A 98,605-nucleotide genomic window follows, 5' to 3' on the forward strand; every position below is an offset into this window, starting at 1 on the left:
GTGCCCTACGAAAAGACGTTCGATCCGAAATTCGTGCAGGCGGCGAAAATCTGAAGCGCCTTACCCACGATGATAACTTTCAACGGGGCCGTATCGGCCCCGTTTTCATAGCCACTTCTTGCGCTTGAAGTAGATATACATCGCGACCGCCACGGCGACCATGAAGCCCAGCGCGGCCGGATAGCCGTAATAGGCGCGCAGTTCCGGCATGTTCCAGGGCGAGGTGTCGGGATCGAAGTTCATGCCCCAGACACCTACCAGGAAGGTCAGCGGGATGAAGATTGCCGAGACGATGGTGAGCAGCGAGATGACGTCGTTGGTACGCGCCTGGGAAAGCGACAGGTGCATCTCGATCAGCCCCGTCATGGTGTCGCGCTCCGTCTCGACCATCTCGATCAGCCGGATGGCGTGGTCGAGCGTGTCGTTGAAGAACACCTTCGTCTCGGCGTGAATGCAGGAGACCTCGCTGCGGACGATGGCCGCCAGCGCGTCGCGCAACGGCCACAGCACGCCCTTGAGGGCGTTGATGTGGCGGCGCATCTGCTGGAGTTGCAGCATCTGCTGCTTCTGCGGTGAATTCAGCATGGCGTCTTCTACTCTTTCGGCCATGTCGCCGGACGCCTCGATCGGAGCGAAGTAGCTGTCGACGATGGCGTCGATCAGCGCGTAGGCGAGATAGTCGGCGCCGCGCGTGCGCAGCCGGTTCGGGCTGGAGCTTTCGATGCGCTTGCGCACGGGATCGAACGGATCGCCCTCGCGCTCCTGGAAGGTGACGACGAAATTGTCGCCGAAGAAGACGGCGATCTGCTCGTAGCGGTGGGTGGCCGGATCGTCGATCATCGACAGGACGACGAAGGCGTGGTCGTCATAGAAATCGACCTTCGGACGCTGGCCGGTGTTGACGACGTCTTCCAGGGCCAGCGGATGCAGGCCGAAAATGCGGCCGATCTCCTCGACCACCGCGATATCGGCAAGGCCGGTGCAATCGAGCCAGACCAGCGGCCAGTGGCCGCGGCTCTTGACCACATCATTGAGGCCGGCGTCCTGGACGGTCCTGGTCTTCTCCGCCGCGATCAGCGTCAGCGTCAGCCGGGTCTGTTGCGCGGACGGATCGGCGATCAGCGTGCCGGGCGAGGCGCCGACCGGCGAGCGCCGCGCCTTGCGCCTGATACGTTTGCCGTCAGCCTTCGCCATGTGCCGATTCCCGATCGGGCCAAGCCTATTGCGAGTCGGCTTGAGCGTGAATGCCCTGCCGGAGGTTGGCCTCAGCCGACGAAGACCCTTTTCGGCTTGAACATGCCGTGCTCGATGGCACCGATGGCGACGAGGCGGCCGCGCGCGGTGGCGCAGGCCTCCTCGGCCTCCAGCGGTGCGTCGCGGCCGCGCACGATGACGGCGTTGCCGAGTCTGAGCTTGGTCGCCGCGTCGTCGCCGACGGCGACCTGCGGCAGGCAATCGAGCGCCGCCACCGTATCGATGAGGAAATCGTCTATCGCGGCGAAATCCATCGGCAGTTCGCCGCTCTCGGGCTGGCCGGCCTCACCGAAGCGCGCCAGTTCCAGTTCCTTGACGGTGACGAAATCGTCCGGCGTGAAGGGATCGACCTCGGTGCGGCGCAGTTCCGCGATGTGACCATAGCAGCCGAGGTCGCGGCCCATGTCGCGCGCGAGCGAGCGCACATAGGTGCCCTTGCCGCACTCGATCTCGAAGACGGTACGGTCGGCGGAATGCTCGACGATATCCAATCTACCGATTTCGACTTCCCGGGCGGGTATCTCCACCGTCTCGCCCTCGCGTGCAAGGTCGTAGGCGCGCTCGCCGGCGATCTTGATGGCGGAAAACTGCGGCGGCGTCTGCATGATGACGCCGGTGTATTTCGGCATGACGGCGCGCACTTCCGCCTCCAACGGGCGCCTGTCGGAGCTTTTGGTCACCGGGCCTTCGAGGTCGTCGGTGGAACGCTCCTCGCCCCAGGCCACCGTGAAGCGGTAGACCTTGGCGCCGTCCTGCACGTAGGGCACCGTCTTGGTCGCCTCGCCGAGCGCGATCGGCAGCATGCCGGACGCCAGCGGGTCGAGCGTGCCGGCATGGCCGGCCTTCTCGGCCTGAAACAGCCACTTGATCTTCGAGACGGCTTCGGTCGAGCCCATGCCGACCGGCTTGTCGAGGATCACCCAGCCGGAAACGGGCCGGCCCTTCTTCTTGCGCGGGCGGGACATCTATTCCTCATTCTCGTCGTCATGCCGCAGGTCGCGCGCGACCTCGGGCGAATGCAGGAGATCGTTGATCTTCTGGAAATTGTCGTAGCTGGTGTCGAGCCGGAAGCGGAATTCGGGCATGTATTTCATCTGCCTGAGCGCCGGCGACATGCGGCCGCGAATGAAGCGCGCGTGCCGGTTCAGCGCCTCGACCACCGCGGCGTCGTCCTTGGCACCGAGCGGCGCAACGAAGGCGGTGGCGATCTTCAGGTCCGGCGACATGCGCACTTCCGACACCGAGATCACCGTCGTCTCGATCAGGTCGTCGCGCACCTCGCCGCGCTGGAGCAGGTCGGAAAGCGCATGGCGCACCTGCTCGCCGACGCGCAACATGCGCTGGGAGGGACCGGAAGTGTTGGAACGGGGCATTGTCGTCTGTCCTGAAAGTCAAACGGCGCGGGATGGGACCGCGCCGTTGCCTGAAACGGAAGGCGGCTACCGCCTTCCTCGTCCGGTCATAGCGTGCGCGTCACCATCTCGACGCGGAAGCACTCGATGATGTCGCCGACCTGGATGTTCTCGTAGTTCTGGAACGCCATGCCGCATTCCTGCCCGACGGGAACCTCCGGCACCTCGTCCTTGAAGCGCTTCAAGGTCTTCAGCGTGCCTTCGTGAATGACGACGTTGTCGCGGATCAGGCGCACGCCCGCGCCGCGCTCGACCTTGCCTTCGGTGACGCGGCAGCCCGCGACCTTGCCGACCTTGGTGATGTTGAACACCTCCAGGATCTCGGCGTTGCCGATGAAGGTCTCGCGGCGTTCCGGCGACAGCATGCCTGACATCGCCGCCTTCACGTCATCCACGAGGTTGTAGATGATGTTGTAGTAGCGGATCTCGATGTCGGCCTGCTCGGCCGCCTGCCTGGCCTGCGCGTTGGCACGCACGTTGAAGCCGATGATGGCGGCTCCCGACGTTTCGGCCAGCGTCACGTCGCTCTCGGTGATGGCGCCGGCGCCCGAATGGACGATGCGCGCGCGCACCTCGTCGTTGCCGAGCTTTTCGAGTGCCGCGTCGATCGCCTCGATGGAGCCCTGCACGTCGCCCTTGATGATGAGCGGGAACTCCTTGGTGCCGGCCTGCTGGAGCTGCGACATCATCTGCTCGAGCGAGCCGCGCTGGCCAGCATGCTTGGCCACCGCCTTGTCGCGGGCGAGCCGCTGACGGTATTCGGTGATCTCGCGGGCGCGGGCCTCGTTGTTGACGATGGCGAAGCGGTCGCCCGCCTGGGGCGTACCCTGGAGACCGAGCACCTCGACGGGCATTGCCGGCGGCGCTTCCTTGACCTGCTCGCCACGGTCGTTGACCAGTGCGCGCACGCGGCCCCACTCGTTGCCGGCGACGAGGATCTCGCCGGGCAGCAGCGTACCGGTCTGCACCAGCACGGTGGCGACCGGGCCGCGGCCCTTGTCCAGCCGCGCCTCGATGACGACGCCTTCGGCGGTGCGATCGGGATTGGCCTTGAGGTCGAGGATTTCGGCCTGCAACAGAATGGCTTCCAGGAGCTTGTCGATGCCGGCGCCCGTCTTGGCCGAGACCTCGACGTCCAGCGTCTCGCCGCCCATCTCTTCCACCACGATCTCGTGCTGGAGAAGCTGGGTGCGCACCTTCTGGGGGTTGGCCTCGTGCTTGTCGACCTTGTTGATGGCGACGATGATCGGCACGCCGGCGGCGCGGGCGTGATTGATGGATTCCACCGTCTGCGGCATCACGCTGTCGTCGGCCGCCACCACCAGAACGGCGATGTCGGTGGACTGTGCGCCGCGCGCCCGCATCGCCGTGAAGGCGGCGTGGCCGGGCGTGTCGATGAAGGTGATCTGCTGGCCGTTCTTCTCGACCTGATAGGCGCCGATGTGCTGGGTGATGCCGCCCGCCTCGCCCGACTGGACGTGGGCGTTGCGGATGGCGTCGAGCAGCGAGGTCTTGCCGTGGTCGACGTGGCCCATGATCGTGACCACCGGCGGCCGCGACACAAGATCCTCCTCGCGGTCGGGGATGTTGAACAGCCCCTCCTCGATGTCGGACTCGGCGACGCGCTTGACGGTGTGGCCGAATTCGGAAGCGACCAGTTCGGCCGTGTCGGCGTCGATGACGTCGCCGGGCTTCATGATCTGGCCCTGCTTCATGAAGAACTTCACCACGTCGACGGCGCGCTCGGACATGCGCTGCGCCAGTTCCTGGATGGTGATCGTCTCGGGAATGGTCACTTCGCGCATCACCTTTTCGCGCGGCTCATTGTGCATGGCGCGCTTGAATTTCTCCTGGCGGCGGCGCATGGCCGCCAGCGAACGGGCGCGGGCGTCGCCATCCTCGGAAGACAGGGCGCTGTTCAGCGTCAGCTTGCCCTGGCGACGGTCAGCCTCGCCCTTGGTGCGGGCCGGCCTTGCCACTTCCGGCGCGACGGGACGGCGCATGGGGGCGACCGGGCCACGGCCGCGCGGCCGTGCTTCCTCCTCGTCGCCACCGGCGGCCTCGGCCGTCTGCGGCGCACGGCGACGCGCTTCTTCCTCGGCGCGGCGGCGCGATTCCGCCTCGGCCTTCAGGCGCGCTTCCTCTTCCGCCTGGCGGCGCGCCGATTCCTCGCGCTCGCGCTTGCGGCGCTCATCTTCCTCGGCACGGCGCTTGGCGTCCTCGGCGGCGCGGGCGCGATCCTCGGCCTCACGCGCCTGCGAACCCTCGAGAGCGCGGCGGCGGGCTTCCATCTCGCCACGCGACAGCTCGTTGAGGACCATCCGCTCCTGTGGCGGCGGCGCGGGGGGCGGCGGCGCGGGCGTGCGCGGCTCGGGCGCTGCCGGCGCAGGCGCGGCCGCTATCGCGGCCGGCGTCGGCCGCGGCGTGAAGACAGCAACCGGCTCCGGCTTCTCGCCGGGCTTTATGAACTTGCGCTTGGTCTCGACGACGACCGACTTGGTGCGGCCGTGCGAGAAATTCTGCCGCACGGTGCTCTGTTCGACACCCGGTCGCTTCAAGGTCAAGGTCTTCTTGGGGGTAACGCTCAAGGTCTTGTCGTCACCCGATTTCGTATCGCTCATTCCACATCCTCTGCGGCATCATCTTCGCCGGCAACCGCCGCAAGCATTGCCAAATCATCCAGGGAACCGCCCCGGTATCGGTCGAGCGCAACCATGCGCTTCAGGACCGCGCGACCCGCGTCCGACGCGAGAACGGCAGCATGTATCACATTTGCCCCCCCCAATGCCAAACCCAATTCCGCCTCGGCGAAAAGTTTGTAGGCAGGGATGGCAGGCCCGCCAAGATGGACGGTGGCGCGCCGGGCCTGGCTGATCTTGCGCACGCCGTCCTCGGAAGCCTCGGCCGCATGCAGCACGGCAACCGCCTTGCCGGAGCGGACGGCGCCGTCGACCTTGGCCGCTCCCAGCGCCACCATACCTGCCTTGCGGGCAAGGCCCAGCGACCCCAGTACCGCCTTCGCCAGCAAAGCGTCGACCATGGCGCCGAGATCGGGGGGCACGACGACCTGCCGCTTGAAGGCGCGGGCAAAATGGCCCTTGGCCGCCGCCTTGTCGACATATAGGCGCTCGGCGCTGACCCAGCAACCGCGGCCGGGCAAGGTTCGCTTCAGATCGGGGACGACGGCCGAATCCGGGCCGACGACGAACCGGATGAGGTCATCCGGCTCGGCGTGCTTCCTGGTGACGATGCAGGTGCGATCGTTCATCTCGTCCAAGGGCTGCCCCGATGCGTCTCATCTCACGCTTCGGCCGCTTCGGCGGCTTCAGCGTCGGCGGCCTCGGCCTGGGCTTCCTCCTCGGAAATCCAGCCGGCCTTGAGGCGAGCCGCCAACACCATCTGCTCGGCCTCGGCCCTGGAGACGCCATGGTCGGCGAGCACACCCGGATAAACCTTGGTCTCGCCGTCCTTGCGTTCCTTCCAGCCGACGAGGTCGTCGGCGGCGTAGCCGGCGAAGTCCTCGATGGTCTTCACGCCGTCCTCGCCGAGCGCCACCATCATGGCGGTGGTGACGCCGGGAATCTCGCGCAGCTCGTCCTTGACGCCGAGCTTCTTGCGGGCGGCATCCTGCTCGGCCTCGATCTTCTCCAGATATTCGCGGGCGCGCGTCTGGATCTCGGTCGCGGTGTCCTCGTCGAAGCCGTCGATGGAAGAGATTTCATCCGGCTCGACATAGGCAACTTCCTCGACCGAGGTGAAGCCCTCGGAAGCCAGCACCTGGCCGACCATCTCGTCGACGTCGAGCGCTTCCATGAACAGGTTCGAACGCTCGGTGAACTCCTTCTGGCGGCGCTCGCTTTCTTCCTGCTCGGTCAGGATGTCGATGTCCCAGCCGGTGAGCTGGGACGCCAGACGCACGTTCTGGCCGCGACGGCCGATGGCGAGCGACAGCTGGTCGTCAGGCACGACGACCTCGATGCGCTCGGCATCCTCGTCGAGCACCACCTTGGCGACCTCGGCCGGCTGCAGCGCGTTGACGATGAAGGAGGCGGCGTTCGGCGACCACGGAATGATGTCGATCTTCTCGCCCTGCAACTCGCCGACCACGGCCTGCACGCGCGAACCGCGCATGCCGACGCAGGCGCCGACCGGATCGATCGACGAATCGCGGGAGATGACGGCGATCTTGGCGCGCGAGCCCGGATCGCGGGCCACCGACTTGATCTCGATGATGCCGTCGTAGATTTCCGGCACTTCCATGGTGAAGAGCTTGGCCATGAACTGCGGATGGGTGCGCGACAGGAAAATCTGCGGGCCGCGCTGCTCGCGGCGCACGTCGTAGACATAGGCGCGCACGCGGTCGCCATACTTGTAGTTCTCGCGCGGGATCAGCTCGTCGCGGCGGATGATCGCCTCGCCGCGGCCGAGATCGACGATGACGTTGCCGTATTCGACGCGCTTGACCGTGCCGTTGACGATCTCGCCGATGCGGTCCTTGTATTCGTCATACTGGCGGTCGCGCTCGGCCTCGCGCACCTTCTGGACGATGACCTGCTTGGCCGACTGGGCGGCGATGCGGCCGAAATCCATCGGCGGCAGCTGCTCGGCGATGAAGTCGCCGATCTGGGCGTCGGGATTGCGCTCGCGCGCCGACGACAGCGCGATCTGGGTGGCGTAGTCCTCGACCGTCTCGACCACTTCCATCAGCCGCTGCAGCTTCATCTCGCCCGTGTTGGGGTTGATGTCGGCGCGGATGTTGGTTTCCTGGCCATAGCGCGAGCGCGCCGCCTTCTGGATCGCGTCGGCCATGGCGGCAATGACGATTCCCTTGTCGATCGACTTTTCCCGCGCGACGGCGTCGGCGATCTGCAAAAGTTCGAGCCTGTTGGCACTGACAGCCATTTCTTTCTCCCTGACAAGGCCGCCTTTCGCGGGCGGCCGCTCAATCAGCTTTCAATTTCGGTTTCGTCGGCCGCTTCGGCGCTTTCGACCATCTCGCCGCGATGCTTCTTCGCTTCCTTGCGGGCGCGGTTGTCCTTCGACAGCGCGTCGCGGATCAGGTCGTCGGTGAGGATCAGCCTCGCCTCGGCTATGGCGTCGTAAGGAACGCTGACGCGCGGTTCCTCGCCGTAAGCGGCTTCGCGTTCGATCACCACCGCATCCTCGCCGGCCTCGGCGATGCGCCCCTTGAAGCGCTTGCGCTCGGCAACCAGCGTCGCGGTTTCCATCTTCACCAGATGACCGGCCCAGGTCGAGAAATCCGACTTGCGCACCAACGGACGGTCGATGCCCGGCGACGACACTTCGAGGTGATAAGCCTTCTCGATGGGATCGTCGACATCGAGCGCCGGGGACACGGCGCGGCTGACCTCTTCGCAATCCTCGACGGTCATGGTGCCGTCGTTGCGCTCGGCCATGATCTGGAGGGTCAGGCCGTTCTGGCCGGACAGGCGCACGCGCACGAGGCGGAAGCCCATGCCGCGCAGCACCGGCTCGACGATCATGGCGATGCGCGCATCGATGCCGCTCTCGCGGATGATGCGGTCGTCGCCGTCGGTCACGCTCTCTGCCATCGGTTCCAGTCGGTCGCCTTTCGGGCGGCCGGTAACAAAAAAGAGCGGGACCGGGTGGACCCACTCTTCGTCATACCGACCAAGAATTTGATGCCGATATAGACGATCCATGCCGGCGTTTCAAGTCCGAAAGGCCGGCGGGCAAGCCACGCGCCGGGCGCAAGACGGCCATGCGCCAGGCGCCCTACCCGCACGGCGGGGCAACTCCTATCTATGGTGCAATGCAGCACAGATGGTGCAGCACTGCGTACGAAAGGAATTGTCATGAGCAAGCGCAGCACTTTTGCAACGATTGCGGACGCGATCAACGTCCTCGGCAGCGCCGTGGCAGCCGCCTATGCGGCCGAAGCCGGCCATCGTCCGAAGGCGCGCGACCTGACCAATCTCGGCATCGAGCCGAAGGCGTTCAGGGATATCCGCCGCTACTATTGAGCCTTACCGCTCGAACACCAGATTGGTGGCGGCGGCGCCGAGCTCGGTCAGCGCGGCGTTGATGTCGGCGACCATCTTGTCCGGTCCGCAGACATAGAAATGCTGACCGAAGTCGCCGGCATGGTCTCGCAGGAAGGCCTTGTCGACCGGGCCGGCGGGAAACGTCTTGCCGTCGCCGCGCGTCACCACGAACAGATGCTCGAGGCCGGGCATTTTCTCCCATAGATCGCGCAGGATGATGTCGTCTTCCGTGCGGTTGGTGAAGATCAGCCGATGGCCTGCGACCGCCTTCCTGTCGGCAAGGTCGCGCAGGATGGCGATGAAGGGCGTGATACCGGCGCCGCCGGCAATGAAGGTGCCCTTGCCCTTGTATTCGATCGTGCCCCACGGATCGTCGATCAGCAGCGCATCGCCCGGCCCGAGCGTTGCCAGCCGATTGGTGACACCGTCGTGGTCCGTATAGGTCTTGATGGTGAATTCCAGGTCCGGCCACTGGCTGAGGCCGGTGAAGGTGAAGGGCCGCTTTTCCTCGCGCCAGCCGTCCTGGTCGATCGAGACCTCGGTCGCCTGTCCGGGAACGAAGGCGTAGCCGTCCGGTCGTTCGAACCGGAACCGGCGCACATTGTGCGTGACATTCTCGGCTTCGAGGATTTTGACCCGGTGCGCCATAACACTTCTCCCTGCCCGTATCGTCTTGAGCCTGCATCGTCTTGGATGCCGGCAAGCCTATCAGGTTCCCGCGCGGTTGCGCTATCGGTTCAACGGCGCAGAAAGGTCAGATAGGCGGGCTTGCGGCCTTCGCGGACGGCCTTGGCCTCGTAGCGCGTGCCCGGCCAGCCGGGATAGGGCTCGTGCCAGTCGCGCGAAGAGACCGCCTGCCAGTCGAAGGCGCCGTGGGCGCGGCAGGCAAGCAGGGTCCAGTTGACGTAACTGCCGATATCGGAGGCGAAGCAGAAGCGGCCGCCCGGCTTCAGCACGCGGGCGAAGCGGTCGAGATTGGCCTTGCCGACGAAACGCCGTTTCCAGTGCCGCTTCTTCGGCCAGGGGTCGGGATAGAGCAGGTCGATGCCGTCGAGCGAGGCCGGCGGCAGCCAGTCGAGCAGGCGGGTGGCGTCGTCGTCATAGACGCGCAGGTTCGCCAGCGGCTCCCGCTCCACCGCCGTCATCAGCTTGGCCATGCCGTTGACGAAGGGCTCGACGCCGATGAAGCCGGTGGAAGGCGCCGCCTTCGCCTCATGCAGCAGATGCTCGCCGCCGCCGAAGCCGATTTCCAGACGCACAGACGAAACCGGAGCCGCAAACAAGGCCGCGAGTGCGGCAGGTGCCGCCTTCGCAAGGTCTATGCCGTAGCGGGACAGGCCGGCGGCAAGGGCCGCCGCCTGATGCGGGCGGATCGCCTTGCCATGGCGCCGTCCGAAAAAGGCCTCGCTGGAGCGGCTCGGCCGCCGTTCCTCGGCCGGGAGTTCCGGAGCCGTCATGGCGGTCAGGCGGCCAGCGCCCGTTCCTTCGAGACGGCGTCCTTGAGCGCCTTGACGAGGTCGGTCTTCTCCCACGAGAAGGAGCCGTCGCGGCCCGGCTTGCGGCCGAAATGGCCGTAGGCCGTGGTCTTGGCGTAGATCGGCTTGTTCAGGTCCAGATGCCGGCGGATGCCCGACGGCGACAGGTCCATCACCGCGCGCAGCGCCTTCTCCAGCACGGCTTCGTCCACGGCGCCGGTGCCATGCAGGTCGACATAGACCGACAGCGGCTGGGCAACGCCGATGGCGTAGGAGAGCTGGATGGTGCAGCGCTCGGCAAGCTTGGCCGCCACCACGTTCTTGGCCAGATAGCGCGCCGCGTAAGCCGCCGAGCGGTCCACCTTGGTGGTGTCCTTGCCGGAGAAGGCGCCGCCGCCATGCGGGGCCGCCCCGCCATAGGTGTCGACGATGATCTTGCGGCCGGTCAGGCCGGCGTCGCCGTCGGGACCGCCGATGACGAACTTGCCGGTCGGGTTGATGTACCAGTTGCAGTCGGCGGCGATCTTCAGATCGCCCAGCGCCTCGCGGATATAGGGCTCGACGACCTTGCGCACCTTCTTCGAATCCCAGCTCGCATCGAGATGCTGGGTCGACAGCACGATCTGCGTGACCTCGGCGGCCTCGCCGTTCTCGTAGCGCACCGTCACCTGGCTCTTGGCGTCGGGGCCGAGCCTGCCGGCGTCCCCTTGCCCTTCGTGGCGGGCGGCGGCCAGGAGTTCGAGGATCTTGTGGCTGTAGTAGATCGGCGCCGGCATCAGGTCCGGCGTCTCGCGGCAGGCATAGCCGAACATGATGCCCTGGTCGCCCGCGCCTTCCTCGCCCTGGCGGTCGGCGGCGTTGTCGACGCCCTGGCCGATGTCAGGCGACTGGCCGTGCAGCAGAACGTCGATCCGGGCCTTCTTCCAGTGGAAGCCGCCCTGCTCGTAGCCGATGTCGCGGATCGCCTTGCGCGCCGCCGACTTGAACTTCGCCGGGTTGACGGCGGGGTGTCCGGCCGCGTCCATCATCACGTTGCCGGCCTTGTCCTTCTTGAGCAGGCTGTGCGGCACGCGCACCTCGCCGGCGATCACAACGCGATTGGTCGTCGCCAGCGTCTCGCAGGCGACGCGCACCTTCCAAGGATCGGAAACCGCGACGTCGGCATAGCGTTTGGCGTCCTCGGGCTTTACTTTACGCGTCTCGCGATAGACCAGATCGACGATCTCGTCGGAAATGCGGTCGCAGACCTTGTCGGGATGACCCTCGGAAACCGATTCCGAGGTGAAGAGATAATTCTGCCGCGTCACGGGTGTCCCCACTGGAAAATGGCCGGCACACCGCCAGCCTGGCGCCGATCCTGTTAGCGGGCCGCCCGACCGTCCGTCAAGACAGCCACGGGGATCAGTCTGCCAATCCAGAGGCCGCCAGGAGAACAAAAATCCGGAGCAGCGACGTGCCCCGGCGCATTGCAGGCAACAGGCAAACGTCAGTCGGTTTCGTCGTCGGAAAGAGACTTCACCAGATCGACGATACGCCGGCGCACTTTCGCATCGGTGATGCGAAAGAACGCGCGGTTGAGTTGCAGCCCTTCCGGCGTCGAACAGAACTCCACGGCAAAGGAAGTGGGCGTGTCCTCGGCAAAGCCGGCGCCGGCCGCTTCCTGCCCCGGCGCATCCTCGAAGAAGAAGGAAACGGGTACGCCCAGGATGGAGGCGATCGCCTGCAACCGGCTGGCGCCGACCCTGTTGGTGCCCTTCTCGTATTTCTGGATCTGCTGGAAGGTGATGCCGAGGCTTTCGCCCAGCTTCTCCTGGCTCATCCCCAGCATATTGCGGCGAAGCCTGATGCGGCTGCCGACATGAGTATCGACCGGATTCGGCTTCTTCTTATTTTCTTCTACCATTTTTCCTCGCCGTTGTCCGGCTCCTTGTTCTTGCATGCCCGAGCGGAACCGGCCGTCACTCCAACCAGCGCGACCGGCCCTCCGTGAAATCAGGCGTTCCACTATGAAGTTCTAATATATCACATGTCAATTCGCCGGTAGCCTTCGCCTTACGCTGAGAAGGCCTGCGGCCAGGGCGAACAGAATCATGACGACGAACCCGTTAACGCGGCGTTGCGCAGCCGAAAGCGTCTCCTGTCGGTAAATTGGCACCCGCACATCCATCGCCCCCCGCGCATTGATGGCCAGCGCATCGATCGTCCTGCCGCGTGGATCGACGACAGCCGAGATACCGTTGTTGGCCGCCCTGAGCAGCGGCAAACCATTTTCGACGGCGCGAAGCTGCGCCTGCCGAAAATGCTGGTACGGACCGGGCGTGTCCCCAAACCACGCATCGTTCGTAACGTTTACAATAAGCTCACTTGACGCTGCGTCAACCGAAACGAGATCGGGAAAGATCACTTCGTAGCAAATGAAGGGCAGCGCGCGGGCGCCGCCGGGCACGGCGATGGCATGGCGCTCGTTGCCGGCCGAGAAATTCATCGGCCCGGCCACCATCTGCTCGACGCCCAGGCGTTTCAGCAGGCCGTCGAAAGGTAAGTATTCACCGAAGGGCACCAGATGGACCTTGTCGACGGCATCGGCGATCTCGCCGCGATCGTCGATGGCCACCACTGAGTTGTAGTAGCGGCTGTCGGCGCCCTGCCCGGCGGCTTCTTCCTCGCGCACGGCGCCAGCGATCAGCATCTGGCCCTCGGCCAGCATGTCGCCGATCGCCGTCAGCGCGTCAGGACGCTCGGTGAACAGGAACGGCACCGAGGTTTCCGGCCACAGGATAAGCTGCGGCTTTTGATGGCCGGCCTCCGGCTCTTTCGACGACAGGGCGAGCATGGTCGCAAAGATGCGGTCGCGGACCGAGGCGTCCCATTTTTCGGCGAGATCGACGGAGGGCTGGACGATGCGGACGTCCAGCGTCTTGACGTTGGCAGGCTGCGGAGCGGTAAGCCGCACGTAACCAAAGCCGACATGGGCCGCCACGAGCAGCACAGCCACAGCGAAACCGAAACGCAGATGACGGCGTCCGGCCAGCAGCGCCGGGACGGCGAAAACGAAGACGGCAAGCGCATTCATGCCGTTCATGCCGACGACGGCGTCGCTCTGCATGAGCAGCGGCACCGGCATCGCCGCATAGCCGATGGCGTTCCATGGGAAGCCGGTGAACAGGAAGCCGCGCAGCCACTCGGCGAGCGCGAAGCCGAAGGCAAAGGCTGCGATACGGCCGATGTTGCTGCTCCAGATCGACCGCGCCACGGCCGTCGCCAAGCCGTAGAAGAAGGCGAGAATCAGGGGAATGCCGACCACGGCGAGCGGCAGCGCCCAGGCAAATTCGTCGGCCTCGACCAGAAGCGCGCCGCCAATCCACCACAGGCCGGCGAGGAAGTAACCGAAGCCGAACCACCAACCAACGGCGAAGGCTGGCCTCAACCGTCTCAGCACGCCGCCCGAGCTTTCAAGCGTGGTTCCGTCGAGCAGCCAGACGAGGACGGGAAAGGCGATGAAGCCGGCGGCGAAGAAATCGTACGGCGCCTGCGTCAGCACGGCCAGCGCGCCGGCGAGGAAGGCGACGAGCGCCCGCCGCCACCCCCACAGGAGGATGACGCGGCCGGCCACGCGCTCGAAAAACCGGCGGTCCGATGCGGCGGCGCCATCCGAGGGACCGGCGCGCAACCCGGATTGGCCGGCGCTCATGAGAGGAAACCGATGCAAACAGGTGCGATCATGGCCCAGCCCGCCGAATCATGCGGTGAAGTTCTAGCAGGCCGGAAGGACGGCTCCAAACGAACGCGGCACGTCCCTGCCGATGTTTTCGCCCCGGCGGGACCGAACCCGAATGTCGGCCGGCCTTGACGTTTCCCGCAGACCGGCGTTGCGTCAGCACACGCTGACCAACAGCCCTCAAGCCGGCCCGGCTATCACGCCTGCTCGGCACGGGCGACGCGGCGGCGGCGGTCGCCCTTGGCGGTTTCCACGATGCGCACGCGCTTGACGCGGCGCGGGTCAGCGTCCAGCACATGGAATTCGAAACCGGGAATGGCCTGCACCACTTCGCCGCGCGCCGGCACGCGGCCCAGCGTGTTGAAGATCATGCCGCCGATGGTGTCGACCGACTCGCCGTGCTCGCCGGCGGCGAAGCCGTCGCCGATCATGGTGGCGACGTCGTCGATCTCGGCCTTGCCGTCGACCAGGAAGACGCCGTCACCGGTCTTGGTCACCAGCGGCTCGTCCTCGTCGTGCTCGTCCTCGATGTCGCCGACGACCATCTCAACGATGTCCTCCAGCGAGGCCAGCCCGTCGGTACCGCCGTATTCGTCGATGACCAGGGCCATCTGGGTGCGGCCGGCCTGCATGCGCGCCATCAGGTCCGACGCCAGCATCGAGGGCGGCACGAACAGCACCGGGCGGATCAGGTCGAGATCGCCGATGGGGCGCGTCAGGTCGACTTCCGACAGGGCAAGGGCTGCCGCCGGCTGCGCCTTCTTACGGCCTCGACCGTTCTTCGGGCGGGCGGCGCGGGTGATGTGGCCGAGCACGTCGCGGATGTGGATCATGCCGCGCGGGTCGTCCAGCGTCTCGACATAGACGGGCATGCGCGAATGGCCGGACTGTTCGAACAGGCCGAGCAGTTCGCCCAGCGTGGTGCCGATCTCGACGCCCTCGATATCGGCGCGCGGCACCATGACGTCCTCGACGCGCACCTCGCGCAACCTGAGGATGTTGTTGAGCATGGCGCGTTCGCCGGGCGAGAAGGCGCCCGGCTCGCTGGTCGTCTCGGCCAGCGCATCGGCGATCTCTTCGCGCAGCGACGTGCCGTTGCGATGGCGGAACAGGCCCAGCATCCGGTCGAAAAGCGACGGTCCGGCGGGCGCCTGCTCAATGGCCGCGGTGCCGGTCGCGGTACTGGGACTGGAGGGGTCTTCCTGCTTCTCGGAAGGCTTTGCCGCGCCACCAGCCTCGGCGTGGGCGGCTTCTTGCTTGTCGTTCATCGTCGTCCGGTCGGTTTCTCGATCTAGTTACGCATAGGGATCGGGAATGGCAAGCCTTGCGAGCGCCCTGCGCTCGATCGCCTCCATCTCCTCGGCCTCGGCGTCCGTCTCATGGTGATGGCCCAGAAGATGCAGCAGGCCGTGGATCACCAGATGGGTAATATGGTTGTCCAGCGGCTTGCCTTCCAGTGCAGCCTCGCTCGCCACCGTCTCGGCCGCCAACACGATATCGCCCAGCAGCGGCGGCAGCGGGCCCGTCTTCGTCTCCGGGAAGGCGGGAAAGGAAAGCACGTTGGTCGCCTTGTCCTTACCACGCCAGCCGGCGTTGAGTTCGCGGATGCGGGCATCGTCGGTGAAGATCACGCCGAGTTCGGATTCGCCTGTACGGGATGCACCAAGCGCCGCGAAGGCACCGGCCACAGCACGCTCGACCAGTATGGTGAGAGTGGCTTCGTCCGGCCAGTCGCCGGCCTCGACGGTGAGGTCGATATCTATCGGAGGCGCGGGATCAGCGGGCATGGCGGCCTGCGATGCACGAGGCCTGTGCAAAGTGTCCTGAAGGCACCGGGAAAACGCCTATCCTCACCCTTCCGCGCCCAGCCCGCGCGCGACCTTGCCGTCGCGATCGTAGGCCTTGACGATCTCGGCCACCAGCGGATGGCGCACCACGTCGGTGTCGGTGAAACGCACGGTAACGACGCCCGGCACGCCGTCCAGCACGCGCAGCGCCTCGACAAGGCCGGAGCGGGTGTTCGGCGGCAGGTCGATCTGGGTCGGATCGCCGGTGACGATCATGCGCGATCCTTCGCCGAGCCGCGTCAGGAACATCTTCATCTGCATTGGCGTGGTGTTCTGCGCCTCGTCGAGGATAACGGCGGCGTGCGCCAGCGTGCGGCCGCGCATGAAGGCGAGCGGCGCGATCTCGATGACGCCGGCGGTAATCGCCCGCTCCACCTTGTCGCCCGGCATCATGTCATAAAGCGCGTCGTAAAGCGGGCGAAGGTAGGGATCGACCTTTTCCTTCATGTCGCCGGGCAGGAAGCCCAGCCGCTCGCCGGCCTCGACGGCCGGGCGCGACAGGATGATGCGCTCGACCATGCCGCGCTCCAGCATCATGGCCGCGTGCGCCACGGCCAGATAGGTCTTGCCGGTGCCGGCCGGGCCGATGCCGAAAACCAGCTCCGACCGCTCCAGCGCGCGCATATAGGCGTCCTGGTTGAGCGAGCGGGCGTAGATGGTCTTCTTGCGGGTGGAAATCTGCGCCGCAGAGACCTTGCCCTTGCGCTCCAGCGTCGGCAGCGTGAGCTGGTCGTCGGCGGCCACCGCCATGCGGATAGCGCCGTCGACGTCCGACTGGCTGATGTCGGCGCCCTTCTGGAGAATGGCATAGAGACTGTCGAGGGCCTGCCGCGCCTGCTCGGCCGCCGTGGGCGAGCCCTTGATGGTGAGCTGGTTGCCGCGTGAACGGATGTCGACGCCGAGCTTCTGCTCGAGCCGGGCCAAGTTCTCGTCGAACTGGCCGTAGAGCGCGCTGGCGAGCTTGTTGTTGTCGAAGGTAAGGACGATGTGCGCCATGTCGGACGCCCCGGAAGGCGTCAAGGGTGCGAGTGGGGGAACTGCCTTCAGGTCGGCTGCGGTCAACCGTCTCTCCTTGTCCGCCGGCGCTCAGGCCGGCACGGCATGCAGGCTATTGTAGCCCGCTTCCGTGATTCGCACCTCGATAATGTCGCCGATTCCACCGGCCTTTTCATCAACAATCACCGGCTGCAGCCAGGGCGAGCGGCCGACCCGCTGGCCCGCCTGACGGCCGGGCTTTTCGATCAGGGTCGGCATCGTCCTGCCGACCATGGAAACGGTGAAAGCCTGCTGCTGTTCCACCAGCAGCGTTTGAAGGCGCTGAAGGCGTTCGTCCTTCACCTGCTCCGCCACATGGCCGTCCATCTCGGCGCCGGGCGTGCCGGGGCGGGGCGAATATTTGAACGAGAAGGCTGAGGCGTAGCCCACTTCGCGCACGATCTTCATCGTGTCCTCGAAATCGGCATCGGTTTCGCCCGGAAAGCCGACAATGAAATCGCCCGACAAGGCAATATCCGGCCTTGCCGCGCGGATGCGCTCGATCAGCTTCAGATATTCGCCGGCCTTGTGCCTGCGGTTCATCGCCTTCAGGATGCGGTCCGAGCCCGCCTGCACCGGCAGATGGAGATAGGGCATCAGCGTTTCAAGGTCGCGATGGGCGGCGATCAGTTCGTCGTCCATGTCGCGCGGATGGCTGGTGGTGTAGCGCAGCCGGGCGATGCCGGGGATTTCGGCCAGCCGGAACAGAAGCCGGCCCAAGCCCCAGTCATTGCCGTCCGGCCCTTCGCCATGCCAGGCATTGACGTTCTGGCCGAGCAGGGTGATCTCGCGCACGCCGGCTTCGGCCAGCCGCTCGGCCTCGGCGACGATCTGCGCCACCGGCCGCGACACTTCCGAGCCGCGCGTATAGGGCACCACGCAGAAGGTGCAGAACTTGTCGCACCCCTCCTGCACGGTCAGAAACGCGGTAACGCCGCGCTTGATGACCTCGGCCTTCTTCGGCGCCGGCAGGTGCTCGAACTTGTCCTCCACCGCATAGTCCGTCTCGACCACGCGGTTACCGCCGCGCACGCGCGCCAGCACGTCCGGCAGGCGGTGATAGGTCTGCGGACCGATGACCAGATCGACGGCCGGCGCGCGGCGGATGATCTCGCCGCCTTCGGCCTGCGCCACGCAGCCGGCGACGCCGATCAGCAATTCGCTGCCGGCGGCTGCGCGTTCGGCCTTGAGGTCGCGGATGCGGCCGAGTTCGGAATAGATCTTCTCGGCCGCCTTCTCGCGGATATGGCAGGTGTTGAGCAGGACGAGGTCGGCGTCCTCCATGCTCTGCGTCTCGGCATAGCCGTCCGCCGCCAGCGCATCGGTCATGCGCTGGGAATCGTAGACGTTCATCTGGCAGCCATAGGTCTTGACGAAGACCTTTTTGGCCCGCTGTCCGCCATCCGTCGCGGCGCAATCCGAAGCCTGTTCCGTGGTCAATGCATCCATGGGCGGGCTTCTATCGCGTTTTGGCGGTCAAGAACAACCGATTCCAGCAGTCAGCCCGCCTCGGTCCCATGCAGCGCCGCCTGCATCATCGCCTTCACACGGGCCTCGACCAGCCGCGTCGCTTCCTTGCGGTTCGATCCGGCCGAAAACATCACCGGTTCGCCGAAGCGGACCTCGACGTCGACGGCGCCCAGTTTCAACAGGCCGGCGACATGCGGCACGAGGTCCTGGTCGCCGATCCAGGACAGCGTCATGCGCCCGGCGCGGCCGAGCGGGATGCCATGGCGGCGTACATAGGCGATCGCCACCGGCTGGATGGCAACTTCCTGCACCCCTTCGTGCGCCGTCGCCCCCTTGCCGATTGCCAGCGTGGCGGCGCCGAACAGCGTGCTCTTGAACGGCAGCATCCTGTTGCCGTCGCCGGTCGTGCCTTCGGCGAATAGCACCATTGCATCGCCCGCCTTCAGCCGCTCGCCGATCTCGCTCGCCTGGTCGACGGAGCTGTGACGCCGCTCGCGGTCGACGAAAACGGTGCGTTGCAGCGTCGACAGCCAGCCCATCAGCGGCCAGCCCTGCATCTGCGCCTTGGCGATGAAGGACACGTCGGCAATGGAGCCGAGGACGCCGATGTCCGTCCACGAGACGTGGTTGGCGACGATCAGCAGCGGGCGCTTCCGCGATAGGCTGCCCTCGACATGCACGCGAAACCCCAGCGCCCACAGGATCGCCTTGTGCCACAGGCGCGGCACGAATGAGGGATTGCCCCATCCGGTTTTCAGCACCGTGAGCTGCGAAACCGCCACCGCTGTCGTGACAGCCGCGACGAAAAGCAGGATCAGGCCGTTTCGGATTTTCGCGATCATCGTCCCCTTGCGCTCTGCCGGCGCATGTGCCGGATTTGCCGGCTAGCGGAGATCGCGGCGCATGACAAGCGCCCCGGTCGGACCGCGTTCGGGCGAGCGATAGTAATCGGGCCGCTTGCCGACCTCGCGGAAGCCGAGCCGGCGATAGAGCGCGATGGCCGGTGCGTTCGTCTCGTCCACTTCGAGAAACAAGGCTTCGGCACGGTCGCCGTGCAGTTGCCGCAGCACCGCGTCCATCAACTGCCAGCCGATGCCGTGCCGGCGATGGCTGCGGGCGACCGCCACGGTGAGGATTTCGCCCTCGCCGGCCGCCAGTCGCGCCAGCACGAAACCGACGATGCCGGCGCGGGGATTTCCCACCTCTTTCGCCGCGAAGCCAAATACGGTGTCCTGTTCCAGCAGCGCGGCGAACTCGCCGCCCGTCCACGGACGGACGAAATCCTCGCGGTGGAGGATCGACACGGCATCGCTATCTTCAGGGGTCAGCGGCTCCAGCACATAATCCTTCGGGCGCTGCGGCAGGAAGGGAATGCGCATCAGCGCGCCCTCGGCAGCACGAACCCGGCCTGCGGCTTGGCGTCGGCGTCGCGCAGGTAAAGCGGCTTCGGCTTCTCGCCCGGCTTTTTTTCGGCGGCGAGGCTGGCGTAGACGGCGATATCCGCGGTGGCGCCGAGCGGCCCGAAGTCGAAAGACCCGCCGGCCGCTTCCGCGATCCGCTCCCCCGCGTTGCCGGCAAGCACCGTCCCCTCAGTCACCATCGCAACGGCCTCCTCCAGCGTGGTCACGGCCGGACCGTAGCGCAGAACAGCCAATTCATCGTAAAGGGCGGCGTGGATTTCGCCACGCCCGCCGTCGAGGGCGGCGAAGATCGGCCGGCTCGGAAAGGACTGCCGCGCCTCGGCAGCCAGCGCTTCCAGCGTGGTGACGCCGATGGCCGGGATTTTCAGCGCCAGCGCCAGCCCGCGCGCGGTAGCAACGCCGACGCGCAGGCCGGTGAAGGACCCGGGACCGACGGAGACGGCAATGCCGCCGAGATCGGCATAGGACTTGCCGGCCTGACCCAGCGCACCCTCGATTACCCCCATCAGGTGCTCGGCATGGCCCTTGCCGAGATCGAGCACTGTTCTGCCCAGTTCCTTGCCGGCCCCAGCGTCATAGACGCAGGCCGCGCACAGATTGGCGGAACAGTCGATGGCGAGGAGAACTCTCATCTAGTCATTGTCCCCGCCCTCCGCTACGGCTCCGGGCGTTCGTCGCTCGAAAAGCCCATTTGGGGGCTTTTCGTCCGCTATGCGGACCGCTTCTCACCCTTCAGCTCCAGCCGCCGTGCATGCAGCACCGGCTCGGTGTAGCCGTTGGGCTGGACGCGGCCCTTGAAGACGAGGTCACAGGCGGCCTGGAAGGCGATGGACTTGTCGAAATCCGGCGCCATCGGGCGGTAGAGCGGGTCGCCGGCATTCTGGCGATCCACCACGGCGGCCATGCGCTTCATCGTCTCCATCACCTGCGCTTCCTTGCAGACGCCGTGATGCAGCCAGTTGGCGATGTGCTGGGAGGAGATGCGCAGCGTCGCGCGGTCTTCCATCAGGCCGACATCGTTGATGTCCGGCACCTTGGAGCAGCCGACGCCCTGGTCGATCCAGCGCACGACATAGCCGAGGATGCCCTGCGCGTTGTTGTCCAGTTCCTTCTGGATGTCTTCGGCCGACCAATTCGGCCGCACCGCGACCGGCACGGAGAGAATATCGTCCAGCTTCGCCTTGGCGCGCCCCTTCAGCTTTTCCTGCACCGCATGCACATCGACCTTGTGGTAGTGCGTTGCGTGAAGCGTGGCGGCCGTCGGCGACGGCACCCAGGCAGTGTTGGCGCCGGCCTCGGGATGGGCGATCTTCTCAGCCAGCATCGCCGCCATTAGATCGGGCATCGCCCACATGCCCTTGCCGATCTGGGCGCGGCCTTCGAGCCCGCATTCCAGCCCGGTGTCGACGTTCCAGTTCTCGTAAGCCGCGATCCAGGCGGCCTGCTTCATGTCGCCCTTGCGGATCATCGGGCCGGCTTCCATCGAGGTGTGGATCTCGTCGCCGGTACGGTCGAGGAAGCCGGTGTTGATGAACACCACGCGATCCTTCGCCGCGCGGATGGCTTCCTTGAGGTTGACGGTGGTGCGCCGCTCCTCGTCCATGATGCCCATCTTGATGGTGTTGGGCTTCATGCCGAGCAGCTTTTCGACACGGGCGAAGATCTCGGCGGCGAAGGCGACTTCTTCCGGCCCGTGCATCTTCGGCTTGACGACGTACATCGAGCCAGCGCGGGAATTTTTGCGCGCGCCGTTGGGACCGACGTCGTGAAGGGCGATCAGCGCGGTAACGGCGGCGTCCAGAATGCCTTCCGGCACTTCCGAACCGTCGGCCAGCAGCACGGCCGGATTGGTCATCAGGTGGCCGACATTGCGCACCAGCATCAGCGAGCGGCCGGACAGTGTCAGCGTCGAGCCGTCCGGCGCGGTGTAGCTGCGGTCGCCATTCAGGCGGCGGGTCATCGTCCTGCCGCCCTTCTCGAAGGTTTCCGAGAGATCGCCCTTCATCAGACCCAGCCAATTGCGATAGGCGACGACCTTGTCCTCGGCATCGACGGCCGCGATGGAATCCTCGCAGTCCTGGATGGTGGTGATGGCGGCCTCGAGGATCATGTCTGAAATGCCGGCCGGGTCTGCCTTACCGATGGGGCTTTCCCGGTTGACGACGACCTCGACATGCAGGCCATGGCGCTCCAGCAGGACCGCTTCCGGGGCGGCCGCGTCGCCGCGATAGCCAACGAACTGCGCCGGGTCCTTCAGCGCGACCATGCCCGCCGCCGTCCGGAGGGAAAGCGCGCCGCCCGACACCGACATGCCGGTCACATCCTTCCACGAGCCGGACGCCAGCGGCGCCGACTGGTCGAGAAAGGCCTTGGCCCAGGCGACGACCTTCTCGCCGCGCTTGGGATTGTAGCCCTTGCCCTTTTCCGCACCGTCCGTCTCGGGGACGGCGTCGGTGCCGTAGAGCGCATCGTAGAGCGAGCCCCAGCGGGCGTTGGCGGCGTTGAGCGCATAGCGCGCGTTCATCACCGGCACGACGAGCTGCGGGCCGGCGATGGTGGCGATCTCGGGATCGACATTTTCGGTCTTCACCGCAAAGGCCGGGCCTTCCGGCACCAGATAGCCGATCTCCTTCAGGAAGCTCTTGTATGCGGCCATGTCGACGGGGGCGCCGTTCTGCTTGTACCAGGCGTCGATCTTTTCCTGGATATCGTCGCGCGTCTTCAACAGCGCCCGGTTCTTCGGCGCCAGATCGTGCGCGATGGCGGCAAAGCCGTTCCAGAAGGCGGCGGCATCGATGCCGGTGCCGGGCGCCGCCTCGTTCACGACGAAGTCGTGCAGTTCCGGGGCGATGCGCAGGCCTGCGATCTCGATGCGGTCGGTCATTTCAAAAAGTCTCCAAAAAGGCAGCCGGAGAAAAGCGGCAAGTCGTGCCGGGCCTTTGGCACGCTCACGGTCCGGGGTCAATTATCCTATCGTTCCGATGCCCGCGCTTACGCCGCGATGCGCGGCCGGCCTGACGCGACGGCGACGATCTCGGCCTCGACGAACATGCGCTGCCCCTCGACGATCGAGACGCGGAACTCCTTCGACACCGATATCTCGACCTCGTCGGCGCCGGCCTCGGTGGCGCGGCTTTCGGCCAGCGACCGCACCTCGGCCTCGGCGGCGGCGACGGCCGAGTCCTCCTCCTCGAAATCGACGATGCCGCTGTCGCTGGACAGACGGAACAACCCTTCCTTGGGCTGGCTCACGCGCGCCTCGACGGTGACGCGCACCTGACCGACGACGGCACCCAGCGCATTGGCGACGTCGGTGTCTTCCGGCACGATGCAGGCGTTGCCGAGCAGCGCGGCAAGGCCGGCATAGTGCAGCGGCGCCGAGGCGCCGAGGCCGATCACCGGGCGGTCAAGCGAAACAGCGAGGCGGGCGATGCCGGGATAGGCGTCCACGGCGCGCTGCACCAGCGCATGCGCGACGGTGCCGGCGCCGTCCAGCCCGTCCTCGGCGAAGGCGGTTTCCAGTATGTATTCGGCGGACCAGCGGGTGACGGCCCGCAAAACGCGCGCGCAGAAGGCTTCCGGCGAATCCGCGACGGCCTGGCCGCGGCCGTCGCGCTTGCGGGCGAACAGTTCGGCACCGAGGCGGGCGGCCTCGCCGTTCCAGTTTGCCTGGCGGCCGAGCACGTGCGCGGCGTCCGAAGGCGTGAAGCCCGATATGTGCACGAGGCCGCGCGCCACCAGCCTTTTCAGCGTCGCGTTCTGGGCGTTGGAGGACAGCAGCAGGTCAAGCGGCTGCGGGATGGCGGTAATCGCCTCGTAGAGCTTGGCCTCGGAACGGCCGAGCCCGGCGGCGAAACGGTCCGGGATGCCGGTGCGGAAGGCGAAGCGGGCGTCCATGCGGCCGGCGTTGGGCGCGCGCAACTGCCGCTCCAGCTCCCGGATGACGGTCGCGCCATGCGTGACGGCTGCCAGCGACAGCGGCACCAGCCGGCGCGGGCCGAGCACCAGACGCGGGTCGAGCACGCCTTCCTGGAACGCCACCTCGGAATCGCCGCCGAGACCGAAAGTGCGCATGGCGACCGCCTCCACCATGGTGCGGAAGCCGCCGACGGTAGCGCCTTCGGGATCGAGACGCGGGCGCCCCTTGTCCAACACGGCGACGTCGGTGGTGGTGCCGCCGATATCCGACACCATGGCGTTGTCCAGCCCGGTCATGTGGCGGGCGCCGACCAGCGAGGCCGCCGGTCCCGACAGGATCGTCTCGATCGGCCGTTGGCGGGCGAAGGCGGCCGAGACCAGCGCGCCATCGCCGCGCACCACCATCAAGGGTGCTGCGATGCCGCGTTTTTCGAGAAAGCCTTCCGTCGCCGCGACCAGCCGGTCGATCATCGAGATCAGCCGCGCGTTGAGCAGCGTCGTCAGCGCCCGGCGCGGGCCGCCGAGCTTGGCCGACAGTTCGTGGCTGGCGGTGACCGGCAGGCCGCTGCGTTCGCGGATCAGGTCGCGCGCGGCCAGCTCGTGCTCGGGATTGCGGGTGGCGAAATAGGCGCAGACGGCGAAGCCCGAAACCGTTTCCGCCAGTTCCGGCAGCGCAGCCTCCAGCGCGGCAAGGTCGAGATCAGCGGCGTTGCCATGTACATCGTGGCCGCCTGGGCAGAACACCACCGGATCGGCGCCCAGCGCACCCTTCAGGCCGTCGCGGGCAAGATCGTCCTCACCGAAGCCGATCATGACCAGCGCGACACGCCCGCCCTGCCCTTCGACCAGCGCGTTGGTGGCGAGGGTGGTGGACATGGAGACGAGCTTGATCGTCGCCGGGTCGCAGGCCGCCTTGGCCAGAACCGCATCGACCGCGCCGGAAATGCCGACCGCCAGGTCGTGGCGGGTGGTCAGCGCCTTGGCCTTGGCCAGCACCGTGCCCTTTTCACCGCCCCCCTCGGTCCACAGCACGGCGTCGGTATAGGTGCCTCCGGTATCGATGCCTAAGAAGAGGGGGCCTGAGGCAGAAGAGCGCTCAGGAGCGGATGCGGAGGAGTTCATGGGGCAGGCATTCCTTGGACGTTACCTGCCTTTAGCCGATACCCGCCCGCAAAGGGAACAAGCCAGTAGCCGCAAATGTCCATGACAGTGGCGATTTTGCGCACTTGGAGCGAATCCAGGACCGGTCCCGTCAGGCGAGATGCAGCACGCTGCCCTTGTGGGCGGCAATATGGTCGGTCTTGTCGCTCTTGATCTCGTATTGCGGCTCGTCTTCCGAAGCGCGGTGCATGTGGCCCTTGTAGTCGAAATCGCGCGTATGGATCGCAATGATGGTTCCCGAAACGTGTCCCGCCTCGGAATTCCACCTTACATGGTCGCCGACCTTGAACCGCTTCGCCATCGTTCGCTCTCCCGTCAGCTGGCATCGGGCGACGACGATGCCGCGAGCATATTGCGAATGCCGCACTCGCCAGCCGCGCGCATCAGGACAGGACCGTCAGCGCTTGCGGCGCGGCCTGCCGGATGCGCGAGAACAACCAGTTGCGCTGCCGTTCGTTCCGGCTCTCGATGCCGCGCAGGGCATTTTCAAGCTCGCCATCGCCGAGCGCGCGGGCGGCCTGGACCAGCACGGCGATCGAGACCATGCTCTCGTTCACCATCAGCCACGGGTCCTGCAGGTCGCGCATCAGGCCGAAGCCGGTCGCCGGCCGGCCGATCCTGAGCGCCTTGTCCAGCGCCTCCGGCTCGCCCTCGCGCCACTCCCCGTATGTCTGCACGAAAGGCTGGAGCGCGGCGACGTTCTCGCTCGTCCATGTCCTGAACAGCCCGCCCTGCTGGCGAATATCCGGTGTCTTCGGATGCGCCTTGTGGAGCTTTTCCCAGCCGCGAACCAGACATGCCTCGTTCGCCAGAAGCAGGCCGATATAGTCGGCGAGACAGGGCCTGCCCGCAGGCACGGTTTCCGCTGCCGCCTCCCGCTTGGTTTCCTCCGGCTGCGGCAGCAGCGCTCCCGTCACCTTCTCCAGCCTGACGGCGGCATATTTGAAGTGCGGCTGCTTGCTGACCGGGTCCCATTCGTAGAGCGTCAGTTCGTTGGCGGCGCGCGCCCGCTCCGGATCGTCCCAGTAGCCGTAGTGGAACGGCATGAACAGCGTGCCGGGCTCGATGTCGCCGATGCGGGCCGGCGCTTCCGCCGCTCCGCGCCGCGAGGTGACGCGCAGCATCTCGCCTTCCTTGATACCGAGGCGGCTAGCGTCCGCCTCGCTCACCTGGATGAAGGCATCAGGCGCCGCATCCCTGAGTTCCTTCGAACGCCCGGTCTTGGTGCGGGTGTGGAAATGGTAGACGACACGGCCGGTCGAGAGGAAGAAAGGATAGGCTGCGTCCGGCTCCTCGGCCGGCGGCACGTATTCGGCGGCGCGCAGGAAGGCGCGGCCGTTCGGCTTCTTCGCGTGATAATCTTCCTCGGTGATCGCAGCGCCAGTCAGAAGGTCGTGGCCGTAGCTTTCGCAATAGTCGGGGTCGGTCGCGAAATTGAGGTCTGCGTAATAGCGATCCGAGCCGTCCGGATGCTTTTCGTTGCAGGGCCACGGAATGCCGGAACCGCCGGTGAGTTTTTCATAGCTCAGGCCCGAATAGTCACAAGGTCGGCCGCGCGAGCATTCGCGCCAGGCGTCGAAGGCGCCTTCGGCATCGCTCCACTTGATCAGCGGCGCGCCGTCCTTGTCGCGGAAATCCATGCGCCGGGCGAAATCGAGGAAGATGTCGAGATCGGAGCGCGCCTCCCCCGGCGGCTCGATCGCCTTGTGGTTCAAGTGGACGACGCGATCGACATTGGTCGAGCAGCCGGTCTTCTCGCCCCAGATCGCCGCCGGCAGCACCACGTCGGCAAACTCCGCCGTCTCGGTCATGAAGGCATCCTGCACGATGACGAACACGCCCTGTTTGCGCAGGTCCTCGCGCAGCCGGCCGAGATCGGGAAAGGACACCGCCGGATTGGTGCCGATGATCCACAGCACCTTGATCGAGCCGTCGCCGACATAGTCGAAGATCTGCATCGCGTGCGTCGGCGGCCCCCAGTTCGGCAGCGTCGCGGGATCGACGTTCCAGAGCTTCGCCATCTCCTCGACATGGCGCGGATTGTCGAAATTGCGGAAGCCGGAGAGATCGCCGCCCGAGCCGGTCTCACGGCTGTTCTCGGCGGTCGGCTGGCCGTTCATCTGCAAGATGCCGCAGCCCGGCCGGCCGATGCGGCCGAGCACCAGGTTGACGTTGTTGACCTGTACGGCCGCCGCAGTGCCCTGGTTGGACTGGTAGACGCCCTGCAGGCAGGTCGACAGCAGCATTTTGGAACCACCGATCATGGCGGCGGCTTGCCGGATTTGATCCGCCGGAATATGCGCGATCTCCGCGATCCGCTCGGGCGTATAAGCCTCGACCGTGTTGGCAAGCTCGTCATAGCCCAGCGTGTGCGCCTCGATGAAGGCGCGGTCGACGTGGCTCTGCGCGATCAGTTCCCGGATCAGGCTGTTCATCACCGCGACATTGGTGCCGAGGCGCGGCTTGATGTGCAGGTCGGCCTCCGCAGCCGTCGCCGTGCGGCGCGGATCGATGACGATCATCTTCGACGGCGCGTCGCCGCGCCGGCGGTCGAGCACGCGCGCCCACAGCACCGTGGCGGTCGCGGCCATGTCGTGGCCGACGAAGAGGAAGCAGTCGGTGACGTCGACGTCTCCATAGTTGCCCGGCTGGCCGTCTGAGCCGAAGGTTTCCTTCAGTGCGGCACCGGCGGTCGCGGTGCACAGCCGCGTGTTGCCGTCGATGTGCAGCGTGCCTATGCCGGCGGTGCGGATGACGCTCAGCGTGTAGTTTTCCTCGGCGAAAAGCTGGCCCGAGGTATAGAAACCGATCGAGCCGGCAGTGTATTTTGCCTTGGCCGCCTTCATGCGCTGGACGATCAGGTCCATCGCCTCGTCCCAGCTTGCAGGTTCGAGCCTGTCGCCGTGACGGACGAGTGGACGGGTCAGCCGGTCGGGGCTGCCATTGGCGACCCAGCTATGGAGCCCCTTGGGGCCGAGCCGACCGCGGTTGACGACATCGGCCTCGCGCCCGCGCACGCCGACGATGCGGCCGCCCGGCCTGTCATCCTTGACGGCGATGTCGATGCCGCAGCCGTTGGAACAGAGGAAGCAGCAGGCCTGCACCCAGCGATCCGGTTCCTCCTCGACGTTCTGGTCAACCCGGACCGGCCATTGCGATCCGAGGATCGGCGTTCGCGGTCCCCAGATGTCGGCGATGCTGTCGCGGGTGCTGGCCATTCGATCCTCCCGTTGCGGTTCCGATCGCGCCTGCCGTGGCGCCTTATGCCTCCTGCGGTTCCAGAACCACCACCGCTTCCGTCGTCAGCAGGCGGAAGGTGAAGCTTTCCTGGAAATAGAGATCGACGGCGGTGCCGGAATGGCTCGCATACCCGATGGAGATGTCCTGACCGATATCCAGCTCGAAATCGCCGCCACGGGTGGTCAGCACGAATGCGCCCTGAATGGCTGACGCCCAGACGATGCCGCCGTCGACCAGCCGCTCGATGTGGTGCAGGATCGGATAGCCGTCGTCGCTGCCGCCGCTGGCGGCGGTGTAGGCGTCTGCGCCGAGCACCAGCGCGTAAGGCCCGTTGCAGCCGGCGAGCCGCAACTGGCTGACCGCCTGCGCCACCGCGGCGGGATAGTCGTCGGCCTTGGCCGGCAGCGCGACACCGGCATTGCTCGTGCCTTCGCGGATGCCCTGGATGCCGGCGACGGCATAGCCGTCGAAGACGGCGCGGTCCTCGGCGAAGGCGATCGTCTTCGCCGCTTCCTTGACCGGCGACCAGTCGGAGTCGGTCGCCCCGCGCTCGACGTCATCGATCTGCTGGCGCGAAAGCTGGAACGGGACCCGCAGTTCGACCAGCGCCTTGACCTCGCGCTGCACGGACTGGATGCCGTCGCCGGGTGCCGCGATCTGCCGGACATGACCTGTGCCGACCGCCGAGAAGTCGAGCCCTTTCGGCCCGACGACGTCGACGACACGGCGCGCGCCGAGATGACGCTTGAGCGTGCGCGTCGCCTCCTCCTCTATTTCGGCCCAGGCCGCATCGGAAATGGGTGCGAGTTCGCGATGGAGGTTATTCATGGCCAGCCTCTCTTCTCAGGGATCCGATGCCGAGCGAACCGTCGCCGGGTGACGGCTGCGCCGGGTTGTCGTCCGCCGGTGGGGGATCGCCCGGTGTCGCCGCCGGCTGCGGCGCTTCGGGTGTGACGTTGTCGAGAAAGTCCGCCGTCGGCACGAAGAACAGGCAGCCCGTCACCGCCCGGCTGAAATCGAGCAGATGGTCGTAGGTTCCCGGTGGATTGCCGACGAACATGTTCTCCAGCATTTTCTCGATGCGGTGCGGCGAGCGGGCATAGCCGATGAAATAGGTGCCGAACTCGCCCTTGCCGACTTCGCCGAACGGCATGTTGTCGCGCACGATCTGCAACTGCTCGCCGTTCTCCTCGATGTTGGTCAGCACGTTGTGGGCGTAGGGCTTCTTGTCCGCGTCGCGCTGCTCGATGTCGGAGAGCTTGTGGCGGCCGATGATGTTCTCCTGCTCCTCGATCGGCACCTTGTTCCAGCGTTCGATGTCGTGGAGATATTTCTGCACGATGACGTAGCTGCCGCCCGCGAAGGCCGCATCTTCCTCGCCGATGATTGTCGCGTCGATGGCCCCCTGGTCGACCGGATTCTCGGTGCCGTCGACGAAGCCGATCAGGTCACGGTCGTCGAAGAACTTGAAGCCATGCACCTCATCCACCGTGGTCACCGCGCCGGCGAGCCGCGCCATGACGTGCGTGGCCAGTTCGAAGCACAGGTCCATCGAAGCCGCGCGCAGATGAAAAAGCATGTCGCCAGGCGTCGAAACCGCCGTGTGCACGCCGCGAATCTCGCGAAAGGGGTGAAGGTCCTTCGGCCTCGGCGCGCCGAACAGCCTGTCCCAGGCATCCGATCCGAAGCCCATGACGCAGGAAAGTTGCCCTTCAAGATTGCGGAACCCGACGCCGCGCAGCAGGCTGGAGAGATCGGCGCACAGTTCGCGCACCGTTTCCTCCGCTTCCGCTCCGGGGTTGATCGTAACCACCAGGAAAATCGCTGCGCCCGTCAGCCTCGAGGCGACCGACTGGGACACTGGGGAGGGCAAGCTTGAAACCATATTCATCCATCACAGGTGGTCCGGCAGACAGCGCCAAGCGCTTATGTTGCATCCGGCACGGGCAGGTTTACAAGTTTCGATATCGCAAAAATGGGGTTCTGCGGGCATTCGCCCGGCACCTTTTCGGCGATGGAGTTTCCGACATCGGCGGCCGACAAGTTCAGCCGGCATTGGGCTGGCAGCGTCCGTCCGAATTTCTCGCAGGATCATGCCGGTGAGCGAGCCGTTGCCCTGCCCGTTCAGGATTGGCGCCCGGTGCATTTCGGGCCGCCAATCCGAATCACCGCCGGCCCGGTGTCGAGCCGGCCGGTCGTTCACGCCGTTTTTGCAGGCAGCGACAAAATATTTGATGTGATCACAGGCGCTCCGGCGGTTCGGAAACGACACGTCCAGCAACCGCTGCCGAGGCGCGAAAAGGCGCGACCGCGGCCTTTCAGCCTGCCGATCCCGGTCTCGCCGCCCCGTCGACAGAGGCGCGCCGAACCGCAGCCGGACATGCCCGCGTTAACTTTTCGTTAACCATTTCACCGATACATCTTGGCTACCGAAAATTAACCAAGATCACCATCGTGTTAACGAAACCCCGGCCCATCCGCCTCAAGGGGCGGTCCTTTCTCGCTTTGTCGCTTGCCCCGGAGCTGCCCTTCGAGGACTGGCTGGCCGGGCTCGACGACCTCGCCGCCCGCTCCGCCGGCTTCTTCCTGCGCCGGCCCGTCGTGCTCGACGTCGACGGGCTCGATATCGACAAGGCCGAGCTGCGCAAGCTCGTCGACGATCTCAGCCGGCGCAACGTCCGCGTCATGGGCATCGAAGGCGCACGGCCCTCGCTGCTCGGGGCGGACATGCCGCCGGCCATGAGCGACGGCCGCCCGGCTTCCGACTTCGAGCCGCCAACCGAAAGCGAAGCGGACGAAGCGCAGGACGCTCCGGCGGTGGAAACGATAGCGGCCGCGGGCCCTGCCCCGGCGCAGGCTACGGCCTCGCTGGTGGTCACCGAGCCGGTCCGGTCCGGCCAGTCGCTGTTCTTCCCCGAGGGCGACGTCACCATCGTCGGCTCGGTCGCCTCGGGCGCGGAAGTCGTCGCCGGCGGATCGATCCATGTCTACGGCACGCTGAGGGGACGCGCGCTGGCCGGCACCACCGGCAACGGCTCGGCCCGCATCTTCTGCCGCAAGCTGGAAGCCGAACTGATCGCCATCGACGGCTTCTACCTGACGGCGGAAGACATGGAGCCGGACCTGCGGGGCCAGGCGGTGCAGGTCTGGCTGGAAAGCAACGGGTTGAAGACGGGAATACTCGGCTAGGGTTTGGGCGGACCCGGACGAGAGGTCCATAACAGGAGAGGTCAATGGGCAAGGTTATCGTGGTGACATCCGGCAAGGGCGGCGTGGGCAAGACCACGTCCTCCGCCGCCCTGGGCGCCGCTCTGGCGCAGAACGGCGAGAAGGTCGTCGTGGTCGATTTCGACGTCGGCCTGCGCAATCTCGATCTCGTCATGGGCGCTGAGCGGCGCGTCGTCTACGACCTCGTCAACGTCATCCAGGGCGAGGCGAAGCTCACCCAGGCGCTGATCCGCGACAAGCGGGTCGAAACGCTCTACCTGCTGCCCGCCTCGCAGACGCGCGACAAGGACAACCTGACGCCCGAAGGCGTGGAGAAGGTCATCGCGGCGCTGAAGAAAGCCTTCGACTGGGTGATCTGCGATAGCCCGGCCGGCATCGAGCGCGGCGCCACGCTCGCCATGCGCCATGCCGACGTGGCGATCGTGGTGACCAATCCGGAAGTCTCCTCGGTGCGCGATTCCGACCGCATCATCGGCCTGCTCGATTCCAAGACGCTGAAGGCCGAAAACGGCGAGCGCATGGAAAAGCACCTGCTGCTCACCCGCTACGACCCGACGCGGGCCGAACGCGGCGACATGCTGAAGGTGGACGACGTGCTGGAAATCCTGTCGATCCCGCTGCTCGGCATCATTCCCGAGAGCATGGACGTGCTGCGCGCCTCCAACCTCGGTGCGCCGGTCACGCTGGCGGACGAGGCCAGCGCGCCGTCGCGTGCCTATTTCGACGCCGTGCGCCGGCTCAAGGGCGAGGCCCTGCCAGTCACCGTTCCGGGCGAGAAGCGGGGCTTCTTCGGCAAGTTCTTCGGGAGGAAAGCGGCATGAAGCTGTTTAAGCTCTTTTCCAAGCCCCAGTCGGCCCCGGCGGCGCGCGAGCGCCTGCAGGTGCTGCTGGCGCACGAGCGCGCCAGCGCCGGCGGCTCGGACCTCGTCGCCAAGCTGAAGGACGAAATCCTGCGCGTCATCTCCAGGCACATGCACATCGACCAGGACAAGGTGAGCGTGAAGATGGAACGCGGCGAGCAGATGTCGACGCTGGCCGTCGACGTCGAGATCCCGTTCAACGCGGCCAAGGCCGCCGCGGCACGGAAGAAGGCGGCCTGACGGCCGCTTTCCGACCCATCTTTTCGAGGGCAAGGGGGGGGACAAGGGGGAACAGACCACGTCGGCGCCATCGGCCGACCGTCGGAGCGATGATCCGCGCATGATCGGGGTCGCTCCGACCCAGGCACCGGGCGCACCATCATCAGCAAAGGAGCAACGCGATGACCCGCATATCCCTTCTGGAACGGCTGAAGGAAATCCAGAAGATGCCGCGCTACCAGGGGCGCGACATCACCACCATTAGCTCTGTGCTGTCGAACCAGGCTCTCGCCAAGCATATCGAGGTGTGCGAGCAGGCCGCCGGCCTCGCGCCGCGCCCCGACAAGAAGGCCGCCGCGTAGGGCGCGTCGGACAGCCCCGGTGGCGCAAGCGCCACCGCCAGACAGGAAGCCCGTCCGGTGGCATCGATCCATGTCATGGCGCATGTCGCGCCCCTTGTCAGGGATCGATGCCGCGAGCGGGCTTAAGCGCCACCGGCTGGCGTTTGCGGCCGGGCCTCACAGTTTCCAGCCGATCACGCCCTGCGGCATCTTATTGCCCATGCCGTCGCGCCTACGGTGGCACATCAGGCACAAGCATCTGCCTTCGGCGATGGCTTGTTTCTACAGGCGGCGAACCGAGGCGAAAAAGAAGACGGCCGCCGCCATGCAGGGCTGCGCGTCAGCGGGAAAGGCCCGAGACCGCGCGCGGCGCGTAGTCCTTTTCGAGATCGGCGATCTCTTCGGCCGTCAACTGGATCGACAGGGCGGCCACCGCGTCGGCAATGTGATGCGGCTTGGTCGCCCCGATGATCGGTGCGGTGATGCCGGGCCGGCTTGCCGTCCACGCCAGCGCGACCTGGGCCATCGGAACGCCACGCGCCTTGGCGATACGGGCGACTGTCTGGATGATCTTCTCGTCTTCGGCCAGATAAAGGCTTTGCGCGAAGGGGTCGAGCCGGCTGCGGTCGCTGTCGGAGGCGACCTTGGTCAGCCGGCCGCGCGCCAGCGGGCTCCACGGAATCACGGCGACGCCCTGATCCAGGCACAGCGGGATGATCTCGCGCTCCTCCTCGCGATAGAGGAGGTTGTAGTGAGGCTGCATGGAGACGAACCGCGCCCAGCCGTTGACGGTCGAGGTGTAGAGAGCCTTCGAGAACTGCCACGCATACATCGACGAGGCGCCGATATAGCGCACCTTCCCGGCCCTTATGAGGTCGTCCAGCGTTTGCAGTGTTTCCTCGATCGGCGTCTGCGGGTCCCAGCGATGGATCTGGTAGAGGTCGATGAAGTCCGTGCCCAGCCGCTTCAGGCTGGCGTCGCAGGCGGCCATCAGCGCCTTGCGCGACAGGCCTTGCCGGTTCGGCCCACCCTTGCCGACGGGGAAATGCACCTTGGTCGCGATGACGACATCCTCGCGGGCGGCGTGCTCCTTCAGGAGCTTGCCGACGACCTCCTCACTCGCTCCGGCCGAATAGGCGTCGGCGGTGTCGAAGAAGTTGATGCCGGCTTCGATCGCCTGCCGTACGAAGGGACGAGCCCCGGCTTCGTCGAGCGCCCAGTCGTGGGTGCCCGCCTTGGGATCGCCATAGGTCATGCAGCCCAGTGCCAGCCGCGAAACCTTGAGGCCCGTCTTGCCGAGATTCACATAAGTCATTGTCATGTCAGAACCATTTCTTTCTGAGGGAGGATTGCGTCAGACCGGCAGGCACAGCCGTGCGGCATCGTAGATGGCGGCGTGGATGTTGCGCCCCGCCACCGCGTCACCGATGCGGAAGAGCCTGAACGTGCCGACGGGATTGCGGACGATCTCCTGCGGGCGGATGCCGACGAAGGCTTCCTGGTCGAGTTCGCCGCAGTTGATGGAATGAGGGACGAGACCGAAGTAGAGGTCGTCGTTGGGCAGCGTCCCCTGCTCGACGACGACATGGTCGACGATCCGGATACGGGTCATGTCCGAATATTCGTGGGTCAGGTGCGCCGCCAGACGGCCATCGTCCGTCCGCGTCACCTTGCGAAGGCGCCAGCCGAGGGTGGTCGTCACGTCACGCTCGGCGAACATGCGCAGATAACCGGGCGAGGTCAGCGGGCCGACCTCGGGGGCGATGGTGCGCGCCGGCGTCACATATTCGACGGTCCCTGCGGAAGCGGTGGCGGTTTCCGTCGCGTCCAGCCCGGCATGGTTGCCCATGGCGTCGAAGACGAGGACGTCCCCGGAAAGCGGATCTCCCGTCATAACTTCCCAACTGTCGAGGACGAGGTCCGCGCCCTCGCTCAGGAAGCTACGGTCCGGCAATCCGCCGGTCGCGACGACCACGACGTCGGGACTTTCGGCCAGGACGTCGTCGACATCGGCATAGACGCTGCACCGGATGTCGATGCCGAGGATATCCGCCTCGGCCAGCCGCCAATCGACGATGCCGATCAGGTCGCGCCGCCGCTGCGAGCGCGAAGCGATCAGAATCTGGCCGCCGGGTGCCTTGTTCGCCTCGAAGACGATCACCTTGTGCCCGCGTTCGGCAAGGACGCGCGCCGCCTCCAGCCCGGCAGGCCCAGCGCCGATCACGACGGCGCGGCGGCCCGGCGCGGGGCTTTTCGGAATGACGTGCGGGATGGTGCCTTCACGGCCGGTCGAGGGATTGTGGATGCATTTGCTGTCGCCGGTCCGGTGCAGCGCGTCCAGGCAATAGGTAGCCCCGACGCATGGCCGGATGCGGTCAACCTGCCCAGAGGCCACCTTGTTGACGAGATGAGGGTCGGCCATCATCGCCCGCGTCATGCCGACGAGGTCCAGCAGACCTTCGCGAACCGCGTGGCGGGCCGTCGCCACGTCGTTGATGCGGGCGGCGTGCATGACCGGCAGGTCCAGCGCCCGCTTCACCGCACCGGCGAAATCCAGGAACGGCGCAGAAGGCGTGCCCATTGGCGGAATGACGCGGGCAAGCCCCTCGTCGTTGCCGATCGTGCCCTTGATGACCGACAGGAAATCGATGCCGTCGCCGGCCAGCACGCGCACGGCGTTCAGCCCTCCCTCCAGCGACAGCCCTTCCGGATCGTCCTCGTCCACGGCGGCGCGCAGGCCGACGATGAAGTCCGGCCCGACCGCCTTGCGGATCGCCTGGACAACGGCCCTCGGAAAGGCCAGCCGCTTCTCCGGCGTCCCGCCCCAGGCGTCGTCGCGCCGATTGGTCAGCGGCGAGAGAAACCCGTCGAACAGATGGCCGTAGCATTCGATCTCGACGCCATCGAGCCCGGCCTCGCGGCAGCGCAGCGCGGCGGCGGCGTAGCCGGCGATGATGCGCTGGAGGTCCCAGTCTTCCGCCACCTTGGGCGTGGCACGGTGGAACGGCTCGGGAATGGCGGAGGCCGAGACGGCCGGCAGCCAGTCGCCGGCATAGTGACTGGTGCGCCTGCCCAGATGGGTGATCTGCAGCATCACGGCGGCACCTTCGGCATGAACGTCGTCCGCGAGCCTGCGCAGCCATGTCTCGATCTCCGGCCTGTGCAGGACGAGGTTGCTGCCGAAGGAGGAGGGACTGTCGCGCGAGACCATCGAGGTGCCGATCATGGTCAGCGACGCCCCGCCCCGCGCCTTCTCCAGGTGGTAGAGCCGATAGCGGTCCTTGGGCATTCCCTGCTCGCCATAGGCGGGCTCGTGCGAGGTGCTGACGATCCGGTTGCGAAGCGTCAGGTGTTTCAGCCGGAAAGGCTGCAGGAGCGGATCATGCGACATGGTTCGGTTCAAGGAGTCTAGTGTCGGAGGACGGCTGGCAGCCATGTGGTCAGCGGCGGAAACAGGATCACGGCGACGACGACCAGCAGCATTCCAGCGAAGAAAGGCAGGAAGGCCCGCGTGAACTCGCCAAGGCGGCAACCGGTGATGGCGCAGACCGTGAAGGTGATCGTGCCGACCGGCGGTGTGATGCCGCCAAGCGTGAAGATCAGCACCAGCAACAGGCCGAGTTGCTCGGCCGGGATGCCGAGGCTGGCGCCCATGGGAGCCAGCACGGGAATCAGGATGATCATCAGCGACAGCGATTCCAGCACCGTGCCGGCGATGAGCAGCGCCACCGAGAGGATGACCATGAACATGGTCGGCGATATCGCGGCCGTGTCCAAGGCCGACTTCAGCAGCCGTGGAATCTGCTCGTAGGAGACGACGAGACCAAAGGCGCCGGCCGCCGCGATGATCAGCATGATCATCGCGGTCGTGAGCGCCGCTTCGCGGAAGATCGGCAGCAGATCCCGCCAGTGGATCTCGCGATAGATGACCATCGCCACGAAAAGCGAGTAGATCACCGCCACAGCGGCCAGTTCGGTGGGCGTGAAGACACCGGCGCGCAGGCCGACCAGCAGCAGCACCGGCATGAGCAGCGCGAAGATGGAGGCGCGGAAAGCCGCCCATATTTCGCCGGCGGTGGCACGCTTGCGCGACGGCTCATAACCGTTGCGGATCGACATGACATGCACGGTGAGCATCATCACGACCAGCATGACGGCCGACACGCCGATGCCCGACATGAAGAGGTCGCCGATGGAGACGTCCGCCATGACGCCGTAGATCACCAGGCTGATGGACGGCGGCAGCAGGGGCGAGAATACGGACGAGGTCGCGGTCAGGGCGCTGGCGAAGCCGTTCGAATATCCCTTGCGCCGCATGATCGGCACCAGGACCTTACTGTCGATGGCCGCGTCGGCGCTGGCCGAACCCGACATGCCGCCGATCAGCACGCTGTTCATGACGTTGACCTGGGCGAGACCGCCGCGAAGGTGGCCGACCAGCACGTCGGCAAAGCCGATGAGCCGTTCGGCGATGCCGCCGCGGACCATGATGGTGCCGGCCAGAACGAAGAACGGCACCGCCAACAGCGGAAAGGACGCCATGGAGGTCACCATGCGCTGCACCACGATGATGTCCAGGCTGGGCGTGACGGTGAAATAGGCGACCGAGGTGACAAGCAACGTGAAAGCGATCGGCAGGCCGATGGCGATCAGGCCGATCATCAGCAGCATGAACAGGGCGATGGTCATAGCGCGGTCCCCTTGCCCTGCTCGATATCGTCGAGTTCACCCAGGCTTTCGGGTTCGGCGCTGTAGCTGTCGCTCCTCGCCCCACGCAGCGCGGCGACGAGGTGAAGCAGGACGTGGACCAGCATGCCGGCGATCCCGACGAGCACGGCGACGGCCAGTACCCGTCTGGAAAGACCCGTCGCCGGCAAGGGCGAGAAGTTGGTGCGGCTGACGAACGTCCAGGCGCGCAGGAGAAGCAGCCCGAGCGTTCCCGCCATGATCGCGTTGGTCAGGCAATCGAGAAGCGCCTGGCCGCGAGAGCCAAGCCGCATGCGCAACGCATCGACGGCGATGTGCCGACGGCGGCGCAGGACGCCGATGGCTGACAGATAGACCAGCCAGACGAAGCACAGTTCGGCGATTTCCGAGGCGCCGAGAATGGACCGGGACAGGAGGTATCTGGAAAACACCTCGGCGCCGAGGACCACGACCATTACAGCCAGCAAAATGGCCGGCACATCGTCTTCTATGAAAACGACTAATCGTTTCATGGGAAAACCGTCCACTGTGTTGCCGTCCGTCCGGCATTGCCGGACGGACGGGCACGAAACTACTGGGCGAGTGCGCGGATCTGGCCCACGAGATCGGCCGGCCAGTCCTTGGAGCTGGTGTAGAAGCCTTCCGTCGCGGCGCGATAGGCCGGGATGTCCGCTTCATGGATCTCGACGCCGGCCGCCTTCATCTGTTCGATGTGGCCGTTCGTGCGCTCGGTATGGGTCTTGGCCGCCGCCTCGCCGGAGGCGGTGAACTCCTCCACGAGGACCTTGCGATGATCCTCACTCAGCCGCTTGAACGCGTCTTCGCCCATGGCGTAGCCGAGCCAGGGGCGGATGTGGCCGGTGCGCGTCAGGTGCTTGCTCACCTCGTGCCACTTGGCGGCGAAGATCGCGTTGGGCGAGGATTCGGTCGCGTTCACCACACCTTGTTCCAGGGCGCCGTATGTCTCGCCGTAGGTCAGGCTCGTCGGGATGGCGCCGAGCGGCTCGAAGGTGGCGAGCCAGGCTGCAAGCGGCGGCAGGCGGACCTTCATGCCCTTGAGGGACGCCGGATCGGCAAAGGAGCGGTCGCCGATGATGTCGCGCGGCTCGTCGAACCAGTTGAGCGCGAGAATGCGCAGGTTGCCCTTCGCCGCCAGTTCCTCGGTCCACTCCTTGAACATATCCGACTTGGCGAATTTCTGCGCCTGCTCGCCATTGTCGAAGAGGAAGGGACCGGACAGGATGCCGAGCGTGGGAAAGCCCTTTTCCGCGGCGCCGGAGGCGTCGACGAAGACGATGACATCGCCGCCCGAAACGGCCTGCTCGACCATGTCGGCATTCGTGCCGAGTTCGTTCGCCGGGAATATCTGGATGTCGAGCGCACCGCCCGTTCGCTCACGAATCCTATCGGCTGTGGCGGCCAGCACCTCCTGCTCGACGGACGTCGTGGTGTAGCCGTGCGCCAGGCGCAACAGGACCTTGTCCTGCGCGACGGCCACGCCTCCCGCGAACAGCGACAGTGCGCTGCCCGCCACCAAAGCCAGCGCGAGCCGGCGGCTGAAATTGATCACTCCCATTTTCCTCACCTTTCCCCTTCGGGTTTCGTCTTGCATTCCAGTGACAGGCCTCAGGCCTGCAGGGTCCTCAGCATGAGGTGGGCCTGCAGCCTGCTTTCTTGCGATCGGCTTTGAACGACCGCCCTCTCAACGGCGGCGATGCCACGGTCCCTGAGATGGTCGAGTATGGCGACGGTCGCCTCGGCGTCTGCGCTTTCGACGATCCGCATAAGATGCTCGTGCTCCTCGAACACCTGCTTGCGGTGATCGGCCTCCGAGGCGAAGACCAGCCGGTAGTAGATGGTCCGCCAGCTATCGGTAGAATCCCAGAGGTTGCGGAGAATGCGCAGCAGGACCGGCTCGCGGCAGGCCTCGAACAGGGTGAAATGAAAGGCGCGGGTGCGCGACGCGACCTCCCCCGCGTTTTCGGGGTTCATCGCCTTCAGCTCCGCATGGACCTGCCGCATGGAAGCGGCGAGTTCCGGACCGAGTTCACCGGAAGCGGAAGCCTGGCGAACGGCCTCGGCTTCAAGCAGTTGGCGGAGCCGCTGAATGCTGCGCAACTGCGTGGCGTCGATGCGCGCCACCGTGTAGCCGTTGTTGCGCTCGTAGGTGACGAGCCCATCCGCCTCCAGCAGCCGCAGCGCCTCGCGCACCGGGATACGCGAAAACCCGTAGGCCTCTGCGATCTGCTCCTGGATCAGCCGCGTGCCGGGCAGGACCTCTCCCGACAGGATCGAAGCCCTGAGCTGTTCCACCGCAATTTGCGTGGCAGAAGCCTTCGCCAAGATCGCCTCCCGATCGCATCCGATGATTGGATACACTAAGTAGATACACTGGGCGAAGGCAAGCTTTTTTTTGCAAGGGCGCCTCTCGGGCCGGCCACCGAGCGCAGGCGTGGCTCCCGCTGCAGGCGTTTCGTCACATATCTGCCTCAAACGGGGCATGATTTCATCGAGGGGGCTTTCGCAGGAGGACTCCCATGAGAGTGAAAGCTTACCTTGCCGTACTGACCTGCTTCGGCCTGGCAGCCGGAGGTGCATCGCTAGCCTCTGTCGATGGATTGAGCTTGACCAGCGCAGCCCACGCCAAGGGTGCCGGCAACAGCGGCGGACACGGCAATGGCGGGCGTGGCGGCTCCAGCAATGGCAAATCGTCGGCCAGCCACGACAAATCGGCCGCTGTGCACGGCAAATCCGCCACGCACAGAACCTTCGTGGCGACGTCGCAAAGTGCGTCTGTTACCCGCTCATTTGGAGCGTTGAGCGCGGCTCACGCATCAGCCACGGCCCGCGAGCACGCCGCCCTCAACTCGGCGGTCGGCAAGATTGCCACCTATGAAAGCAGCCGCGAGACGGCACTGGCCCTTCAGGACCCAGCCGCCCAGGCGCAAGCGCTGGATGACGCGGAAATGCAACTGGCGGCGGCATTCGGCAGAACCGAACTGTCGGCGGCTGAGATCGACCGGATCAACGCCTTGCTGGACGCTCGGCAATAACGGCGCTCTACGTGACTTGATAAAGCCATTTCGCGGCCCGCCGCAAATCGCGTTTTCGATCACGCGGCAGAGCTTTCGCATCGGCGATCAGGTTGCGAGGATTTCGAATTGACCTGCAATCGAAGGGCGCGGGTTGCAGGCCATCGATTTGAAGCAAGCACGGAACGGGTGCAGCAGATGTCGCGTCGATGGTTCCGGTCGATCCGACTGTCGCACAAACACGACCGAATGGCCACGGGCGGGCTCAGCCCATTCCAGGCCAGCAACAGATGGGCTGCCTAGCTCCTACTCCCACTCGATCGTTCCCGGCGGCTTCGAGGTCACGTCGTAGACGACGCGGTTGATGCCTTTCACCTCGTTGATGATGCGAGTGGCGGTGCGGCCGAGGAATTCCATGTCGTAGTGGTAGAAATCCGCCGTCATGCCGTCCACCGAGGTGACGGCGCGCAGCGCCAGCACGGAATCGTAGGTGCGGCCGTCGCCCATGACGCCGACCGTCTGCACCGGCAGCAGCACGGCGAAGGCCTGCCAGATGGCGTCGTAGAGGCCGGCCTTGCGGATCTCGTCCAGATAGATCGCGTCGGCCTCGCGCAGGATTTCCAGTTTCTCGCGCGTCACGCCGCCGGGGCAGCGGATGGCGAGCCCCGGACCGGGGAACGGATGGCGGCCGATGAAGCTGTCGGGCAGGCCGAGTTCCTTGCCCAGCGCCCGCACCTCGTCCTTGAACAGTTCGCGTAGCGGCTCCACCAGCTTCATGTTCATGCGTTCGGGCAGGCCGCCGACATTGTGGTGCGACTTGATGGTCGACGACGTCGCGCCTGTGAAGGAGACGCTCTCGATGACGTCGGGATAGAGCGTGCCCTGCGCCAGGAAATCGGCGCCGCCGAGTTTTTTCGCCTCCTCCTCGAACACCTCGATGAACAGGCGACCGATAGTCTTGCGCTTCTTTTCCGGGTCGCTCTCGCCTTCAAGGGCCGAGATGAATTTGTCCGCGGCATCGACCAGGATCAGCGGCAGGTTGTAGTGCTGCCGGAACATCGCCACCACGTCGGCCGCTTCGTTTTTCCGCATCAGGCCGTGGTCGACGAGGATGCAGGTGAGCTGGTCGCCGACCGCCTCGTGGATCAGCAGGGCAGCGACGGAGGAATCGACGCCGCCAGACAGCGCGCAGATCACCTTCCCCTTGCCGACCTGTTTGCGGATCGCCTCGACCGCCTGCTCGCGATAGGCCGCCATCGTCCAGTCCGAGCGCAGGCCGGCGATATGATGGACGAAGTTCCGGAGCAGCTTGGCGCCGTCCGGCGTATGCACCACCTCGGGGTGGAACTGCACGGCGTAGAACTTCCGGCTCTCGTCGGCGATCGCCGCGAAGGGCGCGCCAGTGGAAGTACCGACGACGCGGAAGCCGGGCGGCAGGGCCGTGACGCGATCGCCGTGGCTCATCCACACCTGGTGGCGCGTGCCCTTCGGCCAGACGCCGTCGAACAGCGCGCTGTCGTCCTGGATTTCGAGGAAGGCGCGGCCATATTCGCGATGGTGGCTGGTCTCGACCTTGCCGCCCAGCTGGGCGCACATGGTCTGCTCGCCATAGCAGATGCCGAGCACCGGAATGCCGGCCGAGAACACCGCGTCCGGCGCGCGCGGGCTGCCGATGTCGACGGTGGAGTGCGGGCTGCCGGAAAGAATGACGGCCTTCGGCCGGATGCGCTGGAAAGCCTCGGCGGCCGACTGGAACGGCACGACTTCGCAGTAGACGCCGGCCTCGCGCACCCGTCTTGCGATGAGCTGCGTGACCTGGCTGCCGAAGTCGATGATGAGAACGGTGTCGGGATGTGTCGTCATGGCGGGCCTTTAAAGACAAAGTCGAGTCGGCGCAATGGGTTGGCGCGCAGAACCGACAGTCCGATTCAAGCGCTTCATGTACTGGCCAAGCGCCTTTGCGCGGAGATTCAAGGCGCGAGCGTACCTGTTGCGAGCGCTTCGGAAAGACGCCCGATGGCGACGGCCAGTTTTTCGTCGATGATGTTCAGATATTCCGTCCAGTCGCCGACATGACTGAGTTCGGCCGCACCGTCGGAAATGCCGCGCAGAGCAATCAGCGGGACGGCGAAAAGCTGGCAGGCGCGCAACACCGCGAAGGTCTCCATGTCCACCATGTCTTCGGCGATCGCATCATAGGCGGCACCCGAAACGATTGCCGCACCGGTGGACAGCGTCGCCTCGGCGATGCCGGGAATGCGCAGCGGCAGCGGTACGGTCGCCGGCAGGTCGAGGAAAGGCGTGACGCCCTTCTTAAAGCCGAGCGGCGAAGCGTCCATGTCGCGATAGCTCACCGAGACCGCCTGGTAGACGCCCGTCTGTTCCAGTGTTCGCGAACCGGCGGAGCCGAGGGAGACGACGAGGTCCGGCAGGGCGCCCTGCTCTTGCAGCCTGGTCAGCTCGGCGCCCATGACTACGGCGGCCTCGACCGGCCCGACACCGGTCAGCAGCGGCGTGAACAGGCGGCGCAGGTTCGGGCCGTATTCGGCCTCGGCCGCCATCACGAACAGGACCGTCTTGCCGGCGATGTGCGTGACGGGGTTCGTCACGGCTGCGCGGCCCCTATCCGGTCAGAGGCCTGCTGCTCCGCAGTTCCCTGACGTTCGACGCCTTCGAAAGGTCTACCGGATCTTTCGATTTGCTGCGCGAACCGGCGTCTCACCCCTGCATTCCCTCACGTCCGGTCACCGTCATCATGGTGCCGGTCATGGTGGCGATCAGCTTGGCTTCGCCGTCGGCAGCGATGGCGTAGGCCTGACCGTCGGCGACGATGATGGTGCGGCCCGGCTTGGTGACGGAGCCGCGGAACAGGAAGCGCTCGCCCCTGCCGGGCGCCAGCAGGTTGACCTTGAATTCGATGGTCAGCACGGCCGCATCTTCCGGCATCAGCGAGAAGGCGGCGTAACCGCAGGCCGAATCCAGCGCCGTGGAAATCACGCCGGCATGGAGGAAGCCGTGCTGCTGGGTCAGCGCCTCGCTGTAGGGCATCTCGATCTCGACGATGCCGGGGGTCACCAGCGTCAGGTCGGCGCCGATGGTCGCCATCGCCTGCTGGCGGGCGAAGGAAGCGCGCACGCGCTCTTCATAGTCGGGGGCCGGAACGATCTTGGCTGCCATGCGGGTGCTTTCGCTGCTAACGATCGCGTTATCGCAGAGGCCGCGACGGCAGGCAATCGCGATTTGTGCGGTGCAACAAGATGCACGGACTTTCCCTCTCGCTTGAGGGGAAGGGAAGCCTGCGCTTCGTTCACCCCACCCGGCGCAGCGCGCAGAAGAAGAAGCCGTCGGTGCCGGAGCGTGCCGGCGAGAGCGAGATGCCGCGTTCCCTGTCGATGCGCGCCGCAGCCGCGTGGCCGGGAAAGTGCGTTTCCCACAGGGCAGCATGATCGACAGCCGAGAAGGCGCCGGCCCGGGCACGGAACGCGTCTATCTGGCCGCCGTTCTCGGCCTCGAACACCGAACATGTGATGTAGACCAGCAGCCCACCGGGTTTCACGAAATCGGACGCCGTATCGAGGATCGCCGCCTGCTCGGCACGGCGCGCCTCCAGTTGCCTGTCGGTCAGCCGCCATTTGGCGTCGGGACGCCGGCGCCAAGTACCGGAGCCCGTGCAAGGAGCGTCGATCAACACGATGTCCATATGACCGGAGAGAGGGCTGAGCTCGGCCGGCTTGGCCACGACCTGCACGTTGCGGGACTCGGCGCGCCGCAGCCGTTCGAAGATCGGCGCCAGCCGCTGCTTTTCGGCGTCGTGGGCGAAGATCTGGCCGCGGTTCTCCATTGCAGCCGACAGGGCCAGCGTCTTGCCGCCGGCGCCGGCGCAATAATCGAGCACCTGCATGCCTGGCGCCGCACCAGCGAGCAGCGCGGCGATCTGCGAGCCTTCGTCCTGCACCTCGAACCAGCCCTTCTGGAAAGCGGGCTCGGCCTGCACGTTTGGATGGCGGCCGCTGCCCTCGATCGGCGGGATGCGGATGCCGTCGGGCGCCAGCGCGGTCGGCGCCGCCTCGGCAAGCCCCAGTTCGGCCAGCACCTTGTCGCGGCCGGCCTTCAGCGTGTTGGCGCGCAGGTCGAGCGGCGGGCGCGCGGCAAGGGCGCCCGCTTCCGCCACCCAGTCAGCTCCGAAAGCGCCTTCCAGCAGCGGCGCGCACCAGTCCGGGCAATCGGCGCGCACGATATCCGGTGCGTCCGCCAGGGAGCGGGACGCCGCCGCGAGTTCCGTTTCCGAAAGCGGCTCGGGCGCGAACTTGTCGCCTTCCAACGCGGCGTTGAGCGATTGCGGCGTCTGGCCCCATTCCAGAAGCAAGGCGCCGAAGCCGAGGGCGCGGGGCGCATCGCCGTCCATCATCCAGCCGGCGGAACGCCGCCGCCGCAGCGCGTCGTAGACGATGTTGCCGATCGCGGCGCGGTCGCCGCCGCCGGCGAAGCGGTGCGAGAGGCCCCAGTCCCGCAGCGCATCCGCCGCCGGGCGGTGCCTGCGGCCAATGTCCTCCAGCACTTCGATGGCTGCCGCCAGCCTTCCGCCCAGTCGCATCGTTCCTGCCATTCGCGGTTGATCCGGCCCCGCTGTAACGGCAGCGGCCCGACTTCACAAGCGCACGATCCGCGCGCTTCCGGGTGCATTGCGCCCGCTTTGCAACCTGCAAGGGCCGACATATCCTTGCGCCTGTGATTCGCGGGCCGAGACGGCGTGGCGACATCCATACGAGGAGAGGGAAAATGAAACTGTTTCTCGCGGAAGTGCTGGGCACGTTCCTGCTTGTGTTCATCGGCTGCGCGGCCATCGTGACGGGCGATCTCGGCACCGCGCTGCCGCTCGGCCAGATCGGCATCGGCCTGGCGTTCGGCCTGGGCCTGGTCGCGGCGGCCTACGCCATCGGCCCGATCTCGGGCGCGCATCTCAACCCGGCGGTGACGCTCGGCTTCTTCCTCGCCGGCCGCCTGCCGGCGAAGGACGTCATCACCTACTGGATCGCCCAGATCGTCGGCGCCATCCTGGCGACCGTCGCACTGTGGATCATGGTCTCCGGCAAGGCCGGCGATCCGATCTCCAACTTCGGGGCGACGACGTGGGACCCGGCGAAGTGGGGCACCTCCTCGGTCTTCCTGACCGAGATGATCGCCACCTTCACCTTCGTGCTCGTCATCCTGGCCTCGACCAGCGCCAAGCACATGAACATGCTGGCGGGCCTCATCATCGGCCTGACGCTGGCGGCGCTGCATCTGGGCTTCATCCCGGTTTCCGGCAACTCGCTGAACCCGGCGCGATCGATCGGCCCGAACCTGTTCTCGGGCAGCGTGGCGATCGGCCAGCTGTGGCTCTACATCGTCGCCCCGCTGGTCGGCGGCGCGATCGCCGGCATCGTCGCCAAGACCGGCGTGTTCGAGAAGGACTGAGCCGGTATCTCACGGCAAACGGAAAAGGCCCCGCGAGGGGCCTTTTTCTTTGGCTGACTGCGAGATTCGCTTGCGCCGCCCCTCATCCGGCTGCCGCCACCTTCTCCCCGTAAACGGGGAGAAGGGACGCTCCTTCGAGCCCATGCCTTACATGCAAAGCCGGCGATCGGCGAAATCGGACAAGAGAACCCTTCTCCCCGTCACTATACGGGGAGAAGGTGGCGGCAGCCGGATGAGGGGCGGCGCCGACGGACGCCGGAAGAAAGGCTCTCTAAGCCGTCCTTTCTTCCACCAAGCCGAGTTCCTCGCTCATCTCGTCGCGCATGACGAACTTCTGCGCCTTGCCGGTGACGGTCATCGGCAGGCTTTCCTTGAAGCGAACGTAGCGCGGGATCTTGTAGTGGGCGATCTGGCCCTGGCAGAAGGCCCTGATCTCGTCTTCGGTGCTCGTCTCGCCGGGCTTCAGCACGATCCAGGCGGCAAGCTCCTCGCCGTATTTCTTGTCCGGCACGCCGAACACCTGAACCTCGCGAACCTTGGGATTGCGGTAGAGGAATTCCTCAACCTCGCGCGGATAGACGTTCTCGCCGCCGCGGATGACCATGTCCTTGACCCGGCCGACGATGTTGCCGAAGCCTTCGGCATCGATGGTGGCGAGGTCGCCGGTGTGCATCCAGCCGTCCGGGTCGATGGCCTCGGCGGTCTTTTCCGCGTCCTCCCAATAGCCCTTCATCACCGAATAGCCGCGGGTGCACAGTTCGCCCGCCTCGCTGACCGCAGCGGTGCGGCCTTCGGCATCCACCACCTTGCATTCGACATGCGGCTGGATGCGGCCGACGGTGGAGACGCGCTTTTCCAGCGGATCGTCGGTGCTCGACTGGAAGGAGACGGGGCTGGTCTCGGTCATGCCATAGGCGATGGTGACCTCGCGCATGTTCATCAGCGAGATGACCTTCTTCATCACCTCGATGGGGCACGGCGAGCCGGCCATAATGCCGGTGCGCAGGCTGGACAGGTCGAAAGTCTTGAAATCGGGATGATCGAGCATGGCGACGAACATGGTCGGCACGCCGTAGACGCCGGTGCAACGCTCGGCCTCGATGGCCTTCAGCGTGGCGCCGGGCTCGAAGCCTTCGCCCGGAAAGATCATCGCCGCGCCCTTGGTGACGCAGCCCATCGAGCCCATCGACATGCCGAAGCAGTGGTAGAACGGCACCGGGATGCACAACCGGTCCTCCGAGGTCAGCTTGATGGCGGAGGTGACGAAATTGCCGTTGTTGACGATGTTGTCGTGCGTCAGCGTGGCGCCCTTCGGCGCACCGGTGGTGCCGGAGGTGAACTGGATGTTGATGGCGTCGTCCGGCTTCAGCGTCTCAGAGATGGCATCCAGCCTCTCGTGCTCGTCGCGGCCGCCCATCGCCAGCACGTCGCCGAAATTGAGCATGCCGGGCGAGTTCTCCTCGCCCATGCGGATGACGATCTCCAGAGATGGCAGTTTCCTCGCCCGAAGCCTACCCGGTTCTGCTGTCGCCAGTTCCGGCGCCAGTGTCGCCAGCATGCCGAGATAGTCCGAACTCTTGAAGCTGGCGGCGGTGACCAGCGCCCGGCAGCCGACCTTGTTCAGCGCATAGTCCAGTTCGGAAAGCCGATAGGCCGGATTGATGTTGACGAGAATCAGGCCGATACGGGCGGTGGCGAACTGGGTGACCAGCCATTCCCAGCGGTTCGGCGACCAGATGCCGATGCGATCGCCCTTTTCCAGCCCGAGCGCCAAAAGGCCGGCGGCGAAGGCATCGACGGTCTCGGCAAGCTCGGCCCAGGTGAAGCGCCGGTCCTGACCAAGGAAGACGGCGGCGTCGCGATCGGCATGACGCTGCGCCGTCTCGGCGAACTGCTCGGGAATCGTCTTGTGCAGCAGCGGCACGGAGCGGTCGCCCGAGACATGGGCGACGCCGTCTTTCGGCGCGATGAAGGTTTCGGCCGCCTTCCCAGCGGTCCTTGCAATGGACTGCGTTGCGGTTCCGGTTGCCATGGGCTCCTCCTTCGCATGCGGGGAATGAAAACTAGCACCGCAAGGCGAAGGCGCAATGCCGCTATGGTAGGAGGGGCCGCCCTGCTTCAGCCCACCGCCTTCGCCACTTTCTCAGCGATTTCGGCGATCAGCGCCTCGTCAGCCGGCGCGCGTTGCTTGCGCGACGTCACGAGGCAGGCCTGCGAGCGCAGGATAACGCCGTCCGACAAGACCTTGAGATGATTGGCGCGCAGGGTCGAGCCGGACGAGGTGATGTCGACGACGATATCGGCCGAGCCGGCAGCCGGCGCGCCTTCGGTAGCGCCGAGGCTTTCGACGATGCGATAGACCTGGATGCCGTGCTTGGCGGTGAAGAACTGCTGGGTGAGCCGCCAGTATTTCGTGGCGATGCGCAGGCGGCGGCCATGGCGCTGGCGGAAGTCGGCGGCGACGTCGTCGAGGTCGGCCATGGTGTCGACGTCCAGCCATATCTCGGGCACCGCCACCACCACGTCGGCATGGCCGAAACCCAGCCGCGCTGCGATCTCGGCGCGCGCTTCCCACTCGGCAAGGGTCTCGCGCACCAGGTCCTCACCGGTGACGCCGAGGTCGACGGCGCCGGCACCGATTTCGCCGGCAATCTCGGAGGCCGACAGGAACACCACCTCGACGCCGGGGCAGGTTTCGATGCGGGCATGGTACTTGCGCTCGTCCTGAGGCAGGCCGACGGCCAACCCGGCCTTGGCCAGCACTTCCAGCGCCTGCTCCTTCAGCCGGCCTTTCGAAGGGAGGGCGAGAGTGACGGTCATGGGAGAGCCTCGCCCGTCGCGGCCAGAATACCCCCACCCAGCATCGCGCTTGAAAGTCGACCCCCACTCCGGTTTGCTTCGCAAACCACCTCTCCCCCGACCGACGGGGGAGAGGAAATCCCGGCCGTGAAGCTGGCTTCTTTCCTCTCCCCCGGGCAGGGGGAGAGGTGCCGAGCATAGCGAGGCGGAGTGGGGGTGCTTGACTGCAAAATCATCACTTGGCCTCCCGCACCGCCGCGATGCGATCCAGCCAGACGGAGAAGCCGACGCCGGGAATGGCTGCCTTGGCGCCGAGCAGCGTCAACAGCCGGTCGTAGCGGCCGCCGCCGACCAGCGGGCGTTCGACCCCTGCGACGCCGATCTCGAAGACCAGGCCGGTGTAATAATCCAGCGGGCGGCCGAAGGCGGCGTCGTAGCGGATCGTCTCGACCGGCAGGCCATGGCCGGCAAGCGCTTCGGCGCGGCGGCTGAACGTCTCCAGCGCCGGACCGAGCAGCAGGCCGGCATCGGCGGCGAAGGCTTCGAGGGAAGCTGCGGCAGCGGCCAGCGGCGCCTCGATGGCCAGAAAGCCCTTGAGGGCGGCGAAAGCCTCGCCGGACAGGCGGATCGAGCGCAGTTGCGCCTTCTCGATGAGGCGGCGGGCAATGTCCGCCGGCGTGCGGCCGGCGGTTGCCGGCAGGCCTGCCTGCTCCATGCCCTCGGCTACGTGGGCGGCGAGCGCCTCAGTGTCGCCGTCCAGCGCCAGCAGCGCCACCGGGGCCGGCAGCGCGCCGTTGCGCGGCGGGTCGGCGAGATCGGCAAGGGCCGCTTCCAGCAACGCCTTGGAACCGAAGGCGCGGGCAAGGCGCATGCGCCAGCCGCGCGGCAGGCCGAGGGCTGCCAGCACCGCCTCGAACAGCGTCTGGTCACCCAGCGTGACGGCCAGCGGCGTGTCGGGCAGCACACGCGACAGCAGCGCATGGGCGTCGGCCACCGAGCGCGCGTCGGCGACCGGCGTATCGCGTTCGCCAAGGTCCTCGATGCCGGCCTGGAAGAATTCGGACGGGCCGTCGCGGCGCTGGCGGAAGACCTCGCCGATATAGCCGTAGCGGCGCGGCGTGCCGGCTTGGCTGGCGATATGATCGCGGCAGACGGGAATGGTGAATTCGGGCCGCAGGCACAGCGTCTCGCCCGTCTCGCTCTCGGTCAGGAAGATGCGGCGGCGCAAATCCTCGCCGGCCATGTCGAGGAACGGGTTGGCCGGCTGCAGGACCGCCACGTCGGCGATGCCGGCACCGCGCTCGGCCAGCAGCGCCGCGATGTCGGCGGCGAAGGACGGCAGGGCGGTCATGATGCGCGCCGCCCACTCTCCCCCCTTGAGGGGGAGATGGCCGCAAAGCGGCCAGAGGGGGTCGTTGCGGCAGCGCGAGGGACCAACAGAACGCCGAGCGCGGCCGCGGCGACCCCTCCCGACCGCTTCGCGGCCGTCCTTCGGACCCCCTCAAGGGGGAGGGGGAGCGCCGGCGCGTCCTTACCCACGGCCGCGCTCCGCAGCCTGTGCGTCGAGGATTTTTCGCACCTCGGCGACCAGATCGGCTTCGGCGACCGTCGCCTGACCCGGCCGGGCCTCCTTGTATTCGGCATGGTCGGCGATAGCCGCGGCCTGCCTCGCGCCCTCGATCAGGTCCTTCAGCTGCACCTGGCCGGCCTCCCGCTCGTTGCCGCCCTGAATGACGGCGACAGGCGAGCCGCGCCGGTCGGCATATTTCAGCTGCGCCTTCATGCCGGCGCCGCCGAGATACATTTCGGCCCGGATACCGGCCCTGCGCAGGTCCGACACCATCTTCTGGTAGCGGCCGAGGCTCTCCGTGTCGCGGTCCATCACCAGCACCACCACCGGCGCGACGACATCGGAGGTATCGAGCTTGCCGAGGTTCTTCAGGGCCGTCATCAGCCGCGACACGCCGATGGAAAACCCGGTCGCGGGCACCGGTTCGCCACGGAAGCGCGACACCAGCCCGTCATAGCGCCCGCCGCCGCCGACCGAGCCGAAGCGCACGATCTTGCCCTCGTCGTTGGGAATCTCGGCCAGCAGTTCGGCCTCGTAGACCGGACCGGTGTAGTATTCGAGGCCGCGCACGACGGAGGGATCGATCTTCACGCGGCCATCGTCATAGCCGGCGGCAGCGACCATCGCGCCGATATCGGCCAGTTCCTGTACGCCTTCCTCACCGCGCGCGGAGCCGGAAACGGCCGCCCGCATCGCCTGCAGTTTCACCGCCGGATCGCTGTCGGATGCCGTCGTCAGCAAAAGCACCTTGTCGGCCTGCTCCGCCGTCAGCCCCGCGCCTTTGGTGAAATCGCCGCTCTCGTCCAGTCGGCCCTTGCCGAGTAGGTCTCGCACGCCCTCCGGGCCGACCTTATCCAGCTTGTCGATGGCGCGCAGCACGGTGAGCCGGCGGCCGGCGTTGTCGTCGCCGCCGAGGCCGATCGCCTCCAGCACGCCGTCCAGCACCTTGCGGTTGTTGACGCGGATGACGTAGTCGCCGCGCGCAATCCCCAGCGCCTCCATAACGTCGGCCATCATCATCGCCATTTCGGCATCCGCCGCGACGCCCGGCGTGCCGACGGTGTCGGCGTCGAACTGCATGAACTGGCGGAAGCGCCCAGGCCCCGGCTTCTCATTGCGGAACACCCAGCCGGCACGGTAGCTGCGGAAGGGTTTCGGCAGGCGGTCGTAGTTTTCCGCCACGAAGCGCGCCATCGGCGCGGTGAGATCATAGCGCAGCGACAGCCATTGCTCGTCATCGTCCTGGAAGGAGAAGACGCCTTCGTTCGGGCGGTCCTGGTCGGGCAGGAATTTGCCAAGCGCATCGGTGTATTCGATCAACGGCTGGTCGGCCGGCTCGAAGCCGTAGAGTTCGTAGACGGCCTTGATCCTGCCCATCATCAGTTCGACGGCGCGGATGTCGTCGGCATGGCGATCGACGAAACCGCGCGGCAGGCGTGCCAGCATCTTCTGCGATTTGTCGGCCATGGTCGGTCCCCGCTGTCTCAGCTTGATCGCCGCGCCCCGGTGACAGGTTCGGGCGGGCGAGAGCGTCCTAGCCGATGGCGTTTGCAGCGGCAAGCTTGCGGTGCGCGCTTTGGCACGCCCGGCATGGAAACAAAAATGCACACGGATTGAAACAATTTCGCCGTTTTCGCGGCATGGTGGCGACATATTCGCCCCTCATAAGCCCAGCCAAGGCAAAGGGGGCCAGGCCATGGCGGCAAGGGGCGACATCGAAATCATCGACAGGAATGCAGCGCGGCTGAAGCCGGCCGCCGGGAGCATGCGGGCGCCCTCGGCAAGCGCTGCCGGCCCGTTCGAGCCGGTGGTGCCGCCGCGCAAGGGCGCGGGACTCGGCGATGCGCTGGTTACCGGCCTGCTGGTCGTCTACCCGGCCTTCGCAACCGTGGCCGCCGTGGTCGTCGGTTTCGCGCTCTCGGGCGGCGGCGCCTGACCCGCGGAGACGCTGGTTCTCGTCACCGTTCATGCCATACGGGACGGTAACTTTGCCGGAGCACTGCCAGCGTCGTGGCGGGCGTCAGCACTTTCAGCGTGTTCCCCAGCGAACCGAAGCCCGTCGGCTTGCCGTAGCCGGCAAAGCTCCACGGCAGCGCCGCACCGCCGCGCAGGGCGTAGGCGCGCGACCCGTCAGCCACCATGGCACCGTCCGGCAGTTGGCCAAGCTCTCCGGCTTCGATGACGTGCGGCGTGCCGCCTGAGGCAAGGCGCTCGCGATGCAGGCGCTTGTCCAGCATCGGCGCGCGCGGTTCCTCGATGCCGAAGGCCGTGCCGAACCGTGCCAGGAAATCGGCCGCCCGTTCGCGCCGGCAGTAGAAGCAGGGGCGATGCCCCGCCGCCAGCGCCGTCACCTCGTCGAGGAAAAACAGCTCGGTCCAGCCGGCCTTGTCCGGCTCGCCGGGCCGACCCTTGCGATTGCGACCCATCGGCTCGCGGCGCACGTCGCGGAAGGTGCATTCGCAGACGATCCAGGCCGGCAAGGCCCAGCGCTTGCGAAGCAGCGTCTTCGTTTCGGGATCGTGGATGATGCCGCGATTGCCAGTGAACAGGCCGCGTTCGGGCACGGCGTGGATCGCCCCGAACGGATCGACGCGGTTTTGCAGTGGCATAGCGTTTTCTCCGCTTGTCGGGCGCGCCTTGCTGGCCCGCCTCCGGCCGGCATGATAGTGCTCGCGCGTTCCAAACGCTGTCAGGATGGTCATGCGGGTACTGATTGTCGAGAATTATGACGGGACCGGCCTCGGCCAGGTCGGCGCCGCCCTTGCCGAGGCGAATGCCGAGATCGATCTGCGCCGGCCCTATCTCGGTGACACGCTGCCCACGGACACGACGGGCCATGACGCGCTGGTGATGTTCGGCGGCGGCCAGAATGCGCTGGCCGACGACGCCTATCCCTACTTTCCCGACCTGATGAAGCTCATCCGCACCTTCACTGACCGGCAGCAGGCGGTGCTGGGAATCTGCCTCGGCAGCCAGCTTATCGCCCGCGCCTTCGGCGGCGAGAACCACATCGGCACCGCCCGCGAGTTCGGCTGGCAGAAGGTGTCGCTGGCACCGGAGGCCAAGGCGGACGCCGTGCTCGGCGGCCTGCCGGCCTCCTTCCCGACCTTCCAGTGGCACGACGACACTTTCTCTCTGCCCGAGGGAGCCGTGCGCCTGGCCGGCAATGCGGTCGCGGAAAACCAGGCTTTCCGCGTCGGCCGCGCCACCTACGGCTTCCAGTTCCATTTCGAAGCCGACCGAGCGCTGGTGCGGCAATGGAGCGCCAAGTTCGGCGACCTCATCGCGCAGAAACGCCCCGACTGGACCGAGACGATGGAAGCGGACGCCGCCAGCTTCGGCGCGGACGCCGACGAACGCGGCATCGCCATCGCGCGTGCCTGGGTGGCGGCGATCTGAACCAAGCAGTGCGTCCTTCGAGGCTCGCTGCGCTCGCACCTCAGGATGAGGGAGGTCGTGCACCGGCCCCACTTGTTGAGGTTTCTCCAAACGGTCCTCATCCTGAGGTGCGAGCGCAGCGAGCCTCGAAGGACGCACGACAAATCGTGGCATATCCGCCACGCCCCTGAAAATCCGCTGTGGACGACGTCTTTCGCGCTTGGCCTGTGGCCGGCCGATAGCCTATCAGCGCGACCGCTCTGCAACGGCGTCGCAACCGGCACCATCCGTTGGTGTTGCCGGCGCGACACACCGCCGAAACAGAGCGACCCTAGAAGCGCGCAATTGCCGAAACCTTGAAGCAAAAGCCGCGTTTTCAACACATTGGTAACCGCGTGCGTGCAGCCATGCGAACGGCTTCAAAACCTGGGATCACAACCGTGAAAGCAGCCCTCCTGTCCTTCGCCATGCTGGCCGCCATCGTCGTATGCGGCGTCGGCATCTACGCGGCCGACGCGGCCAACAACCACCTCGCCGTGGACGGCTACGGCGTCGTCGCGGCGCGCTGAGAGACGGCCTCGACCGTCGCTTCCAGGATACGCTTGGCGCCGCCTTCCACCGCCAGAGCGCTCAGCCTTCCCGACCCGACCGCAAAACTATCGAGATTGACCCGGTTCGGCCGGATATCGACGGCCGTGCCCGGCGTGTGGCCGTGGACGATCACTTTCTCGTAAAGGCCGGCGTGCAGCAGGAACTCGTCGCGGATCCAGACGAGATCGCGCGCCTGCTGCCGCTCGAGCGGCGTGCCCGGCCTGATGCCGGCATGGCAGAAGAAGAAATCGCCGAAGCTGGCCGAGGTCGGCAGCGAGCGCAGGAATTCCCTGTGGCCGGCGGGAATGGCCGCCGCCAGCGCGGAGTGCCCCGCCTCGATCGATCCGGCCGTCAGCTCGACGCCGTAGGAGCGCGCCGTCTCCACGCCGCCGAAACGGACGAACAGGCCGGTGGCGCTGGGCGCTTCGAGGAAATCGAGCAGCCCCTGCTCGTGGTTGCCCGACAGGCAAAGGACGCGGGCGTCCCGCGCCCGCCTGTCGATCAGGAAATCGAGCACGCCCTTCGAATCCGGACCGCGGTCGACATAGTCGCCGAGATGGACGATGCGCCAGTCCGCCACGCCGTCGCGCGCGATTTCGGCCGCAATCGCATCGTACATGGCGGCAAGCAGATCCAGCCGGCCATGCACGTCGCCGATGGCGTAGAGGCGCATGCCTTTCGGCGCGCGGGCGTCGCGAAAATGAAGTCCCGGCATCAAGGCTCCGCCGATTCGATAACTGCCGGCGTATCCTATCGGTAGAGCATGTCCTTGCCGACCGTGTTGATGTCGCGGCGGCCGCACAGCGCCAGCGTCATGTCGAGTTCCTTGCGTATGATCTCCAGCGCCCTGGTGACGCCGCGCTTGCCGTCGGCGCCGAGCCCGTAGAGGAACGGCCGGCCGATATAGGTGCCCTTGGCGCCGAGGCAGAGCGCCTTGAGCACGTCCTGGCCGGAGCGGATGCCGCCGTCCATATGCACCTCGATGCGGTCGCCGACCTTCTCGACGATCTCCTCCAGCACCGAGATGGAGGACGGCGCGCCGTCGAGCTGACGGCCGCCATGATTGGAGACGATGATGGCGTCGGCGCCGGTCCTGGTCGCCATCTCGGCGTCCTCCTTGTCGAGGATGCCCTTCAGGATCAGCTTGCCGCCCCAGCGCTCGCGGATCCATTCCACATCCTTCCACGACAGCGAGGGGTCGAACTGCTCGTCGGTCCAGGCCTTGAGCGAGGAGAGGTCGGTGACGCCCTTGGCGTGGCCGACGATGTTGCGGAACGTGCGTCGCTTGGTGCCCAGCATACCCATCACCCAGCGCGGGCGGATGGCCATGTCCAGAATGTTTGACGGCGTCATCTTCGGCGGCGCCGACAGGCCGTTGCGCAGATCCTTGTGGCGCTGCGCCAGGATCTGCAGGTCGAGCGTCAGCACCAGCGCAGAGCAGTTCGCGGCCTTGGCGCGATCGATGAGGTTATAGACGAAATCCTTGTCGCGCATGACGTAGAGCTGGAACCAGAAAGGCTTCTTCGTCACCGAGGCGACGTCCTCGATGGAGCAGATCGCCATGGTCGACAGTGTGAACGGCACGCCGAATTCCTCGGCCGCCTGCGCCGCCAGCATCTCGCCGTCGGCGTGCTGCATGCCGGTCGAGCCGGTCGGCGCCAGGGCCACCGGCATAGACACCTTTTCGCCGATCATGGTCGTTTCGAGCGTGCGGTTGTCCATGTCGACCAGCACGCGCTGGCGGAACTTTATCTTCTTAAAATCCTCCTCGTTGGCGCGATAGGTGCTCTCCGTCCAGCCGCCGGAATCGGCATAATCGAAGAACATCGTCGGCACGCGCCGGCGCGCCTGGCTCTTGAGGTCGTCGATGGTGAGATGGAGGCTCATCGAAAGGTTCCCAGGTTCAGGATCGTTTGCGTTGCAATTCGTGTTCGCCGGCGCGCTGGCGCAGTCTCAGCCGCGACACGCGCTGCCAGTCGCCGGTGCGTTCGGCCTCGGCCATCGAGCGCTCGACATAGGCGATGTGATCCATCGCAGCCTTGCGCGCGGCGGCAGGGTCGCCAGCCTTGACGGCCATGTAGATGGCGCGGTGCTGCGCCAGCAGTTCCTCGCGCGCGCCGGGCAAGGTGAACACCAGCAGGCGGTGGCGGAAGACGCCTTCCGACAGCAGGCGGTAGCACGAGCGCAGCGTGTGCAGCAGAATGATGTTGTGGGCGCACTCGCCGACGGCGTGATGGAATTCGACGTCGATCTCGGCCTCGTCCTCGAAATCGCCGCTGTCGTAGGCCTCGTCCATGCGCGCCATGATGGCGTCGAGCAGCGCGATGTCGTCGGGCGTGGCGCGCCGGGCGGCGTATTCGGCCGCAATTCCCTCGATCTCGCGGCGGTATTCCAGATAGTCGCCGGCCGCCTTGCGATGGGTTGAGATCAGGTCCATCACCGGCTTCGAGAAGACTTGGCCGATGACGTCGGCGACATAGGTGCCGCCGCCGTGGCGGGTGACCAGCAGGCCGCGCAGTTCGAGCGTCTTCAGCGCGTCGCGCAAGATCGGCCGCGACACCTCGAAGCGCTGGGCGAGGTCACGCTCGCCGGGCAGCCGGTCGCCGGTGCGCAGCACGCCTTCAAGGATCAGCGTCTCGATCTGGCCGATCACCTCGTCGGCCGTGCGCGAATGCTCGATGCGGGAAAAGATGTCGCTCAACGGAAATGCCCGCGAATGAAGCCCTGTCGCATAGAATACAGGCAGCGCCGCCAACTGGTCAAATAATTTATCCAATTCCAGGTCAACCGTTCGGCGTATCGCCGAACCTCCTGCCCTCGCACCGCCGGATTCGGCGTTTGCCTCCCGCCGCGATTGACCTTAGAGGCGAACGTCGCACGCAAGGCCCTGTCGCGGACCTGCGGCAAACCGGGGGACCGGCCGTGTCGGACGAGGCATCGAATCTGGAATTCAGGCCGCGCGCCGCCGGCGCGGTGCTGGGCTTTCCCACCCACGAGGGCCGGCCGGGCGCGCTCGGCGAGGTGCATGCGCGGCCCTATCCGCTGGTCGAAGGGCCAAGGGTTCTGGTGCAGCTTTCCTTCATGACCGAGGCGGGATCGAGCGTCGACCATGCGGTGCTCTCGGAACTGTCGCGGCGGCTCGGCATCGCCGCGCCCGACCGGCAGGCGCGCCACCATGCGATGAAGTGGGGCACCGGCACGCTGCGCTGGGAGCGGCACACGGAATTTTCCACCTATCTGTGGGAAGGCATGCTCGGCAAGAGCGGCCCCCGGCAGGAAGACTCCCCCTTCGGCAACGGCTTTTCGCCGCCGGGCACCGTGATCTCCGGCATCAGGCTGGAAATCCGCAAATGGACGCCGGCGGCCGAGAAGCTGATCGCCAATTTCGACCCGACCAGCCTGTGCTACTCGCTGGTCGAGCACGGCAAGGCCGCCATCGTCACCGACTTTCGCCAGGACGGCGACGGGCTGACCCGCATGCTGGTGCTCGACCGCGGGCTCACGCCGGCCTCGACCGGCGCGCTGTCGCAGCGGCTGATCGACATCGAGACATACCGGACGCTGGCCGTGCTCGGCCTGCCGCTGGCCCTGTCGCTGTCGGCGCGCGTGCGGCGCATCGAGGACCGGCTGGCAACGATCACACGCGAGATGAAAGACACCGACGCGCGCGACAGCCACGCACTGCTGGCCGACCTGACCGAGCTTGCGGCCGAACTCGAGGCCGACGCCGCCGCCAGCCTCTACCGCTTCGGCGCCAGCCGCGCCTATGACGGCATCGTGCGCGAGCGGCTGGAGGCGCTGGACGAGGAACCGGTGCCCGGCCACGACACCTGGGCGGGCTTCCTCCAGCGCCGCGTCGCGCCGGCCATGCGCACCTGCCGCTCGGTCGAGGAGCGGCAGGCGAACCTGTCCCGAAAACTCACCCGCGCCACGACGCTGCTGCGCACCTGGGTGGACGTCGAGGTGGAAAAGCAGAACCGCGACCTGCTCGCTTCCATGAACAACCGCGCCCGCCTGCAACTGCGCCTGCAGCAGACGGTGGAGGGACTGTCGGTGGCGGCCGTCTCCTACTACGTCGTCGGCCTGATCGGCTATCTGGCCAAGGGCGGCGCCTCGGCCTTCGGCCACGCCTTCTCGCCGGAAGCGGTGACGGCGGCGGCCGTTCCGGTCGCGGTGCTGGCGGTGTGGTGGGGTGTCAGGCGCATCCGCCATTCGCATTCGGAGACCGGCAAGGCGGCGGGAGAGTAACGCCAACCTACTGAAGGGGGGGCCATCGCCTGTGGCGCATTGCCCCTCTCCGTCGCGCTGCGCGCGCCACCTCCCCCCAACGGGGGAGGAACTGTGGCCGCGATGCCGGCGCTTCTCCAGCTTGGGTTCCTCGCCCCTCTGGGGAAAGGTGGCGCGCGCAGCGCGACGGAGAGGGGGCGGTGCCATACGCGCTGTTCTTTCCGCATGGGAGGGCCACGCGGCCAATTGCCGCTGCGGAATGCGACGCGCTCCGCCGCTTCCGAATTCGCCGAAAGCAGCATTTGCATGCAGCTCCGCTAATTGGTAAAAGCTTTTTACCAGTTCGACGGAAGGATATGTCATGTCCGGCCTTGCCATGCCGAAGGCAGACAGCGAGACGATGGCCCGCCGTGCGACCATCGTCGCGGACCTCCGCGCCATCGTGCCGGGCGAAGGCGTCGTCGAGACGGTCAACGAGATGCGCGCCTTCGAGAGCGACGGGCTCACCGCCTATCGGCAACTCCCGCTTGTCGTCGTGCTGCCGGAAACGGTGGCGCAGGTGTCGCGGGTGCTGAAATACTGCAACGAGCATAAAATCCGTGTCGTGCCGCGCGGCTCCGGCACCTCGCTGTCCGGCGGCGCGCTGCCGCTGGAGGATGCGGTGCTGCTGGTGATGAGCCGCTTCAACCGCATTCTGTCGATAGATTACCCGAACCGTGTCGTCGTCGCCCAGCCCGGCGTCACCAATCTCGGCATCACGCGCGCGGTGGAGGAAGAGGGTTTCTACTACGCTCCCGACCCCTCCTCGCAGATCGCCTGCTCCATCGGCGGCAACGTGGCGGAGAATTCCGGCGGCGTGCACTGCCTGAAATACGGACTCACCGCCAACAACGTGCTGGGCATCGAAATGGTGCTGATGGACGGCGAGGTGATCCGCCTCGGCGGCCGGCACCTCGATGCCGAAGGCTACGACCTGCTCGGCATCATGACCGGCTCGGAAGGTCTGCTCGGCGTCGTCACCGAGGTGACGGTGCGCATCCTGAAGAAGCCGGACACGGCGCGCGCGCTGCTGATCGGCTTCCCGACCAGCGAGCAAGGCGGCCAGTGCGTCGCCGACATCATCGGCGCCGGCATCATTCCGGGCGGCATGGAGATGATGGACGCTCCGGCCATCCGCGCGGCCGAGGATTTCGTCCAGGTCGGCTATCCCCTCGACTGCGAGGCGCTGCTGATCGTCGAACTGGACGGGCCGGCGGTGGAGGTCGACCACCTGATCGGACAGGTCGAGGCCATCGCCATCCGGAACGGTTCGACCACCTGCCGCATTTCGGCAAGCGAGGACGAGCGGCTGGCCTTCTGGGCCGGGCGCAAGGCCGCCTTTCCGGCGGTCGGGCGCATCTCGCCGGACTACTACTGCATGGACGGCACCATTCCGCGCAAGGAACTGCCGCGCGTGTTGCACGGCATGAGAGAGCTTTCGGAGAAATACGGCCTCGGCGTCGCCAACGTGTTTCATGCCGGCGACGGCAATTTGCATCCGCTGATCCTTTACGACGCCAACAAGCCCGGCGAACTGGAAAGCGCCGAGGCGTTCGGCGCCGACATCCTGCGCTTGTGCGTGGCGGTCGGCGGCGTGCTGACCGGCGAGCACGGCGTCGGTGTCGAAAAGCGCGACCTGATGCCGGAAATGTTCAACGAGACCGACCTCGACCAGCAGATGCGGGTGAAATGCGCCTTCGACCCCGGCCACCTGCTCAACCCCGGCAAGGTGTTTCCGCAATTGCGGCGATGCGCCGAGCTGGGACGGATGCATGTGCACAAGGGGCAAGTCGCGTTCCCGGATATTCCGAGGTTCTGATGATACGAGCGCCAGCGTTTCCCCTCCCCCTTGAGGGGGTCCGAAGGACAGCCGCGAAGCGGCCGGGAGGGGTCGACGAGGCGTCGAGGGGTTTGCTGATGTCTCACACGGCCGCAACGACCCCCTCTGGCTGCCATGCAGCCATCTCCCCCTCAAGGGGGGAGAAAGGGTCGGCGCCATGACCACCTTCACACCCACCACAGCCGCCGAAACGCTCTCCACCGTCCAGTGGGCGCTGGCGGAGGAAGCGCCGCTGGAGGTCATCGGCCACGGCTCCAAGCAAGGCATCGGCCGGCCGGTGCAGGCTGAACATACGCTCGACCTCTCTCGACTGACCGGTGTAACCCTCTATGAACCGGCCGAACTGGTTCTCTCTGCGAAGGCCGGCACGCCGCTCGCCGAAATCGAAGCCCTGCTGGCCGAGAACGGCCAGCAGCTCGCCTTCGAGCCGATGGACTACGGCCCACTGCTCGGAGAGGCTCCGGGGCGCGGCAGCATCGGCGGCGTTCTGGCGGCGAACCTTGCCGGCCCGCGCCGGCTCAAGGCGGGCGCGGCGCGCGACCATATCCTCGGCATCCATGCCGTGTCGGGGCGCGGCGAGGCCTTCAAGTCGGGCGGCCGCGTCGTCAAGAACGTCACCGGCTACGATCTTTCCAAGGGGCTGGCCGGTTCCTGGGGCACGCTGGCGGTTCTCACCGACGTCACCTTCAAGGTGCTGCCCACCGCCGAGACCGAGACGACGCTTGCCGTGCGTGGCCTCTATGACGAGCAGGCGGTGGCCGCGATGGCGCTCGCCATGGGCTCCAACGCGGAAGTCTCAAGTGCGGCGCACCTGCCCTATCCGGCGGTCGCGCGCGTCAACGGCGGCCGTTTCGGCAGCGATGCCACGACGCTGCTGCGCGTCGAGGGTTTCGCGCCGTCCGTCACTGCCCGACTCGCCATGCTGACGGCGCTCTTGAAAAATGCTGGCCCGCTGGAGGAAATCGCCGGCGAAAAGTCCAGGCTGCTGTGGGGCGAAGTGCGCGACTGCGCACCCTTCGCCGGAAACGACGAGCGGCCAGTCTGGCGCGTCTCGATGGCGCCGTCCGACGGCCACGCCATGGTCATGGCGTTGCGCCGGCAGACGGCCGTCGACGCCTTCTACGACTGGCAGGGCGGGCTCGCCTGGCTGCGCATGGAAAGCGGCGAGCCGGAAGCCGACCTGATGCGCGCGCTGGTGAAGAAGCACGGCGGCGGCCACGCCACGCTGGTGCGTGCCAGCGCGGCGGATCGCGCGGCGCTGCCGGTGTTCCAGCCGCAGCCGCCGGCGCTCGCCGCCCTTTCAGCGCGGCTGAAGGGTGAGTTCGACCCGAAGGCTATCCTCAACCCCGGCCGCATGGCCTAGGCGGACATCATGCAGACGACTTTCTCGCCCGAGCAACTCGCCGATCCGCATGTGGCGGAATCGGAAAAGATCCTGCGCAAATGCGTGCATTGCGGCTTCTGCACCGCGACCTGCCCGACCTATGTGACGCTGGGCAACGAACTCGACAGCCCGCGCGGCCGCATCTACCTCATCAAGGATATGCTGGAGGGCGGTCGGGCGGCGGACAAGGAAATCGTCACCCATATCGACCGCTGCCTCTCCTGTTTGGCCTGCATGACGACCTGCCCGTCGGGCGTGAACTACATGCACCTGGTCGACCATGCCCGCGCCCACATCGAAAAGACCTACAGGCGCCCCCTGCCGGACCGACTGGTGCGGGCGCTGCTCGCCTTCGTGCTGCCCTACCCCGCCCGCTTCCGTGCCGCGCTGAGGCTGGCGAAACTCGGCCGGCCCTTCGCCGGCCTGTTCGAGGGCACAGCGCTGAAACCGCTCGCCGCGATGCTGAAACTGGCGCCGAAGGCGGTGCCGGCCGCCTCTGCCGTCTCCCGTCCCGCCACTCATGCGCCGAAAGGCGCGCGGCGCGGGCGCGTGGCGTTGCTCACCGGCTGCGCGCAATCCGTTCTCGATCCGGCCATCAACGAGGCGACCGTGTCGCTGCTCACCCGCCTCGGCGTCGAAGTCGTGGTGCCGCGCGGCGAAGGGTGCTGCGGCGCGCTGGTCCATCACATGGGCAAGGAGGACGCGGCGCTGGCCGATGCACGACGCAACGTCGATGCCTGGACGCGCGAGGCCGAGGCTGGCGGGCTGGATGCCATCGTGATTACCGCATCGGGCTGCGGCACGACGATCAAGGATTACGGTTTCATGCTGCGGCTCGATCCGGCCTATGCTGCGAAGGCGGCGAAAGTCTCGGCCCTGGCGAAGGACGTGACGGAATATCTCGCCACGCTGGACCTGCCGGAACCGGCGAGGAAGCCGGGAATCACGGTCGCCTATCATTCCGCCTGCTCCATGCAGCACGGCCAGAGGATCACGCGCCAGCCCAAGGAGCTTCTTGGGCGCGCCGGCTTCGTGGTGAAGGAGCCGCGCGAAGGACATCTGTGCTGCGGCTCGGCCGGCACATACAACATGCTGCAACCGGAAATCTCGGCGCGCCTGCGCGACCGCAAGGTGAAGAACATCGAGGCGACGGGGGCCGCATTGGTCGCCACTGGCAACATCGGCTGCATCACCCAGATCGCCTCGGCGGCGAAAATGCCGGTCGTGCATACAGTGCAGTTGCTCGACTGGGCCTATGGCGGGGAGCGGCCGAAGGGCATGGCGGGACCGACGACTGCCATGGCGGCAGAGTAGTCGGTGCGTCCTTCGAGGCTCGCCAGCGAAATGTTAGCAGCAAGATGGAACCGACCGTGCGGGCTCGCACCTCAGGATGAGGATGGTCGGCGCAAACGGCCCTTGTACTGAGGTGATGGTCACAACAGAGAGACGATTCTTGGCGCCAACGATCCTCATCCTGAGGTGCGAGCCTACTTGGCCGTTGCCGGTCCAGGCATCAGCATTTGTGGGCGAGCCTCGAAGGACGCACCCAGCCAGCTATTCCGCAGCCAACCTCACGCCACTGTCCGCCACCCCATACGTCGCACGATAGAGGTCGCGCTGGCGGTTGAGCGCCACCATGGTGTTGCGCAGCAGGATGGCGACGGTGAGCGGCCCGACCCCGCCCGGCACCGGCGTGATCCAGGAGGCGACGTCCTTGACGCTGTCGGTGTCGACGTCGCCGACGATGCGTTCCTTGCCGTCGGGGCCGATCTCGGTGTTGATGCCGATATCGATGACGGCAGCACCCGGCTTGACCATATCGGCCTTGATAAGGCGCGGCTTGCCGACCGCCACGAACAGCGCGTCGGCGCGGCGCGCATGCGCGGCCACCGAGCGCGTCATGTGGTGGCACACCGTTACCGTGGCGCCTTCGCTCATCAGCAGGAAAGCGATCGGCTTGCCGACGATCTCGGAATGGCCGACCACGACAACCTCCAGGCCTTTCAGGTCGAGGCCCGTTTCCTTGAGCAGTTCGACGGAGGCGGCGGCCGTGCAGGGCGCGAGGTCGAGCTGGTTGTAGACGATGTTGCCGATCGAGGCCGGGTGCATGCCCTCCACGTCCTTGAGCGGATGGATGGCGGCCTGGATCGCCTTGATCGGGATATGGACCGGCACCGGACGCTGGACGATGATGCCGGTGATGCGCGGATCGGCGTTCATGCCCTGGATGGCGGCTTCCAGTTCGGCCGCCGTCAGGTCGGCGGGAAAGCGCCGCTCCTCGAAATCGATGCCGGCAAGTGCCGCCTTGGCGCGCTGGTTGCGGACATAGACATCCACCGCCGCGACGTCGCCGACGGTGATCGACACCAGCTTCGGTGGAAAACCGTCGGCCCGTGCTTCTTCGGCGTCGCGCCGCACGGCGGCGATGATGCGCTGGGCGACGGGGCCGCCTTTCAGATAGCGGCTGTCGTCTGGAAGGGACATGGATCGATTCTCCGCGGCTGTCCGGCCGTGGTGTTAGCATCGCCCGCCCTGTCGTGGCGGCACGAATGCGAACAGCACTGCCTCTTGTGCGACGCACAAATACTGCGTCCGGCGGGCCAGTGCAAAGCGAAAGGGCAGCGCGGTTGCCCGGCTGCCCTTTCGTGACCGGCCATGTCCCCACACGGCCCGTCCCCCGTTGTCCCAGGAATCTACATGACGACGACCGTCGTGCCAACCGGCACGCGCTCGTAAAGATCGACGACGTCCTCGTTGCGCATGCGAATGCAGCCAGACGACACCGCGCCGCCGATCGTCCAGGGCTGGTTGGTGCCGTGGATGCGGTATTCGGTGGTGCCGATGTAGAGCGCGCGCGCGCCGAGCGGATTTTCGATGCCGCCGGCCAGGAAGGTCGGCAGGTAACGGCCCTTGGCGGCCTCGCGCTTGATCATCGCCGCCGGCGGGCGCCAATCCGGCCATTCGCGCTTGGCGGTGACTTTATGCGTGCCGGCCCATTCGAAGCCCGGCTTGCCGGTGCCGACGCCATAGCGCCGCGCCTTGCCGTTCTTCTCGACCAGATAAAGGAAGTTCTGGTGCGTATCGATGACGATGGTGCCCGGCTTTTCCTTCCCGTCATAGGCGACTTCCTGCGGCAGGTAGATCGGGTTCATCTGCTTCGGCACCATGATGGTGCGGCGCGCCCGATTCTGTCCTGCGGCGGGGCGCGGCACGGCGGCTGTGCGGGTCTGGTCCGGTTCCGCCTGCCGCACGGCCTGCCGGCGCTGGCGCAGACGGGGCTGTTCCACCGCCTGCCGGCTCTGGCGCATAACGCGCGGCGCGCCCTGAAGTTGCAGCACCCACGGCGCCGAGAGGTCCGGGCTGACCACCACCGGCGGGCGCTCGGCATAGCGGTCGTTGGCGTTGGCCGGGACCGCCAGCAGGGCGGCGACGCCGGCGAGCGGCAAAAGGAATCTCATCATCGGGACGTACTCTCGAACACGATCGTCTGGACGGCGGGAAACGGGTGTCCCGCCCCTTCGCCTGCCGCCATGGTGGCGCGTGAGGGAAACCGAAAAGTGAATCGAATTCAGTAAAATGCCGCTTTGTCAGTAAACCTTCCGGTACGGTTACCGGCCGGTTCAGGAATCTGGTAAAGCGGCCGTAAAGCCGTGGCATGGCCGGTTAACCAATGGATAGAGCATGAGCGACGCAACAGGATTGATGACCGGACCCGACGGCGCGGTGCGCTGCGCCTGGCCCGGCAACCTGCCGGACTACCTCGCCTACCACGACAATGAATGGGGCCGGCCAGTGGCCGACGACCGGCGGCTGTTCGAGAAAATCTGCCTGGAAGGCTTCCAGTCGGGCCTTTCCTGGCTGACCATCCTGCGCAAGCGCGAAAATTTTCGCGAAGCCTTCGACGGCTTCGACTTCGACCGAGTGGCGAGGTTCACCGAAGCTGACGTCGAGCGGCTGCTGACCAATGCCGGCATCATCCGCCATCGCGGCAAGATCGTCTCCACCATCAACAACGCGAAACGGGCGCGCGAACTGGCCGACGAGGCCGGTTCGCTGGCGGCCTTCTTCTGGCGCTTCGAGCCGACGGCGGAGGAACGGCCGGCGGTGGTGGATCTCGCGCATATCCGCGCCAACCCGACCACGGCCGTCTCGGTGCGCATTTCCAAGGAGTTGAAGAAACGCGGCTGGAGCTTCGTCGGGCCGACGACGGTCTACGCATTCATGCAGGCGATGGGGCTGGTCAACGACCATCTCGAAGGCTGCACCTGCCGCGCCAGGATCGAAGCCGAGCGCAAGGCGTTCAAGCGTCCGGCTTGACCGACCGGCATCAGCCGCCCTTGACCGCGCTCGTCGCCTGCCGCATGGATCGGCCATGCGCGCCAATTACAGAATGCAGCGGCTGTTCGTGCCGCACGACCTTGCCGCCGGGACTGAGCTCGAGGCCGATCCGCAGCAGAGCCATTACCTCACCAACGTGCTGAGGCTGGCAGACGGCGCCGAGGTCCTTCTGTTCAACGGCCGCGACGGCGAGTGGTCGGCGGCGATTGCCGGCCGGACCAAAAAGGCCGTGCGGCTGACCGTTCTGGTGGAGCAAAGGCCGCAGCCGCCGCTGCCGGACCTCGTCTACTGCTTCGCGCCGCTGAAACAGGGGCGGCTCGACTACCTGGTGCAGAAGGCGGTGGAAATGGGCGCCGGCGTTCTGCAACCGGTCGCGACCCAGCATACGCAGGTGGCGAAGCCCGGTATCGAGCGCCTGCGCGCCAACGTCGTCGAGGCGGCCGAGCAATGCGGCATCCTGGCGGTGCCTCAGGTTCGTGAATCCGAAAAGCTGGACCGGCTGCTGGCTGGCTGGGATGCCGGGCGGCGGCTAATCTTCTGCGACGAGGACGCCTCGACCAACAACCCGCTGCCCGCCCTGAAGGCGCTGACGGAGAAAAAACTCGGTCTGCTGGTCGGGCCGGAAGGCGGCTTTTCGGACGACGAAAGACGGATGCTGCGCGCGCTGCCCTTCGTCACCGCCATCCCGCTCGGGCCACGCATCCTGCGCGCCGATACGGCGGCGGTGGCGGCACTCGCCGTCATCCAGGCGACCGCCGGAGACTGGTAGCCCGTTCCCTGCCCACGACAGGGTCTTGCCGCCATCGCGTTTGCGCCCGGACAAACATTCAACTCCGTTGACGCATGGCTCAGCAAATTTTGCTTGATCGCGCGGCCTGCTATCGTCCATCAAGCCGCCGCGGCCTGAGGCCGCTAAAGCGTGCCGCGATCTTCCGGATTCGCCCGGCACGCTTTAGATTCCTGATTTTACGCATGTCTTTGTCCCGAAACCAGTTCCCACTTTCGGGAGACATGCTCTAGTGAGCGGGGCGCTCCCGACAGGACGCCAGAAGAGGTTACATGGCGCGCGACACGACGGACAATCAGCCGATAGAAGGCCTCGACCAACTCGTCGGCTATCTCGCCGCCGGCAACAAGCCGCGCGACAAATGGCGCATCGGCACCGAGCATGAGAAATTCCCGTTCTACACCGACGGCAACGCCCCGGTGCCTTACGGCGGCGAGCGCGGCATCCGCGCCATTCTGGAAGGCATGCAGGAAAAGCTCGGCTGGGACCCGATCATCGACGACGGCCGCATCATCGGCCTTGTCGAGCCGACCGGACAGGGCGCCATTTCGCTCGAACCGGGCGGCCAGTTCGAGCTTTCGGGCGCGCCGCTGGAGACGATCCACCAGACCTGCCGCGAGGGCAACGCGCATCTCGCCCAGTTGCGTGAGATCGCCGAACCGCTCGGCATCCGTTTTCTCGGCCTCGGCGGCAGCCCGAAATGGTCGCTTGCCGAGACGCCGAAGATGCCGAAGTCGCGCTACGAGATCATGACGCGCTATATGCCCAAGGTCGGCACCAAGGGCCTCGACATGATGTACCGCACCTGCACCATCCAGGTGAACCTCGACTTCGAGAGCGAGCGGGACATGCGGCGCAAGATGCAGGTGTCGCTCAAGCTCCAGCCTTTGTCGACGGCGCTGTTCGCCAACTCGCCCTTCACCGAAGGCAAGCCGAACGGCTTCCTGTCGTGGCGCGGCGACATCTGGCGCGATACCGACAACCAGCGCTCCGGCATGCTGGAATTCTGCTTCTCGCCCGATTTCGGCTTTGCCGATTATGTCGAATGGGCGCTCGACGTGCCGATGTATTTCGTCATCCGCGACGGTCGCTATCACGACATGACGCACATGACCTTCCGTCAGTTCATGGCCGGGGCCGCCCGCAAGGAGGTGCCGGACGGCATGCCGACCATGGGCGACTGGGCAAACCACCTGTCGACGCTTTTCCCCGACGTGCGGCTGAAGCGTTTCCTGGAAATGCGCGGCGCCGACGGCGGACCGTGGCGGCGCATCTGCGCGCTGCCCGCCTTCTGGGTGGGCCTGCTCTACGACGAGGCAGCGCTCGACGCCATCGAGGCGCTGACGGCCGACTGGACCTATGCCGAGACGCTCGCCATGCGCGACGCGGTGCCCGAAAAAGGCATTGCCGCGCCGTTCCGCAACACCACCTTGCGCGAAGTCGCCCGCGACGTGCTTGCGATCTCGCGCGACGGGCTGAAGCGACGCCATCGGCTGAACCGCGACGGCTATGACGAGACGTCGTTCCTGTCGACGCTGGAGGAAGTGGTGGCGCGCGGCACCACCAGCGCCGAGGAAATGCTCAGCGCCTACCACATGCGCTGGGGCGATTCGATCGAGCCGGTCTTCCTCGAATACGCCTACTGACGGCGATCCGGCAGCGGGTCAGGACCGCTGCGCGCGCTTGGGAAAGTGCAGGATTTCGGCGCGACGCTGGGGCCGGCTGCATTCGGCTACGGCGACCCGCTCGATCAGGTGGTCAAGCGCCTCGCGCAACTGGCACGCAAGCTCGTCGTCACCGTGCACGTGAAGCCACGCGCCTTCGAGATATTGCCGCACGACGGCGAAATCAGTCTGCATTGTCTCTCCTTGATGCCGCCGCCACCATCGTTTTAGCATCCGCTTCTATGCAAATCGGAAAGGTCCGGGCGGGGAATTGATTCAAAACGGTTTGGATCAATCTGAAACAAAACGTCATTATCGTTCCCGGCCCGGCTGACATAGGCGTAAGCAGGGCGCGGCGGCGACCGTCCGGCAACGCTGGGTGGAGGCTTCAGGCAACATACCGTCGCGTCCACCCTCTCCCGCTACCTCCTGTACCAGTAGCCCTTCAATCCGTTGCCAAAACACTCTAGGCTGGCGCTATCGGATCGCCGGGAGGAATAGCGATGATGCCCTTGTTCGACATGCTGGCGCAGGCCCAGAACGGCCAGGGCCTCGAACTTCTGGCAAGGCAGTTCAATCTTTCCCAGCAGCAGGCGCAGCTTGCGGTGGAAGCGCTGTTGCCGGCCTTCAGCCAGGGTCTGAAGCGCAGCACATCCGATGCCCAGGGCCTCGGCGGCTTCATGAACGCGCTGGCCAGCGGGCAGTACGGCCAGTTCTTCGAGAACGCGAATCAGGCCTTCTCGCAGCAGGGCGTGAACCAGGGCAACGACGTGCTCGGCCAGTTGTTCGGTTCCAAGGACCTGTCGCGCGCGGTGGCCGCGCAGGCGGCGCAGGCCACCGGCATCGGCAGCCAGGTCTTGCAGCAGATGCTGCCGGTCATCGCCTCGATGCTGATGGGCGGCCTGTTCAAGCAGACGACGAATCAGATGCCGCAGGCTGGCATGCAGAGCGCCCAGGCCGGCGGCTTCGGCAGCGCCAACAACCCACTCGGCCAGATCATCGAGGAGATGATGAAGCAGGGCGGCGGCATGATGGGCGGTCAGCCCGCGCCGCAGCAGAGGCAGGCGCCGCAGGGACGCGCGCAGCAAGGCCAGAACCCCCTCGGCGACAATCCCTGGGGCAAGATCCTCGAGGACATGATGGGCGGCGGCCAGCAGAGCGGGCAGGCACGGCAACGGCAGGCACCGCAGCCGGACCCCGAGCCGGCCAATCCCGGCGGCAGGCCACGCAACCCCTACGACGACATCTTCGGCAAGATGTTCGAGACCGGCCGCCAGCAGCGCGACGACTACGAGAAGAACATGTGTTCGGTGTTCGACCAGTTCCTGCGCGGCATGGACCGCAACCGCTGAGCTGAGCCGCCGACCACCCGCTCAGGGATCGGCTGTGAACTGTTCGTGCGGGGTCTTTTCCCAGAAATGCGGGCGGCGCCACAGTTGCCAGACCGCCCGCCACCCGGCGACCGACATCATCGCCCAGTAGAGCGGCGTCGCCAGCACCACTTTCCAGAAACCGCTGCGTTCCCGCCGGGTCAATGTCTGCCAGCCGAGCAGCAGGAAGGAGGCGTAGCCGCAGCCGATGTTGACGACATCGACAAGGAGCAGCAGCGAGCGCGCCGTGCCGATCGGCTCGGTACGCGTCACGAGGTCGACGACGATCATGGCGAAGGTGGCAAGCAGCAGCGGATGCAGCATGACCGAGGCCAGCATGCCGGCGAACAGCACCTGCGCCACCAGGAAAGAGCGCCAGCCGAGGTCGGCGGCAAGGCGGCGCGGCGCCCGCATATGCACCAGCCAGGTCTGCGACCAGCCCTTGAACCAGCGCGTGCGCTGCGGCAGCCAGACGCCGAAGCGCGTCGGTGCCGGCTCGTAAGTCGGGCAGGAAATCGTCTCGGCCGTGTAGCCGAAACGCGCCAGCCTGACGCCGAGATCGGCGTCCTCGGTGACGTTGAACGGATCCCAGCCGCCAACCTCGTCAAGTGCGGCGCGGCGGAAATGCGGCCTTATGTAGCAAAAGCACCAAAAGCGGGTTAGAATCGCGGTGATGGCAACAGTGAATTTATCAAGTTCGGCACCACCTCCACCACCGGATGCCGATTTCGCGATTTACATCGATTTCGATAAATCGATGGAACGGCCCCAGCGCGTTTTCCAAGCCTTGGACGGCCTTATCAGCGCCTTTGAACGCCTCGACAAAACGTTAGCTCGGTCAATCGATCCGTCCATCGAACCTCTCCTTCTGCTGGAGGACATCGAAAGCGGATCAATCAAAGTTTGGCTCCGCGACAAGCTTGTCGCGACTGAGGACCAGGCGCTTTACGAGCTAGATTGGAAACCCATGGTTGGACGCTATTTGCTGGCGTCCAAATACGCTTTTATCGAATGGGTAAACAATTCGGAGGAACGCGGCCGCCCTGGTTCTCTAAGCGATCTTCGTAAGCGGATTCTGGAATTGGCGCATCAAACAGAAGTTCGCCGCATTCCTGCCTACGGGGTGCCTAGCGCGGCAGAACTGCTAGAGAGTACAAAGGACGTTGCGCGCGCTCTTTCTCCGCTCAATCCTCATGACCGCGTCAAGTACATCTCGGATGCCGGCAGTTCCGATTTCACTGTGGGCATGGCTTGGGATGATCTCGATATTGAACAACTCGCAATTCGCGAAACCATCTCATCACCGCCGGCACCAATGATTTTAGCCGTCAAGCGTCCGGATTATCTTGGTGCATCTCAATGGGAGTTCAGGCATGGAAAGCGATCAATCCGTGGCAAGATAGAAGATGCCCAGTGGCTAGAGCAATTTCAAACTAGACGGATCGACGTTAGGCCGGGCGATGCCCTGCGGTGCTTAGTCAAGCATGAAGTAAACTACGGATTCGATAACGAGGTCGTAAGCGAAAGCTACGTCATCGTTTCCGTGCAACAAGTTTTAGAAAACGAATTTAAGCAGAGCGATCTTTTCGATAATTAGGTTAGTCGCAAACTATCTGCTCCAATTGCTTTCAAACATTGCAGAAGAAACGCCGCCGTGAATTTGCCCCTAGAGAGCTTATTCCGCACGTTCACTTCCTTTTCGTCAACGCCTATCGCCGCCAGCTTATCCACGAGATGCGCATAGGTAACGCCTTTTCGCTTCAACTCGGCTTTCAGGAGGTTTGCCGCTAGGGCTTCATAGTCTGTCTTTTCGGCCATGTATCACCTAGAGCGAAAAAAGTATCGCAAACGATACATATGCCCTTGTGTCTAGTACGTCAATGTACTATATCCGTTACATACGTATCGGATATGACGACAAATGGCACAGCATTTCCTCCTTTCCGCCGAAAGCCGCACCCTCTCCCTCAAAGAGATTTACGAGGGTGGCGAGGGAAAGGCTTACGACACGTTCAAGCGCCTTCGCTGGGCTTCGACGCAAGGCGAACCTGTTTGCCCGAAATGCGGGTGCCTGGACCATTACGACATTCCGACCCGTCGCAAGTTCAAGTGCGCTGCCTGCCACGCTCAATTCAGCGTCACGTCCGGCACGATGTTCGCCAGCCGCAAGCTCGCCTTTGTCGATCTGCTGGCGGCGATCTGCCTCTTTGTGAACGGCTCCAAGGGCATGTCGGCGGTCCAGTTCTCCCGCGATCTGGACGTGCAGTACAAGACCGCTTTCGTGCTGGCGCACAAGCTCCGCGAGGCGCTTGCGGCTGAAACCGTGACGGAAATGCTGGACGGCGAAGTCGAGATCGACGGCGCTTACTTCGGCGGCCACGTCCGCCCTGAAAACCGCGTCGAGGATCGCGTTGACCGCCGCAAGAAGGAAAACCAGTCCGACCGTCGCCGCGTTGTCGTGGCGCTTCGCCAGCGCTCGGGGCGCACCCTTTCATTCGTTCGCATGAGCGAAGCCGACGGTGTCGACATTGCCCGCGCTCGCATGGTTGCCGGTGCCAAGCTTTTCGCCGACGAAGCGACCCATTGGGACGCGCTGGAAATGCAGTTCGCTTCGACCAGGATCAACCACAGCGTTTCCTACAGCGACGGCCACGGCAAGCACACCAACATGGTCGAGAGCTATTTCAGCCGCCTTCGCCGCATGGTGCGCGGGCAGCACCATTTCGTGTCGCACAAGTACCTTTACCAGTATGCCAACCATGCCGCTTGGCTGGAAGATCACCGCCGCCGCTCAAATGGTGGCAACGCCTTCGCCTTGCTTGGCGGTTCGCTCAATCATCCTGTGAGCCGCATTTGGGCTGGATACTGGCAGAGATCGGAATAGCGGAACGTTTACTTCTTGTTTCCGTTTTGATCGCACTCTTGACGCCGTTTTGTACAAAGCGTACAAAGCGTACAAAAAACCCGCAAAGGAGAAACCATGTCTGCCAATGCTATGCGAGAAATGTCCGCGTCGGAGGCTCGCAGCAAATTCTCGGAGGTGTTCGACGCGGCATACCACGGCAACCCTGTGGTAGTGCGGAAACATTCGCGAACTGTTGCAATCATTTCAATGGAGCTTCTGCAATCGCTGGCCGAGTTGGAAGCGAAAAGAGACAGCGAGAAAGCGCGCAAAGCCTTGCGCGAGTTCTTGAAAGAGGGAGGAACGCCTATGTCGCAACTCAAAAAGGAGTTAGGGTTTGACTAACTCCAAACAACCGGGGGGAGCCCTCCATTGGAACTGGAAATCGTATTCTCTCCCGCCGCACGGCGGGAGATCAAAAAGCTTACGCGCGAGATTCAGCGTTTAGTATTTGATACTCTCGAAAGTCTGCAAAAGACGCCCCGCCCGCGCGGGGTGGAGAAGATTCAAGGGCACCCGGACTTCTTCCGCGTGAAGGCTGGGCGCGAGCATCGAATCATCTACCATATATTCCGCGAGCGTTTGCTTGTTGTTCTAGTCATCCGCGACCGGAAAGACGCTTACAAGGGCTTGGATGATCTAGACGGCAAATTGGGTGCGGCCCTTTCCGCTATAGAAGAAGACGCACTCGCCCGGTTAGGTATCGGATACGGCTAACGCCGCTCCCACACCACATTCCCCTTCGCGTCGGTAGCGCTCCGCACATTGCCGTCCTCGCGCATCGACCGTAGCGCCTTGCTGACACGTTTCGTGAGATCGGACAGGTATTTCCTGTCCCGCGCGTCCTCGCCGCGCATGGCGACAATCTCGCGGGCTATGTCACGACTGGACAGCGGCCCTGTCGCTTCCCGTAGCTCGCCATAAATCGCCTTCGATAGCTCGCCGCGTCCGAAGATGACTTCCCGCTTTTGGCGCGGCATGGCAGCGTCCAGATCGCCCGCATAGCCGAGTACGCCTAGCGTCCGGTCAATTGCGCCAAGATCGTTCCGTATCTCTGCCAGGCGGTCGCGTAGCCGCTCGGCTTCGTTGAAGAGATCGGCGCGCTTCTGCAAAAGCCCGTTGACGGTGTGGCTGAAATCGGTGGCGCGAGACAGTGTTCCCATGCTTCGGATTTTATGGGAACCCACTAGGGCGCGGCAGTGGGAATGTTGGTGCTTTTGCTACATAAGGCCGCGGAAATGGTTGGACGTCCCGCCGAGCGGCAGGACGAGGCCCCGGCTCGACAGCCAGGGCAGCAGCCCCCTGAACAGGCCGGCATATTCGAAGGCGAACATGCGCGCGATCATGCCGGCATGGCGGTTGGATATTTCCAGCGGCGCCTGCACGACGGCAAGGTCGGGGCCATGGCTGCGGAAGCGCTGCCAAGCCTCCACGAGTTGCATGGGATGGGGCCGGTCCTCGGCGTCGTAGAGCGCGACGAACTCGCCGCCGGTCATCGGCAGCGCATAGGCGAGCGCCTTCGGCTTGGTGCGCGGCTGGCCGGGAGGCACCTCGACGACCTCCATATGCGCCGGCAGCGCGTGCGCGCGGATGGCGGCGAGCGTGGCGGCATCGTCGGCCTCGCAGACCAGCTTGATCTCCAGCCTCTCGCGCGGCCAGACGAGGCGATCGAGCGCGGCCAGCAGGTGCGGCACCACCTCGGCCTCCTTGTAGAGCGCCACGAGCACGGAAAAAAGCGGTGCGTTCGGCGGCGGCAGGCCGAGTTTCGGTCGCTCGATCCGCGGCCTGGGCGCCGCCACCGCAGCGAAACGCAGGGCCACGCAGGCGAAGAAGAAGAAGGTGGCGGCGGCGTGGAGAAAGGCCAGCATCTGCAAGGGCATGAGCACGAGCCCGACGGGGATGGCCGTCATGACGAAGCCGACGATGATGCCCTGCCACGCTTGGGCGACGACACGAGCCGACATCTGGGGAAGGCGCTCGAACAAGCGGCCGACCGCGTTCCTGGCCAGAAACGGCCGCGTGCGTTGCAGCACCGCACCGCGCAGTGCCGCCGCCGGAACGATCTTCAGCCGTCCGGCCAAGGCCGGGCTGGCGCGCACGCGCTCGCGCACGACGCCGAGGCGGATGCGCTCGGGCGTGATGAGGAAAGAGACGTCCCCGCCCTTCTCGAAAAGCTTGACCGGGACATGGCCGCCATGACGCCGCAGCAGGACCAGCGCATGCGCGTCGCTGACGATCAGCCGCTCGGGATCGACCTGCTCGGCCGCCGCGATTCCCAGGTCTGCCGCCATCGCGCGCACCAGCCGCCCCTGGTCGATACCGCAGTCGACAAGGCCGGCGGCGAAGTCGCCGCCTTCGATATGGGCACGCGCGGCGACCTCGTAGGCCGTCTGCGGCGGCACGCCGAGCCTGGCGAGCACGCCGCGCCATTCGACCAGTTCGGGAAAAAAGACCTCCGCCAGCAGCACGCCATAATCCGGCCCGACCGCGGCGGCCGGATCACTCAGCGGATAGCCTGGCGATCCGTGCGGGAGCCCCTCCCCGCCCGGAAATTCGTATGAGCCCATGATGGCTCGCCGTCCCCCGTCCTGCCGCCGTGATGTTCAGCGACGGCTCCCTCCTCCTCCGGCCGCCCCCACGGCCGTCTGCCCCGCAACCCCTCGCGCGGCAGTCGATACAACCCGAGAATAGCTTTTATTTACACCGAGGAAACCGAAATCCGTTGTGATCTCGCCGTTTTCATAAGACAAGCTCGGGGTCGATGGAGAACCTCGCGTGACCTTGCGCCGCCTTGCCGTTGCCCTGATCTATGCCGGCGCGCTCTGCCTCGGCGCAAGCCTGCCGGGCGTGTCAGGGCCGGCAACCGCAGCGGGACCGCAGGCGCCCATCCTGTGGGACTCGCAGGAGCGGCTGGCGAAGCCCGATCTGGCGGCCATGCCGCGCCTGCGCTTCCTCACCACGACGGACTTTCCGCCGTTCAATTTCCTCGACGGCAGCGGCCGCCTGTCGGGCCTGCACATCGACCTGGCGCGGGCGATCTGCGCCGAGCTCGGCCTTGCCGCCAAATGCGAGATCCAGGCGCTGCCGTGGGACGAGCTCGACGCGGCGCTGCAAAAGGGCGAGGGCGAAGCCATCCTGGCCGGCATCGCGGTGACGGCCAAGACACGCGAGAAATACGCCTTTTCACGTCCCTACCTGCAATTTCCGGCGCGTTTCGTCGTACCGAAGGCCAAGCCGGTCGCTGAGCCGATCTACGCCTCCCTGCAAGGCAAGAAAATCGGCGTCGTCGCCGGCAGCGGCCATGAACGCCTGCTGCGCGACGATTTCGGCAAGGTGCAGGTCGCGACCTACGCCAAGCCGGAAGAGCTTTACGCCGACCTCAAGGCCGGCAAGCTCGACGCCGCCTTCGGTGACGGCATGCGCCTTTCCTTCTGGCTCGACGGCTCGGACTCGGCCGATTGCTGCCACTTCGCCGGCGGCCCCTACATCGCGCCGGAATATCTCGGCACGGGGCTTTCGATCGCCGTCAAGGCCGACAATTCCGCCCTTGCCGCGGCCTTCGACTATGCGCTGCAACAAATCTCGGTGAAAGGCACCTTCGCCGAACTCTATCTGCGCTACTTTCCGGTCAGCTTCTACTGAGCGGTCGGCAACCGGCTACGTCAGGGTGCGGTGGCGGGCCTTGGCGCCCTGCGCGATCGCCGCCACCGTCAGCGTGTCGAGATCGAGCCGGCGGCGGATCAACTGGAGCACGCGCACTTCCTCCAACCGCATCTCGAGGTCTGCGGCGGCCACCTCGAAGGCAGCCGCATAGGCGGTGTCCCTCAGCCGTGCCGGCAGCACGTCGGCGACGAGGTCGAGCACGCCCTCCAGCCCCTCAGTGTCGTTCAACAGCCTTTGGCAATCCTGCGCCACGTCGATGATGCGGTCGGCATCGAAATCCTCGAAAACCGGCCAGCTGCGCACCACGGCGCCGATGCGGCCAAGCTCCGCGTCGGACATCTCGCGGTCGGAGGCGGAAGCGATCACCATCAGGTAGATCAGCGCTTCATGGGTCGTCGGAACAGGCATGGTTTTCCCTCGTTGCGTTGCCGGCAAGGTAGGAAGGCGCCGGCAACGCCGCAAGGAAAAAGCCTCCTGCCGTTGACGCTTAAGGCTCGCGCGCATAGAGCATGCCTCGTGCCGCCGTCAGCGGCCTTTCTTCCCCGTAGGACCAGCTTCATGACGCGATCCAACATGATCGACCTTTCGCCCGAAATCCTCGCAGCCGCAGCCGAGAGCAAAGCCTGGCCGTTCGAGGAAGCGAAAAAGATCGTCAAACGCTACGAGAAGACGGGCTTTCCCGAGACCATTCTGTTCGAGACCGGCTACGGCCCGTCCGGCCTGCCGCATATCGGCACCTTCGGCGAGGTGGCACGCACCACGATGGTGCGGCACGCCTTCCGGGTGCTGACCGAAGACAAGGTGAAGACGCGGCTGCTGTGCTTCTCCGACGACATGGACGGCATGCGCAAGATCCCGGACAACGTACCGGATCGCGCGGCGCTCGAACCTTACCTGCACATGCCGCTCACCGTCGTGCCGAACCCGTTCGGCGGCGACTACGAGAGTTTCGGCCACCACAACAACGCGATGCTGAGGCGCTTCCTCGACACGTTCGGCTTCGACTACGAGTTCGCCAGCGCCACCGACTATTACAAGTCCGGCCGCTTCGACGCGATGCTGCTGCGCGCGGTCGAGAAGTACGACGCCATCATGAAGGTGATGCTGCCGACCCTCGGCCCGGAGCGGCAAGCGACCTACAGCCCTTTCCTGCCGATCTCGCCGAAGAGCGGGCGCGTGCTCTACGTGCCGATGAAGCATGTCGACGCCAAGGCGGGCACCATCACCTTCGACGACGAGGACGGCACGGAAACCACGCTGCCGGTCACCGGCGGCGCGGTGAAGATGCAGTGGAAGCCGGACTTCGGCATGCGCTGGGCGGCGCTCGGCGTCGATTTCGAGATGTTCGGCAAGGACCACCAGACCAACCAGGCGATCTACGACAAGATCTGCGTCATCCTCGGCGGCCGCGCGCCCGAGCATTTCGTCTACGAACTGTTCCTCGACGAGCACGGCCAGAAGATCTCGAAGTCGAAGGGCAACGGGCTGACCATCGACGAATGGCTGACCTACGCGCCGACCGAGAGCCTCGGCCTCTACATGTTCCAGCGGCCCCGCCAAGCGAAGAAGCTCTATTTCGACGTTATCCCGAAGGCGGTGGACGAATATTATTCCTTCCTGTCGGCCTATCCGAAGCAGGACTGGAAGAACCGGCTCGGCAATCCGGTGTGGCACATGCACGACGGCCAGCCGCCGGCCATCGACCTGCCGGTGAGCTTCGCGCTGCTGCTCAACCTCGTCAGCGCCTCCAATGCGCAGAACAGCGACGTGCTTTGGGGCTTCATCTCGCGCTACGCGCCGGGCGTGACGGCGGCCACCAATCCCGAGCTCGACCGGCTGGTCGGTTACGCGATCCGCTACTTCGACGACTTCGTGAAGCCGCAGAAGAAGTACCGCGCGCCGGACGAGGTCGAGCGCGATGCGCTGGCGAAGCTGGCCGCTGCCTTGGCCGCGCTGCCAGCCGACGCCGACGGCGAGGCGATCCAGAACGCCGCGCTTAACGTCGCGCGCAAGATCGAGCGCTACCAGGACCACTCCAAGCAGGCGCCCGAGGGCGGCCCCGGCGTCTCCGTCGCCTTCTTCCAGATGATCTACGAGGTGCTGATCGGCCAGGAGCGAGGCCCGCGCTTCGGTTCCTTCGCCGCCCTCTACGGCGTCGGCGAGACGCGCGCGCTCATCGAGCGGGCGCTGGCGGGAAGCCTGGCGTAGCCGGCGGCGGTGTAGACGGGGGCGGCGGCTCGCCCGACAGGTCGAGGATCGACGGCGAGGGTTCGGGCGTGTCCATTAACGGCGCCTCGACCGGCGGCGGCTCCGGCGGCAGGTTCGACAGATCGGGGGCCGCGCCGAAGATGCCCATGTGCTCCTTGCGCGCGACCTCCTCGGCCTTGCCGTAGGGGCCGCCCTTGGCCGCCCGCGCCCAGCCGTTCGCCACCAGCCAGGCGCCGATATCCTGCTTGCCGATGCGACAGGCGGCGGAAATGGTGTCGCGGCCGCCCTCGGGCGGCACGGTGCAGATCGGCGCGCGGCCGCGCAGGAAGGCGCGGAAGGCGCTGCGCGCGCGCATGCCGCAATTCCATTCCTTGCCGGCGGCATCGGTGCAGCTCTCGTCCGGCATGACGGCATCGACGCCGGAAATGGCGACGGTGTAGCCCATCGCCTGGAAGACGCCGGCAGCGGTCGCCAGCGGCTGGAACAGGGGCTTGCCTTTCCACTCGTCCGGCATCTTCGGCTTGGGCGGCATCGCCAGCGACAGGTTGCTGAGCGGCGGGCGGGGCTCCGCGCGCTCCAGCGGCGCGGCGCCCGTCGACGGCGGGGCGACGAATTCGGGATCGATGGCGCGGGACCGGATCAAGGCTTCGTCAGGCTGCTGCGGCTCGATCGCTTCGGTCGAGGCTTCGTCCCCGGCCTGCCCGTCGTCCATGCCGGTTTCCGGGCCGGTTTCCGACGCGGCCGGCATGTCCGGGATATCCTCCGGCGCGATGACGATCTCGTCCGCCGGCACGGCGAGGCGATGGCCGCCGGCAAGGATCGCCGCAGACATCACCACGAGGATTAATGCGGCAGCGGCGGCGTGGGCGGGACGCATCCTCTACTGGCTCGCCCAGACGATGCGCGCCACCCATTCGATCTCGACCATGGGCAGTTCGCGGTTCGCATGCGCGGGGTTGAGCGAGAGAAGCGCGATGGCCTGCGGCGTCTGCCGCTCCAGCACCTTGGCCATCACCTCGCCGCCGGTCGTCTTGACGACGACGCGATCGCCCTTGCGCACCGTGGCGCCGGGCTGGACGATCAGCACGTCGCCGTCACGATAGAGCGGCAGCATGGAATCGCCCTGCACCTTCAGCGCATAGGAGGTCTCGCTGGATTGCGCCGGCAGTTCGATCAGGTCGAGCCCATGGCCGGCGGGAAAGCCGGCATCCTCGTAGAAGCCGCCGGCGCCGGCCTGTGCGAAGCCGACAAGCGGGATCGTCGGCCGCTGCTGCGGCAAGGGCCTGTCAAAAGGGGGATGGTCGAAAAAGGAGGACGGCACCGGCGCCCCACGACCGGACGTCCGGCGGCCGGTACGGCCGGCAACGCCGGCCTCGACCAGCGCGACGAATTCGTCCAGCGAGGCGCCGGTGGCCTCCATGACCTTGGCCAGCGATTCGGTCGACGGCCAGCGCGGCCGCCCGTCGGCCGACAGGCGCTTGGACTTGTTGAAGGCGGTCGAATCCAGCCCCGCCAGCTTGGCGAGGCCCGAAGCCGAGAGCGAATAGCGCTCGGCCAGCGCGTCGATGGCCGCCCAGACGCGGTCGTGCGAAAGCATGGCTGCCTTCCGAAAGGAAAAAATACCTGTCCGTTTTAGGCAGCGCAACGCTGCTTGTCCAGCGCCGCGCGCCGCCTTTCACCCGTTGTTGACCGGGCCGTCGCCGCCTTCCCCGTTGCCGGCCCCGTTCTTGGCGAGATCGCGCAGGCGGGCGTGGGAGACCATGAACACCTGTTCGGCCTCGGTCGGCGGACGCGGCACGATATGGTGGCCAAGGGCGGCGAGCGCCTCGTCCATCTCGACGAAGCGCTTGCCGCGCCGGTCGTAGATGCCGGCGGTGGTCAGCACCTGCGCGGCGGTGCGGCCGTCCTCCAGCACGAAGCGGTGGCCGCCGATCACCTGCGTGCCCTGCCACGTCTCGACCGTGGACACCACCTCGAAGCGGCGCCACAGCCGGATCTCGCGCACGAACACCGTCTGCAGGCCGCCCAGCATCGGCGCCCAGCCGCGCTCGCGCGCCAGCCTGAGCAGTCCGGCGCGCAGGAAGATGTCGATGCGGCCGACATCGGCCAGCATCATGTAGCGGGCGTTGTTGAGGTGCAGGTTGGCGTCGATGTCGGTCGGCAGGCAGCGGAAGGCAAGCCGGCTCTCCCCGCCCATGCGATACGGGCCGCGCGCTTTCGCGGTGAGCGCCATACGGGCGAGACGGAACCAGACATACATGGGATTTGTCCTTTCCTTCTCCCCGTTTAGGGCAAGGCCATCGCCTATGGCGTCGCCCCTCTCCGTCACGCTTCGCGTGACACCTCCCCCCCCCCAAAGGGGGGAGGAACCGCTGCCGCTATGCCGGCGCTTCTCCAGCTTGGGTTCCTCGCCCCTTTGGGGAGAGGTGGCGCCGCGAAGCGGCGTCGGAGAGGGGTGACGCCGCGCGACTGTTTTATCTTGGACGGGAAAGGAAAGTTCTGCCCCTACGCAGCCTTCTTGCCCTCACCCTTCGCATAAGGATCGAAGCGCTTGTAGAAGCTGTCGCCCTTCTCGGCCATGTCGGCCAGCAGCTTGGGCGCCTTGAATTCGGCGCCGTATTTCTTCTGCAAGTCCTTGGCGAGCTTGACGAACTTTTTCGCACCGATGCCGTCGATGTAGGACAGCGTGCCGCCGGTATAGGGCGCGAAGCCGAAGGCGAGGATCGAGCCGACGTCGGCCTCGCGCGGGTCGGTGACGATCTTCTCCTCCATCACGCGCGCCGCTTCCAGCGCGATGACGGCGAGCAGGCGCTGCTTCAGTTCCTCGAAGTCGACGTCTTCCGGCTTCTTCTGCGGGAAAAGATCCTTCAAGCCCGGCCACAGCTTCTTCTTCGCGGGCTTCGCCGGATAGTCGTAGAACCCCTTGCCGTTCTTGCGACCCTTGCGATCGAACTTGTCGACCAGCGTGTCGATCAGTTCCATCTGCTTCGGGTCGACGGCCTTCTCGCCAAGATCGCGGATGGTCTGCTTCATGATCTTCTGGGCAAGGTCGATGGCCGTCTCGTCGGTCAGCGCCAGCGGCCCGACCGGCATGCCGGCGGCCTTGGCGGCGTTCTCGATCATCACCGCCGGCACGCCCTCGATCAGCATCTTGTAGGCTTCCGACATATAGCGCAGCACGCAGCGGTTGACGTAGAAGCCGCGCGTGTCGTTGACGACGATCGGCGTCTTCTTGATGGCGCGCACGTAGTCGATGGCACGGGCCAGCGCCTTGTCGCCTGTCTTCTTGCCCAGAATGATCTCGGCCAGCATCATCTTGTCGACCGGCGAGAAGAAGTGGATGCCGATGAAATTCTTCGGCCGCGCCGAGTTCTTCGCCAGCGCGGTGATCGGAATGGTCGAGGTGTTGGAGGCGAAGACGGCCGACGACTTCAGCACGGCTTCCGCCTGCTCGGTCGCCGCCTTCTTAACCGCCGAATCCTCGAATACCGCCTCGATCACGAGGTCGCAGCCGTCGAGGTCGACATAGGAGGCCGTCGGCGAAATCAGCGACAGGAGCTTGTCCTTATCCTCCGGCTTGGCGCGGCCCTTCTTGATCAGCCCGTCCATGATGCCGGCCGAATGCGCCTTGCCCTTCTCGGCCGACTCCACGTCGCGGTCGAGCAGCACGACCGGGATGCCGGCCTTTGCGGTGACATAAGCGATGCCGGCACCCATGAAGCCGGCGCCGAGCACGCCGATCTTCTTGAACCTGGTCTGAGGCACGCCCTCGGGGCGACGGGCGCCCTTGTTCAGTTCCTGCAGGGAGACGAACAGCGAGCGGATCATGGCCGCTGCTTCTTTCGACTGCATGATCTCGGTGAAATAGCGCTGCTCGATCCGTAAGGCCGTGTCGAACGGCACCAACAGGCCCTCGTAGACGCATTTCAGGATCGCCGTGGCCGCCGGATAGTTGCCGTATGTCTCGCGGCGCAAGATGGCGATGGCCGGCGGCCACAGATTCGCGCCGGCGACCGAATAGATCGGTCCGCCGGGCAGCTTGAAGCCCTTCTGGTCCCACGGCGCGACCGGCGACAAGCCGCCCTTGATCAGCGCCTTGGCCGTCTCGACCAGCTTCTTCGGCGGCGCGATCTCGGTAATCAGCCCCATGGCCTTGGCCTTCTGCGGCGTGAGGTTCTGGCCGGAGGTCAGCATCTGCAACGCCTGCTGCTGGTCGGTCAGGCGCGGCACGCGCTGGGTGCCGCCGGCGCCGGGGAAGATGCCAACCTTGACCTCGGGCAGCGCCATCCTGACGGAGTCGCTGTCGGCGGCGACGCGGGCATGGCAGGCGAGCGACAGCTCGAAAGCGCCACCCATGCAGGTGCCGTTGATGGCCGACACAAACGGTTTGCCGCAGGTTTCCAGCTTGCGCCACAGCCAGGTCATGCGACCGGCGCCTTCGAAAAGCATCTTCGTCGCCGCTTCCGGGTCCTTCGCCCGCTCGGCGTGGAAGCGCTCGAGCTGGCGTTTCAGCATGGTCAGGTCCGCGCCGCCGGAAAAGGTCTCCTTGCCGGAGGTGATGACCGCGCCCTTGACGGCTGCGTCGGCGACGACCTGGTCGATGATCCGATCCAGCTCGTCCATCACCTCCTCGGTGAAGACGTTCATGGAGCGGTCCGGCATGTCCCAGGTGACGAGCGCGATGCCGTCGGCGTCGGTTTCGACGGAGAAGTTCTTGTAGGCGGTCATTGGAGCGGTTCCTCCTTGAAATTGGTTGCGGCGATGAGCGCCGCGTCGAAGCTGCTCGCCTCTCCCCGTTTACGGGGAGAGGATGCCGGCAGGCAGGTGAGGGGCGGCGCGAACCTTGGAACGCTGGCTCTGCCCCTCATCCGGCCCTTCGGGCCACCTTCTCCCCGTGAACGGGGAGAAGGAAGAAGGGCGCTACACCCGCTCGATGATCGTTGCGGTGCCCATGCCGGCGCCGATGCACAGCGTCACCAGCGCGGTGTTGAGGTCGCGCCGTTCAAGCTCGTCCAGCACGGTGCCCAGGATCATCGCGCCGGTGGCGCCGAGCGGGTGGCCCATGGCAATCGCCCCGCCGTTGACGTTGATCTTGTCGTGCGGGATCTCGAAAGCCTGCATGTAGCGCAGCACGACCGACGCGAAGGCCTCGTTCAGCTCGAACAGGTCGATGTCGGAGGTCTTCATCTTCGCGCGCTTGAGCAGCTTTTCCGTCACGTCCACCGGGCCGGTCAGCATCAGCACCGGCTCCGAACCGATGTTGGCGAAGGCGCGGATGCGGGCGCGCGGCTTCAGCCCCATCGCCTTGCCGGCCTTTTTCGAGCCGAGCAGCACGGCGGCCGCACCGTCGACGATGCCGGAGGAATTGCCGGCGTGGTGGACGTGGTTCACCTCCTCGATCTCGGGATGCTTCTGCACCGCGACCGCGTCGAAGCCGCCCATTTCGCCGGGCATGACGAAGGAGGGGTTGAGCGCGGCCAGCGACTGCATGTCGGTGGTCGGTCGCATATGCTCGTCATGGTCGAGGATCACCAGCCCGTTCTGGTCCTTGATCGGGATGACGGAATTCTTGAACCAACCCTTTTCCCAGGCATGCGCGGCGCGCTTCTGGCTCTCCACCGCATAGGCGTCGACATCGTCGCGCGAGAATCCGTATTTGGTGGCGATCAGGTCGGCCGAGATGCCCTGCGGCACGAACCAGCCCGGCAGGCCGACCGAGGGGTCCATGAACCAAGCGCCACCGGCGGCACCCATACCGACGCGGCTCATCGATTCAACGCCGCCGGCGATAACGATGTCGTCGGCGCCCTGCGCGATCTTGGCGGCGCCGAAATTGACGGCGTCGAGGCCCGAGGCGCAGAAGCGCGAAATCTGCATGCCCGGCGCCTTGTCGTCATAGCCGGCCTCGAAGGCTGCGGCGCGCGGGATGACCGCGCCGGCCTCGCCGACCGGATCGACGCAGCCGAAGATGATGTCGTCGACGGTTGACGTATCGAGGCCGTTGCGGTCGCGCACGGCTTCCAGCGTCTTCGCAGCCAGGCGCACCGCCGGCACTTCGTGCAGCGCCCCGTCCTTCTTGCCCCTGCCGCGCGGCGTGCGCACGGCGTCGTAGATATAAGCCTCGGCCATTCTTCGTCTCCTCGGATAGCTGGTCGCGTCAGAGCGAGCGCGCGATCAGCAATTTCATGATCTCGTTGGTGCCGCCGTAGATGCGCTGGACGCGGGCGTCGCGGTACATGCGGGCGATCGGATATTCATTCATATAGCCATAGCCGCCGAACAGTTGCAGGCATTCGTCGACCACCCTGCCCTGCAAATCCGACAGCCAGTATTTCGCCATCGAGGCGGTAGCCGGGTCGAGCCCGCCGGCGAGATGGCGCGCCACGCAGTCGTTGTAGAAGGTGCGGCCGATGCTTATCTCGGTCTTCAGTTCGGCCAGCTTGAACTGGGTGTTCTGGAAATCGATGATCTTCTGGCCGAAAGCCTGCCGTTCCTTGACGTAGTCGATGGTGGCGGCCAGAGCGCGTTCGGCCATGGCGATGGCCGTGGTGCCGATCATCAGCCGCTCCTGCGGCAGTTGCTGCATGAGCTGGATAAAACCCTGCCCCTCCTCGGCGCCGAGCAGGTTGGCGGTCGGCACGGCAACGTCGTTGAAGAACAGTTCTGAGGTGTCGTTGGCCTTCAACCCGATCTTGTCGAGGTTGCGGCCGCGCTCGAAGCCGTCCACCTCGTCCGTCTCGACGACGATCAGCGAGGTGCCCTTGGCGCCCTTGGCCGGATCGGTCTTGGTGACGGTGACGATCAGGTTGGCGTTCTGGCCGTTGGTGATGAAGGTTTTCGAGCCGTTGATGCGGTACTGGTTGCCGACCTTCTCGGCACGCGTCTTGACGCCCTGAAGGTCGGAGCCGGCACCGGGCTCGGTCATGGCGATGGCGCCGATCAGCTCGCCGCTCGCCATCCTCGGCAGCCACTTCTTCTTCTGCTCCTCCGAGCCGTAGTGGAGGATGTAAGGCGCGACGATCGCGTTGTGCAGGCCGATGCCGAAACCGTCGACGCCGACATGGCCGATCGCTTCGATGATGGCGCTTTCATGCGCGAACGTACCGCCGGCACCGCCATACTCTTCGGGCATGGAGGCGCACAGCAGCCCGGCTGCACCGGCCTTTTCCCAAGCGGAACGGTCGACGATCTCGTTCTTCTCGTAATCGTCGTAGTGCGGCGCGATCTCGTCGACCAGGAAGCGATGCACCATGTCGTAGAGCATGGCGACGTCTTCGGTGATCCATGCAGGTTTCGGCAGTCCGAGCACTTCGGCGGGATTGGTCATAAGGCGACCTCCGATACTGGCAGCTATCCGATCCTAGAACGCCTCCGCCGGCAGCGCCATCATGCTATCGGCGCCCGACGAGAGGCGGGCGAGGTGGGCCGCGGTACCCGGCATCTCGCGCTCCATGAAGTAGCGCGCCGTCGTGAGCTTGTTCTCGTAGAAGGAAGCCCCGTCGCCGGCGCCGGCCAATGCCGCCTGCGCGGTCTTTGCCATCAGGCTCCACATATAGCCGAGCACGACGAGGCCGGTGAGGTGCATGTAGTCGGTCGAGGCGGCACCTGCATTGTCGGGGTTCTTCATGCCGTTCTGCATCAGCCACAACGAAGCGGCCTGCAAATCGTTCAGCCCCTTCTTCAGCGCCTTGGTGAAGGGCGCCATCTTCTCGTCGGAACGGTTTTCCTCGCAGAAATCGCCGACCTCCTTGAAGAAGGCCTGGATGGCGCGGCCGCCGTTCATCGCCAGCTTGCGGCCGACGAGGTCGAGCGCCTGGATGCCGTTGGCGCCCTCGTAGATCATGGCGATGCGGGCATCGCGCACGAACTGGCTCATGCCGTTCTCTTCGATGTAGCCGTGGCCGCCGAAGACCTGCTGGGCCATCGCGGCGTGCTCGAAGCCCTTGTCGGTCAAGACGCCCTTCAGCACCGGCGTCATCAGGCCGAGCATATCGTCGGCCGCCTCGGCGTCCTTTGCGTCGGGCGAGCGATGGGCGATGTCGGACTTCAGCGCCGTCCACAGCATGAAGGCGCGGCCGGCCTCGTTCCACGCCTTCATCGTCATCAGGATGCGACGGATGTCGGGGTGGACGATGATCGGGTCAGCCTTCTTGTCCGGCGCCTTCGGGCCGGTCAGCGAGCGGCCCTGCAAACGTTCTTTGGCGTAGGCGACGGCGTTCTGGCTGGCAACGACAGACTGCGACAGGCCTTGCAGGCCAACGCCGAGGCGCGCCTCGTTCATCATCACGAACATGGCCTTGAGGCCGCCGTTCTCGGCACCCAGCAGAACGCCCTCCGCCTCGTCGTAGTTCATGACACAGGTGGCGTTGCCGTGGATGCCCATCTTCTCCTCGATGGAGCCGCAGGAGACGGCGTTGCGGGCGCCCGGCTTGCCTTCCCTGTCGAGCTTGAACTTCGGCACGATGAACAGCGAGATGCCCTTGGTGCCTTCCGGCGCGCCCTCGATGCGGGCCAGCACCAGATGGACGATGTTGTCGGCCATGTCGTGCTCGCCGGCCGAGATGAATATCTTCTGGCCGGAAATTTTATAGGTGCCGTCGCCGTTCGGCACCGCCTTCGTGCGCAACAGACCGAGATCGGTGCCGCAATGCGGCTCGGTCAGGTTCATGGTGCCGGTCCACGAACCATCCACCATCTTCGGCAGGAAGAGCTTCTTCTGCTCGTCGGAGCCGTGGGCGATGATGGCGGCGATGGCGCCCTGGGTCAGGCCCGGATACATCAAGAGCGCCATGTTGGCGGCCGCCACATATTCGCCGACGGCGTTGTGGAGCACATAGGGCAGGCCCTGGCCGCCATGCTCTTCCGGCACCGCCAGCCCCATCCAGCCGCCCTCGCAATATTGCCTATAGGCTTCCTTGAAGCCCTTCGGCGTCGTCACCGAGCCGTCGTCGTGGCGGGTGCAGCCCTCGAGGTCGCCGGCGCGGTTGGTCGGCTGGATGACTTCCTCGGCCAGCCTGGCGCCCTCGGTGAGGATGGCCTCGATCATGTCCGGCGTGGCGTCGGCGAAGCCCGGCAGGTTGGAATGACGCTCGATGCCGAGCACTTCGTTCAGCACGAACAGCGTGTCGCGCACCGGGGCCTGATAGATCGGCATGACTTGTCCTCCGCCCAGCATGGAAGGTCCGCACCGCCCTGATCGACCGCGCGAACCGATATCGAAAGGCGCATAGCAAAAATTGACGTTTGCGTAAACGTCAATTTTAGATCGCGCGCGTTTTTGACGCGACCTGGCGCCAAAGAAAAAAGCCCGCCGCCCTTCCGGGCAGCAGGCTATCACGAGGCGGGATCGGCGAGAGCCGAAAACGCTGCCGACGCTCTAAAACGCGTCGCGATCTTTCAGATTCGCTCCGCACGCCTTAGAGACTTGATTTACGCATGTCTTTGTCCCGAAACCGGGCCCCACTTCAGTCGGCGATCGGCGGAGAGGTCTGCTCAGTTGGTTGCGCTGGATTGCGTCGGAAGGCGCTCCGACAGCAGCTGGCGAACCGTGCCCATCATCGTCGTCAACTCGCCGATGGCGTCGTCGATCAGCGCGCGCTGCTTGTTCAGCCGCACGAGCTGCTTTTCCGACTTGTCGAGCGCAAGGCGAAGCTGGCGGGCATTCGAGCCGGCCGGATCGTAGAGGTCGATGATCTGCTTGACCTCGCGCAGCGAGAAACCGACCTTGCGGCCGAGCAGGATCAGCTTCAGCCGCGCACGGTCGCGGCGGGTGTAGAGACGTGTGGCGCCGTCGCGCTTGGGGCTGAGAAGGCCCTTGTCCTCATAGAAACGCAGCGTGCGCAGCGTCACGCCGAACGTCTTGGCCATCTCGCCGATGCGCACGAAATCCTCGGCGATATCCTTGGGTGCATTGTTGATGTTGGCCATGGTCTGGCCGGTCGTCGTCAGGGTCATGGATCTAGACTTTCCCCGGTGGGGCGTCGCGGCGGTTGAGCCGGCAGCGCCTGATGGAAGCGGTCGGGGCGTTGGCTTCCGGTCGGTTTCAACAAAAAACGCGCAAGCGGCGTGCGAACCGCACACTTCTTACGTTTACGTAAGGGTATAATGGTGCAATGCGGCAAAAGCAACAGCGTTTCGCGCAAACCGGCTATGCGCCCGTTGCAAGCCCCCTCTTTGCGAACAATCGCCAAAGCTTCTTAAGCTTGGTTAACGGCTTGTTTACCACGTTGGGCGAAACGTGCGCATGTCGGTCATCCGTGTTTATCCTGTATCGAATTGTTCACGGTTTCTCGGAGCGGGGCCAAACCCGGAAGCGCGCTTCCGCCAGGTCTTGCCGCTGCGGTCCCCCGACAGGGAAGGAAAAGCCGGATCGGTCCGGCCATTTCGGAAACGGGCGTTTCGATGAACAGCAAGCGGTCCTATCTCGATACCCTCAATGCCGGCAGGCAGCGCAGGCCGCACAGCACGCTGGAAGAACTCAACCGGTCGCTGGAGGCCCTCGGGCAGCGGCTCGAGGCACCCCGTCAGGACGCGCGCGGGGCCGGCGATCCGCGCTACGGCCACGCCTATCCCTACGGCGAGCGGGCCGCACCCGAAATGCCGCGCCGTGAGGAACAGCGCTCCTATCAGCCGCCGCGCCGGCCCGGCGGCGCGGATCAGGCCTATCATGCGCTTGCCCGCGATATCGACCGCATGCGCGACCAGGAGGACGGCGTCGCCGCCGCCAGCAGGATCGCCGGAGAACTGCGCGGCCTTCGCGAGGAACTGCGCCAGCAGATGTCGGTCGGCGTTCATCGCGAATTCCAGGCCCTGCGCCAGGAAATCGAGCGCTCCTTCCGCGCCACGCCGGCCGCCAAGGGCAGCGCCGAGCTCGGACTGGAGTTCGAGCGGCTGTCCGGCGCCATCCAGACGCTCGCCGAAAGGAGCGACGACAAGAACGTCAATCTGCTGCGGCTGGAATTGGAACAGGTGAAATCGGCGCTCGACACGCTGGCGCGCGAGGAAAGTGTGCGCGGGCTGGACCGCCGCTGGGACGACTTCGACCGCCGCTGGAGCGCTTTCGAAAACCGACTCGGAGACGGCGGGCTCACCGAACGGGGCGATGCCGGCATAGCGGCGCTGAGCGAGCGGCTGGAGCAGATCGGCTCGGCCGTCTCCAACCTGCCCGAATCGCTGTCGCTGCGTTCGCTGGAGGAGAAGGTGCGCACGCTGGCCGGCGCGGTCGACCACTTCGTCAACCAGCAGGGCAGCCACAACGACACCTTCGGCCTGATCGACGAGCGGCTGGACGAGATTTCGCGCGCCATCGTCGCCTCCACCGTGGCGGCGCAATCGGCCGCCTTCGACCCCGCCTCGTTCGAGCGCATCGAGCGGCGCATCGAATCGCTCGCCCAGCAGATCGAAGAGGTCGCGGCGGACCGTCCCGGCAACGAGATGATGGACCGGCTGAATACGCTGTCCAGCCGCGTCGACGACCTCGCCGCCCGCGCCACGCTGCCCGACCATGCGATGGAGCGGCTCGGCGCGCAGATCGCCGACATCGCCCAGCGTATCGAGCACGCCCCTGCCCTGCCGCAGGCCGACGCGCTCTTCCGCGGCATCGAACAGCGCTTCGACGTGCTGTCCGACATGATCGAGCGCCGCCAGGGCGAGGCCATCGAGCACGGCAACCTGCTTTTCCACGATCTCGAACGCCGCCTCAACGAGGTCGCCGAGCAACTGGACCGGCGCTCGCCGGAAGCCGCCTTCGAGGCGAGCGGCATCATGGAAGCGATCGACGCCCGCTTCACGGCGCTGGCCAAGCGGCTGGAGACGAGCGCTCCCGACGCCGGCGGCCAGGCGGCCATCCGCGCGCTGGAAAGCCGGCTGGAAGCGATCTCGAACCGGCTGGATTCCTCGGCCGCGCAGGTCGCCGCCGTCGACCCCGAGCTGATCCGCTCGCTGGAGGCGCAGGTTTCCGGCCTTTCGGCGCACCTGTCGCAGCCGGGAACGCCGCTGCCGGTGTTCGAGGATATCGCGCCGCGCATCGACCGGATCGAGAAGAGCCTGACGTCCAGCCGCGATTCGATCCTGGAAGCCGCGCGCGAAGCGGCGGAAAACGCCGTGCGCACGCTGGCCGGGGCAGGTCCCGAGACCGCGGCCGTCGCCGGCCTGGCTAACGACCTCAAGACGCTGGAGGGGCTGACGCGCCGTTCCGACGAGCGCAACACCAAGACCTTCGAGGCGATCCACGACACGCTGCTGAAGATCGTCGACCGGCTGGGCTCACTGGAAGGCGGCCCCAGCGCACCTGCTGCCGAGCCCGTCGCCGAACCTGCCCGCGCCAAGATCGCCGTGCGCGAGGCGCCGGCGCTCGACATCAGCGAAGCGTTGCCGCTGGCCGGCGACCTGGACGCACCGGGCATCCCGGCCGGCAAGGAGCCGATGGTCCGCACCCCGGCCGAAGCCGCGGCCGATGCGGCGCGCGCAGCACTCGGCTCCGAAACCGTGGAACAGGGCGGCGACCGCAAGTCGCGGCTCGGTGGCCTTGCGCGCGCCTTCAAGCTGCGCCGGCAGAGCGAGCAGGCCGAAGCGGCACCCGCCGCCGGTGCCACGGCCGAAGCGCCTGCCGTCGACATCGACGAGCCGCTGGAGCCCAAGCTGATCAACCGGCCGCTCGAACCCGGTTCGGGCGCGCCCGACCTCAACGCCATCATGAAGCGGGTGCGCGACGAACGCGGCCAGCCGGCCAGGGGCGGCGAAGGCGACGTCGCCAAGGCCGATTTCATCGCCGCCGCCCGCCGCGCCGCCCAAGCGGCAGCAGCCGAAGCCGAGGCGCTCAAGCGCCAGTCCACGGTGACCGGACCGGTCAAGGCGCTGCGCATCGGCGATCTCATCAAGGCGCGGCGCAAGCCGATCCTGATGGCGGCGGCCGCGATCATGCTGGCGCTGGCCGGCCTGCAACTCGGCAAGGCCTTCCTGTCCGATCCGCATCAGACCGCAGCCAACGAGCCGGCGCGGATCGCAGACAGCCGCGTCGCGATGGCTGCCGACACGTCGGCCGCGACCGCGCCGGTTACCCCTTCCGCTCCGGCAAGCAACGCCGCCGCTTCGGTGACGAACTCCGACGAGACCGCACCGGTTCGCGTGGTCGACAAGGAGCCGGATGCGAAGCCGCAGCAGAACGCGGCGGTCGACACCGACGGGCAGAGCCAGATCGCGGAACAGGACGATATGGCCACGGCGGAAGCCGCCGCGAAGGCGAGCAACGCCGTTCCCGCCGGCGATGCACAGGCCGCATCGGCGGCACCGGCCGAAGCCGCGCCGGTCGCACCGCCCCAGCAGACCGAGGTCGCGAGCGTCGGCGAAACCACCAGCGCTGTCGCGCCCGCCGCTCCGGTTGCCGACGCCGCCATCGAAGTGCCGGCCGGCATCAACCCGCCGGCGCTGCGCGAGGCTGCCGCCAAGGGCGATCCCAAGGCGCTGTTCGAGATCGGCTCGCGCTACGCCGAGGCGCGCGGCGTCAAGGAAGACATGGCCGAGGCGGCCAAATGGTACCAGAAGGCGGCCGACCTCGGTTTTGCGCCGGCCGAGTACCGCATCGGCAATTTCTACGAGAAGGGCACCGGCGTTGCGCGCGACATCGCCAAGTCGAAGACCTGGTACCAGCTCGCCGCCGAGCAGGGCAACGCCAGCGCCATGCACAACCTTGCGGTGCTCTACGCCATGGCGGCCGACGGAACCACCGACAACCAGTCGGCCACGCACTGGTTCCAGGAGGCGGCCGACCTCGGCGTCAAGGACAGCCAGTTCAACCTCGGCATCCTGGCGGCCAAGGGCGTCGGCATGAAGCAGGACCTGGAGGCCTCCTACAAGTGGTTCGCGCTGGTCGCCAAGACCGGCGACAAGGACGCCGCCGCCAAGCGCGACGAGATCGCCAACGCGCTGCGTCCCGAACAGCTGGAAAAGGCACGCGCCGCCGTCGAACTGTGGAAGGCCAAGCCGCTCGACCCGGCCGCCAACACCGTCGATATCCCCGACGCCTGGCAGGACGTTCCCACCACCACCGCCAGCATCGACATGAAGAAGGCGGTGCAGAACATCCAGAAGATCCTCAACAAGAACGGCTACGACGCCGGCGGCACCGACGGCGTCATGGGCGAGCGGACCAAGAAGGCGATCATGGCCTTCCAGAAAGACAGCGGGCTGGAAGCGACCGGCACGGTCGACGAAAAGCTGGTGAAGGCGCTTCTGGCGCGCAAATGAGGCGGACGGCGTCGCTGACGTGACGCCCGGCCATAGTTTCGCCTGTTAAACGGTTGAGATGGTTTTCGTTTCGGCAGCGCGGCGGGATTTGCCCCGCCGCGCTGCCGGCGCAAGAACAGATTAGCTTTTCGGTGTTATACCGGGCTGGGCTTTACCGGCCCGAGGGTAAACTGGTCGAGACGGACGGGTGGGCATCTATCTCCCGATCGCGGAAATTTCCGTCAATATTCTCGTGCTGCTCGCCATGGGCGCCGCGGTCGGCTTCCTGTCGGGCATGTTCGGCGTCGGCGGCGGCTTCCTCATCACGCCGCTGCTGATCTTCTACAACATCCCGCCGGCGATCGCGGTGGCCACCGGCGCCAACCAGGTCATCGCCTCCTCCTTCTCCGGCGCGCTCTCGCACATGAAGCGCGGCACGTTGGACTTCAAGCTGGGAGGGGTGCTGCTTGCCGGCGGCGTCGTCGGCTCGACCTTCGGCATATGGGTATTCGCGCTGCTGCGCTCGCTCGGGCAACTCGACCTGTTCATCTCGCTGCTCTACGTCGTCATGCTCGGCACGGTCGGCGGGCTGATGCTCTACGAAAGCGTCAACGCGCTGCGCGCGACGCGCTCGGGCACGGCGCCGACGCTGAAGAAATCCGGCCAGCACAACTGGATCCACCGCCTGCCGCTGAAGATGCGCTTCCGCGCCTCAAAACTGTTCGTCAGCGTCATCCCTGTGATCGGGCTCGGCGTGGCGATCGGCTTCCTGTCCTCGATCATGGGCGTCGGCGGCGGCTTCATCATGGTGCCGGCGCTGATCTACCTGCTGCGCGTGCCGACCAACGTCGTCATCGGCACCTCGCTGTTCCAGATCATCTTCACCTCCGCCTACACGACGCTGGTGCATGCCAGCACCAACCAGACGGTGGACGTGATGTTGGCCTTCCTGTTGATGGTGGGCGGCGTCGCCGGTGCCCAATACGGCGTCAAGGCAGGCCAGCGGCTGCGCGGCGAGCAGCTGCGCGCGCTGTTGGCGCTGCTGGTGCTGGCAGTGGCGCTGAGGCTGGCGGTCGACCTGTTCGCCACGCCGCCGAACCTCTACTCCCTTTCCGTGCCGGGGATGGGCTGATGCGTCCGGCAAGGCTTGCTCTCTTGGCTGTGCTGGCGCTGGCGACGGCGATCCCGGCCGCGCGCGCCCAGACGCCGCACGAGGAGGGCATCCAGATCGGCCTGTCGACGGACGCCGTTTCCATCACCGCCGGATTTTCGGGCGCCGATCTCACCATCTTCGGCGCGCTCGAGGACGCCGACCCGCAGATCGCCCGGCAAGGCCGCTACGATGTGGTCGTCGTGCTGGAGGGGCCAGCGCGGCCGGTCGTCGTGCGGCGCAAGGACCGCGTGCTCGGCGTCTGGATCAATCTGGAATCCGAGCAGTTCGAGAACGTTCCGGTCTCCTATTCGGTGGCCTCGACGCGTCCTTTCCAGGACATCACCCAGCCCGACAGCTACAAGCAACTCTCGCTCGGCTCCAACAACATCTACATGCAGCCGGGCGACCCCGAGGCGCCACCGACGACCATCGCCGAATTCACCAAGGCGCTGCGCCAGCGCAAGACGGCGACCGGCCTCTACAGCGAGAATGTCGGCGGCGTGCGCTTCCTGTCGCAGAACCTGTTCCGCGCCACGGTCAGGCTGGCGCCGGACGTGCCGGTGGGCACGCACAAGGCGCGCGCCTTCCTGTTCAAGAACGGCGTGTTCGTGAAGGAAAGCTCGGCGCAGCTCGAAATCCGCAAATCCGGCTTCGAGCAGGCCGTCTTCCGCCTCGCCCACAACCACGGCTTCTTCTACGGCTTCCTGTCTGTGTCGCTGGCGATGCTGACGGGCTGGATGGGCCGCATCGTCTTCCGCAAGGATTGAGCGGGCATCACCCCGGCCTGAGCATCGAGCCCGGCATGGCGAAGACGCGGTCGGTGCCCAGCATGTAGGCCATCAGCGTCTCGTGCCTGAACAGGCCGCGATAGGCGCGGTCGAGCACGTTGAGCGAGCCGGTATAGGCACCGAAGGCCGGCATGATCATGCGCGAGCCGTCACCGGCGAAGCAGCGGCGCCTGACCGAGCGGCCGCGCTGGACGATGCGGGCGCACGGGTGCAGGTGGCCGGCAACCTCGCCCTCGACATAGGTGCCCGAAGGCTCGTGGCGCAGGATCAGCGAGCCGAATGCGAGTTCCCGCACCGTCTCACCCGGCAGGTCGGCCGGCGCGTCCGGATCGTGGTTGCCGGTCACCCAGAACCAGTCACGGCCGGTCATCAAAACCTCCAGCCGCTGGCGGAACGGCAGCGGCAGCCGCTCCGCCCCCCAGCCGTCGTGGAAGGAATCGCCGAGGCTGACGACGGTGCGCGGCTGGTAGTCGGACACCACCTCGGCCAGCCGCGCCAGCGTCGCCACCGTGTCGTAAGGCGGGATCAGCGCACCGCGGCGGGCGATCGCGGAACCTTTCTCCAGGTGCAGGTCGGAGACGGCGAGCAGGCCGAAATCGGGAAAATAGAGCACGCCGCGCGGATCGCAGACCGCACATTCGCCGGCGAGGCCGACAAGGCCGGCGGCAGCGATGGCATTGGCGCGGTGGACTGCGGTCATTTCGATCTCACGCTGCGGCGGCCATAGTCGGCGGTTCCAACCCTCTTTCGCTCGGCATGGCCGGCTTTCGGCGCGGTGCCATGCAGCGTCACCACCGGCCCGTTACGCGCCGGCGCCTCGCCGGCCTCGCCCATTGCCTCGGCGATCAGGTCGGAAGCCTCCATCAGCAAACTCTCGTTCGCCCCGCCGTTCACCGATTCCCGGCCGATCTCCAGCATCACCGGCACCGCCAGCGGCGAAATCTGCTCCAGTTTCTTATGCACGATTCGACTGCGGATGCGCGAGAGCATGTCGGCCAGCCTGCCGACATCGAGCAGGCCGGCGGAGGCGTCGGCGCGCGTCGCCTGCAACAAGACATGGTCCGGCTCATGGCTGCGCAGCACGTCGTAGATCAGGTCGGCCGAGACGGTGACCTGTCGGCCGGTCTTTTCCTGTCCCGGGAACTTCTTCTCGATCAGGCCGGAGATGACGGCGCAATTGCGGAACATGCGCTTCAGCATCCACGAGTCGTTCAGCCATTCCTCGAGGTCGTCGCCCAGCATGTCCTCGTCGAACAGTTGCCCCAGCGACGGCTTTCCTGCCGAAAACAGCGCGCCCATGTCGTCCAGCGCCCACACGGCGAGAGAATAGTCGGTGGCGACGAAGCCGAGCGGGCGGGCGCCCGCCCGTTCCAGCCGGCGCGTCAGAAGCATGCCGAGCGTCTGGTGCGCCAGCCTTCCCTCGAACGGGTAGCAGACCATGAAATGGCGATCGGCGCGCGGAAAGGTCTCGACCAGAAGGTCGCCGCGCTTGGGCAGCATCGACTTTTCCTTTTGCAGTCGCAGCCAATCGGCCACCTGCTCCGGCAGCGCCTGCCAGCGCTCGGGATCGGCCAGCATGCCGCGTACCTGGTCGGCCAGATAGGTCGACAGCGGGAACTTTCCGCCGGCATAGGACGGCACGATGATCTGCGCCGACGAACCGCCCGAGGAGACGACGCACTCGTTCTCGCGAATGCCCTCGAAGCGCAGCACCTTGCCGGCGAAGAGGAAATTGTCGCCGGGGCGCAGCGTCTCGGCGAAATATTCCTCGACCTTGCCCAGCACCCTGCCGCCATAGCCGGCCACCCTGCCCGAGCGCACATAGCGCACGTTGAGTTCCGGCATCTCGACGATGGTGCCGACGTTCAGCCGGTATTGCTGGGCGACGCGCGGATGGGTGACGCGCCACAGCCCCTCCTTCGTCCTGCGGATACGGGCGTAGCGCTCGTAGCTTTTCAGCGCATAGCCGCCGGTGGCGACGAAATCGACGACGCGGTCGAAGGTGGTGCGGTCAAGCCCGGCATAGGGGGCCGCGCCCGTCACCTCGGCAAAAAGCTGGTCCGCATCGAAGGGGGCGGCGCAGGCGGTGCCGAGCACATGCTGGGCGAGCACGTCGAGAGAACCTGCCAAGAGCGGCGGCGTGTCCTGCGCGCCGAGATAGTTGGCGTCGAGGGCTGCGCGGCACTCCAGCACCTCGAAGCGGTTGGCGGGGATGAGGATCGCCTTGGACGGCTCGTCCATGCGGTGGTTGGCGCGGCCGATGCGCTGCGCCAGCCGGCTCGCTCCCTTCGGCGCGCCGACATGGACGACGAGATCGACGTCGCCCCAGTCGATGCCGAGGTCGAGCGTCGAGGTGGCGACGATGGCGCGCAAGGCATTGTCGGCCATCGCCTTCTCGACGCGGCGCCGCTGGCCGACGTCGAGCGAGCCGTGGTGCAACGCGATCGGCAGCGAGTCCTCGTTCACCCGCCACAGCTCCTGGAACAGCAATTCGGCCTGGCTGCGCGTGTTGACGAACAGTAGCGTCGTCCTATGGCGGCGGATCTGGTCGTAGATTTCGGGGATCGCATAGCGCGCCGAATGCCCGGCCCACGGCACGCGCTGCTCGGAATCGAGGATCGAGATATCGGGCTTGGCGCCGCCGGCGACGGTGACGAGACCGGCCATTGGGGTAAGCGGCCGACTTTCATGGGCGGGCCGCTCGCTACCCCCACCCCTAACCCCTCCCCGCAAGGGGGAGGGGGATTCTGTCTGCGACACGCCCCCGTCCGAGATCTCTCCACGCGGGGAGGAGATTTTCGTCTTGATGATGGCTTGAGAGGGCGCGGCAGCTTTCCCTCCCCCTTGCGGGGAGGGATTAGGGGTGGGGGTCGCTGCCCAAGAAGGTGGGTTCTGCCCGACCAGCCATCGTCGCAACTCGTCCGGTTCGGCCACCGTCGCGGAAAGCCCGATCGCGCGCAAATCCGGCTTGAGGCTGCGCAGCCGCGCCAGTCCCAGAGACAGCAGGTGCCCGCGCTTGGAAGTGACCAGCGAATGCAACTCGTCGAAGACGACGACGCTCAGATCCTCGAAGAAGCGCTTGGCGTCACCGCCGGCGATCAGCAGCGCAAGCTGCTCGGGCGTCGTCAGCAGGATGTCCGGGGGCGCCAGTTTCTGCCGCTGGCGCTTGTGGGCGGGCGTGTCGCCGGTGCGTGTCTCTATGGCGATGGGCAGGCCCATCTCCTCGACCGGCTTGCCGAGGTTGCGCTCGATATCGACGGCGAGCGCCTTCAGCGGCGAAATGTAGAGCGTGTGCACGCCGCGCCTCGGTTCGCCGGGCTTGCGCCTGCCGCGCATGGCCAGTTCCGTCAGCGAAGGCAGGAAGCCGGCCAGCGTCTTGCCCGCGCCGGTGGGCGCGATCAGCAGCGTCGATTGGCCGGCCTCGGTCCGCGCCAAAAGGTCGAGCTGGTGGGCGCGCGGTGCCCAGCCCTTGGCCGCGAACCATTTGACGAACGGTTCTGGCAGATAGGCGGCTTCATTGACGTCGGTCGGGCGCGGCTCGGCGGTCACGCGACACAGGTAGCGCGGGGCGGATCAAAGGCCAAGCGGAAAATGGAACAAAAAGGGATCACGGTCTCTCCCTCCCCCTTGAGGGGAGGGTGCCGAGCGAAGCGAGGCCGGAGGGGTCACCTCAACCACACCGACGCTAATAGCGCCGGAGCACTGCCGCGACGACCCCTCCCGGCCCTTCGGGCCACCCTTGTATCTGCACGCAGGCAGGATTTGTGCGAGGAAAGCGACTGAGCCTCGAACCGGATGGCCATCCGGTTCGAGGCTTGGCGAAGTCGCCCGTACACCCTCCGGCCACAACCGCAGGGGAGC

Annotated in this window: 88 protein-coding genes and 1 pseudogene (1 of these 89 cut by a window edge); 28 read left to right on the forward strand and 61 right to left on the reverse strand. The window is 66.1% G+C overall.

The window, feature by feature from the left end; genetic code table 11:
• On the forward strand, nt 1–54 hold the 3' end of the coding sequence (locus E6C48_RS16905; protein ID WP_136359343.1) for an ABC transporter substrate-binding protein. 978 nt of this gene lie to the left of the window's left edge; the window shows 54 of its 1,032 coding nt (coding positions 979–1,032); the start codon falls outside the window, past its left edge; its stop codon occupies nt 52–54.
• A 51-nt stretch (nt 55–105) separates the two neighbouring features.
• Here E6C48_RS16905 and corA read toward each other — a convergent pair whose 3' ends face one another.
• From corA to rimP, 7 genes are all read right to left on the reverse strand, one after another.
• Nucleotides 106–1,194 (reverse strand): magnesium/cobalt transporter CorA, encoded by a 1,089-nt coding sequence (gene corA / locus E6C48_RS16910; protein ID WP_136359345.1) that lies wholly within the window; start codon nt 1,192–1,194, stop codon nt 106–108.
• Nucleotides 1,195–1,265: 71 nt separating this feature from the next.
• Nucleotides 1,266–2,219 carry a tRNA pseudouridine(55) synthase TruB gene (truB, locus tag E6C48_RS16915; RefSeq protein ID WP_136359347.1) on the reverse strand — a complete coding sequence of 318 codons (954 nt, stop codon included), beginning with the start codon at nt 2,217–2,219 and terminating at the stop codon, nt 1,266–1,268.
• Nucleotides 2,220–2,627: a 30S ribosome-binding factor RbfA gene (rbfA, locus tag E6C48_RS16920; RefSeq protein ID WP_136359349.1), complete on the reverse strand. Its 408-nt coding sequence runs from the start codon at nt 2,625–2,627 to the stop codon at nt 2,220–2,222. It abuts the gene before it with no gap.
• 86 nt (nt 2,628–2,713) lie between these two features.
• A complete protein-coding gene (gene infB / locus E6C48_RS16925; protein ID WP_136359350.1) occupies nt 2,714–5,287 on the reverse strand; it encodes a translation initiation factor IF-2 in 2,574 nt (857 codons plus the stop codon).
• The gene (locus E6C48_RS16930; RefSeq protein ID WP_136359436.1) at nt 5,284–5,934 is read right to left on the reverse strand and encodes an RNA-binding protein; all 651 of its coding nucleotides are present in this window, start codon (nt 5,932–5,934) and stop codon (nt 5,284–5,286) included. Before E6C48_RS16930 ends, infB begins: the two co-directional genes overlap by 4 nt.
• Nucleotides 5,935–5,966: 32 nt before the next feature.
• On the reverse strand, nt 5,967–7,568 hold the full coding sequence (gene nusA, locus E6C48_RS16935) for a transcription termination factor NusA (protein WP_136359351.1): 1,602 nt from the start codon (nt 7,566–7,568) through the stop codon (nt 5,967–5,969).
• A gap of 44 nt (nt 7,569–7,612) precedes the next feature.
• Nucleotides 7,613–8,239: a ribosome maturation factor RimP gene (gene rimP, locus E6C48_RS16940; RefSeq protein WP_136359352.1), complete on the reverse strand. Its 627-nt coding sequence runs from the start codon at nt 8,237–8,239 to the stop codon at nt 7,613–7,615.
• Nucleotides 8,240–8,503: 264 nt separating this feature from the next.
• On the opposite strand from rimP, the gene E6C48_RS22600 reads away from it, so the two are divergent.
• A complete protein-coding gene (locus E6C48_RS22600) occupies nt 8,504–8,671 on the forward strand; it encodes a hypothetical protein (RefSeq protein ID WP_168734563.1) in 168 nt (55 codons plus the stop codon).
• A 3-nt stretch (nt 8,672–8,674) separates the two neighbouring features.
• Here the strand turns inward: E6C48_RS22600 and E6C48_RS16945 are convergent, their stop codons facing one another.
• The 18 genes from E6C48_RS16945 to E6C48_RS17030 form a co-directional block, all read right to left on the reverse strand.
• Complete coding sequence (locus E6C48_RS16945) at nt 8,675–9,340, reverse strand: FAD-binding oxidoreductase (RefSeq protein ID WP_136359353.1); 666 nt, start codon at nt 9,338–9,340, stop codon at nt 8,675–8,677.
• A gap of 89 nt (nt 9,341–9,429) precedes the next feature.
• Nucleotides 9,430–10,149, reverse strand: a complete 720-nt coding sequence (gene trmB / locus E6C48_RS16950; protein ID WP_136359354.1) for a tRNA (guanine(46)-N(7))-methyltransferase TrmB — start codon at nt 10,147–10,149, stop codon at nt 9,430–9,432.
• 5 nt (nt 10,150–10,154) lie between these two features.
• Complete coding sequence (gene metK, locus E6C48_RS16955; RefSeq protein WP_136359355.1) at nt 10,155–11,474, reverse strand: methionine adenosyltransferase; 1,320 nt, start codon at nt 11,472–11,474, stop codon at nt 10,155–10,157.
• A gap of 179 nt (nt 11,475–11,653) precedes the next feature.
• Entirely contained in the window at nt 11,654–12,070 is a 417-nt protein-coding gene (locus E6C48_RS16960) for a helix-turn-helix domain-containing protein (RefSeq protein WP_136359437.1), read from the reverse strand.
• 126 nt (nt 12,071–12,196) lie between these two features.
• Nucleotides 12,197–13,858 carry an apolipoprotein N-acyltransferase gene (gene lnt / locus E6C48_RS16965; protein ID WP_136359356.1) on the reverse strand — a complete coding sequence of 554 codons (1,662 nt, stop codon included), beginning with the start codon at nt 13,856–13,858 and terminating at the stop codon, nt 12,197–12,199.
• A 224-nt stretch (nt 13,859–14,082) separates the two neighbouring features.
• Nucleotides 14,083–15,153: a hemolysin family protein gene (locus E6C48_RS16970; RefSeq protein WP_136359357.1), complete on the reverse strand. Its 1,071-nt coding sequence runs from the start codon at nt 15,151–15,153 to the stop codon at nt 14,083–14,085.
• 27 nt (nt 15,154–15,180) lie between these two features.
• Entirely contained in the window at nt 15,181–15,672 is a 492-nt protein-coding gene (gene ybeY, locus E6C48_RS16975; RefSeq protein WP_136359358.1) for an rRNA maturation RNase YbeY, read from the reverse strand.
• 63 nt (nt 15,673–15,735) lie between these two features.
• On the reverse strand, nt 15,736–16,728 hold the full coding sequence (locus E6C48_RS16980; protein ID WP_407941011.1) for a PhoH family protein: 993 nt from the start codon (nt 16,726–16,728) through the stop codon (nt 15,736–15,738).
• 90 nt (nt 16,729–16,818) lie between these two features.
• On the reverse strand, nt 16,819–18,216 hold the full coding sequence (miaB, locus tag E6C48_RS16985) for a tRNA (N6-isopentenyl adenosine(37)-C2)-methylthiotransferase MiaB (RefSeq protein ID WP_136359360.1): 1,398 nt from the start codon (nt 18,214–18,216) through the stop codon (nt 16,819–16,821).
• Nucleotides 18,217–18,266: 50 nt separating this feature from the next.
• Complete coding sequence (locus E6C48_RS16990) at nt 18,267–19,079, reverse strand: lysophospholipid acyltransferase family protein (protein WP_136359361.1); 813 nt, start codon at nt 19,077–19,079, stop codon at nt 18,267–18,269.
• Between the two features lie 42 nt (nt 19,080–19,121).
• The gene (rimI, locus tag E6C48_RS16995; RefSeq protein ID WP_136359362.1) at nt 19,122–19,616 is read right to left on the reverse strand and encodes a ribosomal protein S18-alanine N-acetyltransferase; all 495 of its coding nucleotides are present in this window, start codon (nt 19,614–19,616) and stop codon (nt 19,122–19,124) included.
• A complete protein-coding gene (tsaB, locus tag E6C48_RS17000; protein ID WP_136359363.1) occupies nt 19,616–20,290 on the reverse strand; it encodes a tRNA (adenosine(37)-N6)-threonylcarbamoyltransferase complex dimerization subunit type 1 TsaB in 675 nt (224 codons plus the stop codon). Before tsaB ends, rimI begins: the two co-directional genes overlap by 1 nt.
• 77 nt (nt 20,291–20,367) lie before the next feature.
• The gene (locus tag E6C48_RS17005; RefSeq protein ID WP_136359364.1) at nt 20,368–22,542 is read right to left on the reverse strand and encodes a malate synthase G; all 2,175 of its coding nucleotides are present in this window, start codon (nt 22,540–22,542) and stop codon (nt 20,368–20,370) included.
• A 107-nt stretch (nt 22,543–22,649) separates the two neighbouring features.
• Nucleotides 22,650–24,698 carry a hydantoinase/oxoprolinase family protein gene (locus E6C48_RS17010; protein ID WP_136359365.1) on the reverse strand — a complete coding sequence of 683 codons (2,049 nt, stop codon included), beginning with the start codon at nt 24,696–24,698 and terminating at the stop codon, nt 22,650–22,652.
• Between the two features lie 130 nt (nt 24,699–24,828).
• On the reverse strand, nt 24,829–25,038 hold the full coding sequence (locus E6C48_RS17015) for a hypervirulence associated TUDOR domain-containing protein (protein WP_136359366.1): 210 nt from the start codon (nt 25,036–25,038) through the stop codon (nt 24,829–24,831).
• Nucleotides 25,039–25,120: 82 nt separating this feature from the next.
• Nucleotides 25,121–27,955 (reverse strand): molybdopterin oxidoreductase family protein, encoded by a 2,835-nt coding sequence (locus E6C48_RS17020; protein WP_136359367.1) that lies wholly within the window; start codon nt 27,953–27,955, stop codon nt 25,121–25,123.
• Nucleotides 27,956–27,998: 43 nt separating this feature from the next.
• Nucleotides 27,999–28,805 (reverse strand): family 1 encapsulin nanocompartment shell protein, encoded by an 807-nt coding sequence (locus tag E6C48_RS17025; RefSeq protein ID WP_136359368.1) that lies wholly within the window; start codon nt 28,803–28,805, stop codon nt 27,999–28,001.
• Nucleotides 28,798–29,862: a Dyp-type peroxidase gene (locus tag E6C48_RS17030; RefSeq protein ID WP_136359369.1), complete on the reverse strand. Its 1,065-nt coding sequence runs from the start codon at nt 29,860–29,862 to the stop codon at nt 28,798–28,800. Before E6C48_RS17030 ends, E6C48_RS17025 begins: the two co-directional genes overlap by 8 nt.
• 560 nt (nt 29,863–30,422) lie before the next feature.
• On the opposite strand from E6C48_RS17030, the gene minC reads away from it, so the two are divergent.
• The 4 genes from minC to E6C48_RS17050 all read left to right on the forward strand — a co-directional run bounded on the left by minC (nt 30,423) and on the right by E6C48_RS17050 (nt 32,645).
• Complete coding sequence (minC, locus tag E6C48_RS17035) at nt 30,423–31,166, forward strand: septum site-determining protein MinC (protein ID WP_136359370.1); 744 nt, start codon at nt 30,423–30,425, stop codon at nt 31,164–31,166.
• A gap of 44 nt (nt 31,167–31,210) precedes the next feature.
• The gene (gene minD, locus E6C48_RS17040) at nt 31,211–32,026 is read left to right on the forward strand and encodes a septum site-determining protein MinD (protein ID WP_136359371.1); all 816 of its coding nucleotides are present in this window, start codon (nt 31,211–31,213) and stop codon (nt 32,024–32,026) included.
• On the forward strand, nt 32,023–32,304 hold the full coding sequence (gene minE, locus E6C48_RS17045; RefSeq protein WP_136359372.1) for a cell division topological specificity factor MinE: 282 nt from the start codon (nt 32,023–32,025) through the stop codon (nt 32,302–32,304). The genes minD and minE overlap by 4 nt, the downstream gene beginning before the upstream one ends.
• A gap of 161 nt (nt 32,305–32,465) precedes the next feature.
• The gene (locus E6C48_RS17050; RefSeq protein ID WP_136359373.1) at nt 32,466–32,645 is read left to right on the forward strand and encodes a hypothetical protein; all 180 of its coding nucleotides are present in this window, start codon (nt 32,466–32,468) and stop codon (nt 32,643–32,645) included.
• A gap of 319 nt (nt 32,646–32,964) precedes the next feature.
• Here E6C48_RS17050 and E6C48_RS17055 read toward each other — a convergent pair whose 3' ends face one another.
• The 6 genes from E6C48_RS17055 to E6C48_RS17080 all read right to left on the reverse strand — a co-directional run bounded on the left by E6C48_RS17055 (nt 32,965) and on the right by E6C48_RS17080 (nt 39,674).
• Nucleotides 32,965–33,939, reverse strand: coding sequence for an aldo/keto reductase (locus E6C48_RS17055; RefSeq protein WP_136359438.1), 975 nt, complete (start codon nt 33,937–33,939; stop codon nt 32,965–32,967).
• A 39-nt stretch (nt 33,940–33,978) separates the two neighbouring features.
• Complete coding sequence (locus tag E6C48_RS17060; protein ID WP_136359374.1) at nt 33,979–36,015, reverse strand: NADH:flavin oxidoreductase; 2,037 nt, start codon at nt 36,013–36,015, stop codon at nt 33,979–33,981.
• 17 nt (nt 36,016–36,032) lie between these two features.
• Nucleotides 36,033–37,313 carry a TRAP transporter large permease gene (locus tag E6C48_RS17065; RefSeq protein ID WP_230978816.1) on the reverse strand — a complete coding sequence of 427 codons (1,281 nt, stop codon included), beginning with the start codon at nt 37,311–37,313 and terminating at the stop codon, nt 36,033–36,035.
• Nucleotides 37,310–37,810 carry a TRAP transporter small permease gene (locus tag E6C48_RS17070; protein ID WP_168734564.1) on the reverse strand — a complete coding sequence of 167 codons (501 nt, stop codon included), beginning with the start codon at nt 37,808–37,810 and terminating at the stop codon, nt 37,310–37,312. The genes E6C48_RS17065 and E6C48_RS17070 overlap by 4 nt, the downstream gene beginning before the upstream one ends.
• Before the next feature lie 92 nt (nt 37,811–37,902).
• The gene (dctP, locus tag E6C48_RS17075) at nt 37,903–38,901 is read right to left on the reverse strand and encodes a TRAP transporter substrate-binding protein DctP (RefSeq protein ID WP_168734565.1); all 999 of its coding nucleotides are present in this window, start codon (nt 38,899–38,901) and stop codon (nt 37,903–37,905) included.
• Nucleotides 38,902–38,957: 56 nt separating this feature from the next.
• Nucleotides 38,958–39,674, reverse strand: a complete 717-nt coding sequence (locus tag E6C48_RS17080; RefSeq protein ID WP_168734566.1) for a GntR family transcriptional regulator — start codon at nt 39,672–39,674, stop codon at nt 38,958–38,960.
• 194 nt (nt 39,675–39,868) lie between these two features.
• Here E6C48_RS17080 and E6C48_RS17085 point away from each other — a divergent pair, with 194 nt between their 5' ends.
• Nucleotides 39,869–40,384 carry a Holotricin-3 precursor gene (locus E6C48_RS17085; protein ID WP_168734567.1) on the forward strand — a complete coding sequence of 172 codons (516 nt, stop codon included), beginning with the start codon at nt 39,869–39,871 and terminating at the stop codon, nt 40,382–40,384.
• A 285-nt stretch (nt 40,385–40,669) separates the two neighbouring features.
• Here E6C48_RS17085 and guaA read toward each other — a convergent pair whose 3' ends face one another.
• From guaA to E6C48_RS17105, 4 genes are all read right to left on the reverse strand, one after another.
• A complete protein-coding gene (gene guaA / locus E6C48_RS17090) occupies nt 40,670–42,226 on the reverse strand; it encodes a glutamine-hydrolyzing GMP synthase (protein ID WP_136359379.1) in 1,557 nt (518 codons plus the stop codon).
• A 107-nt stretch (nt 42,227–42,333) separates the two neighbouring features.
• The gene (locus tag E6C48_RS17095; RefSeq protein WP_136359380.1) at nt 42,334–42,972 is read right to left on the reverse strand and encodes a 5'-methylthioadenosine/S-adenosylhomocysteine nucleosidase; all 639 of its coding nucleotides are present in this window, start codon (nt 42,970–42,972) and stop codon (nt 42,334–42,336) included.
• Nucleotides 42,973–43,081: 109 nt separating this feature from the next.
• Nucleotides 43,082–43,540: a PaaI family thioesterase gene (locus E6C48_RS17100; RefSeq protein ID WP_136359381.1), complete on the reverse strand. Its 459-nt coding sequence runs from the start codon at nt 43,538–43,540 to the stop codon at nt 43,082–43,084.
• 130 nt (nt 43,541–43,670) lie between these two features.
• Nucleotides 43,671–44,957: an RsmB/NOP family class I SAM-dependent RNA methyltransferase gene (locus E6C48_RS17105; protein WP_136359440.1), complete on the reverse strand. Its 1,287-nt coding sequence runs from the start codon at nt 44,955–44,957 to the stop codon at nt 43,671–43,673.
• Between the two features lie 185 nt (nt 44,958–45,142).
• Here E6C48_RS17105 and E6C48_RS17110 point away from each other — a divergent pair, with 185 nt between their 5' ends.
• Entirely contained in the window at nt 45,143–45,820 is a 678-nt protein-coding gene (locus E6C48_RS17110) for an MIP/aquaporin family protein (protein WP_136359382.1), read from the forward strand.
• Nucleotides 45,821–46,091: 271 nt separating this feature from the next.
• Here E6C48_RS17110 and E6C48_RS17115 read toward each other — a convergent pair whose 3' ends face one another.
• The 4 genes from E6C48_RS17115 to hisS form a co-directional block, all read right to left on the reverse strand.
• Nucleotides 46,092–47,852, reverse strand: a complete 1,761-nt coding sequence (locus tag E6C48_RS17115; protein WP_136359383.1) for an AMP-binding protein — start codon at nt 47,850–47,852, stop codon at nt 46,092–46,094.
• 86 nt (nt 47,853–47,938) lie between these two features.
• On the reverse strand, nt 47,939–48,640 hold the full coding sequence (gene hisG / locus E6C48_RS17120; RefSeq protein WP_136359384.1) for an ATP phosphoribosyltransferase: 702 nt from the start codon (nt 48,638–48,640) through the stop codon (nt 47,939–47,941).
• 214 nt (nt 48,641–48,854) lie between these two features.
• Complete coding sequence (locus E6C48_RS17125) at nt 48,855–49,970, reverse strand: ATP phosphoribosyltransferase regulatory subunit (RefSeq protein WP_136359385.1); 1,116 nt, start codon at nt 49,968–49,970, stop codon at nt 48,855–48,857.
• Nucleotides 49,971–50,150: 180 nt separating this feature from the next.
• Nucleotides 50,151–51,656, reverse strand: coding sequence for a histidine--tRNA ligase (hisS, locus tag E6C48_RS17135; protein ID WP_136359386.1), 1,506 nt, complete (start codon nt 51,654–51,656; stop codon nt 50,151–50,153).
• Nucleotides 51,657–51,885: 229 nt separating this feature from the next.
• Here hisS and E6C48_RS17140 point away from each other — a divergent pair, with 229 nt between their 5' ends.
• Nucleotides 51,886–52,125, forward strand: a complete 240-nt coding sequence (locus E6C48_RS17140; RefSeq protein WP_136359387.1) for a hypothetical protein — start codon at nt 51,886–51,888, stop codon at nt 52,123–52,125.
• A gap of 22 nt (nt 52,126–52,147) precedes the next feature.
• On the opposite strand, the gene E6C48_RS17145 is transcribed toward E6C48_RS17140, so the two are convergent.
• Nucleotides 52,148–52,798 carry a hypothetical protein gene (locus E6C48_RS17145; protein ID WP_136359388.1) on the reverse strand — a complete coding sequence of 217 codons (651 nt, stop codon included), beginning with the start codon at nt 52,796–52,798 and terminating at the stop codon, nt 52,148–52,150.
• A 91-nt stretch (nt 52,799–52,889) separates the two neighbouring features.
• On the opposite strand from E6C48_RS17145, the gene E6C48_RS17150 reads away from it, so the two are divergent.
• Together E6C48_RS17150 and E6C48_RS23050 are read left to right on the forward strand one after the other, a co-directional pair.
• Nucleotides 52,890–53,588: a type 1 glutamine amidotransferase gene (locus E6C48_RS17150; RefSeq protein WP_136359389.1), complete on the forward strand. Its 699-nt coding sequence runs from the start codon at nt 52,890–52,892 to the stop codon at nt 53,586–53,588.
• A gap of 419 nt (nt 53,589–54,007) precedes the next feature.
• Nucleotides 54,008–54,136 (forward strand): hypothetical protein, encoded by a 129-nt coding sequence (locus tag E6C48_RS23050; protein WP_269142576.1) that lies wholly within the window; start codon nt 54,008–54,010, stop codon nt 54,134–54,136.
• On the opposite strand, the gene E6C48_RS17155 is transcribed toward E6C48_RS23050, so the two are convergent.
• The 3 genes from E6C48_RS17155 to E6C48_RS17165 are packed head-to-tail and all read right to left on the reverse strand — an operon-like array spanning nt 54,112 to nt 56,859.
• Nucleotides 54,112–54,873, reverse strand: a complete 762-nt coding sequence (locus E6C48_RS17155) for a metallophosphoesterase family protein (RefSeq protein WP_230978817.1) — start codon at nt 54,871–54,873, stop codon at nt 54,112–54,114. The two genes, E6C48_RS23050 and E6C48_RS17155, sit on opposite strands and share 25 nt — an antisense overlap.
• A 35-nt stretch (nt 54,874–54,908) precedes the next feature.
• Nucleotides 54,909–56,045 (reverse strand): alpha-hydroxy acid oxidase, encoded by a 1,137-nt coding sequence (locus E6C48_RS17160; protein ID WP_136359390.1) that lies wholly within the window; start codon nt 56,043–56,045, stop codon nt 54,909–54,911.
• Nucleotides 56,046–56,061: 16 nt separating this feature from the next.
• Complete coding sequence (locus E6C48_RS17165; protein WP_136359391.1) at nt 56,062–56,859, reverse strand: FadR/GntR family transcriptional regulator; 798 nt, start codon at nt 56,857–56,859, stop codon at nt 56,062–56,064.
• 221 nt (nt 56,860–57,080) lie between these two features.
• Here E6C48_RS17165 and E6C48_RS17170 point away from each other — a divergent pair, with 221 nt between their 5' ends.
• The 4 genes from E6C48_RS17170 to glcF all read left to right on the forward strand — a co-directional run bounded on the left by E6C48_RS17170 (nt 57,081) and on the right by glcF (nt 62,962).
• The gene (locus E6C48_RS17170) at nt 57,081–58,406 is read left to right on the forward strand and encodes a DUF3422 family protein (RefSeq protein WP_136359392.1); all 1,326 of its coding nucleotides are present in this window, start codon (nt 57,081–57,083) and stop codon (nt 58,404–58,406) included.
• Nucleotides 58,407–58,746: 340 nt separating this feature from the next.
• The gene (locus tag E6C48_RS17175; protein WP_136359393.1) at nt 58,747–60,243 is read left to right on the forward strand and encodes an FAD-linked oxidase C-terminal domain-containing protein; all 1,497 of its coding nucleotides are present in this window, start codon (nt 58,747–58,749) and stop codon (nt 60,241–60,243) included.
• A gap of 178 nt (nt 60,244–60,421) precedes the next feature.
• The gene (locus E6C48_RS17180) at nt 60,422–61,627 is read left to right on the forward strand and encodes an FAD-binding protein (protein ID WP_136359394.1); all 1,206 of its coding nucleotides are present in this window, start codon (nt 60,422–60,424) and stop codon (nt 61,625–61,627) included.
• A gap of 9 nt (nt 61,628–61,636) precedes the next feature.
• Nucleotides 61,637–62,962 carry a glycolate oxidase subunit GlcF gene (gene glcF / locus E6C48_RS17185; protein WP_136359395.1) on the forward strand — a complete coding sequence of 442 codons (1,326 nt, stop codon included), beginning with the start codon at nt 61,637–61,639 and terminating at the stop codon, nt 62,960–62,962.
• 240 nt (nt 62,963–63,202) lie between these two features.
• On the opposite strand, the gene E6C48_RS17190 is transcribed toward glcF, so the two are convergent.
• Nucleotides 63,203–64,132, reverse strand: coding sequence for a bifunctional 5,10-methylenetetrahydrofolate dehydrogenase/5,10-methenyltetrahydrofolate cyclohydrolase (locus E6C48_RS17190; protein WP_136359396.1), 930 nt, complete (start codon nt 64,130–64,132; stop codon nt 63,203–63,205).
• 209 nt (nt 64,133–64,341) lie between these two features.
• Nucleotides 64,342–65,109, reverse strand: a complete 768-nt coding sequence (locus E6C48_RS17195; protein WP_136359397.1) for a L,D-transpeptidase — start codon at nt 65,107–65,109, stop codon at nt 64,342–64,344.
• A 220-nt stretch (nt 65,110–65,329) separates the two neighbouring features.
• On the opposite strand from E6C48_RS17195, the gene E6C48_RS17200 reads away from it, so the two are divergent.
• From E6C48_RS17200 to E6C48_RS17210, 3 genes are all read left to right on the forward strand, one after another.
• Nucleotides 65,330–65,965 carry a DNA-3-methyladenine glycosylase I gene (locus E6C48_RS17200; RefSeq protein ID WP_136359398.1) on the forward strand — a complete coding sequence of 212 codons (636 nt, stop codon included), beginning with the start codon at nt 65,330–65,332 and terminating at the stop codon, nt 65,963–65,965.
• Between the two features lie 55 nt (nt 65,966–66,020).
• Nucleotides 66,021–66,755 (forward strand): 16S rRNA (uracil(1498)-N(3))-methyltransferase, encoded by a 735-nt coding sequence (locus E6C48_RS17205; protein ID WP_136359399.1) that lies wholly within the window; start codon nt 66,021–66,023, stop codon nt 66,753–66,755.
• Between the two features lie 290 nt (nt 66,756–67,045).
• The gene (locus E6C48_RS17210) at nt 67,046–68,419 is read left to right on the forward strand and encodes a glutamate--cysteine ligase (RefSeq protein WP_136359400.1); all 1,374 of its coding nucleotides are present in this window, start codon (nt 67,046–67,048) and stop codon (nt 68,417–68,419) included.
• A gap of 18 nt (nt 68,420–68,437) precedes the next feature.
• Here the strand turns inward: E6C48_RS17210 and E6C48_RS17215 are convergent, their stop codons facing one another.
• Entirely contained in the window at nt 68,438–68,632 is a 195-nt protein-coding gene (locus E6C48_RS17215; RefSeq protein ID WP_136359401.1) for a hypothetical protein, read from the reverse strand.
• 308 nt (nt 68,633–68,940) lie between these two features.
• Here E6C48_RS17215 and E6C48_RS17220 point away from each other — a divergent pair, with 308 nt between their 5' ends.
• The gene (locus E6C48_RS17220; RefSeq protein ID WP_136359402.1) at nt 68,941–69,789 is read left to right on the forward strand and encodes a DUF937 domain-containing protein; all 849 of its coding nucleotides are present in this window, start codon (nt 68,941–68,943) and stop codon (nt 69,787–69,789) included.
• A 21-nt stretch (nt 69,790–69,810) separates the two neighbouring features.
• On the opposite strand, the gene E6C48_RS17225 is transcribed toward E6C48_RS17220, so the two are convergent.
• Nucleotides 69,811–70,542 carry a glycosyltransferase family 2 protein gene (locus E6C48_RS17225; protein WP_136359403.1) on the reverse strand — a complete coding sequence of 244 codons (732 nt, stop codon included), beginning with the start codon at nt 70,540–70,542 and terminating at the stop codon, nt 69,811–69,813.
• On the opposite strand from E6C48_RS17225, the gene E6C48_RS17230 reads away from it, so the two are divergent.
• A complete protein-coding gene (locus E6C48_RS17230) occupies nt 70,481–71,404 on the forward strand; it encodes a hypothetical protein (protein ID WP_136359404.1) in 924 nt (307 codons plus the stop codon). The genes E6C48_RS17225 and E6C48_RS17230 overlap by 62 nt on opposite strands.
• On the opposite strand, the gene E6C48_RS17235 is transcribed toward E6C48_RS17230, so the two are convergent.
• Complete coding sequence (locus E6C48_RS17235) at nt 71,401–71,625, reverse strand: DUF6471 domain-containing protein (protein ID WP_136359405.1); 225 nt, start codon at nt 71,623–71,625, stop codon at nt 71,401–71,403. The two genes, E6C48_RS17230 and E6C48_RS17235, sit on opposite strands and share 4 nt — an antisense overlap.
• Nucleotides 71,626–71,728: 103 nt before the next feature.
• Between E6C48_RS17235 and E6C48_RS17240 the strand changes: the two genes are divergently transcribed.
• From E6C48_RS17240 to E6C48_RS17250, 3 genes are all read left to right on the forward strand, one after another.
• The gene (locus tag E6C48_RS17240) at nt 71,729–72,691 is read left to right on the forward strand and encodes an IS1595 family transposase (protein WP_136359406.1); all 963 of its coding nucleotides are present in this window, start codon (nt 71,729–71,731) and stop codon (nt 72,689–72,691) included.
• Nucleotides 72,692–72,787: 96 nt separating this feature from the next.
• Nucleotides 72,788–73,054: a type II toxin-antitoxin system Phd/YefM family antitoxin gene (locus E6C48_RS17245; protein ID WP_136359407.1), complete on the forward strand. Its 267-nt coding sequence runs from the start codon at nt 72,788–72,790 to the stop codon at nt 73,052–73,054.
• Between the two features lie 27 nt (nt 73,055–73,081).
• Nucleotides 73,082–73,426: a type II toxin-antitoxin system RelE family toxin gene (locus E6C48_RS17250; RefSeq protein ID WP_136359408.1), complete on the forward strand. Its 345-nt coding sequence runs from the start codon at nt 73,082–73,084 to the stop codon at nt 73,424–73,426.
• Here the strand turns inward: E6C48_RS17250 and E6C48_RS17255 are convergent.
• Nucleotides 73,423–73,872, reverse strand: coding sequence for a hypothetical protein (locus E6C48_RS17255; RefSeq protein WP_136359409.1), 450 nt, complete (start codon nt 73,870–73,872; stop codon nt 73,423–73,425). The genes E6C48_RS17250 and E6C48_RS17255 overlap by 4 nt on opposite strands.
• Before the next feature lie 57 nt (nt 73,873–73,929).
• Nucleotides 73,930–75,276 carry a glycosyltransferase gene (locus E6C48_RS17260; RefSeq protein ID WP_230978818.1) on the reverse strand — a complete coding sequence of 449 codons (1,347 nt, stop codon included), beginning with the start codon at nt 75,274–75,276 and terminating at the stop codon, nt 73,930–73,932.
• A gap of 208 nt (nt 75,277–75,484) precedes the next feature.
• Between E6C48_RS17260 and E6C48_RS17265 the strand changes: the two genes are divergently transcribed.
• Nucleotides 75,485–76,351, forward strand: a complete 867-nt coding sequence (locus E6C48_RS17265; protein WP_230978819.1) for a transporter substrate-binding domain-containing protein — start codon at nt 75,485–75,487, stop codon at nt 76,349–76,351.
• Nucleotides 76,352–76,366: 15 nt separating this feature from the next.
• Here E6C48_RS17265 and E6C48_RS17270 read toward each other — a convergent pair whose 3' ends face one another.
• Complete coding sequence (locus tag E6C48_RS17270) at nt 76,367–76,780, reverse strand: tellurite resistance TerB family protein (RefSeq protein ID WP_136359410.1); 414 nt, start codon at nt 76,778–76,780, stop codon at nt 76,367–76,369.
• 150 nt (nt 76,781–76,930) lie between these two features.
• Here E6C48_RS17270 and E6C48_RS17275 point away from each other — a divergent pair, with 150 nt between their 5' ends.
• The gene (locus E6C48_RS17275; protein WP_136359411.1) at nt 76,931–78,580 is read left to right on the forward strand and encodes a lysine--tRNA ligase; all 1,650 of its coding nucleotides are present in this window, start codon (nt 76,931–76,933) and stop codon (nt 78,578–78,580) included.
• Here the strand turns inward: E6C48_RS17275 and E6C48_RS17280 are convergent.
• The 8 genes from E6C48_RS17280 to E6C48_RS17315 form a co-directional block, all read right to left on the reverse strand.
• On the reverse strand, nt 78,546–79,457 hold the full coding sequence (locus tag E6C48_RS17280) for a thermonuclease family protein (RefSeq protein WP_136359412.1): 912 nt from the start codon (nt 79,455–79,457) through the stop codon (nt 78,546–78,548). The two genes, E6C48_RS17275 and E6C48_RS17280, sit on opposite strands and share 35 nt — an antisense overlap.
• A gap of 3 nt (nt 79,458–79,460) precedes the next feature.
• Nucleotides 79,461–80,177, reverse strand: a complete 717-nt coding sequence (locus E6C48_RS17285) for a S24 family peptidase (protein ID WP_136359413.1) — start codon at nt 80,175–80,177, stop codon at nt 79,461–79,463.
• Nucleotides 80,178–80,255: 78 nt separating this feature from the next.
• Complete coding sequence (locus E6C48_RS17290) at nt 80,256–80,840, reverse strand: thioesterase family protein (RefSeq protein WP_136359414.1); 585 nt, start codon at nt 80,838–80,840, stop codon at nt 80,256–80,258.
• Nucleotides 80,841–81,085: 245 nt separating this feature from the next.
• A complete protein-coding gene (locus E6C48_RS17295; RefSeq protein WP_136359415.1) occupies nt 81,086–83,308 on the reverse strand; it encodes a 3-hydroxyacyl-CoA dehydrogenase NAD-binding domain-containing protein in 2,223 nt (740 codons plus the stop codon).
• A 192-nt stretch (nt 83,309–83,500) separates the two neighbouring features.
• The gene (locus E6C48_RS17300; RefSeq protein WP_136359416.1) at nt 83,501–84,709 is read right to left on the reverse strand and encodes an acetyl-CoA C-acetyltransferase; all 1,209 of its coding nucleotides are present in this window, start codon (nt 84,707–84,709) and stop codon (nt 83,501–83,503) included.
• Between the two features lie 28 nt (nt 84,710–84,737).
• Nucleotides 84,738–85,907: an acyl-CoA dehydrogenase family protein gene (locus E6C48_RS17305; RefSeq protein ID WP_136359417.1), complete on the reverse strand. Its 1,170-nt coding sequence runs from the start codon at nt 85,905–85,907 to the stop codon at nt 84,738–84,740.
• Nucleotides 85,908–85,940: 33 nt separating this feature from the next.
• Nucleotides 85,941–87,734: an acyl-CoA dehydrogenase C-terminal domain-containing protein gene (locus E6C48_RS17310; RefSeq protein ID WP_136359418.1), complete on the reverse strand. Its 1,794-nt coding sequence runs from the start codon at nt 87,732–87,734 to the stop codon at nt 85,941–85,943.
• A 338-nt stretch (nt 87,735–88,072) separates the two neighbouring features.
• On the reverse strand, nt 88,073–88,534 hold the full coding sequence (locus tag E6C48_RS17315; protein ID WP_136359419.1) for a MerR family transcriptional regulator: 462 nt from the start codon (nt 88,532–88,534) through the stop codon (nt 88,073–88,075).
• Nucleotides 88,535–88,981: 447 nt separating this feature from the next.
• Here E6C48_RS17315 and E6C48_RS17320 point away from each other — a divergent pair, with 447 nt between their 5' ends.
• The 3 genes from E6C48_RS17320 to E6C48_RS17330 all read left to right on the forward strand — a co-directional run bounded on the left by E6C48_RS17320 (nt 88,982) and on the right by E6C48_RS17330 (nt 94,723).
• Nucleotides 88,982–92,824: an SEL1-like repeat protein gene (locus E6C48_RS17320; protein WP_136359420.1), complete on the forward strand. Its 3,843-nt coding sequence runs from the start codon at nt 88,982–88,984 to the stop codon at nt 92,822–92,824.
• Between the two features lie 187 nt (nt 92,825–93,011).
• Nucleotides 93,012–93,935, forward strand: a complete 924-nt coding sequence (locus E6C48_RS17325) for a sulfite exporter TauE/SafE family protein (RefSeq protein ID WP_136359421.1) — start codon at nt 93,012–93,014, stop codon at nt 93,933–93,935.
• Complete coding sequence (locus tag E6C48_RS17330) at nt 93,935–94,723, forward strand: TIGR02186 family protein (RefSeq protein WP_136359422.1); 789 nt, start codon at nt 93,935–93,937, stop codon at nt 94,721–94,723. Before E6C48_RS17325 ends, E6C48_RS17330 begins: the two co-directional genes overlap by 1 nt.
• A gap of 7 nt (nt 94,724–94,730) precedes the next feature.
• Here E6C48_RS17330 and pdeM read toward each other — a convergent pair whose 3' ends face one another.
• Together pdeM and E6C48_RS17340 are read right to left on the reverse strand one after the other, a co-directional pair.
• Entirely contained in the window at nt 94,731–95,444 is a 714-nt protein-coding gene (gene pdeM, locus E6C48_RS17335; protein WP_136359423.1) for a ligase-associated DNA damage response endonuclease PdeM, read from the reverse strand.
• A gap of 128 nt (nt 95,445–95,572) precedes the next feature.
• Nucleotides 95,573–98,293 (reverse strand): annotated as a pseudogene (locus tag E6C48_RS17340) (ligase-associated DNA damage response DEXH box helicase); the annotation flags it as partial.
• Between the last annotated feature and the right edge of the window lie 312 nt (nt 98,294–98,605).

Origin of the sequence: Ollibium composti (assembly GCF_004801285.1) — a bacterium.
In the GTDB taxonomy this organism is placed as follows: Bacteria; Pseudomonadota; Alphaproteobacteria; order Rhizobiales; family Rhizobiaceae; genus Mesorhizobium; species Mesorhizobium composti.

Coding starts and splice junctions, on each gene's coding strand:
- E6C48_RS17300 (WP_136359416.1), bottom strand. CDS start 84,709: ATGGCCGAGGCTTATATCTACGACGCCGTGCGCACGCCGCGCGGCAGG.
- E6C48_RS17105 (WP_136359440.1), bottom strand. CDS start 44,957: ATGCGACTGGGCGGAAGGCTGGCGGCAGCCATCGAAGTGCTGGAGGAC.
- E6C48_RS17235 (WP_136359405.1), bottom strand. CDS start 71,625: ATGGCCGAAAAGACAGACTATGAAGCCCTAGCGGCAAACCTCCTGAAA.
- glcF (WP_136359395.1), top strand. CDS start 61,637: ATGCAGACGACTTTCTCGCCCGAGCAACTCGCCGATCCGCATGTGGCG.
- E6C48_RS17005 (WP_136359364.1), bottom strand. CDS start 22,542: ATGACCGACCGCATCGAGATCGCAGGCCTGCGCATCGCCCCGGAACTG.
- E6C48_RS16960 (WP_136359437.1), bottom strand. CDS start 12,070: ATGGTAGAAGAAAATAAGAAGAAGCCGAATCCGGTCGATACTCATGTC.
- E6C48_RS17145 (WP_136359388.1), bottom strand. CDS start 52,798: ATGCCACTGCAAAACCGCGTCGATCCGTTCGGGGCGATCCACGCCGTG.
- E6C48_RS16970 (WP_136359357.1), bottom strand. CDS start 15,153: ATGAACGACAAGCAAGAAGCCGCCCACGCCGAGGCTGGTGGCGCGGCA.
- E6C48_RS17220 (WP_136359402.1), top strand. CDS start 68,941: ATGATGCCCTTGTTCGACATGCTGGCGCAGGCCCAGAACGGCCAGGGC.
- tsaB (WP_136359363.1), bottom strand. CDS start 20,290: ATGAGAGTTCTCCTCGCCATCGACTGTTCCGCCAATCTGTGCGCGGCC.
- E6C48_RS17025 (WP_136359368.1), bottom strand. CDS start 28,805: ATGAATAACCTCCATCGCGAACTCGCACCCATTTCCGATGCGGCCTGG.
- E6C48_RS17175 (WP_136359393.1), top strand. CDS start 58,747: ATGTCCGGCCTTGCCATGCCGAAGGCAGACAGCGAGACGATGGCCCGC.
- E6C48_RS17200 (WP_136359398.1), top strand. CDS start 65,330: ATGAGCGACGCAACAGGATTGATGACCGGACCCGACGGCGCGGTGCGC.
- E6C48_RS17050 (WP_136359373.1), top strand. CDS start 32,466: ATGACCCGCATATCCCTTCTGGAACGGCTGAAGGAAATCCAGAAGATG.
- E6C48_RS16990 (WP_136359361.1), bottom strand. CDS start 19,079: ATGATCGCGAAAATCCGAAACGGCCTGATCCTGCTTTTCGTCGCGGCT.
- E6C48_RS17060 (WP_136359374.1), bottom strand. CDS start 36,015: ATGTCGCATGATCCGCTCCTGCAGCCTTTCCGGCTGAAACACCTGACG.
- rimP (WP_136359352.1), bottom strand. CDS start 8,239: ATGGCAGAGAGCGTGACCGACGGCGACGACCGCATCATCCGCGAGAGC.
- E6C48_RS17330 (WP_136359422.1), top strand. CDS start 93,935: ATGCGTCCGGCAAGGCTTGCTCTCTTGGCTGTGCTGGCGCTGGCGACG.
- truB (WP_136359347.1), bottom strand. CDS start 2,219: ATGTCCCGCCCGCGCAAGAAGAAGGGCCGGCCCGTTTCCGGCTGGGTG.
- E6C48_RS17305 (WP_136359417.1), bottom strand. CDS start 85,907: ATGACCAATCCCGCCGAAGTGCTCGGACTGCCGAAACCTGCATGGATC.
- pdeM (WP_136359423.1), bottom strand. CDS start 95,444: ATGACCGCAGTCCACCGCGCCAATGCCATCGCTGCCGCCGGCCTTGTC.
- E6C48_RS17285 (WP_136359413.1), bottom strand. CDS start 80,177: ATGCTTTCGCACGACCGCGTCTGGGCGGCCATCGACGCGCTGGCCGAG.
- E6C48_RS17315 (WP_136359419.1), bottom strand. CDS start 88,534: ATGACCCTGACGACGACCGGCCAGACCATGGCCAACATCAACAATGCA.
- E6C48_RS17010 (WP_136359365.1), bottom strand. CDS start 24,698: ATGAACTCCTCCGCATCCGCTCCTGAGCGCTCTTCTGCCTCAGGCCCC.
- E6C48_RS17290 (WP_136359414.1), bottom strand. CDS start 80,840: ATGTATGTCTGGTTCCGTCTCGCCCGTATGGCGCTCACCGCGAAAGCG.
- E6C48_RS17215 (WP_136359401.1), bottom strand. CDS start 68,632: ATGCAGACTGATTTCGCCGTCGTGCGGCAATATCTCGAAGGCGCGTGG.
- E6C48_RS17275 (WP_136359411.1), top strand. CDS start 76,931: ATGACGCGATCCAACATGATCGACCTTTCGCCCGAAATCCTCGCAGCC.
- lnt (WP_136359356.1), bottom strand. CDS start 13,858: ATGAGCGCCGGCCAATCCGGGTTGCGCGCCGGTCCCTCGGATGGCGCC.
- guaA (WP_136359379.1), bottom strand. CDS start 42,226: ATGACGACACATCCCGACACCGTTCTCATCATCGACTTCGGCAGCCAG.
- E6C48_RS17190 (WP_136359396.1), bottom strand. CDS start 64,132: ATGTCCCTTCCAGACGACAGCCGCTATCTGAAAGGCGGCCCCGTCGCC.
- E6C48_RS17085 (WP_168734567.1), top strand. CDS start 39,869: ATGAGAGTGAAAGCTTACCTTGCCGTACTGACCTGCTTCGGCCTGGCA.
- E6C48_RS17055 (WP_136359438.1), bottom strand. CDS start 33,939: ATGACTTATGTGAATCTCGGCAAGACGGGCCTCAAGGTTTCGCGGCTG.
- rbfA (WP_136359349.1), bottom strand. CDS start 2,627: ATGCCCCGTTCCAACACTTCCGGTCCCTCCCAGCGCATGTTGCGCGTC.
- corA (WP_136359345.1), bottom strand. CDS start 1,194: ATGGCGAAGGCTGACGGCAAACGTATCAGGCGCAAGGCGCGGCGCTCG.
- minD (WP_136359371.1), top strand. CDS start 31,211: ATGGGCAAGGTTATCGTGGTGACATCCGGCAAGGGCGGCGTGGGCAAG.
- E6C48_RS16980 (WP_407941011.1), bottom strand. CDS start 16,728: ATGGCGCACATCGTCCTTACCTTCGACAACAACAAGCTCGCCAGCGCG.
- minE (WP_136359372.1), top strand. CDS start 32,023: ATGAAGCTGTTTAAGCTCTTTTCCAAGCCCCAGTCGGCCCCGGCGGCG.
- hisS (WP_136359386.1), bottom strand. CDS start 51,656: ATGGCCGACAAATCGCAGAAGATGCTGGCACGCCTGCCGCGCGGTTTC.
- E6C48_RS17140 (WP_136359387.1), top strand. CDS start 51,886: ATGGCGGCAAGGGGCGACATCGAAATCATCGACAGGAATGCAGCGCGG.
- E6C48_RS16945 (WP_136359353.1), bottom strand. CDS start 9,340: ATGGCGCACCGGGTCAAAATCCTCGAAGCCGAGAATGTCACGCACAAT.
- E6C48_RS17125 (WP_136359385.1), bottom strand. CDS start 49,970: ATGACCGCCCTGCCGTCCTTCGCCGCCGACATCGCGGCGCTGCTGGCC.
- E6C48_RS17310 (WP_136359418.1), bottom strand. CDS start 87,734: ATGCCGATCTATCAGGCCCCGGTGCGCGACACGCTGTTCGTGCTGAAC.
- E6C48_RS17205 (WP_136359399.1), top strand. CDS start 66,021: ATGCGCGCCAATTACAGAATGCAGCGGCTGTTCGTGCCGCACGACCTT.
- E6C48_RS17210 (WP_136359400.1), top strand. CDS start 67,046: ATGGCGCGCGACACGACGGACAATCAGCCGATAGAAGGCCTCGACCAA.
- E6C48_RS17150 (WP_136359389.1), top strand. CDS start 52,890: ATGCGGGTACTGATTGTCGAGAATTATGACGGGACCGGCCTCGGCCAG.
- E6C48_RS17230 (WP_136359404.1), top strand. CDS start 70,481: ATGGCAACAGTGAATTTATCAAGTTCGGCACCACCTCCACCACCGGAT.
- E6C48_RS17110 (WP_136359382.1), top strand. CDS start 45,143: ATGAAACTGTTTCTCGCGGAAGTGCTGGGCACGTTCCTGCTTGTGTTC.
- E6C48_RS16930 (WP_136359436.1), bottom strand. CDS start 5,934: ATGAACGATCGCACCTGCATCGTCACCAGGAAGCACGCCGAGCCGGAT.
- E6C48_RS17115 (WP_136359383.1), bottom strand. CDS start 47,852: ATGGCAACCGGAACCGCAACGCAGTCCATTGCAAGGACCGCTGGGAAG.
- E6C48_RS17270 (WP_136359410.1), bottom strand. CDS start 76,780: ATGCCTGTTCCGACGACCCATGAAGCGCTGATCTACCTGATGGTGATC.
- E6C48_RS17260 (WP_230978818.1), bottom strand. CDS start 75,276: ATGGGCTCATACGAATTTCCGGGCGGGGAGGGGCTCCCGCACGGATCG.
- E6C48_RS17295 (WP_136359415.1), bottom strand. CDS start 83,308: ATGACCGCCTACAAGAACTTCTCCGTCGAAACCGACGCCGACGGCATC.
- rimI (WP_136359362.1), bottom strand. CDS start 19,616: ATGCGCATTCCCTTCCTGCCGCAGCGCCCGAAGGATTATGTGCTGGAG.
- E6C48_RS17280 (WP_136359412.1), bottom strand. CDS start 79,457: ATGCGTCCCGCCCACGCCGCCGCTGCCGCATTAATCCTCGTGGTGATG.
- E6C48_RS17015 (WP_136359366.1), bottom strand. CDS start 25,038: ATGGCGAAGCGGTTCAAGGTCGGCGACCATGTAAGGTGGAATTCCGAG.
- E6C48_RS17195 (WP_136359397.1), bottom strand. CDS start 65,109: ATGATGAGATTCCTTTTGCCGCTCGCCGGCGTCGCCGCCCTGCTGGCG.
- miaB (WP_136359360.1), bottom strand. CDS start 18,216: ATGGATGCATTGACCACGGAACAGGCTTCGGATTGCGCCGCGACGGAT.
- E6C48_RS17030 (WP_136359369.1), bottom strand. CDS start 29,862: ATGGTTTCAAGCTTGCCCTCCCCAGTGTCCCAGTCGGTCGCCTCGAGG.
- ybeY (WP_136359358.1), bottom strand. CDS start 15,672: ATGCCCGCTGATCCCGCGCCTCCGATAGATATCGACCTCACCGTCGAG.
- E6C48_RS17255 (WP_136359409.1), bottom strand. CDS start 73,872: ATGGGAACACTGTCTCGCGCCACCGATTTCAGCCACACCGTCAACGGG.
- E6C48_RS17180 (WP_136359394.1), top strand. CDS start 60,422: ATGACCACCTTCACACCCACCACAGCCGCCGAAACGCTCTCCACCGTC.
- E6C48_RS17065 (WP_230978816.1), bottom strand. CDS start 37,313: ATGACCATCGCCCTGTTCATGCTGCTGATGATCGGCCTGATCGCCATC.
- hisG (WP_136359384.1), bottom strand. CDS start 48,640: ATGACCGTCACTCTCGCCCTCCCTTCGAAAGGCCGGCTGAAGGAGCAG.
- E6C48_RS17155 (WP_230978817.1), bottom strand. CDS start 54,873: ATGCCGGGACTTCATTTTCGCGACGCCCGCGCGCCGAAAGGCATGCGC.
- nusA (WP_136359351.1), bottom strand. CDS start 7,568: ATGGCTGTCAGTGCCAACAGGCTCGAACTTTTGCAGATCGCCGACGCC.
- E6C48_RS17320 (WP_136359420.1), top strand. CDS start 88,982: ATGAACAGCAAGCGGTCCTATCTCGATACCCTCAATGCCGGCAGGCAG.
- infB (WP_136359350.1), bottom strand. CDS start 5,287: ATGAGCGATACGAAATCGGGTGACGACAAGACCTTGAGCGTTACCCCC.
- E6C48_RS17160 (WP_136359390.1), bottom strand. CDS start 56,045: ATGAGCCTCCATCTCACCATCGACGACCTCAAGAGCCAGGCGCGCCGG.
- E6C48_RS17245 (WP_136359407.1), top strand. CDS start 72,788: ATGTCTGCCAATGCTATGCGAGAAATGTCCGCGTCGGAGGCTCGCAGC.
- trmB (WP_136359354.1), bottom strand. CDS start 10,149: ATGACGGCTCCGGAACTCCCGGCCGAGGAACGGCGGCCGAGCCGCTCC.
- E6C48_RS17020 (WP_136359367.1), bottom strand. CDS start 27,955: ATGGCCAGCACCCGCGACAGCATCGCCGACATCTGGGGACCGCGAACG.
- E6C48_RS22600 (WP_168734563.1), top strand. CDS start 8,504: ATGAGCAAGCGCAGCACTTTTGCAACGATTGCGGACGCGATCAACGTC.
- E6C48_RS17100 (WP_136359381.1), bottom strand. CDS start 43,540: ATGGCAGCCAAGATCGTTCCGGCCCCCGACTATGAAGAGCGCGTGCGC.
- E6C48_RS17240 (WP_136359406.1), top strand. CDS start 71,729: ATGGCACAGCATTTCCTCCTTTCCGCCGAAAGCCGCACCCTCTCCCTC.